Origin of the sequence: Dermacoccus sp. BD5 (assembly GCF_044878485.1) — a bacterium.
GTDB classification, from domain to species: Bacteria; Actinomycetota; Actinomycetes; order Actinomycetales; family Dermatophilaceae; genus Dermacoccus; species Dermacoccus nishinomiyaensis.
Genome location: NZ_JANJER010000013.1, coordinates 1 through 83,935 on the forward strand (window position 1 = coordinate 1; position 83,935 = coordinate 83,935).

Annotated in this window: 77 protein-coding genes, 2 pseudogenes and 2 riboswitches; of the genes and pseudogenes, 31 read left to right on the forward strand and 48 right to left on the reverse strand. The window is 68.9% G+C overall.

All coding sequences use genetic code 11. The annotated features are described in order from the left end of the window. Positions 1–205 precede the first annotated feature (205 nt). The 5 genes from NQ706_RS10355 to NQ706_RS10375 all read right to left on the reverse strand — a co-directional run bounded on the left by NQ706_RS10355 (position 206) and on the right by NQ706_RS10375 (position 5,126). Positions 206–1,417, reverse strand: coding sequence for an ABC transporter permease (locus NQ706_RS10355; protein WP_038566573.1), 1,212 nt, complete (start codon positions 1,415–1,417; stop codon positions 206–208). Further along, the gene (locus NQ706_RS10360) at positions 1,417–2,319 is read right to left on the reverse strand and encodes an ABC transporter ATP-binding protein (protein WP_038566572.1); all 903 of its coding nucleotides are present in this window, start codon (positions 2,317–2,319) and stop codon (positions 1,417–1,419) included. Before NQ706_RS10360 ends, NQ706_RS10355 begins: the two co-directional genes overlap by 1 nt. Positions 2,320–2,427: 108 nt before the next feature. Further along, entirely contained in the window at positions 2,428–3,204 is a 777-nt protein-coding gene (locus tag NQ706_RS10365) for a response regulator transcription factor (protein WP_038566570.1), read from the reverse strand. Positions 3,205–3,259: 55 nt separating this feature from the next. Then, entirely contained in the window at positions 3,260–4,714 is a 1,455-nt protein-coding gene (locus tag NQ706_RS10370) for a sensor histidine kinase (RefSeq protein WP_235181987.1), read from the reverse strand. A gap of 55 nt (positions 4,715–4,769) precedes the next feature. Next, complete coding sequence (locus NQ706_RS10375) at positions 4,770–5,126, reverse strand: DUF1345 domain-containing protein (RefSeq protein WP_051805519.1); 357 nt, start codon at positions 5,124–5,126, stop codon at positions 4,770–4,772. A gap of 584 nt (positions 5,127–5,710) precedes the next feature. Between NQ706_RS10375 and NQ706_RS10380 the strand changes: the two genes are divergently transcribed. Continuing rightward, positions 5,711–5,995, forward strand: a complete 285-nt coding sequence (locus NQ706_RS10380) for a hypothetical protein (RefSeq protein ID WP_150112702.1) — start codon at positions 5,711–5,713, stop codon at positions 5,993–5,995. A 71-nt stretch (positions 5,996–6,066) separates the two neighbouring features. Here NQ706_RS10380 and serS read toward each other — a convergent pair whose 3' ends face one another. Next, on the reverse strand, positions 6,067–7,380 hold the full coding sequence (gene serS, locus NQ706_RS10385) for a serine--tRNA ligase (protein ID WP_038566564.1): 1,314 nt from the start codon (positions 7,378–7,380) through the stop codon (positions 6,067–6,069). A gap of 54 nt (positions 7,381–7,434) precedes the next feature. On the opposite strand from serS, the gene NQ706_RS10390 reads away from it, so the two are divergent. Then, entirely contained in the window at positions 7,435–8,439 is a 1,005-nt protein-coding gene (locus tag NQ706_RS10390; RefSeq protein ID WP_051805515.1) for a diacylglycerol kinase family protein, read from the forward strand. Positions 8,440–8,627: 188 nt separating this feature from the next. Here the strand turns inward: NQ706_RS10390 and NQ706_RS10395 are convergent, their stop codons facing one another. From NQ706_RS10395 to NQ706_RS10410, 4 genes are all read right to left on the reverse strand, one after another. Continuing rightward, positions 8,628–8,819 carry a YbdD/YjiX family protein gene (locus tag NQ706_RS10395; RefSeq protein WP_038566562.1) on the reverse strand — a complete coding sequence of 64 codons (192 nt, stop codon included), beginning with the start codon at positions 8,817–8,819 and terminating at the stop codon, positions 8,628–8,630. Continuing rightward, positions 8,812–11,073, reverse strand: coding sequence for a carbon starvation CstA family protein (locus tag NQ706_RS10400; protein WP_038566560.1), 2,262 nt, complete (start codon positions 11,071–11,073; stop codon positions 8,812–8,814). The genes NQ706_RS10395 and NQ706_RS10400 overlap by 8 nt, the downstream gene beginning before the upstream one ends. Before the next feature lie 310 nt (positions 11,074–11,383). After that, positions 11,384–11,956, reverse strand: a complete 573-nt coding sequence (locus tag NQ706_RS10405; RefSeq protein ID WP_081873546.1) for a GNAT family N-acetyltransferase — start codon at positions 11,954–11,956, stop codon at positions 11,384–11,386. A 203-nt stretch (positions 11,957–12,159) separates the two neighbouring features. After that, complete coding sequence (locus NQ706_RS10410; protein WP_038566558.1) at positions 12,160–13,125, reverse strand: TauD/TfdA family dioxygenase; 966 nt, start codon at positions 13,123–13,125, stop codon at positions 12,160–12,162. Positions 13,126–13,135: 10 nt separating this feature from the next. Then, a riboswitch (SAM riboswitch) is annotated at positions 13,136–13,263 on the reverse strand. A gap of 162 nt (positions 13,264–13,425) precedes the next feature. Between NQ706_RS10410 and NQ706_RS10415 the strand changes: the two genes are divergently transcribed. Then, positions 13,426–13,722, forward strand: a complete 297-nt coding sequence (locus tag NQ706_RS10415; protein ID WP_038566557.1) for a hypothetical protein — start codon at positions 13,426–13,428, stop codon at positions 13,720–13,722. A gap of 60 nt (positions 13,723–13,782) precedes the next feature. Here NQ706_RS10415 and NQ706_RS10420 read toward each other — a convergent pair whose 3' ends face one another. The 6 genes from NQ706_RS10420 to NQ706_RS10445 all read right to left on the reverse strand — a co-directional run bounded on the left by NQ706_RS10420 (position 13,783) and on the right by NQ706_RS10445 (position 20,925). Next, positions 13,783–15,087 carry a cyclopropane-fatty-acyl-phospholipid synthase family protein gene (locus NQ706_RS10420; protein ID WP_038566555.1) on the reverse strand — a complete coding sequence of 435 codons (1,305 nt, stop codon included), beginning with the start codon at positions 15,085–15,087 and terminating at the stop codon, positions 13,783–13,785. Next, positions 15,084–16,481 (reverse strand): FAD-binding oxidoreductase, encoded by a 1,398-nt coding sequence (locus tag NQ706_RS10425; protein WP_051805513.1) that lies wholly within the window; start codon positions 16,479–16,481, stop codon positions 15,084–15,086. The genes NQ706_RS10420 and NQ706_RS10425 overlap by 4 nt, the downstream gene beginning before the upstream one ends. A 52-nt stretch (positions 16,482–16,533) precedes the next feature. Then, positions 16,534–17,799 (reverse strand): FAD-binding protein, encoded by a 1,266-nt coding sequence (locus NQ706_RS10430; RefSeq protein ID WP_038566553.1) that lies wholly within the window; start codon positions 17,797–17,799, stop codon positions 16,534–16,536. 195 nt (positions 17,800–17,994) lie between these two features. Then, a complete protein-coding gene (locus tag NQ706_RS10435; RefSeq protein WP_038566551.1) occupies positions 17,995–19,005 on the reverse strand; it encodes an NADP-dependent oxidoreductase in 1,011 nt (336 codons plus the stop codon). A 196-nt stretch (positions 19,006–19,201) separates the two neighbouring features. Then, positions 19,202–19,666: a GNAT family N-acetyltransferase gene (locus NQ706_RS10440; protein WP_051805511.1), complete on the reverse strand. Its 465-nt coding sequence runs from the start codon at positions 19,664–19,666 to the stop codon at positions 19,202–19,204. A gap of 92 nt (positions 19,667–19,758) precedes the next feature. Further along, positions 19,759–20,925: an acyl-CoA dehydrogenase family protein gene (locus tag NQ706_RS10445; RefSeq protein ID WP_038566549.1), complete on the reverse strand. Its 1,167-nt coding sequence runs from the start codon at positions 20,923–20,925 to the stop codon at positions 19,759–19,761. 286 nt (positions 20,926–21,211) lie between these two features. On the opposite strand from NQ706_RS10445, the gene NQ706_RS10450 reads away from it, so the two are divergent. Together NQ706_RS10450 and NQ706_RS10455 are read left to right on the forward strand one after the other, a co-directional pair. Continuing rightward, entirely contained in the window at positions 21,212–22,606 is a 1,395-nt protein-coding gene (locus tag NQ706_RS10450) for a hypothetical protein (RefSeq protein ID WP_038566547.1), read from the forward strand. 150 nt (positions 22,607–22,756) lie between these two features. Further along, positions 22,757–24,172 (forward strand): hypothetical protein, encoded by a 1,416-nt coding sequence (locus NQ706_RS10455; RefSeq protein WP_038566545.1) that lies wholly within the window; start codon positions 22,757–22,759, stop codon positions 24,170–24,172. A 57-nt stretch (positions 24,173–24,229) separates the two neighbouring features. Here the strand turns inward: NQ706_RS10455 and pheA are convergent, their stop codons facing one another. From pheA to NQ706_RS10470, 3 genes are read right to left on the reverse strand one after another with little or no spacing between them, the layout of a single operon-like run. Beyond that, a complete protein-coding gene (pheA, locus tag NQ706_RS10460) occupies positions 24,230–25,354 on the reverse strand; it encodes a prephenate dehydratase (protein WP_038566544.1) in 1,125 nt (374 codons plus the stop codon). Then, positions 25,351–25,785 carry a DUF4446 family protein gene (locus NQ706_RS10465; protein ID WP_038566542.1) on the reverse strand — a complete coding sequence of 145 codons (435 nt, stop codon included), beginning with the start codon at positions 25,783–25,785 and terminating at the stop codon, positions 25,351–25,353. The genes pheA and NQ706_RS10465 overlap by 4 nt, the downstream gene beginning before the upstream one ends. 31 nt (positions 25,786–25,816) lie before the next feature. Further along, positions 25,817–26,443, reverse strand: coding sequence for a TMEM165/GDT1 family protein (locus NQ706_RS10470; RefSeq protein ID WP_006946987.1), 627 nt, complete (start codon positions 26,441–26,443; stop codon positions 25,817–25,819). Between the two features lie 58 nt (positions 26,444–26,501). Between NQ706_RS10470 and NQ706_RS10475 the strand changes: the two genes are divergently transcribed. Continuing rightward, positions 26,502–28,649 (forward strand): hypothetical protein, encoded by a 2,148-nt coding sequence (locus NQ706_RS10475; RefSeq protein WP_038566540.1) that lies wholly within the window; start codon positions 26,502–26,504, stop codon positions 28,647–28,649. 363 nt (positions 28,650–29,012) lie between these two features. Here the strand turns inward: NQ706_RS10475 and NQ706_RS10480 are convergent, their stop codons facing one another. From NQ706_RS10480 to NQ706_RS10490, 3 genes are all read right to left on the reverse strand, one after another. Then, positions 29,013–29,906 carry a DUF5926 family protein gene (locus NQ706_RS10480; RefSeq protein ID WP_404360886.1) on the reverse strand — a complete coding sequence of 298 codons (894 nt, stop codon included), beginning with the start codon at positions 29,904–29,906 and terminating at the stop codon, positions 29,013–29,015. Between the two features lie 211 nt (positions 29,907–30,117). Beyond that, positions 30,118–30,534 carry an ATP-binding protein gene (locus NQ706_RS10485; protein WP_038566536.1) on the reverse strand — a complete coding sequence of 139 codons (417 nt, stop codon included), beginning with the start codon at positions 30,532–30,534 and terminating at the stop codon, positions 30,118–30,120. Positions 30,535–30,776: 242 nt separating this feature from the next. Beyond that, positions 30,777–31,697, reverse strand: coding sequence for a glycerophosphodiester phosphodiesterase family protein (locus tag NQ706_RS10490; protein ID WP_235181986.1), 921 nt, complete (start codon positions 31,695–31,697; stop codon positions 30,777–30,779). Positions 31,698–32,045: 348 nt separating this feature from the next. Here NQ706_RS10490 and NQ706_RS10495 point away from each other — a divergent pair. Beyond that, positions 32,046–32,759, forward strand: a pseudogene (locus NQ706_RS10495) (enoyl-CoA hydratase/isomerase family protein); the annotation flags it as partial. Next, on the forward strand, positions 32,734–33,111 hold the full coding sequence (locus NQ706_RS10500) for an enoyl-CoA hydratase/isomerase family protein (protein ID WP_404360901.1): 378 nt from the start codon (positions 32,734–32,736) through the stop codon (positions 33,109–33,111). The pseudogene NQ706_RS10495 and the gene NQ706_RS10500, both read left to right, overlap by 26 nt. A gap of 270 nt (positions 33,112–33,381) precedes the next feature. Here NQ706_RS10500 and NQ706_RS10505 read toward each other — a convergent pair whose 3' ends face one another. Beyond that, positions 33,382–33,696 (reverse strand): multidrug efflux SMR transporter, encoded by a 315-nt coding sequence (locus tag NQ706_RS10505; RefSeq protein WP_038570084.1) that lies wholly within the window; start codon positions 33,694–33,696, stop codon positions 33,382–33,384. 14 nt (positions 33,697–33,710) lie between these two features. Then, positions 33,711–33,775: riboswitch (guanidine-III (ykkC-III) riboswitch) on the reverse strand. A 238-nt stretch (positions 33,776–34,013) separates the two neighbouring features. On the opposite strand from NQ706_RS10505, the gene rpmG reads away from it, so the two are divergent. The 3 genes from rpmG (at position 34,014) to NQ706_RS10520 (ending at position 36,775) form a co-directional block, all read left to right on the forward strand. Further along, a complete protein-coding gene (gene rpmG / locus NQ706_RS10510) occupies positions 34,014–34,178 on the forward strand; it encodes a 50S ribosomal protein L33 (protein WP_038566531.1) in 165 nt (54 codons plus the stop codon). A 218-nt stretch (positions 34,179–34,396) separates the two neighbouring features. Beyond that, entirely contained in the window at positions 34,397–35,110 is a 714-nt protein-coding gene (locus NQ706_RS10515; protein ID WP_006947151.1) for a phosphatase PAP2 family protein, read from the forward strand. Between the two features lie 198 nt (positions 35,111–35,308). Beyond that, entirely contained in the window at positions 35,309–36,775 is a 1,467-nt protein-coding gene (locus NQ706_RS10520; RefSeq protein WP_081873544.1) for a cell wall metabolism sensor histidine kinase WalK, read from the forward strand. Between the two features lie 88 nt (positions 36,776–36,863). Here NQ706_RS10520 and NQ706_RS10525 read toward each other — a convergent pair whose 3' ends face one another. Together NQ706_RS10525 and NQ706_RS10530 are read right to left on the reverse strand one after the other, a co-directional pair. Beyond that, positions 36,864–37,541 carry a response regulator transcription factor gene (locus NQ706_RS10525; RefSeq protein WP_006946951.1) on the reverse strand — a complete coding sequence of 226 codons (678 nt, stop codon included), beginning with the start codon at positions 37,539–37,541 and terminating at the stop codon, positions 36,864–36,866. A 69-nt stretch (positions 37,542–37,610) separates the two neighbouring features. Beyond that, the gene (locus tag NQ706_RS10530) at positions 37,611–37,913 is read right to left on the reverse strand and encodes a hypothetical protein (RefSeq protein WP_006947131.1); all 303 of its coding nucleotides are present in this window, start codon (positions 37,911–37,913) and stop codon (positions 37,611–37,613) included. A 451-nt stretch (positions 37,914–38,364) separates the two neighbouring features. On the opposite strand from NQ706_RS10530, the gene NQ706_RS10535 reads away from it, so the two are divergent. Together NQ706_RS10535 and NQ706_RS10540 are read left to right on the forward strand one after the other, a co-directional pair. Continuing rightward, positions 38,365–39,864 carry a UDP-N-acetylmuramoyl-L-alanyl-D-glutamate--2,6-diaminopimelate ligase gene (locus NQ706_RS10535; protein ID WP_260858351.1) on the forward strand — a complete coding sequence of 500 codons (1,500 nt, stop codon included), beginning with the start codon at positions 38,365–38,367 and terminating at the stop codon, positions 39,862–39,864. Between the two features lie 243 nt (positions 39,865–40,107). Continuing rightward, positions 40,108–40,287, forward strand: coding sequence for a hypothetical protein (locus NQ706_RS10540; RefSeq protein ID WP_006947113.1), 180 nt, complete (start codon positions 40,108–40,110; stop codon positions 40,285–40,287). A gap of 416 nt (positions 40,288–40,703) precedes the next feature. On the opposite strand, the gene NQ706_RS10545 is transcribed toward NQ706_RS10540, so the two are convergent. Next, entirely contained in the window at positions 40,704–41,468 is a 765-nt protein-coding gene (locus tag NQ706_RS10545) for an ABC transporter permease (RefSeq protein ID WP_006946965.1), read from the reverse strand. 171 nt (positions 41,469–41,639) lie between these two features. Between NQ706_RS10545 and NQ706_RS10550 the strand changes: the two genes are divergently transcribed. Beyond that, positions 41,640–42,593: a TIGR04222 domain-containing membrane protein gene (locus NQ706_RS10550; protein WP_038566523.1), complete on the forward strand. Its 954-nt coding sequence runs from the start codon at positions 41,640–41,642 to the stop codon at positions 42,591–42,593. 220 nt (positions 42,594–42,813) lie between these two features. On the opposite strand, the gene NQ706_RS10555 is transcribed toward NQ706_RS10550, so the two are convergent. The 7 genes and pseudogenes from NQ706_RS10555 to NQ706_RS10585 all read right to left on the reverse strand — a co-directional run bounded on the left by NQ706_RS10555 (position 42,814) and on the right by NQ706_RS10585 (position 49,841). Continuing rightward, complete coding sequence (locus tag NQ706_RS10555) at positions 42,814–44,472, reverse strand: cytosine permease (RefSeq protein ID WP_038566521.1); 1,659 nt, start codon at positions 44,470–44,472, stop codon at positions 42,814–42,816. 234 nt (positions 44,473–44,706) lie between these two features. After that, entirely contained in the window at positions 44,707–45,489 is a 783-nt protein-coding gene (locus tag NQ706_RS10560; RefSeq protein WP_051805509.1) for an urease accessory protein UreD, read from the reverse strand. Between the two features lie 117 nt (positions 45,490–45,606). Continuing rightward, complete coding sequence (gene ureG, locus NQ706_RS10565) at positions 45,607–46,371, reverse strand: urease accessory protein UreG (protein WP_051806353.1); 765 nt, start codon at positions 46,369–46,371, stop codon at positions 45,607–45,609. An 82-nt stretch (positions 46,372–46,453) separates the two neighbouring features. Next, on the reverse strand, positions 46,454–47,218 hold the full coding sequence (locus NQ706_RS10570) for an urease accessory protein UreF (RefSeq protein ID WP_038566519.1): 765 nt from the start codon (positions 47,216–47,218) through the stop codon (positions 46,454–46,456). Positions 47,219–47,313: 95 nt separating this feature from the next. Then, positions 47,314–49,008 carry an urease subunit alpha gene (locus tag NQ706_RS10575; RefSeq protein WP_038570076.1) on the reverse strand — a complete coding sequence of 565 codons (1,695 nt, stop codon included), beginning with the start codon at positions 49,006–49,008 and terminating at the stop codon, positions 47,314–47,316. A gap of 222 nt (positions 49,009–49,230) precedes the next feature. Further along, positions 49,231–49,527, reverse strand: a pseudogene (gene ureB / locus NQ706_RS10580) (urease subunit beta); the annotation flags it as partial. Between the two features lie 11 nt (positions 49,528–49,538). Then, a complete protein-coding gene (locus NQ706_RS10585; protein ID WP_038566517.1) occupies positions 49,539–49,841 on the reverse strand; it encodes an urease subunit gamma in 303 nt (100 codons plus the stop codon). A gap of 216 nt (positions 49,842–50,057) precedes the next feature. Between NQ706_RS10585 and NQ706_RS10590 the strand changes: the two genes are divergently transcribed. Then, positions 50,058–50,921, forward strand: a complete 864-nt coding sequence (locus NQ706_RS10590; protein ID WP_051805505.1) for a DUF692 domain-containing protein — start codon at positions 50,058–50,060, stop codon at positions 50,919–50,921. 119 nt (positions 50,922–51,040) lie between these two features. Then, positions 51,041–51,526, forward strand: a complete 486-nt coding sequence (locus tag NQ706_RS10595; RefSeq protein ID WP_038570072.1) for a hypothetical protein — start codon at positions 51,041–51,043, stop codon at positions 51,524–51,526. Between the two features lie 80 nt (positions 51,527–51,606). On the opposite strand, the gene NQ706_RS10600 is transcribed toward NQ706_RS10595, so the two are convergent. Beyond that, a complete protein-coding gene (locus NQ706_RS10600; RefSeq protein ID WP_038566515.1) occupies positions 51,607–52,059 on the reverse strand; it encodes a pyridoxamine 5'-phosphate oxidase family protein in 453 nt (150 codons plus the stop codon). A gap of 258 nt (positions 52,060–52,317) precedes the next feature. Here NQ706_RS10600 and NQ706_RS10605 point away from each other — a divergent pair, with 258 nt between their 5' ends. After that, the gene (locus NQ706_RS10605; RefSeq protein ID WP_006947152.1) at positions 52,318–52,521 is read left to right on the forward strand and encodes a hypothetical protein; all 204 of its coding nucleotides are present in this window, start codon (positions 52,318–52,320) and stop codon (positions 52,519–52,521) included. A 63-nt stretch (positions 52,522–52,584) separates the two neighbouring features. Here the strand turns inward: NQ706_RS10605 and NQ706_RS10610 are convergent, their stop codons facing one another. Then, positions 52,585–53,625, reverse strand: coding sequence for an FUSC family protein (locus NQ706_RS10610; RefSeq protein WP_038570071.1), 1,041 nt, complete (start codon positions 53,623–53,625; stop codon positions 52,585–52,587). 460 nt (positions 53,626–54,085) lie between these two features. On the opposite strand from NQ706_RS10610, the gene NQ706_RS10615 reads away from it, so the two are divergent. Beyond that, on the forward strand, positions 54,086–54,637 hold the full coding sequence (locus NQ706_RS10615) for a hypothetical protein (protein ID WP_038566513.1): 552 nt from the start codon (positions 54,086–54,088) through the stop codon (positions 54,635–54,637). Between the two features lie 288 nt (positions 54,638–54,925). Here NQ706_RS10615 and NQ706_RS10620 read toward each other — a convergent pair whose 3' ends face one another. Both NQ706_RS10620 and NQ706_RS10625 read right to left on the reverse strand, forming a co-directional pair. Beyond that, positions 54,926–56,314 carry an NAD(P)/FAD-dependent oxidoreductase gene (locus NQ706_RS10620; RefSeq protein WP_006947068.1) on the reverse strand — a complete coding sequence of 463 codons (1,389 nt, stop codon included), beginning with the start codon at positions 56,312–56,314 and terminating at the stop codon, positions 54,926–54,928. 203 nt (positions 56,315–56,517) lie between these two features. After that, the gene (locus tag NQ706_RS10625) at positions 56,518–57,549 is read right to left on the reverse strand and encodes a PDR/VanB family oxidoreductase (RefSeq protein ID WP_038566511.1); all 1,032 of its coding nucleotides are present in this window, start codon (positions 57,547–57,549) and stop codon (positions 56,518–56,520) included. Positions 57,550–57,937: 388 nt separating this feature from the next. Here NQ706_RS10625 and NQ706_RS10630 point away from each other — a divergent pair, with 388 nt between their 5' ends. After that, entirely contained in the window at positions 57,938–58,543 is a 606-nt protein-coding gene (locus tag NQ706_RS10630; RefSeq protein ID WP_051805501.1) for a type 1 glutamine amidotransferase, read from the forward strand. Between the two features lie 224 nt (positions 58,544–58,767). Here NQ706_RS10630 and NQ706_RS10635 read toward each other — a convergent pair whose 3' ends face one another. After that, complete coding sequence (locus tag NQ706_RS10635; RefSeq protein WP_006947095.1) at positions 58,768–59,685, reverse strand: LysR family transcriptional regulator; 918 nt, start codon at positions 59,683–59,685, stop codon at positions 58,768–58,770. A gap of 160 nt (positions 59,686–59,845) precedes the next feature. Between NQ706_RS10635 and NQ706_RS10640 the strand changes: the two genes are divergently transcribed. After that, entirely contained in the window at positions 59,846–61,465 is a 1,620-nt protein-coding gene (locus tag NQ706_RS10640) for an aminotransferase class V-fold PLP-dependent enzyme (RefSeq protein ID WP_038566509.1), read from the forward strand. Between the two features lie 192 nt (positions 61,466–61,657). Here NQ706_RS10640 and NQ706_RS10645 read toward each other — a convergent pair whose 3' ends face one another. Next, complete coding sequence (locus NQ706_RS10645) at positions 61,658–63,097, reverse strand: hypothetical protein (protein WP_051805500.1); 1,440 nt, start codon at positions 63,095–63,097, stop codon at positions 61,658–61,660. 230 nt (positions 63,098–63,327) lie between these two features. Here NQ706_RS10645 and NQ706_RS10650 point away from each other — a divergent pair, with 230 nt between their 5' ends. Further along, on the forward strand, positions 63,328–63,819 hold the full coding sequence (locus NQ706_RS10650) for a hypothetical protein (protein WP_131940319.1): 492 nt from the start codon (positions 63,328–63,330) through the stop codon (positions 63,817–63,819). 142 nt (positions 63,820–63,961) lie between these two features. On the opposite strand, the gene NQ706_RS10655 is transcribed toward NQ706_RS10650, so the two are convergent. Beyond that, the gene (locus NQ706_RS10655) at positions 63,962–65,263 is read right to left on the reverse strand and encodes a cytochrome P450 (RefSeq protein ID WP_038566507.1); all 1,302 of its coding nucleotides are present in this window, start codon (positions 65,261–65,263) and stop codon (positions 63,962–63,964) included. A 65-nt stretch (positions 65,264–65,328) separates the two neighbouring features. Next, a complete protein-coding gene (locus tag NQ706_RS10660) occupies positions 65,329–66,696 on the reverse strand; it encodes a glutamine synthetase family protein (RefSeq protein ID WP_038566505.1) in 1,368 nt (455 codons plus the stop codon). 219 nt (positions 66,697–66,915) lie between these two features. On the opposite strand from NQ706_RS10660, the gene NQ706_RS10665 reads away from it, so the two are divergent. The 7 genes from NQ706_RS10665 (at position 66,916) to NQ706_RS10695 (ending at position 73,446) form a co-directional block, all read left to right on the forward strand. Then, the gene (locus NQ706_RS10665; RefSeq protein WP_038566504.1) at positions 66,916–67,725 is read left to right on the forward strand and encodes an acetoacetate decarboxylase family protein; all 810 of its coding nucleotides are present in this window, start codon (positions 66,916–66,918) and stop codon (positions 67,723–67,725) included. A gap of 233 nt (positions 67,726–67,958) precedes the next feature. Continuing rightward, positions 67,959–68,978, forward strand: coding sequence for a GAF domain-containing protein (locus NQ706_RS10670; RefSeq protein WP_051805498.1), 1,020 nt, complete (start codon positions 67,959–67,961; stop codon positions 68,976–68,978). Between the two features lie 118 nt (positions 68,979–69,096). Next, positions 69,097–70,620, forward strand: coding sequence for an aldehyde dehydrogenase (adh, locus tag NQ706_RS10675; RefSeq protein WP_038566502.1), 1,524 nt, complete (start codon positions 69,097–69,099; stop codon positions 70,618–70,620). Positions 70,621–70,668: 48 nt separating this feature from the next. Continuing rightward, a complete protein-coding gene (gene adhP, locus NQ706_RS10680; RefSeq protein WP_038566500.1) occupies positions 70,669–71,712 on the forward strand; it encodes an alcohol dehydrogenase AdhP in 1,044 nt (347 codons plus the stop codon). Next, positions 71,712–72,101 (forward strand): DUF779 domain-containing protein, encoded by a 390-nt coding sequence (locus tag NQ706_RS10685; protein ID WP_006946990.1) that lies wholly within the window; start codon positions 71,712–71,714, stop codon positions 72,099–72,101. The genes adhP and NQ706_RS10685 overlap by 1 nt, the downstream gene beginning before the upstream one ends. A gap of 73 nt (positions 72,102–72,174) precedes the next feature. Continuing rightward, positions 72,175–72,690, forward strand: coding sequence for a MarR family winged helix-turn-helix transcriptional regulator (locus tag NQ706_RS10690; protein ID WP_038566497.1), 516 nt, complete (start codon positions 72,175–72,177; stop codon positions 72,688–72,690). Between the two features lie 90 nt (positions 72,691–72,780). After that, positions 72,781–73,446 (forward strand): GNAT family N-acetyltransferase, encoded by a 666-nt coding sequence (locus tag NQ706_RS10695; protein ID WP_081873537.1) that lies wholly within the window; start codon positions 72,781–72,783, stop codon positions 73,444–73,446. A gap of 297 nt (positions 73,447–73,743) precedes the next feature. On the opposite strand, the gene NQ706_RS10700 is transcribed toward NQ706_RS10695, so the two are convergent. From NQ706_RS10700 to NQ706_RS10715, 4 genes are all read right to left on the reverse strand, one after another. Further along, positions 73,744–74,616, reverse strand: coding sequence for a gamma-glutamyl-gamma-aminobutyrate hydrolase family protein (locus NQ706_RS10700; RefSeq protein ID WP_038566495.1), 873 nt, complete (start codon positions 74,614–74,616; stop codon positions 73,744–73,746). A gap of 229 nt (positions 74,617–74,845) precedes the next feature. After that, positions 74,846–75,706, reverse strand: coding sequence for a fumarylacetoacetate hydrolase family protein (locus NQ706_RS10705; RefSeq protein ID WP_200874233.1), 861 nt, complete (start codon positions 75,704–75,706; stop codon positions 74,846–74,848). Positions 75,707–75,927: 221 nt separating this feature from the next. Continuing rightward, positions 75,928–76,914 carry a 3,4-dihydroxyphenylacetate 2,3-dioxygenase gene (locus NQ706_RS10710; protein ID WP_038566493.1) on the reverse strand — a complete coding sequence of 329 codons (987 nt, stop codon included), beginning with the start codon at positions 76,912–76,914 and terminating at the stop codon, positions 75,928–75,930. 170 nt (positions 76,915–77,084) lie between these two features. Further along, positions 77,085–78,608, reverse strand: coding sequence for an aldehyde dehydrogenase family protein (locus NQ706_RS10715; RefSeq protein ID WP_235182061.1), 1,524 nt, complete (start codon positions 78,606–78,608; stop codon positions 77,085–77,087). Between the two features lie 168 nt (positions 78,609–78,776). On the opposite strand from NQ706_RS10715, the gene NQ706_RS10720 reads away from it, so the two are divergent. After that, positions 78,777–80,375, forward strand: coding sequence for an APC family permease (locus tag NQ706_RS10720; RefSeq protein WP_051805497.1), 1,599 nt, complete (start codon positions 78,777–78,779; stop codon positions 80,373–80,375). A gap of 285 nt (positions 80,376–80,660) precedes the next feature. Here the strand turns inward: NQ706_RS10720 and NQ706_RS10725 are convergent, their stop codons facing one another. Further along, positions 80,661–81,137 carry a YfbM family protein gene (locus tag NQ706_RS10725; RefSeq protein ID WP_081873535.1) on the reverse strand — a complete coding sequence of 159 codons (477 nt, stop codon included), beginning with the start codon at positions 81,135–81,137 and terminating at the stop codon, positions 80,661–80,663. Positions 81,138–81,253: 116 nt separating this feature from the next. Here NQ706_RS10725 and NQ706_RS10730 point away from each other — a divergent pair, with 116 nt between their 5' ends. Together NQ706_RS10730 and NQ706_RS10735 are read left to right on the forward strand one after the other, a co-directional pair. Then, positions 81,254–81,883: a maleylpyruvate isomerase family mycothiol-dependent enzyme gene (locus NQ706_RS10730; RefSeq protein WP_038566487.1), complete on the forward strand. Its 630-nt coding sequence runs from the start codon at positions 81,254–81,256 to the stop codon at positions 81,881–81,883. Positions 81,884–82,026: 143 nt separating this feature from the next. Beyond that, positions 82,027–82,293 (forward strand): hypothetical protein, encoded by a 267-nt coding sequence (locus NQ706_RS10735; RefSeq protein WP_038566485.1) that lies wholly within the window; start codon positions 82,027–82,029, stop codon positions 82,291–82,293. Here the strand turns inward: NQ706_RS10735 and NQ706_RS10740 are convergent. Both NQ706_RS10740 and NQ706_RS10745 read right to left on the reverse strand, forming a co-directional pair. Further along, positions 82,287–82,712, reverse strand: coding sequence for a YccF domain-containing protein (locus tag NQ706_RS10740; protein WP_006946995.1), 426 nt, complete (start codon positions 82,710–82,712; stop codon positions 82,287–82,289). The genes NQ706_RS10735 and NQ706_RS10740 overlap by 7 nt on opposite strands. A 97-nt stretch (positions 82,713–82,809) precedes the next feature. Then, positions 82,810–83,637 (reverse strand): hypothetical protein, encoded by an 828-nt coding sequence (locus NQ706_RS10745; protein ID WP_038566484.1) that lies wholly within the window; start codon positions 83,635–83,637, stop codon positions 82,810–82,812. Positions 83,638–83,935: the final 298 nt, after the last annotated feature.

Below are 83,935 nucleotides of genomic sequence, written 5' to 3' on the forward strand. Positions count from 1 at the left end.
AGTAGGGTGGAGCACGTCGAGGTCTTTCGGGATGGCGAGCGTGAAGAACTTCCATCATCCGGGAGACCTCGACCCCTACCCGGCCACTGACGCGCTCAACCGACTACACCCTCGTTCGTGAAGAGCCGAAAAAACTTGCTCCCAATGTACGTGCCGCGGCGCCATCCACGGCCCGGTCGTCGCGCGACAGTGGACGGCAGAGTCGTCAGGCCCCGAGCTTGAACGCCTCGCGGTAGGACAGGCGCCCACCGGTGCGCATGATGCTGCGCTCATACAGCCGCGTCGCGAGACGGGTGATGACGTACGCCGCGACGATCGCGATGGCGATGGCGAGGATTGGCTCCCACCATGCGGCGCTGCCGTCCATGATGCGTGCCGGCATCGTCACGGTCGAGACGACCGGAACGTACGAGGCGACGACCTGGGCCGTGCCGCTGAGCGACATGCCGACGACGAGCACGAGGACGACGAGCATGACGACGGGCTGCGACGTCGACTGCACGTCCTCGCTGCGTGAGGCGAGCGCGCCGGCGACGGCGAACATGCAGGCGACGACGAAGAATCCGACGAGGAAGAACAGCAGGAACCATCCGGAGGCGCCCGCGACGGTGCCGACGAAGGCGCTCCACTTGGTCTGGCTCAACCCGATGAGTGCGACGGCGGCGAGCAACGTCACCTGAGCGATGGCGAGCAGCGCGTTGCCGATGATCTTTCCGGCGAGGATGTGGCGCAGCGGCACGGCGCTCGCGAGGATCTCGACGATGCGTGACTGCTTCTCTTCGACGACGCTCTGCGCGATCGGCATGCCGAACATGAACGCGACGAAGTAGAACAGGAACGCGAAGACGAGTGACACCACCTTCGCGAGCCCGGCGCGGTCGGCGTCGGAGCTGAGCGTCGACGTCGCCACGGCGCCGCCCTTCGTCAGCGACGACAGCTCGACGCCCTGCGATGCCGCGTTCGACGCGAGCGTCAGTTGAGCGGCGCTCGTCGTCACGTTCTTCTTCAACCCGTCGTCGATGCTCTTGTCGCCGATGAGTTGCCAGCCGCCGTTGGTGCGCAGCAGTGCGGCGTCGGCGTCGCCCTTCGTGACGGCGGCGCGGGCTGCGGCATCGTCGGGGAAGGCCGTGCTCGTGTACTCGACCTTCGCGCCGCCGTCCTTCGCGCTCGTCGCAGCGCCGTCGACGACCTGCTTCGCCGACGGCCCGGAGGCGCCCTTCGTGTCGACGATCGCGACCTTCTGCGTGTCCGTCTTGCCGGCGATCCACACCTGCACGGCGAACGTGCCGATCACCATGGCGAGGGTGACGCCGAGGCCGACGAGGAAGTTCTTGTCGCGCGCCTTGACGGCGATCTCGCGCAGGGCGACGATCTGCCACGCCGGACGCGAATCACGCTGAGCTGTCTGGACGTTCATCACGCCACCTCCCGGTAGATGTCGGCGAGCTGGGGCAGGACCTCGGCGTATTCGCGGATGCTCGCGCGTGCCATGACGGTGCGCAGCAACTCGTCGGACGCCCTTTCGCGGCCCTCGGCGTCGTCGGGCAGTTCGAGCAGCGCCCGCGGGCCGTCGACGTCGACGACACCGATGCCGAGACGGTCGGCGACGTCACGCACCCACCCGGCGTCGGAGTCGAGGACGAGGCGGTGACGGACGCGTCCGCTGCGGCGCAGCTGCGCGGCCGTGCCCTGCGCGGCGACGCGGCCGCCCGCGAGGAAGACGAGGCTGTCGCAGAGGCGTTCGACGAGGTCGAGCTGGTGGCTGCTGAACAGCACGGGCACGCCGCGCGAGGTGAACTCGCGCAGCAGGTCGGCCATCGCGTCGACGGCGCGCGGGTCGAGGCCGCTGAACGGCTCGTCGAGGATGAGCGCGTCCGGCTCGGCGATGACGGACGCCGCGATCTGCACGCGCTGCTGGTTGCCGAGCGACAGCGCTTCGAGCTTGTCCTTCGCTCGGTCGCCGAGGCCGAACCGTTCGAGCAGTTCGAGCCCGCGGGCACGCGCCGCAGCGGGTGCGACGCCGCGCAGCTGGGCGAGGTAGACGAGCTGGTCGATGAGGGGCTGCTTCGGGTACAGCCCCCGCTCCTCGGGCATGTATCCGATGCGCCGGCGATGTTCGCGCGTCATCGGCTCGCCGTTCCACAACGCCTCCCCGGCGCTGGGCTCGAGCACGCCCATGATCATCCGCATCGTCGTGGTCTTGCCGGCGCCGTTGCCGCCGATGAAACCCGTCATCTGCCCGTCGGCGACCTCGAACGACACGTCGTCGACGGCCGTCTTGTCACCGAACCTGCGGGTCAGGCCTCTGGCTTCCAACATGTTCCGCTCCCTCGTCATGTTCGATCGTTCCTCCAGCCTGTCGCGTCGGCCGTCGTGCCGGATCCGGCGCGCGACGGATCTTCGCGCCTCCCCCTCGCGACGGAGCTGTCAGTCGCCGACGCGCACCAGGCCCGTCTCATAGGCCGCGACGACGGCCTGCACCCGATCGCGCAGACCGAGCTTCATCAGCACGTTCGACACGTGTGTCTTGACGGTGGCCTCACCGACGAACAGCGCCGCCGCGATCTCCGCGTTGGACAGCCCACGCCCGAGCAGACCCAGCACCTCCCGTTCGCGCGGGGTGAGGTCGTCGAGACGGCCGCCTTCGCCCGTCCTCCTCGGGGGCAGCGAGGGCGTCGAGTGGGCCGATGAGGCAAAGGGCCAGGCCGACGTCGTCGGTCCGACGTTGCCCGGGCCGTCGTCAGCGGCCCGGGCGGCCTCGGAGCCCGCGCCGAGCGACCCGTCCTGCACGCGTCGTTCGATGACGCGGCGCGTCACCTCCGGGGCGAGCAGGGCGTGTCCGTGCCCGACGGCGCGCACGGCGTCGGCGAGGTCGTCCGCGTCGGCGTTCTTGAGCAAGAAGCCGCTGGCGCCCGCGTCGAGCGCACTGAAGAGGTAGTCGTCGCGATCGAACGTCGTGAGGATGACGACACGCCCGAGCCCCTCGTCGACGAACCGTCGCGTGGCCTCGATGCCGTCCATGACGGGCATCTGCACGTCCATCAAGGTGACGTCGGGCCGCACCTCGCGGGCCACGTCCAGCGCCTGCGCCCCGTTCGTCGCGGTGGCGACGACGTCGATGTCGTCCTCCACGGACAGGATGAGCGAGAATCCGCTGCTCACCATCTTCTGGTCATCGACGATGACGACCTTGAGCGCGTCCATCAGGCCCACCTTCCTGTCGTTCGCTGCCTCTGTCGGCCTCTCGCTGCGGCCCCGGTCATGAGCGCCCGCCGTCGTCGCCTCGCGCGTCGGGTAGCGGCAGCCTGACGCGCACGCGGTACCCACCGGTCAGCCGGGGGCCGATCTCGGCGCTGCCGCGATGAGCCGTCACGCGTTCACGCATGCCGAGCAGTCCCATGCCGCTGCCCGAGGTGCCCTGCCGTGGGCGCCCATCGTCGAGGATCTCGACCTCTGCGTAGCGCGGCGCACCGGCCCCTTCCTCGCCGCCGCCACTGCGCACCGTGACGGACGCGGACGTCGCCGTCGAGTGGCGCCGGATGTTGGCCAGCGCCTCCTGCACGGTGCGGTAGAGGCTGTGTTGGACACTGCCGGGCACGTCGACGTCACCGATGAGGTCGCGCAGTTCGACGTCGAACCCGGGCGAGGTGACCTCTTCGACCAGTCGCGGCAGATCGTCCAACCCAGGTTCGGGACGACGGTGCGTCGCGTCCAGCGCAACGCCCGTCTCGCGCTCGTTCCTCGTCGCGAGCGAACCGTCCGATGACGCGGCGACCGCCAGATCAGCCGACACCACCCCGCCGCCAGGCGGCAGACGGCCCGGCCCGGACGACGCGCCGTCCCCGGTTCGCAGGGTGCCGAGCAGGCTGCGCATCTGCGTGACGGCGTCGCGCGAGGAGGTCTCGACGTTCGTCAGCGACGTGGCCGCGAGCGACAGGTCCTTAGTCATGAGCTTGCGTGCGGCCGCGGCCTGCACGCCGATCGCGGCGACGTGGTGGGCGACGACGTCGTGCAGTTCGCGGGCGATGCGCAGTCGTTCGTCGACGACGGCGCGTTCGGTGAGCTGCGCCGACTGCTCCTCGATCGTGCGTGCCTGATCCTCGGCGCGGGCTCGGGCGCGAGCTCCACGCCACGAGTTGGCGCCCGTTGCGACGGCAGTGACGAAGAACAGGACGTTCATCATGACGCTCGTGAGCACCGCTCCTGTGCCAGGCCCGAAAAGCGCGTCATCGCGGCTGCCGCGGCCGTTCCTGTAGGCGTCGACGAGCGCGTCACGCCCCGACGCGACCGACAGCTGCACGGCCACCCACCCGAACATGAACACGACGACGGCGCTCGCCGCGACCATCGTCATCCGGCGATCGCGGCCCCAGGCGAGTGCGGTGAAGATGGAGAAGAAGTAGGCCGCCTGCATCGCGAGGTTGCCCATGACGACGTACTGCGCCATGCCGAACGCGAACATGTGCGCGGCGAGCAGCAGCATGACGGCGAGGGGGAAGCGTCGCCGCCACACGAGCGGCAGCATCCCGACGAGCGTCGCCGCGTAGAGCGCGGGCCGCCCCCAGGTGCCGCGCGGCAGGCCCAACGCGCGCATCGCCTCGAGCTCGACGACGGCACCGAGCAGGAAGACGACGGCGATCACAGCGTCGCGTCGCTGCCATCCGGGTGGCAACGGCCGCACCCAGTCGTCGTCCAGACCGAAGAACTCCCTCACGCCTGCGAGGGTAGACGCCGCCACCGACAGCCCGCCTCCCCCGCGCGAGCGAGCGTCAGTTCGTCGCGAGCGACACGACGAGATTGATGGCTGTCGCGACGACGCCGACGCCGAGCGCGTAGCTGAGCAGCGTGTGCTGCAGCACGAGGCGTCGCACCCACCGGTTCTTCAGGTTGGTGTCGCTGATCTGGTACGTCATTCCGAGGTCGAACGCGACGTACGCGAAGTCGTAGTAGTCGGGTTCGCCGCCCTCGAAGTCGATGCCGTTGCCGGCCGGCGCCGGCCCGTAGTACTGACGGGCGTAGCGCAGCATGTACGTGAGGTGCACGAGAAACCAGGACGCGACGACGCCCGCCGTGCCGAGCACGGCTTCGGCGGTGCCCGTCTTGTGCCTGCCCGCGACGAGCAGCAACCGGACCCCGCGAGGCTCGCCATCGTCGCGATGATGACGGTGGCGTCCGCTCCTGCGACGCTCGGATCCTCCTCGCGTGCGTGCTCGGCGGCCTGCGTCGGGTTCATGCCACGCACGATCAGCCACGTCCACGCACTGACGACGATCGCGCCGACCGTCCACCCCGTCATGACGTCGAACACGATCGTCCGGTCGGCGACGGCGATCGTGACGAACGCCGCGAGCACACCGACGATCACGCTGATCACCAACCGAAACCCCGTGCGGCGCGTGAGGGCACGACGGTTCGCCTTGGACGTCTCGTGGGAGGTGTCATTCATGCGCTCATTGTCACCCGACGGAAGCGAACCACCGTGGCCTGCGGCAACGGACGCAACGACCGGCGCGTCGTACGGGCATGAGCATGGAGCGACCTCAGCGGCACCGACTGCCGCATCGCGCGGCGGGAGCAGACGACGCGAGGAGACGACGCGAGCGCCGAGCATGCCGCGGGGACGGCCCCCGGCACCGACATGGCCGGGCCCGCCGGCACGAACTGGTCGGGCTCGAATCATTCGGGCCAGCACGACGACCCCCTGCCGGGCGTGCATGAGACGAGCGAGATGGGCGGCGTCATCGGCGGCGTGATCCCCATGGTGCGACCGAGCACGGCGACACCCATCACCCCCGTCGCAATGGCCGGGGCGGGCGCCGTCGCGTTCGCCCTCATGACGCTGCTGAGCTACCGCACCGCACGGTGGCTGGAGGCGACCGACAACGGCATCGGCGCCAAGAAGGTGCGCGAACTCGTCAGCGGCTTCTTGGGCGCCACCATCATCGTTGCCATCATGGTGGCGATCGATCCGCACGGGGAGATCTTCGTCGGCTGACGCGGGCCGGCACCCGCCCGGGATGCCGGCCCGCGTCAGCCCTCGTCGGATTGCGTCGTCCGAGCTCGTCGTCAGATGACGGGCAGCACCTCGAGGCCACCCATGTACGTGCGCAGCGCCTCGGGCACACGCACCGAGCCGTCGGCCTGCTGGTGCGTCTCGAGGATGGCGACGAGCCAACGCGTCGTCGCGAGCGTGCCGTTGAGCGTCGCGACCGAACGCGTCGAGCCGTCGGTGCGCTCACGGATGTTGAGGCGGCGCGCCTGGAACGTCGTGCAGTTCGACGTCGACGTCAGCTCGCGGTAGGTGCCCTGCGTCGGCACCCAGGCCTCGCAGTCGAACTTGCGTGCGGCGGACGTGCCGAGGTCACCGGCGGCGGTGTCGATGACGCGGTAGGACAGCTCGCACTTGCCCAGCATCTCCTCTTCCCACGCGAGCATGCGAGCGTGCTCCGCTTCGGCGTCCTCGATGCGGCAGTAGGAGAACATCTCGACCTTGTTGAACTGGTGGACGCGGATGATGCCGCGCGTGTCCTTGCCGTACGAACCGGCCTCGCGGCGGTAGCAGCTCGACCAACCGGCGTAGCGCACGGGAGCGTCGACGTTCAAGATCTCGTCCGCGTGGTAGCCGGCGAGCGCGACCTCCGAGGTGCCGACGAGGTAGAGGTTGTCCTCCTCCTGCACGCGGTAGATCTCGGAGTCGTGCGCGACGTCGAAGCCGGTGCCCTGCATCGTCTCCGGCCGCACGAGGGTCGGGGTGATCATCGGGGTGAAGTCGTTCGCGATGGCCTGGTCGAGCGCCATCTGCAGCAGCGCCAGCTCGAGGCGCGCGCCGACACCCTTGAGGAAGTAGAAGCGCGAACCCGAGACCTTCGTGCCACGCTCCATGTCGATCGCGCCGATGAGCTCACCGATCTCGAGGTGATCCTTCGGCTCGAAGTCGAACGTCGGGGCCTCACCGACCGTCTTGACGGTGACGAAGTCGTCCTCGCCACCCGCCGGCACGCCGTCGAGGACGACGTTGGGGACGGTGCGAAGCAGCGCGTCGAACTCCTTGCCCGCCTCGTCGGCAGTGGCCTCGAGCTCCTTGACGCGGGCGCTCAAGGTCGCAGCGTTCTCGCGCGCGGTGTCGGCCTCGGCCTGCAGACGCGCGACCTGCGAGTCGTCACCGCCCTTCTTGGCCTTGTTGAGCGCACCCATCGCGGCGCCGACGCTCTTGGACACCTGCTTCTGCTCGGCGCGCACCCTCTCGAACTCACCGAGCGAACTGCGGCGCGTCGCGTCGAGCTCGAGAATGCGGTCGACGACGCCCTCGTCAGCGCCGCGAGCACGCTGGCTCGCGCGGACGGCGTCAGGGTTGTCACGAAGCAGTCGAATGTCGATCACCCCTCAAGGCTATCGCCCGCGCGAATCTGCGTCATTCCAGTTACAGTGCAAGGCGTGTCGAACACGCCCTCCCGTCCGCGCGCCGCGATCGTCGTCAACCCCACGAAGGTCGACGACCTCGGCGCCCTGCGCCGCGAATGCGTCGACGTCTCGCGCGACGCCGGATGGGCCGAGCCGCTGTGGCTGCAGACCCGCCTCGACGACCCCGGCACCGGCCAGACGCAGCAAGCACTGCGCCAGGGCTGCGACATCGTCTTCGCCGCCGGTGGCGACGGAACGGTGCGCCACGTCGGCGCGGCGCTGAGCGGCACGAGCGTGCCGCTGGGGTTGATGCCACAGGGCACCGGCAACCTGCTCGCGCGCAACCTCGGCGTCTCGGTGGACGGCTCGGCGGCGCTCAACTTCGCGCGGTCGCTCGCGGGCGAGGACACCGTCATCGACGTCGGGCGGGTGCACGCGACGTTCGGGGACGGCTCGGCGACGAACGACACCTTCCTCATCATGGCCGGCTTCGGACTCGATGGCGACATCATGAACGCCACGAGCGAGACCCTCAAGAAGCGGATCGGGTGGATGGCCTACCCCATCGCCGGTGCGCGCTACGTGACCCAGCGCCCCGAGCGCATGCTCGCCTCCTTCGACGACGGCGCGCCGCACACGAAGAAGACGACGACGCTGCTCGTCGGCAACTTCGGTCAGCTGACGGCGGGGGTGCAACTCATGCCAGGCGCCAACGGCACCGACGGGCGCTTCGACACCGTCTGGCTCTCCGCCGACGGGCCCCTGCAATGGGCTGCGCTCTCGGCGCAGATCTTCGCCCGCTCGCGGCGCACCACGGGTCGCGTCGAGCGCACACGCTGCGCCCGCGTCGCGGCCAAGGCCATGGGACGCCCGCGCGCGCTCGAACTCGACGGCGACGTCCTCGGCGACGTGCGTGAGATGGAGATGTGGGTCGAGGAGAAGGCACTGCGCGTGCGCGTCGCCAACGCGCGTCACTCACGCATGTCCGACGTCCGCCGTCACCTCCCCGGCATCCTGGGCCAGACGCTGCGCCGCTGACACGCGCCCCCTGTTCGATTCCCGTCCCCATCTGCGATTTTCGTCCACATTCGTTGCCGAGCCTGGCCCAACCCGTCGCACGGACGGATCGCTTGCGACAGTGACGGGCCGCACTGCGAGAGGGGCTGACGCTTGATGCGTCAGCCCCTCTCGTCGTGTTCAGACCCGCGGTCTTGAACCGAGACCCGTCAGCAACACCGCGCGCCGGGGTTGCGGTCCTGGGCGTCGGTGCGTTCACGCCAGTAGTCGCGCTTCGACATCGGCGCCTCGCCGGGGTGGGCGACGGCGTGATGGCGCAGGTAGCGCTCGTAGTGGTTGTCGCCCATCATCGAGGCGACGTACCACTTGAGCGTGCCGACGATTCCGCCCGGCTCAGGCATGGACGCGCTCACCCGCATGCACGCCCTCGGGGTCGAGGCCCGCCTCACGCCACTGGGCTAGCACGCTCTCCTCGTCGGGCGTGACGCGCATGCCGCTCGGCGCGAAGATCTGCGACGGCACAGCGCCGTCGCGCACCTCGGGGTCGACGTGCCCGGTGCGCAGCGCCTTGAGCGCCGCGAACACACCCGCGATGACGACGACGATGACGAGCACCGCGAAGAGAGCCGAGAGCGTCTCCTGGATGAGCGTGTTACGGATGACGGCGTCGATCTCCTCGGGGGTCTTGGCCGTCTTGAACTTCGTCAACCCCTTGTTCTTGGCGTCGACGAACGCGTTGTGCTGCGCCCAGTAGCCGATCTTCGCGTCGCTCGAGAAGATCTTCTGGTAGCTCGCGACCATCGTCACGAGCAGATCCCAGGCCAGCGGGATGCCCGGGATCCACGCCCACTTCGCCTTGCCGTTGCGGATGACGACGACCGTCACGACCGTCAGCGCGACGGCGGCGAGCAACTGGTTGGCGATGCCGAACAGCGGGAACAGCGTGTTGATGCCACCCAGCGGGTCGGTGACGCCCATGAGCAGGATCGAACCCCATGCGGCGACGACGACGAGCGTCGAGATCCACGCACCGACGCGCCAGGACGTGTCACGGAAGCGGTGCAGCCCGGGCACGTTGCCGAGCGTCTCCGACAGCATGAAACGTGCGACGCGCGTGCCGGCGTCGACCGTCGTCAGGATGAACAGCGCCTCGAACATGATCGCGAAGTGGTACCAGAACTGCTTCATCGAATCGCCTGGGATGACGCGGCTGAACACGTCCGACATGCCGAACGCGAACGTCGGGGCGCCACCGGTGCGCGACACGACCGAAGCCTCGCCGACGTCCTTCGCGGCCTGCGTGATCTCGGGCGCGGTGATCGGATTACCGCCCAAGCCTATCGAGTTCACCCACGTCGCGGCTTTCTCGGCCGTCCCACCCGTCACGCCGGCGGGGGCGTTGATGACGAAGTACAGGTGCTGGTCGATGATGGCCGCCGCGATGAGCGCCATGATGGCGACGAACGACTCGACGAGCATCGAGCCGTACCCGATGAGTCGCGCCTGGCTCTCCTTCTGGATGAGTTTCGGCGTCGTGCCCGACGAGATGAGCGCGTGGAAGCCGGACAACGCGCCGCACGCGATCGTGATGAACAGGAACGGGAACAGCGAACCCGCGAAGACGGGACCGTTGCCGTGCTTGCCGAACGACGTGATCGCGGGGATGTCGATCGCCGGACGCGCGATGATGATGCCGAGCGCGAGCAGGACGATCGTGCCGACCTTCATGAACGTCGACAGATAGTCACGCGGCGCGAGCAGCAGCCAGACCGGCAGGACGGCCGCGGCGAACCCGTAGACGATGAGGCACCAGGCGAGCGCCGTCGGAGACAGCGTGAACATGTCCTTGCCCCAGGCCGTCTCGGCGACCCAGCCGCCGGAGACGATCGCGAGCAGCAGGAGCACGACGCCGATGAGCGACACCTCGGTGACCGACCCCGGACGCAGGAAGCGCAGGTAGCAGCCCATGAACAGGGCGATCGGGATCGTCATCGCGATCGAGAACACACCCCACGGCGACTCGGCGAGCGCGTTGACGACGACGAGGCCGAGCACCGCGATGAGGATGACCATGATCGTCATGACGGCGAGCATCGCCGCCCAACCACCGACGGGGCCGAGCGTGTCGCGCGCCATCTGGCCGATGCTGCGGCCGCCACGGCGCGTCGAGATGGCGAGCACCATGTAGTCCTGCACGGCGCCCGCGAAGATGACGCCGAAGATGATCCACATCGTGCCCGGCAGGTACCCCATCTGCGCGGCGAGCACGGGGCCGACGAGCGGGCCGGCACCGGCGATGGCGGCGAAGTGGTGGCCGAACAGGACGCGACGGTCCGTCGGCATGTAGTCCTGGCCGTTCTCGAACTGCTCCGCCGGCGTCGCGATGTCGTCGCGAGGCTGCACGACCTTGTACGCGATGAGACGGCTGTAGAGCATGTAGCCGATGACATAGCTGCCGACGGCCGCGAACACGAACCAGATGGCGTTGACGTGCTCACCGCGGACGAAGGCGACCATCGTCCAGCCGATGGCGGCGACGATCGCCGCGACGGCGATCATGATCTTCTGCCGCCCGGTGATGGTGCGAGGGGGTTCGACCGCGACGGGGGGCAACCCCGGATCGCGGTCGAGGGTGTCGAGACGTGACGCCGCCACGGTGACCTCCTGGTAGTGCTGGTGGCCATGACGGCCGATGTGAGTAAGGCCACAGTAGGGGTCTACCCATGGGTACGGCGTCTCGGCTCGCGGACCGAGCGATCACATCCTGGTCACGACGTCGGCTGAGGGTTTGGGGGCCTGAGTTCGGATGGGGACTGACCTCGGCCGGGCCGCCCCGCACCGTGCCCCTTCTGCGATTCCTGTCCCCGTCGGCGATTCTCGTCCACCTCTGCGAACGGCGGTCACATCGGCGATTCTCGTCCTCATCCACGAGTTTCGGTCACATCCGCACCCGAGGCAGCCGGCGTCAGGCCGTCGGCCCCTGCGGAAACGGCGGCGAGCCGAACCAGTAGCGACGTGTCTCGCCCGGAAACACGGGGTGGGAGCGGACGTCCTCGAACTGCCCGCCGCACTTCTCGATGACGGCGCGTGACGCCGGATTCTCGGTGCTGCAGCACACCAGCACCTGTTCGACGCCGAGCGCCCGCGCCTCGTCGAGACCGAGCATCAGCGCGCCCGCGGCGACGCCCCGCCCACGAGCGCTGGGACGCACCGAGTAGCCGATGTGACCGATCGCCTCATACAGCACCTCGGTGAGGGTGTGACGCAGGGCCAGAAAGCCGACGATGTCACCCTCCCCCGCCCGCGGGCCGTCGAGCACCCAGAAATAGCTGCAGTGCACGAATCCCTCAGGCGGCGCGACGGTCGTATCGCCCTGGCGCGCACGATCGGTGAGGTAGGCGTCGAACCCGGCGCGCGACGTGTCGACGACGTCGTCGCGACGATAGCCCGTGCCGTCTTTCGGCGTCGCGCCGAACTCGTCGAATGCGCCCTTCCAGTCGTCGTAGCGAGCGGCGTCGGGCCTGATGAGCGTCAGCATCCCGTCATTCCATCACCGTGCGACGCCCCCGGCGACCGATTTTCCCGACGGCCGGCTGGACGAATGTGCACGCAAATCGCCGATGGGGACAGGATTCGCCGATGTGGACGGGATTCGCGAAGGGGGACGCAAATCGCAGAGGGGTACATGACGACGCGATGCGGGCCCCAGAGACCCGCACCGCGCCATGTCAGCTCACACCGTCAGGCAGCTGCGCCGCCCGTCAGGCCATTGACGCCGACGGGCTTGTCGCCACCGACCGTCACGCGCCTCATGGCGCGCGGGCCAAGGTTGGCGTCGACGTAGTCGCGGTTCGCGTAGTGCGACGTCGCGCGGTTGTCCCAGATGCCGACGTCGCCGGGCGCCCAACGGTGGCGGATGGTGTGTTCGGGCTGCGTCAGGTGCGCGTACAGCACGTCGAGGATCGCCCGCGACTCGGCCTGCGACACGCCGACGATGTGGGAGGTGAAACCGGGGTTGACGAACAACCCGCGACGGCCCGTCTCGGGGTGCACACGCACGACGGGGTGCTCGACGACGGGCAGCTCGGTGACGACCTCGCCGCTCCACTCCTGCCCACCGTTCTTGCGCAGGTAGGCGCCCCATTCGCGGTTGCCGTCGTGGGCGGCGACGAGCTGGTCGACGAGGCCGCGGAACGGCTCCGACAGCGAGTCGTACGCCGCCTGCGCGTCGGCCCAGGAGGTGTCGCCGCCGTAGTCCGGCAGCGTCACGGCGCGCAGGACGCTGATGGCCGGCGGCTCCTTCATGAATGTGACATCCGTGTGCCACTCGTCGGAGAACGAGAACTCGGGATCGGAGGAGTCGATCGAGTAGATCTCCTTGCGCTCGTGCGTGCCCGCGACGGGGTGGCCCGCCGTCAGCTCGCCGAGCAGGTTTCCGAGGCGCACCTGAGCGTCGTCGTCGAACGCGTCCTGACCCCGGAAGAAGAGCACCTTGTGCGCGAGCAGCGCGCGGCGCAGGTCGAACGCTATCGCGTCGTCGACCTGCGCGAGGTCGACGCCGTGGACGATTGCGCCGAACGCCGGGCCGAGGCGTTCGATGCGCAGCCCGGGCGTCGCGACGGTGCCGCCGCGGCGCGCCGCTGCGCTCGTCGGTGCGCTGCTCGCGGAGTCGACGTTCGTGTCGGGCGTGGTGTCGAGGAGTGTCATGGCAGACCCTTCGTTGCGCTTGCCGCCGCGTCGGTCGACGGGCGGCCGGGTCGTTACTCGGGGCACCCCGGCGCGCGTGTGCGTTCGCATGGGGGTTGCCGCCCGGCCAGCCGAGACTTCGCGCCGGGGCTCGTGACCCACACATAACGTAGCACTGGCCAAACATAAAGGTCGAGTTATGCATCAACGGCGGCCACACCGTGACATTCGTCAGGGGCCCGCCGCACCCGGGCGGCCATACTGAGAGCAGAACGCTCGTGGAGCACTCCCCCGTCGGTGAGCAGCGGTGATCGATGGTTCATGATCGCCCTGACCGTGTTCGAGATCGGAGCGTCGATCATCACGGTCGAGTTCGTGAAGTCGCATGGTGGCAGCGATTTCAGCGCGTACATGTGGTCGCTGCTCGCGCCGATCATCGGCGCTCTCGTCTACTGGGCGCGCACACGCCACGCGTCAGGGGCCCGCGCCGCGATCCTCGCGTTCAACCTGCGCTCGGCGGCCGTCGTCATGGCGAACAGTTCGTTCCAGAACGCGTTCGCGTGGACGCAGATCATGACGGTGGCGGCGATGCTGGTCGGCATCACCCCACCGTCATGATTGCGCGTCGCCTGCGTCTGGACGGGCAACGGGCAGCCGCTCAGCACCGCCAGTGAGAGCTCAGGGTGCCCAGTGCGAGCCCAGCGGGTAGCCGCCGTTGTCGCCGTTGTCGGTCGTCTTCGTGGCGAGCACCTGGTGCAGGTGCAGCCAGCCCTCCTCGAACCCGAGGCGTGAACCGGCCATGTAGATGCCCCACACCTTCGCGGTCGGCAGGCCCGCCTCGGCGACGCAGAAATCCCAGTTCGCCTCGAGGTTGCGGCACCAGTCGCGCAGCGTCAGGGCGTACGACAGGCGCAGGTTCTCGTCGTGCTGAACCTCGAAACCGGCGTCGTGGCACTCACTGATGAGCCGCCCCGGCGAGGCGAGCTCGCCGTCGGGGAAGACATAGCGATCGGTGAACGGCTCCGGCTTGGCCGATGCCGTGTCGTCGCGACGCGTGATGCAGTGGTTGAGCAGGCGGCCACCGTCGCGCAGCTTCGAGTGCAAGAACGAGAAGTAGTTGGCGTAGTTCTTCACGCCGATGTGCTCCGTGAGGCCGATCGAGCTGACGGCGTCGAAGCCCGTCTCGGTGACCTCGCGGTAGTCGCCGTGGCGGATCTCGACGAGGCTCTCGAGGCCCGCCTCACGCACGGCGCGCTGACCCCACTCGGCCTGCTCCTTGCTCAGGGTGACGCCTATGACGTGGACGCCGCGCTCGCGAGCGGCGTGCATCGTCATGCCGCCCCAGCCGCAGCCGACGTCGAGCAGCCGTTGGCCGGGCTGCAGGTCGAGCTTGTCGGCAACGAGGGCGAACTTGCGCTCCTGCGCTTCCTCGAGGGTGTCGTCCGGCGTGTCGAACACGGCACACGTGTAGGCCATCGAGTCACCGAGCACCTTCTCGTAGAACGCGTTCGAGACGTCATAGTGGTGCTTGATCGAGTCGGCGGCGCGACGCACCGGGTTCACCTTGGCGAGGTGGCGCTTCCAGCGGGGCTCGTTCTCGACCTCGGGCAGCGGCGGGTGGACGAACGCCTTCGGCCCCAGCTGCTTGACGACGGGCGCGAGCGCCGACGCGACGCCCTTCGGCGTCAGCTGCTTCGTGCGCACGTCACGCTTGATGCGGCTGAACACCTCGTAGGGGTCACCAGGGTGGAAACCGGTGCCGGTCAGCGTGCCCGTCAGATAGGCGCGGGCGAGGCCGAGATCGCCAGGGGCGCTGAGGAGGTAGCGCAGCCCCTCCTCGCTCTCGACACGCACGGCGATGTCGCTGTCGCGCGGGCCGATGTCGGTGCCGTCGTACGCCGTGATGCGGAAGGGCAACGGCTCCTCCAACACGGCCTGGACGGCCTGGGCGACGAGGGGGGTGGCGGTCGTGGTCTGGCTCATGCGTGCGTCCTCATCTTGTCAGCGAACTCAGGAAGGCGGCCCTGCGGGTCGTACTTCGTCTTCATGCGGCGGTATTCGGCTGCGCCGTACAGCTCTTCGAACGTCTCGGCGTCGTAGTAGACGTCGGAATAGAGCGACTTGTGGCCGTCCATCGTCGGCAGCACGGCCTCGATGTCGCGGTTGACGTCGCCGTCAGACCGCCCGGGGGTGATGGCGACGGTGCCCCAGAACCCGACGTTGACGTACGTGCGGTTCGGTTCGAGCTGGTACAGCGGCCACGCGTCGTCGCCGCGCAGGCGCAGCGGGCACACCCACACGGGCGTCATGCCGACGTGCTCGTCGAACCACGGCATGAACGTCTCGAGCTGTTCGAGGGGCACCTCGACGTCCTGCACGACGCGCTCGCGCGGCAGTTCGCCGCGCATCTCGTCGATCTTCGCGGCGAAGCCCCAGCGGTTCTCCCACCCGACGATGCGGTGGTAGAAGTCGCTGCGACGGTACTTGCGCGGCCACACGCGTCGCACCTTCGGGTTCTGTGCGAAGAACGCGTCGGAGCACCAGAACCAGTCGGTGTCCCAACGCCAGATGTAGTCGTGCGCGCTCAACGTGTCGCGGTCGAGCTCACTGATGCTCTTGTAGAAGATGTTCTGCCCCGTGTAGTCGCTCGGGCGGCGGCGCGTCTCGGGGAAGAAGTTGGCGAGCACGAGATAGGCCTCGTCCTTGCTGACGATCATGCCGTCGAGGCCGTCGACGCGTTCGCCTTGCCACTCGCGGGTCTCGACGATGGCGTCGATCGCTCGCGTCATGGCTGCGACGCTCGCGAACCGCACGTTGCGCGTCTCGACGAGGTCACCGATCGGCTGCAGTTCGATGCGCAGACGCGTCGCGTAGCCCAGGCTGCCGTAGCTGTTGGGGAAGGCGCGGAAGAGGTCGGCGTGCTCGTTGGTCGGCGAGGCGGTGAGCAGCTCGCCGGTGCCGGTGAGGATGTCCATCTCGAGGACGGACTCGTGCGGCAGTCCGTTCTTGAACGACGTCGACTCGATGCCGAGGCCGGTGACGGCGCCGCCGAGGGTGATCGTGCGCAACTGCGGGACGACGAGCGGCATGAGGCCGTGCTCGAGCGTGGCGTCGACGAGGTTCTCGTACGTGCACATGCCCTGGACGTCGGCCGTGCGAGCGTCGGCGTCGATGCTGATGACGCCCGTGAGGCCGCTGACGTCGAGGCCTACCTTCGCTTTCTCACGCGGACGGAAGAGGTTCGAGGTCTTCTTCGCGAGGCGCACCGTGGCGCCGGCGGGGATGGCTTCGAAGGAGGCCCTCAACTGCGCGACGGCAGAGGCGTGAGCGGCCTCACCGGCCGGTTCCACACTGGGCTGTTTTTTCTTATCGAACATCTATGCTCTCCACGTCTCAGGAAATTACGCCTGCCCCGGTTGCAGCACCAAATCAGGCCGGCTCATTCCCGAGCAACCGCTCGACCCAGGCGTTGCGGAACATGCCGGACGGGTCATGCCGACGCGCCTCGCCGTCGAGGGCATGCAGTCCGGGGAACTGTTCGCTGAGCTGCTGTGGCGGTGCCGCGTGCAGCTTGCCCCAGTGCGGGCGCGGGTGGCCAAGTGCAGCTTCGAGGGCCGGCAGTTCACGGCGGACGGCGTCCGGGTCGCGGCGCCAGGTGAGGTGGATGGCGAGCATCTCGCCTGTGGCGAACGGGCTCGCACTGAGGCTGTCGCCGGCGACGGCGCGGATCTCCATCGAATGCGCGAGGCGGGCGAAGACGTCGGCGAACCGTGGCAGCGCTCGCAGGGCGTCCGCGACCGTTTCACGTGAAACAAAGTACTCGCTCTGCACCTCGTCGCCGACGCTGGGGGTGAAGTCGCTGCGGAAGTGAGTCAGCCGTTCGGCGCTCGGCCCGTGAACACCGAGCTGCTCAGTCACCGCGACGGGATCAGCGCCTGGGCTCGGGTGACGAGGGCTCGTGGCGGCGCGGGCGCCGGCGAGCTGCGCCGGAGCATCGACGCCGCGCGGACGCTTGGCGAAGAGCAACGCCCGACCGCCGTCGCTCCAGTCGGGGGCGATGCTGAACGAGTAGAGCGGGCGCGTCAGGTCGTCGAGATGGTCGACGAGGGTGTCGTATTCGAGCCCTTCGTACACCGTCGTTGCGATGTCGAACGCGGGCACGACGTCGAGGATCAACTCGACGACGGGCCCGAACAGACCGAGATGCACGGGATAGTGCTCGAACCCGGGTTCGCCGCGCGTCATCGTGTGCAGCTCGCCCGCAGCGGTGACGTGGGTGAGCGAACGCACCGCAGACGCGAGGCTCGGACGCTCCCATCCGGAGCCATGCGTCGCCGTCGCGATGGCCCCGGCGACGGTGATGTGCGGCAGTGACGCAAGGTTCTCGAACGCCCAACCACGCTGCGCGAGAACGGCGTTGACCTGCGCATACGTGGCGCCGCCGTCGATGGTGACGCAGCGTGCGTCCTCGTCGAGGTCGATGCGACGCTCGAGGTCGAGGAGGCTGAGCTGCACGCCGTCTGTGTCGGCGATGTCGTTGAAGCTGTGGCCGGTGCCGACCACCCTCAGCCGCCCACCGTCGGCCGCTGCCCGGCAGACCGCATCCTGCACCTGCGACGTTGTCCGCGGCGCGTATCGCTCGCGTGCTTCGAAGACGACGGTGCCGGCCCAGTTCGTGGAAGGGAGCGCGCTCATCCCCCCAACGTTATACCCGCCCGACGGCGCTCGCCCTGGGTGCTCGAGGCCGGGGTGCTGGGTCTACCGGCGAGTGAGTCACTCTCGTGTCCGGGTGAGTCAGTCAGGACTGACTCACCCGGACGTTGGTGACGCAGTTGGATCTCACGTCGCATGCGCCGCCCTGCGGGGCGTGGCGCGACGGGAGTCGAACGATCAGATCGAGACGACCATCTTGCCGGTGTTGGCGCCGTTCAGCAGGTCCATGAACGCCTGCGGCGCGTTCTCCAGGCCCTCGACGACCGTCTCGTCCCACTGAACCGAGCCATCGGCGAGCCACGTCGCCATCTTCTGCTGGAACTCGGGCACGAGGTCGCGGAAGTCGCTCTGGATGAACCCGCGGATCGTGATGCGCTTGCCGATGACGAGCGCGAGGTTGCGCGGCGCGGCGGGCGGCTCCGTCGAGTTGTACTGCGCGATGGCGCCGCACATCGCGATGCGCCCGTGGGTGTTCATCGACGAGATGGCCGCCTCGAGGTGGTCGCCCCCGACGTTGTCGAAGTAGACGTCGATGCCGTCCGGCGCGGCGTTCTTGAGCAGGCCGCGGACGTCACCGTCCTTGTAGTTGAAGGCGGCGTCGAAACCGAGCTCCTCGAGACGCGCGATCTTCTGTGCGGAGCCCGCCGAACCGATGACGCGGGACGCACCCTCGAGTTTCGCGATCTGACCGACGAGCGAGCCGACGGCACCGGCCGCGCCGGAAACGAACACCGCGTCGCCGGAGTGGAATTCACCGACGCGCATGAGCCCGCCGTACGCTGTGATGCCGGGCATGCCGAGCGCGCCCAGGTAGGCGGACGGCGACACCTGCGCGCCACCGACGTTCGTCGAGACCTTGCGTGCCGCCTTCGCGGGCACGACGGCCATGTCGCGCCAGCCGAGGCCATGGAGGACGAGGTCACCCTCCGCGAAACCCTCAGCGCGGGATTCGACGACCTCGCCGACCGCGCCGCCGTCGAGGGGCTCGTCGATCTGGAACGGCGGGACGTAGGACTTCACGTCGTTCATGCGGCCACGCATGTACGGGTCGACGCTCATGACGGTGTTGCGCACGAGCAGTTCGCCGTCGCTGAGGGCGGGGAGTTCCCGCGTCTCGAGGCGGAAGTTGTCGGAGGTGGGCGCGCCATGGGGGCGCGATGCGAGCACGATCATCTGAGAAGTCGTCATGCCCTCACATTGCCACGGGCCACCGACAACGCTCCAACCGAGCCGGTCGAAGCCCCCTGCGTATCCACGGTCCACGACGGTCGATTCAAGGGCGAATGTGACCGAAATCGCGGATGAGGACGCCGCTTGCGAAGATGGCCGAATCGCAGATGGGGACGACAATCGCGGAGGGGCGGGCCTTCAGGGACGCAGCGCGTCAGTGGTGGTCGCGCAGTTTCAGCTGGTAGTAGACCGTCGCGCCCGTGGTGTCTAGCTGTTCGAAGCCATGCGATTCGTACAGGCGGTGCGCGTAGGCGTTGTTGCTCTGAGTGCTGACGCGAACGTGGTGCGCACCGTTCTCACGGGCACCGTCGAGTACCGCTTCGAGCAGCGACCCGCCGACGCGGCGTCCGCGTGCGGCTCCGTCGACGAACAGGTCGGCGATCACCCAGTCGTGAGTGAGGTGGATCGAGTCGAACGCGCGGTAGACCTGCGCGAACCCGACGACGCCCACGCTGTCCCGGGCGCCGAGGACGAGCGTCTGCCCCGTCTCGATGCGCTCGGCCAGAAACGTCCGCGCGTCTGGCGTTGGCGCCTTGCCGCAGAAGCTGCGGTACTGCTCGAACAGATCGACGAAATCCTCGACGTCCCCAGGCATGGCATGTGCGATATCGATGTTCACGCCTTCATCTTGCCCAATCGCGCACGCCCGCGGCCTCTGGGCACCGCAGAGCGGTTCGCCGGGACTCGACGAACCGCTCTGCGGGCGTCAGGTCACAACGAGCGGGCGATGAGTTCCTTCATCACCTCGTTGGCGCCGCCGTAGATCTTCTGGATGCGCGCACCGGCGTACATCTTCGCGATGGGGTACTCGAGCATGAAGCCGTAGCCGCCGAACAGCTGCAGGACGCGGTCGATGACATTGCACTGCACGTCCGTCGTCCAGTATTTCGCTCGCGAGGCGGTGGCCGAGTCGAGCTTGCCCTCCATGTGCAGCATGATGCAGTGATCGAGCAGGGTGCGGGCGGCGAGCACGTCCGTCGAGCACTCGGCGAGCACGAAGCGCGTGTTCTGCAGGTCCATCAGCGTGCCGTCGAACAGTTCACGCGACTTCGCGTGCTCGACCCCGAGCTTCACGGCCAGCTCCGCCGATCCGACGGCGGTGCACGCGAGGCCGAGGCGCTCCTGCGGCAGCTGCTCCATGAGGTGGTAGAAACCGCGCCCTTCCTCGCCGAGCAGATTCGCGACGGGTACGCGCATGTCGGTGAAGTGCAGTTCGCGCGTGTCCTGACCGTGCTGGCCGATCTTCTGCAGCACGCGCCCGCGCTCGAAACCGTCGAGGTCGGCCGTCTCGAGCACGATGAGCGAGATGCCCTTGTGCCCGGCGGCCTTGTCACGCTCGCAGGTGCGGGCCACGAGGACGATGAGGTCGGCGTGACCGGCGTTCGTGATGAACGTCTTCGAGCCGTTGATGATGAACTCGTCGCCGTCGCGCACCGCGCGCGTCGAGACGCGCTTGAGGTCGGAGCCCGCGCCGGGTTCCGTCATGCCGATGGCGCCGACCCATTCGCCGGAGCACAGCTTCGGCAGCCACTTGCGCTTCTGCTCCTCGGTGCCGTAGGCGACGATGTAGTGCGTCACGATGATGGCGTGGACGACGAAGCCCCACGAGTCGTCACCGGCCTTCGCCTGCTCGATGGCGACGACGGCCTCGTGCGCGAACGTCGCGCCGCTGCCGCCGTAGTCCTCTGGCACCGACAGGCCGAGCAGGCCCAGCTCACCCGCCTTCGTCCAGACGTCACGATCGACCTGGTGCTGTTCGCTGTAGCGGTCGATGTTCGCGAAGATCTCGCGGCTGAACGTGGCGGCGAGACGCTGGAGGTCTTCCAGTTCGTCGTCCATCCACGGCGAGCGGTACGGCAGGGGTGCGGCCGGGCCCATGGGTCTTTCCTTTCGTCGGTTCCACCAGTGTCCCCCACATCACAACAACCTTGGCGCTGCGGGCGCGTCTCATTCACTGCCCGTCGCACCGGCTCCTTCACCCGAAGGGGCCAGTGACCCTGCATCTATGTTGACCGTCAGGTACGCTTTATCGAACGCGAGTGGTGAAATACGACACGCGTAGTGGGTCTGACGTCCAACCGGGTGGTGGCGGACGACAGACCCGCGCGAGCCGCCGCAGCGCCGCGCACGGGGGAAAGCGCAACCGAGAACGAGGAGCTGCTGCATGGCCAGCCATGACGCCGGGTGGGAGGCGTTCCGCGAGGAGTTCCGCCACTGGATGGAGCTTCGGGGGATGACGAGCAGAGCCCTCGCCGCTCGCCTCAACGAACTCACCGTCGACCAGCCGTTCGACGAGCACGTCGTCAAGCGATGGCGCCACTCCACGTCACCGCCCCTCGAAGTCGTGCGTCACATCGCGTCCCTGCTCACGATGAGCGACGATCCGAGCGGTCAGGCTCCCTACGATTCCGCGTTCATCCTGCGTCGCATGGGCCTGCTCGCGCCCGCAGCGCCGGCCCAGGAACTTCTCGACACGAGCCTGCGTCTGCAGGAGCTTCGCCTGCGCCTCAGTGAGGTGCGCGGCCAGCTGAGCCGCCACGCCGCGCGAACCGGCGCCGGCCAGCTCGTCCAGACGGCGCTTTCGCATGGGTACGCCGCGGCCGTCTTCCCCGTCTGGGAGGGGCCGGTCGGCTATCCGATGCACGTCGCCGACCGCATCGACTTCCGCACCCCGCGCGACGACATCCCTGCCGTCGAGGAGAACGAGGAGATGCTCGCCGCGCTCGTCGCCAACGCCGCCGTGCCGGGCACCCGCCATCCACGATTCAGCACCCAGCCTGATGATCTGGCTGAACAATCGCACTGGGCGATCCAGCTCATCGGCCGCCCCTCGATGCGCAACGGCAAGGCCATCCACCCCGCCGCGCCGGCGATCGCCGTCACCGCCTCGACGACGAGTGCGTGGGCCGACGACGTGGGCGGCATCATCGCGTGGTTGCTCGGCTACGGCTTCGTCTCGACCCGCGAGATCGCGCGTGAGCTGACGCGCAACCCGATCGCGACGGACGCGCTGCGCAGCGAGGTGCACGATCAGTTCGTCGCGCGCCCGCCGTCGCACCACGTGTGGTCGCACCACAGCGTCATGGTGCCCGAGGACAACCCGAACTCGCCGTGGGCCGCAGCCGACGGAACCGGCTCGCCCGGCCTCGTGCACATCCGACTCGTCGAGGATCACCGGCTCATCGAGTGGACGTCCGAATGGCTCGGCGGGCAGCTCGGCATGAGCGCCGAGGAGGCTCTGACGCTGACGGAGACCACCGCGTCCACCGTCGAGGCCCGCCTGCACAGCGGCGCGCTCGCGCACGTGCGACGACGCACCCTGCTCGTGCCGACACCGTTCGCCGAGACGTCGGCGCAGCGGTGGGAGAACGCCCTCGGCGCGGCGCTGGCCGCGACGCGCTTTCTCGCCGAGCTCGGCGTCGAGCGCACCGACGGCCTCGACGCCGTGCATGATCGGTTGATGCGAGACGAACCGGACATCGCCCCCTCCTTGCTGCGGTGGCTGGCCGACCACGAGTGCCCCCTGGTCAACCCGAAATTTTCGTCCTGGTCGAATTAGGGTCTGACGAGGTCAAGCGAAGATTTCTGTTCACAGGTCGGACAACCGACTTGGTGCGCGGCCAAGCGAGCCGCGCCTTCCTACACTGGCCGGAAGCCACGGCATGCGCCCGCGTCGGACACGGGCACGCTCACGAGGGGACCACCGACGATGGCAGCGCACGACTCCAGCTGGGAGATCTTCCGCAGCGAACTCAAGCACTGGATGGAAATGCGCCGCTTCACGAACAAGGCGCTCGCCGAGGCGATCAACGCAGACCTGCCCTCCAGCGGTCTGAGCGCACCCGTCGACGAGCAGATCATCAAGCGCTGGCGGCACTCGACGTCACCGCCCCTGATGACGCTCAAGGTCATCGGACGCATCCTCGGCATGAGCAGCGACCCCACCGGCCGCGCCACCTACGACCCGACGCACCTGCCGCGCGTCATGGGCATCCTCGACCCCGCCCCCGAGAACGCCGAGCTCATCGAGGCCGCCTACCGGCTGCAGACGGTGCGCGCCAAGATCGCCGAGGCCCAGAGCACCCTGACGGCGATCACTGCTGACGAGGGCGCCGTCAACGTCGTGCGCGCGGCCGCCGCGTCGGGGCTCGGCGCCGCCGTCCTGCCCGTCTTCGAGGGCCCGCGCGGCTACCCGATGCACGTCTCCGACCGCATCGACCTACGCGCCCAGGGCGCCGAGGCCACCGCGCCGCAACCGAACCAGTACCCCCTCGTCCATGACGCGCTGCACGACGCGTTCGCCGTCCGCAGTCGACGCGCACCGCGCTTCGCCGACACGAGCCTGCAGCCCAACCCCGACGCCTACGCCGCCTGGGCCGTGCAGCACGTCGGCTGCCCGCGCACGAGCGCGGTGGATCGCCCCCACGTCGGCCTGCCCGCCATTGCCATCACGTCCGTCACGACGACGCCGTGGCCCGACGACGTGGGCGACATCGTCGCGATGGTGCTCGGCTACGGCTTCACGACGACGCGTGAGCTCGCCCGCGAGCTGGTGAGCGACCCCTATGCGGCGGAACCGCTGCGCGCCGACATCCATGACAACTTCCTCTACGCCGCGACCCCGCTGTGTCGCGTGTGGACGCACCACAGCGCCGTCGTTCCGCCGGCGAACGACCATGCGCCGTTCGGCGACGCGCAGGGCCGCGTGACGAGCCAGCTGCTGCACTTCTACGTGCGCGAGGACGATGCTTCCCTGCGTCACGCCGCCGAGCACCCGGCGAGCCGCCTCGACCCCGTCTCTCCGGAGGAGCTCGACGCCGCCGTCGCCCGCACGCGCGCGACGCGCGCCGAACTCGACGCACGGTTCGAGCGCGTGCAGGACAACCCGCGCATCCGGCGCATTGACTACGCCTTCACGCCCGAGGCCGAGGACCGCTGGGCGCTGGTGTTCGAGATGACGCTGACGATCCTGCGCAGGCTCGACGAGCTGGGCGTGCGCCTCGACCTCACCGAACTGCACGAGCGACTCGCGCGCACCGAACCGCAGGTCGCACCGCAGGTGCTGCGCTGGCTCGCCGACCACGACGCGCCGTTCGTCGAGTCGCGTCACCGCACGCTGCACTGACGGGCGACTGACGCGCGGCGCCCTGCGACGAGGAGACCCCGTTCAGGCGGACGGCCCTCAGCGCAGCGCGTGCAACCACGCGCGGGCGTCGGCGAAGGCCTCGTCGCTCGTCTCGGGCGTGACGTCGACGGGACGCTTGTCGGCGCGCGCGTACGAGCCGAGATAACGCACGTCGGCGGCCACGCGCTTGAGCCCCATGAGCGCCTCCCCGACACGTTCGGACGCGATGTGCCCCTCGATGTCGAGCGAGAAGCAGTAGCTGCCCATCGCCTCGCCCGTCGGACGCGATTCGAGGCGCGACATGCTGATGCCACGCGTCGCGAACTGCTCGAGCAGTTCGAGCAGCCCCCCGGCGCGGTCGGCGTGCTGGTAGAGCACGAGCGTCGTCTTGTCGTGGCCCGTCGGCGCGGGGGTGCGGGGGCGGCCCGCGGCGTCGCGGGCCTTCGTCACGAGGACGAATCGGGTGACGGCGCCCGCGTTGTCGCCGATGTGCGTGGCGAGGGTCTCGAGGCCGAATACGTCGGCGGCCATCGGCGCGCACACGGCAGCCTGGAAGTTCTCTGCGGCGTCATCGGCGAGGCTCTGCGCGGCGGCGGCCGTCGAAAGCGTCGGCACGTAGGTCGCCTGTGGCAGGTTCGACGCCATCCAGCCGCGCACCTGCGGCCACGCGTGCGAGTGCGACCCGACGCCCGTGATTTGCTCGGCGCGCGTGCCCGGGCGGGCCGCGAGGACGAACGTGATCGGCACGAGCACCTCACCGACGAGCAGCAACTGCGAGTCCGTGGGTGCGCCGGCTCCCGCGTTGAGGGCGTCCAGCGTGGAGCTCACGCCACCCTCGACGCTGTTCTCGATCGGCACCATGACGCCGTCGACGCCACCCGAACGCACCGCGTCGAGCGCGGCCGGGACGGTCGCGAACGGGACCGAGCGTTCCAGGGCAGCCGCGACGAGGTCGTCCGTCGCGGTTGGGGCGCCGGACGAGCTGGGAGTCTGGTGCGAACTCGCCTCACCGGGGGTCGAAGCACCCGCGGCAGGCGTGGTCGCGTCCGCCCCCTCGTCACTGGCGGGACGCACCGCTCCGGCGGTGTCACGCCTCTGCTGCTCGAGCCACCCCCGCAGCGCAGCCTGCGTGAACGTGCCGGCAGGGCCGAGGTAGCCGTAGGTCGGTTCGTCGTGCGTCATCGGGCATTCCCCTCACCGGCGCGCGCCGCGGCGACCGCCTGCTTCTCCTCGGGCGTGAGCTCGCTCGAACTCGCGCCTGCTTCGACACTCTTGGCGTACGTGCGTGACTCGGCGCGCCCGTGGATCGACGAGATGACGAGACCGTCACCGGCGTCATCGACGAGGGCCGCCGAGAACGACAGCTGACCCGCCATGTCGCCGAACGCGTCGTAGCGGACGACTGCGACGTGCTTGAGCGCGCGTCCCGAATCGGCGCGGGCTGCGGCGAGTTCGGTTCGAGCAGCGGCGATGTCGCGCGCCACCTGGCGCGGGCCGCCGTCGTCGTCACCGATGATGGTCGCGAGGCGGGCCTCGCTCGCGCGGACCTGCACGAGCGCCCACCCGGCGAGCAGGAGAGCACACACTGCGACGGCGAGAGCGACGGCGATCACGACGTCAGCCTATGCAACCGGGCGTGGTCGATCAGACCGGCACCCAGGCCGGGAATTCGACGCCGGCGAGGGCGGCCACCATGAGCGCCGCGAACAGCAGGCACACGACGCCACCGGCGGTGCGGATGGCGGAGAGGCTGAGCCGCTTGAGCAGCGCCTTTCCGGCGACGGCGCCCAGCGCCGAGACCAGGGCGAGCGCGAGGAACGCCGACAGGCCGACGAGCCAGGGGTTGCCGCCACGCGCGACGAAACCGGCGGTCGCGAGCTGGCTCAGGTCGCCCCACTCGGCGAGGAACAGGATGAGGAAGCTCGCCCCAATCGCCTTGAGCCCCTCGGCCGGCTTGGCCTTGGCACCGAACTCCTCCTCGGCCTCCGCCTCACCCTCATCGGCCTCCTTCGCGCCCTTGATCAGCACGAAACCGGCGACGAGGAACAGCAGCGCGACGACGGCGTGCACCGGCTTCTCCGGCAGCAGGGTGAGGGCGCGGCCGAACAACACGGCGACGACCGTCTGCACCGCGAACGCGGACGCGACGCCGATCCACACGTACAGCGGCCGATATTTCGTCGCGAGCACGAGCGTCGCGATGAAGGTCTTGTCGGGAAGTTCGACGAGGAACAGCGTCGCGAAGACGGTCAGGGCGAGAGCGAGATCCACGGGCCACGAGCCTACCGGGTCGCAGCGAGGATCCAGGATCAGCGACTACGCTTGAGCGATGTTCCGTCGGTGGCTCGTGACTGCTCTCGTCGCCGCCGTGACGTTCGCGGCGCTCGCCGTGGGCATCTCCGTCGCCAAGTCCGACACCTCCCCCACGCATCGCGCGCAGCCGGGCAACCTCGTCGTCGTCGGCATGCCGGGGCTGACATGGAGCGACATCAACCCCGACACGACACCGACGCTGTGGGACATGTCGCAGCACGCCGCCGTCGGCAACCAGCTCGTCCGCGTCATCAGCGACCACTCGTGCAGCGACGCGGCATGGGTGACGCTGGGCTCCGGTACACGCACCCCGCTCGGCTACAGCCCGCCGATGGCGGCAGCGTCCGGCACGAACGACTTCTGCCCGCCCCCGGTGAAAGGCGAGTACGACGCGACGCACCACACCTACCGTTACCCGCAGTGGAGCACGTGGGCCAAGGACGCGCTGAAACGCAACATCCCCTCACGCATGGGGCTCGTCACCTCGACACTGGAGAAGGACGGCCAGTGCGTCAGCGCCGTCGGAGAACGGGCGACGCTCGGTGCGGCGAACCGTCAGGGCGTCGTCTCGCACTACTGGCCGAGAATCTCCGGCGCTGACCTCGCCGCGTGCCCCGTCACGTACGTCTCGCTCGAGGGGCGCAGCGACGCGCAACTGCGTCAGGTGCTCGACGCGGCACCCATCGACACGACCGTCCTCGTCACCGGCCTCACCGATGACGAACGCCCCGAATCGCCGCGCGCGATCATGCTCGACGGGCCGACGGTCGGCTCGGGCATGCTGCGCTCACGCCAGACGCGTCAGCGAGGGATCGTCACGACGACCGACATCTCCGCGTTCGTCCTCGAACGCACCCCCCGCGCGCCGGTGCTCGGCGAGGGGCGCCCCCTGTCGATCGAACCCGTCTCGACGCCCGCCGCACTGCGCTCGGTGCGCAACACCCAGACCCTGCTGCGCACCGAGCGCAACCTCGTCGGGCCGTTCTTCGTCTGGGTCGCGGCCCTCGGCGCGCTCGCCGTCACCATCGGGGCGTGGCTGTCGGTCCGCGCGCGCTGGTGGCCCTGGAGCGGACGTGACGTGGCCGACGGCAACGCCGCGGCCCGCGCCGTCATGACGCGCCGGCTGCGGGTGGCGCGCGGCTGGTGGGCGACGACGGGTGCGCTGCTCGGTGCGGTGCCGGCGGCAACCTTCCTGGCGAACCTCTACGCCTGGTACCTCCACGACCATGCGTTGGCGTGGCTCGGCGGGTGCGTCGTCGTCATCATCGTCGTCATCGCGGCGCTCGCACTGCTCGGGCCGTGGCGTCGCTGGACGCCCGGCCCTGCCGTCTTCGTCGCCTCCTGCACCGCGCTGGTGCTCGCGATGGACGCGGTGCAGGGATCGCCGCTACAGCTCGTCAGCGTGCTCGGGCTCCAGCCGGTGTACGGCGGCCGATTCTTCGGGATGGGCAACGTCGGATACGCGCTGTTCATGACGTCATGCCTGTTCGTCGCGGCGATGCTCGCGGGGCGTTATCGCGCGATGAAACGGCCGCGGCTCGCATTGCTGACGGTGCTCGCGATCGGCGTGCCCGCCATCCTCGTCAACGGGGTGCCGCAGTGGGGCAACGAGGGTGGCGGCTCGGCAGCGTTCGTGCCCGCCATCATCTACCTGGCGATGCGTGCTCGCGGGTGGCGGATCACGCTGACGCGACTGCTGCTCGCCGCGTTGGGCGGTGCTGCGTTCGTCTTCGTCATCGGCTGGCTCGACTACCTGCGCGGCGAGAGTGCGCGCACACACCTCGGCGACATCTTCGCCGGCCTCGTCGGCGACGGGCAGGTCAACCCGATCAGGCGAGTGCTGTACGCAAACTGGCACATGCTCAACACCCATTGGTTCTACTGGTTCGTGCCGATCTGGCTCGTCGTGTGCATCGTCGTGCTCGCGTTTCCCGACGGGCCCGGGCGCTTCCTCAAGCCACTGCTCGTGCGCGTGCCCATGATGCGGCACGGCCTCATCGCCATCACGATCATGCTCGCCGCCGGATTCCTCGCCAACGACTCGGGCACCTCGATCCCGCCCGCCGGGGCGCTCGTCATCATGCCGCTGCTCGTCATCGTCGCGGCGCGCCTCGGATCGCCGCGCACGAGCGAAGCCCCTCGCGTGCCTGCCGTGAAGGGTTGACGGCCGTACCCATCTGCGATTTACGTCCACATCCAACGGATGTTGCGGGCAGGCGAAGGTGGACGAAAATCGCAGAAGTGCACAGGCTGCCGCGGGCTTCGAGCCCTTTCCACTGCTCTCTTCACACCGTCGCCGACGTGGAACCGACGTCGGACGCGCGCTGCGCTCGGCCCCTTCCGTCAGACGACGCCCCGGCAGCGACACGCGTGAGGCCCCCGCACCTGACGATGTGGGGGCCTCACGGAGAGTTCCGGCAAGGTGAGCGCCTGGCGACGGAGTCGACGCGGCAGACGCCCTACGCTGAGCCCTGACTCACCAGATCTGACGGTGAGAGCCGAGCTCAGTGCGACCTGACGGCGGGCGTCAGCGCAGCGTGATCTGCCGCGAGACGATGCCGTTGCGGGCGCGACGTTCGTCGGCGGTGAGCGGCTCGGTCTCGAGCGAGGCGAACGCGTCGTCGAAGGCCTTGGCGAGTTCGGCCATCGGTGCGGCCTGCTGCTCGGGCAGGCGGTCGGTCGCCACTTCCCAGACGGGCGTCAGCACGCCGCACGCACGGAACGCGCCGAGGAGGCGGCCTTCGTCGTCGTTCTCCGGCATGCGCGCCTTGCCGGATGCGGACAGGCGGGCGAGCGCGTCGGTGGCCTTGTTCTCGTCGTGCGGCGGCACCCAGCGGATGAAGGCGCGATCGCCGATGAGGCACCAGTAGGCGGAGTCGACGCCGTCGATCGGCGCAGTCGGAGCGATCGACTCGTTGGCGTCCTCCATCGAGACGGAGGCCTCTTCGCCGATCTCGTGCTCTTCGGGGATCCAGAAGTCGAACGTCTCGTGGACGGTCGGTTCGAACGTCGTGCTCGTGATGATGTCCTGCAGGCGCGGCGTCGCAGCGCTGACGCGCGGCGGTGCGGGCAGCGGCTGGCCATTCTCGAGCTGCGTGACGGCGATGAGCTGCGCGGCGAGGTCGCGGCTCGCATCGCCGGATCCACCGCCCGTCTGCAGCGCCACCATCATGTCGCCGTCCTCGCGACGCAGGCCGGGCCACGCCATCGGCAGGATCGTCGCGATGACCGCTTCGTGCTCCTGTCCGTCGACCTCGAAGGTGACCTTCGCCGTCGCTGACGGGACGATCTCACGCATCGCCACCCAGTCCGTCTCACCTGTGAGGCCCTCGAATGGACGCGCGACGAACGGCGCCGGCATGTGCGACGGATCGAGCGGACGCTTGTTCTCTTTGCCCTTGCGGCGTGAAGCCTTACCCATGGTCGATGAGTCTAGTGATGTCGCGTGCCCACGGCGGCGCGATGCGTCATCTCGCTGCGGTAGTGGAACGCCGTCAGGCGCGGCGTCGGCTGGCCCACATGCGTGTCGCAGCGAGTGCATCTGTCGAGCGTGCGAGGCCGATGCGCCGCAAGACGCGCAGAGGAATGTTTGGGCGGGCCGCCGCGGAGGCGGCCTGCCCGAGCTTGCGAGGTCAGGCCCGCCGACGCGACGGGCCGCCCAAACTGGCCCACACCGTGCGGCCGTTGCGTTCGTCGCTGACGCCCCATTCGTGCGCGAGGGAGCGGACGATGCGCAGGCCGCGGCCGGAGTTGACCCATTCGCTCTTGGGTTTGGGCATGGGGATGTCTTCGCCGCCGCCGTCGGTCACTTCGATCTCGACGCGCGGGGCGCGAACCTTCCAGTGCACCCGGATGCTGCCGTCGGGCAGGGGCTTGGCGTGGCGGATGGCGTTGGTGACGAGTTCGCTGACGACGATCTCGCATTCGCCGATGACTTCGTCGCTGATCTCGCCGTCGGAGAGGTCGTCGACGATGGTGCGGCGGATGCTGGGGACCGATTCGAGCGTCCAGTCCAGGCGGACGGTGCGGACGCGGGCGTCGCTCGACATGTCGTGGCTACCTCGTGCGGTCGGACCTCGCGGGGCGGGGTGGTGTTCAGCGTTCGTTCAACCTTGCCACACATCGCAACGGGCGTGGGGTTGGGTGCGCGGCCCCACGGGTGCGCCGCGACGGATCCGAGCGAAATGGGTGACTTCGAGCGCTCTGCCGCTCGTATCCGCCCATTTCGCTCGAATTCACGTTGGCGGCGGTCGTCAGACGACCACAGCAGAAGTGATCGTCGCCGACAGCGTCAGCCCCAGAACGCCTCTCGAGCTTTGAGCACCTTCTTGGGCTTGTTGGTGATGATGGCGTCCACACCGTTGCGCAGGCAGCGTTGGATGTCGTCGGGGTCGTCGACCGTCCACACGTGCACCTCGTGTCCGCGTGCGTGCTGTTCGGCGACGAGGCCGGGGTTGCGGCGCAGCATGCCGACGCTCATCGCCGCGATCGAGATACCGGGCGGCAGCTGCCCACCGCGGATGCGCTGTGGTACGACACCCTCCATGAGCCAGGCGAGCGGCACCTGCGGCGCCAGCGTCGTCATGCGGGAGACGGCGGGCAGCGAGAACGACATGACGCGGACGTTGCAACGCGACGGGTCGGGCGTGTCGAGACCGAATTCGGCGAGCACCCGCGCCAGTTCCTTCTCGACGCGCCCCGTGTGCTTCGACGGGTGCTTCGTCTCGACGGCGAGGTCGACGCGGCGCCCGGCGTCGAGCGTCGTGCGCAGCAACTCCTTGAACGTGAGCAGGCGTGAGCCGCTGCGGTCGGCGATTTCCCAGTCGTCGTCGGTGTCGTCAGATTCGAGACGCGCCTTCCACGACCCCCAGTCGAGGCCCTCGAGCTTTGCAAGCTCCAGGTTCGAGATCGCGCCCCGCCCGTTCGACGTCCGCTTCGCCGTGCGGTCGTGCACGCAGACGAGGTGACCGTCAGCGGTCAGCCGGACGTCACACTCGAGCGCGTCGGCACCGACGCGGATGGCGCGTTCGTACGCCTCGAGCGTGTGCTCCGGTTCGTGGTGCGACGCCCCGCGATGCGCCACCACCTGAGGGCGCTCACCGGACAGCGTCGGCAGATCGAGCGGCGCGACGGCTGGGCGAGCCGCGCGATAACCAGCAGCGAGCGCCTTGGCCGGGCGCGGGACGGCAAGACGAGACTTCGACGAACTCACCACTACATCCCTACCCCCCGCGCATGAATAGCGGGTTAATGAGGCGCCACTCGTCCGCACCACGGACGCTACGGTCTCGGCGCGTGGCTCTCATTCGTGAACGCACCTCGCGGGCGGGCCACCGCTCCTCGCGGTTCGTCGCAGGCGCGCAGTCCGCGGCGCGCGCCTCTCGCGTCGGCCGGCAACGGTCGGCGATCTGGCGATTCCGACGGGTGGGGGCGCGTCTCGTACGGGCCCACACGCTCGCCGCTCCCTCCCTTTCCGCGGAATGGCGGGGTTGTCGGGCGTGGAGGTTATGGTGACCGGGATCACCAGCCGCACTGGCCGCACCCGCCCGAGGAGGCGCGCATGCCCGACACGACGACCGACGATTTCACCGAGACCGCGACGCCGGACGTCCTCGTCGCCCGTCGCGGTTCACTCGCGCGCATCCTGCTGAACCGGCCCAAGGCCATCAACGCGCTCACGACCGACATGGTGAACGCCGTGAGCGCCGCGCTGGAGCAGTGGCGCGACGACGACTCCGTCACCGCCATCACGATCGAGGGCGCCGGCGAGCGCGGCCTGTGCGCGGGCGGTGACGTGCGCAGCGTCCGTGAAGCGTTCGTCGACGGCGACGGCGAGCGCGCGTTCGAGTTCTTCCGCGACGAGTACCGCATGAACGCGCTCATCGCCGACTACCCGAAGCTCATCGTCAGCCATCAGGACGGGATCGTCATGGGTGGCGGCGTCGGCATCTCGGCGTTCGCCGGGCTGCGCGTCGCGACGGAGCGCACGAAGGTCGCGATGCCCGAGACGATCATCGGATTCTTCCCCGACGTGGGCGCGCTCTACCTTCTCTCGCGCGCGCCGGGCGGCACGGGCGCCTACCTCGCACTGACAGGCACAACGGTTGGTGGCGCCGACGCCTGCTACGTCGGGCTGAGTGACGTCGTCATCGAATCCGACTCGTGGGCAACGGTTCTCGAGCGTCTCGCCGAGGGTGCTGACGCTGACGCAGCCGTCGCCCGGCTCGCGTCGTTCGATGCCGCTGGCAATGCACCTCTCGGTGCGCAGCGGGCTTGGATCGACGAGGCCTTCGGCTCCGGCGAGCACCTGCGCGCGCCGTGCGAGGTGCTCCAGACGCTGCGTGCGTCCGACGTCGAGGCCGCGCGCGGCGGCCGACCTGCTGACGCAGCGTTCACCGTTGTCTGTCGCCGCGACGGTCGAGGCGATGCGGCGCGCGGCGGGCATGGACTCGGTGCACGAGGTGCTCGCTCAGGACATGGTGCTCGCGCGCGGCCTCATCGAACACGGCGACTTCGTCGAAGGTGTGCGCGCGCAACTCGTCGACAAGGATCGCCAGCCGATGTGGTCGCAGGCCTCGTTCGACGAGGTCAGCGGCGCCGATGTCGCGCGCTTGTTCGAGGGCTGAGCCCTCGGCGGGACGCCGGTGGGGCACTCATGGCGTAGCCGGGGCCTCGTCTTCGCACTGGCGTGCACCCATCTGCGATTCTTGTCCACATTCAACGGCCATTGCGACGCCGCCCCCGATGGAGACAGTTGTGATGGTCACGAGCGCGTCGCATCCCCGGTGCTCGCGCAGGATGGCGGGCAACTCACACGTTGGCGCGCAACTTCCCGCCCACTCGTGAGTTACTCGCCATCTTGACGACGCCCGCCAGCGCTCAGATGCACGCCCGTGTCAGTGGACGAGCTTGAGTCCGATCACGCACCCGATGATGCCGAGCAGGAGGCAGATCTTGACGATCGAGACGGACTCGGCGCCCGTCATCATCGCGTAGGCGATGGTGAGCACGGCTCCGATGCCGACCCATACGGCGTAGGCGGTTCCGACAGGGAGGGTCTCCATCGCGTAGGCCAGACCACCCATGCTCAAGGCGCACCCGAGGGCGAAGACGACACTCGGGCCGAGGCGACTCAACCCGTCCGACTTGTCGAGCGCCGTCGCCCAGACGGCCTCCATCGCACCGGACACCACGAGCACGAACCACGCCATCATTGATCACTCCTGATGGCCGTCTTGTCGCGCTGCCGGGTACGGCTCCCTCGTCCGGGCCCGCATCGACGGGCTCTGCAAGCTTGTCACACGAACGGCGCTCCCTCGCTTCGCTCTGCCCAGGGGTGTGCCGGCAACCCGCAGCCAACTTCCACAGGATGGCGGGTAACTCACACGTAGGCACGTAGTTGTCCGCCTACTCGTGAGTTACCCGCCATCTCGTGCGATTGCCACGTACCCCAACGCCACGCCCGCCTATATGGGAATGATTCTCACTAAAGGGATGTTGAACCCACCGTCGAACGAAGGAGAAGATCATGACCCGCACGACGAACCGCCCGAAGATCACCCTGCGCTCCACCGCGGGCACGGGCTACAGCTACACGACGCGCAAGAACCGCCGCACGACGTCCGACCGTCTCGTGCTGCGCAAGTACGACCCGATCGCGCGCCGCATCGTCGAGTTCGCCGAAGCCCGCTGACCTCGCAGGAGCACGCGTCAGACAGCCGAGGAGCGAAACCTCGCTCCTCGGCTGATGCGCGCCCCCGCTCCTCGAACGGCAGACCCGGTCCTGCACATGGCCGAGGCCCGCCCTAACCCACTCTCTTAGCTCTTTCTCAGCCACCCGGTGATGAGGTCTAACCATTCACCACCCAGGCGAGCACCCGGTGGATGCTCGCGCGCCGAGAGAGGCCATTCATGTCGTCCGTCGTCGCCACCCGCCCCCGTCGCTCGCCGACCACCGGCGCCCGCCGCGCCCCCGCAGCCGAGCCCGCTGCACACCACCTCACCGCCAAGGCCGGCGCAGCCGGCGCAACGCTCGTCGCCGGCGGGCTCGGCCTCGGCGCCGTCGTCACCCACGAAGGTGCTGCGGCGACGGGCGAGCTCGGCCTCGACACGGCTCTCTCGCACGACCGCCTCAGCCCGCTGGTCAGCCTCGCGCACGGCATCGACGTCGTCATCGGCCCCATCGTCGGCCCGCTGCTCGTCGCCATCGTCGCGGCGCTGCTCTTCGTGCGCCACCGTCGAGCAGCCGTCATCTTCGCGCTGAGCACGGCCGGCCTGTGGCTCGCGACGTCGTCGCTGAAGCTCGTCTTCACACGCGCGCGCCCGCCGGCCGATCAGGTGCACGCCCTCGTGCACGAGACGGCGCGCGACAGCTTCCCGTCCGGCCACACCGCGCTCGCCGCAGCCATCGTCGCGGGGGCGTTCTTCGCGGCTCGCTCGCTCGGTCGATCCACGCGCCTCGTCCTCGCTATCGGCATCCCGTTCGCGCTCATCGTCGCGGCGTCGCGCCTCTACCTCGGCGCTCACTTCCTCGGCGACGTCACCGCCTCCCTCGTCTTCGTCACCGGATTCGCGCTCGTCGGCGCAGCACTCGCGCCGCTCGTCGCACGCCGGTTGGACCACTGACGACTGCGCCGACGCCCTGCGGCCCCGGAAAATGCGGGGTGCGGGCATCGACATTCCAGCGAGCATCCCACTCACGACCGGGGCCACACCGGACGACCCCCGGCCCAGGCAGCGACATACGAGCAACGACCCACCGACGCCCCGTCCGTCGATGGCGTCGACCGGCCGACACCACTGCCGCACGTCGAGGACCAATCGATGACCACCCCACCCACAGGCCCCGCATACGGTGAGGGGGTGCATTATCACCTCCCTCGCCGCGCGCGGGGCTTGCGCGTGCGGGTCGTCGCGACGTTCGTCGTCGCGGCCCTCGTCGCACTCGCCATCGCGCTCGCGGCGTTCACGTTCGGGCTGAGGCAGATCCTCACCTCGAGCGCCGGCGACAGCGCGACAACGGAGGCGCAGCAGGTCGCGAAAGAACTCAGCACGACGGATGACGCCTCCGCAGCGTTGCGTGCCGCGGGCATCCACACCCAGGTCGTGCAGGTGCTCGACGCTTCGGGCGCGATGCTCGCGACCAATGATTCCCACGCCTCGACTCCCCTCGCCCGCCCCGCCGAGAGCACGCGTCGCACGGAGATCACCCTCGATGGCGACCGCGACCACTACGTCGTCGTGACGCTCGCCGCGCACACGCGATCCGGCGCCGAGCGCTGGGTCGTGGCGGCCGCGCCGATCGACCACGAGGACACGATCGTCGACACGACGATCGTCCTGCTCGCCCTGACGGCGGGATGTCTGCTCGTCGTCACCGGCTGGGGCATCCACCGTGTCGTCGGGCGCGCGCTCGCCCCCGTCGAACGTATCCGTCTCGACGTCGAACGCATCCGCTCCTCCCACCGTCCCGAACGCGTGACGGTGCCCGCGACGGGCGACGAGATCGAGCGGCTCGCCATCACGATGAACGCGATGCTCGACCGTCTTGACGCCGCCGACGCGAGCCAGCGCGCGTTCATCTCCGACGCCTCCCACGAGCTACGCAGCCCCCTCGCGACGATCCGCATCCTCACCGAGACCGACCCCGAACCGTCCGAATCGACGCGCGTCATCCACGCCGAGACGCTGCGGCTGCAAGGCATCGTCGAGTCGCTGCTCGCCCTCGCACGGGCCGACGATGACGCACTCGCGCTCACCCTGCGAGACGTCGATCTCGACGACGTCGCCCACACCGAGGCGCTGCGAGCCCGCAGCGCTGCCCCGACCCGTGGCGGCGAGCCGGTCGTAGTAAGCGCCGACCTCGCGCCCGTGCGCGTCGTCGCTGACGGCGAGCGCCTCGCGCAGGTCGTGCGCAACCTCGTCGACAACGCGCTGCGTCACGCGACGAGTGCCGTGCGCGTCACGACGCGGGTGGAGGATGCCGGCAACCGCGAGCCGGCCACGGACAGGGACGGGGCGGGCCGAGTGAACGAGCGCTCTGACGACGACGCACGCGGAACAGCCGTTCTCACCGTCGACAACGACGGAAGCGTTCTCGACGCCGGCGATCGTGAGGCGATCTTCGGCCGCTTCGTCCGCCTCGATGACGCCCGCAGCCGCGACGCCGGCGGCAGCGGCCTCGGGCTCGCCATCGCGCGGGCCATCGTTCAGGCCCACGGCGGGACACTCGTCGCCGAAGAATCACCCGACGGATGGTGCCGCTTCACACTCCGGTTGCCGATGGACTGAGCCTCATACGCCCCCCGACCTGATGCGGCCCGCCGCATCCACCCCTCGCCTCAGCGTCACCCCTGCGGCGCCCACCGCTCGGCGAGCGTCACTCCGCCGCCTCAACCAACCTGTAGCCGTGACCCCGCACCGTCTCGAGGCTGGCGGTGCCGAACGGCGCGTCGATCTTGCGACGCAGATACCCGACGTACACTTCGACGACGTTGTCGTTGCCTTCGAAGTCGGCGCCCCACACGTTGTCGAGGATCTCAGGCTTCGACGCGGGCTCTCCGCCACGTCGCGCGAGGTAGAGCAGCAGCGCGAATTCCTTTGCCGTCAAAGAGATCTCGACATCACCACGCATGACGACGTGGCGCGCCGGGTCGATCGTCAGCCCGCCGACGTCGAGCACCGTCGGCCGCTCCGGCGCACCGCGTCGCGCGAGCGCCCGAAGCCGCGCCACGAGCACGGGAAAGCTGAACGGCTTCGTCAGGTAATCGTCGGCGCCGAGGTCGAACGCGTCGACCTGATCGAGGTCGCCGTCCTTCGCCGTCAGCATGAGCACGGGCGCCCACACCCCGTCGCGGCGCAGCCCGGCGAGCACGTCGTAACCGTTGCGGCCGGGCAGCATGATGTCGAGGACGATGACGTCGTACGGGTTCTGCGCGCCGAGCCACTGGCCGGTGATGCCGTCACCGGCGACGTCGACCACGAATCCCTCACGCCCCAGACCGCTCGCGACAGCGTCGGCGAGGTGCTTCTCGTCCTCGACGAGCAGAACCCTCATGCCGCCTCCTCGCGCGCGTCGATCGTCATGCCCCAGGTCTACACGACACCGGTGAGCCGACGCGATGCGTCAGGACGTGACGATGCAGCACCCGGCGAGCATGAGGGGCAGCGCGACAAGCCCGATGCCGAGCACCTCGAGCGGTTCGACGGCGGCGCGACGGCGCGTCAGCCACCAGCATCCGGCGAGACCGATGGCGAGTGCGACGGGCGCGAGGAGCAGCGTCGACGAGGCGAGCGACCCCCAGGCCGACGCGGGCCATACGTCGCCGATCAGCTGCCCGACGACGGTGCCCAGCGCCAGCATCGCGGCGACGGCGGCGACCCAGGCGACGGCGAGGTCGGTGAAGCGTGAGCGCGGGGCGAGGTTCATGCCTCGACGATGCGCGTCACACCCAGGCGACACCTCGTGCGCGCCTGTGGCGTGGCTGTGGGGCGAACGGTGCGTCCTCATCCCCTTTGTGTGCAAATGCATCCGGGTGCATTTGCACACAAAGGGGTCCGGGCGTCGAACGCACGCACCGTCGGGTTCGGCGCAGGTCAGCACGGCACTCATCGTCATGACCGGGCGGCGAGCATCAAGAAGTGGCCGACGATCGCCGCGACGACGCTGACGACGCCGATTCCGGCCCGAAGCGCGCTTCTCGGCCGTGGGTTGCCGCGCCCTCCTGAGGCCTTGTGCCAGTCATCTCGCCCATTGCACTCTGCCTCTCCTCACGTCGCCGCTCGAGCATGTCCACACTGCGACGCACCAGACGACATCACCGTTCCCCGCGCGGCGCGACGGGCGTTCGGCCACGCGTTGTTAGGCTCGCAGGGTGTATGTGAGCCGCGCAGAACTCGAGAAGATCCTGGGCGCGAGCGTGCCCGAGAGCGTCGACGGCATCGACGCCGTCACCCATGATTCTCGGGCCGCGAAGCCGGGTGGCGCGTTCGTCGCGATCCCCGGATTCACCGTCGACGGTGTGACGTTCGTGCCGCAGGCTCTCGCGAACGGGGCGAGCCTTGTCGTCGCCGAGCGTGACGTCGAGGGTGCTCCGACCGTCGTCGTGCCAGACGCGCGTGTCGCGCTCGCCGCCCTCGCCACCGCGACGGCCGGGCATCCGAGCCACGACGTCACCGTCTACGGCATCACCGGCACGAACGGCAAGACGACGAGTAGCTACGTCCTGCACGGCATCCTCAGCGCCGCGTACGGCGAGGAGAAGACGGGCCTGCTGACGACCGCCGAGATCGTCGTCGGCCGCGAGCGTGAGCCGGCCGTCCGTACGACCGGTGAGGCTCCGCAGGTGCAGGGCAACCTCGCGCGGATGCGTGACGCGGGCGTCGAGCACGTCGTGCTCGAGACGAGCTCGCACGGCATCCATCTCCATCGCGTCGCCGGAACCCGTTACGCCGCAGCGTTGTTCACGAACCTCACCCGCGACCACCTCGACCTGCACGGCACGATGGAGGACTACTTCCTGACGAAGCGGCGCCTCTTCGAGTGGACCGACGGGCCGAAGCTGACGAACGTCGATGACGCCTACGGAGCGCGCATCGTCGCCGAGGTGCCCGGCACGCTCGGGTTCGGCGTGAGCGAGAACGCCGACTACCGCATCACGAAGGTTCACCCCAGCGATGGCGGCACGGCGTTCACGCTGACGACGCCCGAGCGCTTCCTCGACGGACGCGACGCCCCCGGCGTCATCGAGCTGCAGATGCCGCTGCTCGGCGACTACAACGTGCACAACGTCGCGGGCGCGTCCGCGATCGCGCTCGAGATGGGCATGCCGCTCGACACCCTCGTCGGCGCCGTCGCCCACATGGCACAGGTGCCGGGCCGCTTCGAGCGCGTGCCAGCGGCCACCGCGAAGGGCTTCGAGGTCGTCGTCGACTACGCCCACACCGAGGTCGGCCTCGAACTCGTCCTCGACGTCGCGCGCGCCGTCGTGGGCCGCGACCACGCCGACGGCGGCGTCCGCAGCGAAGGCGGGCGCGTCATCTGCGTCTACGGCGCAGCGGGGCGGCGCGACCCGGCGAAGCGCCCGAAGATGGGCGAGGTGGCGAGTCGCCTCGCGGACGTCAACATCATCACGAACGACGACACGTATGACGAGGACCCGCAGGCCATCGCCGACGAGGTGATGGCGGGCGCCGATCCGTCGAACACGACGATCGTCCTCGACCGCCGCGACGCCATCAGTCAGGCGCTGACACAGGCGCGCCCGGGCGACATCGTCGTCGTCGCGGGCAAGGGCCACGAGCGCGTGCAGCACCTGCCCGGAGGCGACGTCGACTTCCACGACACCACCGTCGTCACCGAGCTGCTCGCCGAGCTCTGACGCCCCCCCGTCCTCATCTGCGGTTCTTGTCCACCTCTACGAACGGCGTGCACGGGTGACCGAAAAGCGTAGAAGGGGGACGTAGGTCGCCGATGTGGACGGGAATCGCAGAAGGGGACGGCGGGCGCGGGCGCGGGCACCCATTGTGTCGGAGGTGACACCACCCCCGCTTGCCACACTCTTACTACAGGCGTAGTGTTCACATCAGACACCAGCACTACAGATGTAGAAGGAGCGTTTCCCATGGACAACCTCAACACCGTCTTCTGGATCCTCATGACGATCAGCGCCGTCGGCGTCGTCGCCTTCTTCGGCTTCCTCGCCACGTGGGGCGCCCAGATCGTCAAGGCCAACCGTCCCGTGCGCCTCGAACGCCACGAGAGCATCCCCAGCTACTACGGCCGCATGGTCGCCGCGCACTGACGCAGACCGCTCGTCGCCAGGTACGTCGCTCCGCGCCTCTCGTCGCCAGCCCGTCGCACCACGGCTCGTCGTCACGCAGGGACGCAGCCGCCACGGATGCACCGGCCACCCGCGCAGCCTCAGTCAGACGAGGGAGTGGACTTACCCCGACTCAGGACGGCGTCGATCGACTTGCTATAAAAGATCTTGGCCTACCTGGCCGTCAGCTTCGAAGGCCACAAGCCTTCGAGCGCCACTGCTCGCAGTGGTCGACGACGAAGCCCGCATCACCTCACCACAGGTGACGCGGGCTTCGTCACGTCCGGGGCGGCACAGACGGCAGGTGCGAGGCCGACGAACGTCGATCGCGTCAGACGTCAGGCGTCACCTACCAGCCGTCCAGACGGAAGCCGCCAGCCGGACGATGGGGCATCCCGTCAGTCGATGAGCGTCTCGCGCAGCTGGGGCGTCAGCAGTCGCCGGGCGCAGATCATGCGCTGTTCGACGGCCGACGTGACGGCCTGCGCAGCCAGGATCGACGTCGAGACGACGACCTGCGCCGTCGCCGCCTGCACGGCCGATCCGCCGCCGAGCATGACGCCGATGAACGCGCCGGGCAGCGTCACCATGCCGGCTGTGCGTGTCTGGTCGAGCACGGGGATGAGCGACTCGGGAAGGCGTCGCGCAATGACTTCGCTGATCGCGTCGCGGGGCAGCATGCCGATCGACAGCCCCGCTTCATACATGTTCTTCTCCTCGCGCAGCCCGTCGAACGCGCGCCGAGAGACGAGCGTGTGCACGCTCATGACGTTGCCGATGACGATGCCCGCCGTCGGGATGATCGACACACCCTTCATCGGCACGACACCGCTGACGGTGAGGATGACGAGGACAGGCACGAGCCCTGCCGCCATCGCGAGCGTCGCAGCGAGCCGAGCCCGCACGTCCGTCGCGCCCGACCGCTTCGTCGTCGTCAGCACAGCCACGATGAACATGACGGCAACCGCGAGCACCGACGCCCACAGGTAGCGCACGACGCTCGTGATGAGTAGGGCGGCGAGCGTCAGCTGCACACAGGCACGGGCAACGGCGACGAGCGACGTCCGCGTCAGCTTGACGCCCGAAGCCCGGTAGCCGACCTGGATCATGACCAGCAGACATGCAATGGCGACGACGACGTGCCAGCCGAACCCTGTTGTCATACGGCCATTCTCACCGACGCCGGCGCCGCTGCGCACACCGCATGACGCCAGGCGCCTCGCCCGTCGCGCACCGCCCGGCTGCAGGCGGGGGCGCTCGCCCCAGTGTTCGGGACGTTTCGCTCCTGTCATGCGTTCGGCGGGCATGATGTGTTTCAAGGGGAGGAGCACATCATGACGACCCAGGCGCACCGCGTCGGCGCAAGCGACATGACACCCGAGCAGGTCGGCATGCTCAACGGCCGCGCAGCCGCACTGCAGGCGGCGACGGCGGATCTGCTCGAACGGGGATATCTGCGTCAGACGGCGTACGGGCGCCTCGAGGCGTGGACGATCCCACCCGCCGACGTCACGCCCCTGCAGCGCGCGGTCGTCGACGCCGTCCGTTGCCGCGCGCCACGCCTCGAGAACGTCCCCGCCGTGCGTGCGGCACTCGACGAACTGCAGCGTGACGCCGTGCGCCGCGGCCTGCTCAATCCGCCGCGCAGAGGCGGCAAGGGCGAGGCCCTGAAGATGACGTTCATGACCCTGTTCGGGGTCGCCCTGGCGATCATCGCCGCCACCGGAAAGTCTGTGGGTGGCGTGGTGGTCGGCTTGGGCTTCACGTGTTTCGGGGCGTACAACCTCGTGCGCGCTGTCCGCACCACACGGCAGGGGCGCCGCACGCCGGCCGGGGCTGCGGCCCTGGAGCAGATACGGTTGCGCGTGCCGAGCCCTGCGGCGGGGCTCACGCAGCCACCGATGCGCGGCGGGCTCGGCTACTCCGTCGGCCTGTACGGGACGCGGCCGCTGCTCATCGCGTTCCCGGCCACCGCGGCCCTGGGATGGGGGCTGAGCGACCACGTCGTCGACGAGGAGATGCAGCGTCACGCGAGGGCGAGTTCGAGCGCAGAGCCGTCGAGTACGAACGGGTATACGTGCTCGTCGGGTACGTCGAGCTCCGACTGGTCGTGCGACACCCATTCCGGCCATTCCGGCGGTTCCGGCGGTTCCGGTGACGCCTGGTGCAGCGGCGGAAACTGCGGCAGTGCAGGATCGTGCAATTCGGGTTCGTGCGGCGGCGGCTCATCCTGCGGCAGCTCGTCGTGCGGTTCGAGTTGCGGTGGCGGCAGCAGCTGCTCGAGCTGACACGACGCCCGGCCACCGCGTCATCAAGGCCTGCACAATCGGCTGCCGCGTCAGCTACATGAGAAATGCGCATCTGCCCGAGGAACATGCTGCGTATTCCTCGGGCAGATGCACATTCCTCGTGCGACGTCAGCGGGTGCGCGACAGCCTTCGCAGCTCCTCAAGTCGACGCTGACTCACGCAGGGAGCTTCACGTCAGCCATCCGCCGGAAGCCACACGTCACCGTGCCGGCAGTACGTGCTTACCGTCGCGGTCGGTCGCGACGCACAGCGAGCAGACAGCACCGTCACCCGTCGCGGAAGCCAGCATGTCGGGGCGTTCGAACACGTCGCCGCAGGCCTCGCAGTCGATCTCGGCCGCCGACGGGTTGCCGTGCTCGTCGAACATCTCGTGCGCCAGCCCGTCGGTGTTGCGGCGCAGGTAGTAGCGACCCTTCGTCGCGACGGCGATGACGGGCGGCAGAACGACGGAGAGCACGACGGCGATGATCGGCGAGTACGGCTGCAACCCACTGCCGAGGCCGCCGAAGAAGGCCACGATCGACAGGCCCCCCGCGACGATGACGGAGACGAACCCGACCGGGTTGATCGCGTACAGCATGCCCCGGCGGAATTCGGGTGTCTTCGGCGAGAGCTTCAACAGATAGGTGTTGACGATGATGTCGCTCGCGACGGTCACGATCCACGCGATGGCAAGGTTTGCGTAGAAGCCCAGGATGTCGTTGAGGAAGTCGAACATGTTCGCCTCCATCATGACGAGGGCGATCGTCACGTTGAACAGCACGAACACCATGCGGCCGGGGTAGTGCTTCGTCACGCGGGTGAACGAGTTCGTCCACGCGAGCGAGCCGGAGTACGCGTTCGTCACGTTGATCTTGATCTGGCTGATGACGACGAGCACGACGGCGAGCGTCATCGCGAGCCAGTGGGGCATCATCTGCTCGTACGCCGAAAGGAACTGGTGCACGGGCTCGTTGGCGATCGACGCACCGCCCGCGACGTTGGCGATGAGGTAGACGGCGAGGAACAGCCCGACCATCTGCTTGAGTGCACCGAAGAAGACCCAGCCGGGGCCGGCGACGATGACGGCCGTCCACCAGCGTCGCGAGTTCTCAGGGGTCTTCGCGGGCATGAAGCGCAGGTAGTCGATCTGCTCGGCGATCTGCGCGATGAGCGAGAGGCAGACACCTGCGGCGAGCATGACGGCGCTGAAGCTGACGCCACCACCATGGGCGCCCTTGTAGTCGAGGAAGGTGTCGACCGAGCCGGGGTGCGCCTGAACGAGATAGACGAGCGGAACACCCATGAGCAGCAACCACAGCGGCGTCGTCCACACCTGCAACTTGCTCAGCGCCTTCATTCCATACACGACGAGCGGTATGACCATGAGACTGCTGACGAGGTAACCCGCCCACAGCGGCACCCCGAGCCCCAGCTTGAGCCCCTGCGCCATGATCGAGCCCTCGAGCGCGAAGAAGATGAAGGTGAAGCTCGCGAAGATGACGTTCGTCAGCACCGAGCCGTAGTAGCCGAAGCCCTTGCCGCGCGTGATGAGGTCGAGATCGAGGTTGTAGCGCGCCGCGTAGTAGGCGAGGGGCACACCCGTCACGAAGATGATGGCGGCCGCGACGAGGATGCCGAGAATCGCGTTCGTCGTGCCGTGCTGAATGCCGATGTTGGCGCCGATCGAGAAGTCGGCGAGGTAGGCGATCCCACCGAGCGCCGACGTCGCGACGACGCCTGGGGCCCAGCGCCGATAACTGCGCGGCGCGAACCGCAGCGTGTAGTCCTCCAGCGTCTCGCTCTTCGCCTTCGCGGTCCCGACGGCGGACGCGGTGGCCCGCTCGTCGACCTGTGGTTCCAGTTGCGACGTCGCCATGCTGTGCGCCCCTCTGCCCTCGTCCTGCGTTTCGACAACCGAGGTGGCGGTATCGCCATTCGGTACGCAGGAATCTAGGCAGCCGATGTTTCGACGGATGCGTGACGATGTTTCACGAGAGTTAAGCCCCCTACCCCGATGTTGCCCGCGTTTTCGGTCACCCGCGCCGCGAAAAGCGGGCAACATCGCGACTGGACGAGGCGTCGGCGGGCCGGACGCGTCGGCGACCCGCCGTCAGCTCCGTAAGGGGCTGAGGTGGGCGTCGTCACCCAGCCAGCGTTCGATGCGTCCAGGCGCGACGAGGTCGAGGCGCGTGACGCCTACCGGGAGGTCATGACCCACCGGCGCCGAGCCCAGCATCGTCGTGCCCGGGCGTGCCGTGCCCGGCGCGGCGGCTGCCGGCTTTGCGGCATCTGCCCGCGTCACTGCCCGCGGCGCCGGCTGCAGGATGGCGGCCGCGCCGAGCGTCGTCACCTGATCGACGACGCGGCGCCCGCCGCGGATGCCGGGCGCGTCGTCGTCGGCTGCGAGGCGAAACTCCTCGACGAGCGCCGGGCGCCCCGCATGAGAGATGTCCGTGCGAGCGACGAGTTCGCCGCCCGCCTCACCATGGCGGCCGAGGACGAGGGTGTCGCGCAGCATGAGCGACCCACCGTCGGCGATGTCCGCACGAGTCGTCCGGGTGGCGCGGGCGTCGGTGGCGACGACGAACGGCTCCCCGGGCCAGCGAAGCGACGCCCCCTCCGCCATGCTCAGATTCGCCGACCAGGAACACGCTCCCCCACGCCCGGCGTAGGCGACCGTCGCCGCGACCTCGACGATCTCGAGTGCGACACCGTCACCGACGACGATGTCGAGTTCGGCCTCGTCACCCGCGAGCAGCAGAGCCGTCGTCGCGACGAGGGCGACGCGCGCGGACGTCGGCGTCACCTGCAGGATGCGCGGCGCAAGCAGGCTCGAGCGGGTACGGACCCGAACGGCTGAGCCAGCGGCGCCTCGTTCGACGTGGAGCTTCATCGCTCACCACCGGCCGGCCGAGGAGCCCACGCTCGCGGCTCCTGCTCCGCGAGGACTGAAACCCGGCCAGGCGCCATGTGGTGTTTCGGCCCCCAGGCCGCACACGGCTCGCGTCGCTCAGTGCGTGTGCGTGACGCCGCCATGCGTGTGCTCACCCTCGCTGTCGGCGTGGAAATGCGGCGCCATCGGACCCGGATCCTGCGCGACGTGCCCGCCGCCTTGGTAGGCCGCGAGCACCTCGCGCACCCACCCCGTCAGTCGCTCGACGGAGGCCGCATCGGTGCGCGACAGCGCGATGACGGGGCGTCCGTCACGAGCCTCACGGCCCTGCTGCTCCATGAGCGCGGCGTCGACCCCGACGTGCGGCGCAAGGTCTGTCTTGTTGACGACGAGCAGGTCGGCGCGTGCGATGCCCGGCCCGCCCTTGCGGACGACGTCACCGCCGCCGGCGACGTCGAGGACGAAGATCTGCGCGTCGGCGAGGGCCGGCGAGAACGTCGCCGTCAGGTTGTCGCCGCCCGATTCGACGAGGACGAGCTCGACGTCAGGATGGTCGGCTGCGAGATCCTCGACGGCGACGAGGTTGGCGCTGACGTCATCACGGATCGCGGTGTGCGGGCATGCCCCGGTCTCGACGGCGCGAATGCGATCGACGTCGAGAACGCCTGCGGCCCTGAGCATCTGGGCGTCTTCGTCGGTGTAGATGTCGTTCGTGATGACGCCGAGCGAGATCTCCTCGCCGAGTTCGCGGCACAGCATGCCGATGAGCGAACTCTTGCCCGTACCGACCGGACCGGCCACCCCGAGCCGCATGGGGCGCGATGGATTCGATGCCGCGTCACGGCGCGAATCGACGCCGACCGTGATCTTCTGGGACGTCATCGCGCCCTGTCCGGCGGCGGCGGGCGTATCGATGCCGGACGTGGCGGTGGCTTCACTGCCGGGGCGCGAGGTCATGGCGATCTCAGACACGGAACAACTTCCTCTCGGTGGCGGCGTGAGCGGCATGCCACGCCTCGAGCTGGGGTGCGGAATGGGCTGGGATGTCGTACGGTGCGACCAGGTCGGCGCAGGCCGCGACGAGGTCGTCGAGATGGGGCGCCGAATCGAGCGTCCAGGCCACGGCATCCACAGGGTCGAGCGGTTCGAGCTTCAACGCGGCGGCGGTGACGCTCTGGACGTCGTCATATCCGACGACGCGGGCGACGGACGCACCGTCGAGGCCCAGCTCGCCGGCGAAAGCGCCGAGGACGACGGCGCGGACGGTGAGCGGGCGGGGCAACCCCTCGAGCCACTGTGCTGCGGGGCCGTCAGGACGCAGCCGGTGCACGAGGCGCAACATCGCCCGCCCCTGGGCGATCGATGAATCGCGCACCGCCGCGACGGGGTTGCGGGCTGCCCAGGCCCACGCGACGTCCTCGGACGCGGGCTCGGACATGGACACGGGCTCGGGCGTGGTGGCATCCCCGCCTTGCGTGCAAGTGCACCCGGGTGCACTTGCACGCAGATGACGGACGGCGGCGGACGCGACGACGGCCGTTCCCGCCTCGACGCGTGCCACCGTCGCGAGGCGCATCGCGATGAAGGCGGGTACCTCTTGCACCGGCAATCCCCCGAGCAACGCCGGTTCGAGACCACCTGAGGCGGTGTAGCCGCCAACAGGCAGCCTCGAATCAGCGAGCAGCAGGCTCGCCATCCCCGCACCGTCCGTCGTCGTGCTGTGCCTCATGACGCCACCGCCCCGCCCCTGCGTGCAGCTGCACCCGGGTGCACTTGCACGCAGAAAGTCGGACGTGGGAGCTGAGCCGCAGCAGGACATGGCGATCAGAAGAGCGAATACCGCTGCGCGAGCGGCAGTTCTGTCGCCGGCTGCGGGGTGACGAGCTCACCGTCGACGGCGATGGCGAACGTCTCGGGGTCGATGTCGATGCGCGGTGTCGCGGAGTTGTTGATCATGTCGGCCTTCGTCACCTCGCGTGTCGGCCGCACGGCTTCCACCTTCCGCCGCAACCCGAGCGACTCCCGCAGACCATTCTCTGCAGCCGCCGGCGACACGAATGACACCGCGAGCGACGCAGCGTCGTCCGCCACGAGCGCCGGGCGCATCAGCACGGGCTGTGGCGTCGGGATCGACGCGTTCGGGTCACCGAGGGCAGCCCACACGATGGCGCCCGACTTGAGGACGACGGACGGCCGCACGCCGAAGAACTTGGGCTCCCACAGCACGAGGTCGGCCAGCTTGCCGGGCTCGATCGACCCGACGAGATGGTCGATGCCGTGCGCGACCGCCGGGTTGATCGTGTACTTCGCGACGTACCGACGGGCACGTTCGTTGTCGGCCGGCAGCGTCTCGCCGAGCGAGCCATAGCGTGACTTCATGACGTGCGCGACCTGCCAGGTGCGCGTGATGACCTCACCGATGCGACCCATCGCCTGAGCATCGGAGCTCGTCATCGACAACGCGCCGATGTCGTGGAGCAGATCCTCGGCGGCGATCGTCGTCGCCCGGATGCGCGATTCGGCGAACGCGAGATCTTCCGCCACCGCCGGGTTGAGGTGATGACACACGATGAGCATGTCGAGGTGCTCGGCGACCGTGTTGACGGTGTGCGGCAGCGTCGGGTTCGTCGAACCGGGCAGGACATTGGGGTGCGATGCGATCGACATGATGTCGGGCGCGTGCCCGCCCCCAGCGCCCTCGGTGTGGAAGGCGTGGATGCTGCGCCCGCCGATGGCGCGCAGCGTCGAGTCGACGTAACCGGCTTCGTTGAGCGAGTCACTGTGCAGCGCCACCTGCAGCCCGTGCTCGTCGGCCGCGCGCAGGGCAGCGTCGATGGCGGCGGGCGTCGCGCCCCAGTCCTCGTGCACCTTGTACGCTGCCGCGCCCGCGAGCGCCTGCTCGGCGAGGCCCCCGGCGCTCACGGTGTTGCCCTTGCCCATGAGCAGCAGGTTGACGGGCAGGTAATCCAAGCCGCGCAGGACGCGCCCGAGGTGCCAGGAACCGGGTGTTACCGTCGTCGCCTTCGACCCCTCGGACGGGCCGGTACCACCGCCACCGAGCGTCGTCAGACCGGTCGCGAGCGCTTCGTGCACCTGCGACGTCGACAGGAAGTGCACATGCATGTCGATGCCACCGGCGGTGAGGATCTTGCCCTCCCCTGCGATGACGTCGGTGCCCGGGCCGATGTGGAGATCCGGGTGCACGCCGTCCGCGACATCGGGGTTGCCGGAGCGGCCCAGCGCGACGATGCGCCCGTCACGGATGCCGACGTCGGCGCGCACCACACCCCAGTGGTCGAGGACGACGACGTTCGTGATGACGGTGTCGAGCGCCCCGCCCGCGCGGGTCGTGAGGCCCTGCGCCATCGACTCGCGGATCGACTTGCCCCCACCGAAGACGGCTTCCTCGCCGCCGACGGTGTGGTCGTGCTCGACCTCGATCCACAGGTCGGTGTCACCGAGACGAATCTGGTCACCCGTCGTCGGACCATAGAGCGCGGCGTACGCGTCACGTGTGATGGTCGTCGGTTCGGACGGCCGTGGGCGGACAGCCGGCACATCGGGGTGGGACGCCGTTCCGCGCGGGACCGTAACACCGGGCCCGATGTCGTCGTGTGACTCGCCGGCCCCACCTGCGTCAGCCTGCGAAGTGTCTCCGAAAGACGCGGCCGTGTCGCGGATCTGCAGCCCCGGCACACGCCGCTCGCCCCGCAACGCGACGAGCGCCACCTCGCGGCTGACGCCCGGTTCGAAGCGCACCGACGTGCCGCTCGGGATGTCGAGGCGGTAGCCCTGCGTCAGCTCGCGGTCGAACGCGAGCGCCGCGTTGGCGTCGGGCAGGTGCAGGTGCGAGCCGATCTGGATCGGCCGGTCGCCCGTGTTCTCGACGACGACGCGCAGCCGTTCGTTCACTGAACGATCGGTGTTGAGCGAGATGTGCCCCGGGGCGACGCGGATGGCGCCAGGAGCGCTCGTGGCCCCGGGGGTTGCTGGGTCGTCGGCTGCGTCCTGCGGCCGACGGCCTGAGTTCGCTGACATGGCTCGTTCCTTCAGGCGATCGGGTGATGGAGGGTGACGAGCTTGCGGCCATCGGAAAAGGTGGCCTCGACCTGGATGTCGGGGATCATCTCGGCGACGCCCGGCATCACCTGCTCACGTGTCAACACCTCACGCCCGGCGCTCATCAACTCTTCGACACTGCGACCCTCGCGGGCACGTTCGATGACCCACGTCGACAGCAGCGCGACGGACTCGGGGTGATTGAGCAGCACGCCGCGCTCGAGTCGATCACGCGCCACCATTCCCGCGACGGACAAGAGCAGCTTCTCGGTGTCGGCGGGCGTCAGATGCATGGCAGGAGGTTAGCGAGGTGATGTTTCGCGGGTGTTTCGCCGGTCCTGGCGGAGGGGAGGTGACCACGAATCGTCGCGAGTACGGCGGGCCGGAGCCACAGCTGCGCGAGAAAGACACATCTGTCCGAGGAATGTGCGTCATATACCTCGAGCAGATGCACGAGAGTCGAGCAGGTGACGTCACGCCACACCTGTCGGTGCGGCATCATGCGAGACATGAGCATCACGACGTCCGACGCAACACGGCCCGCACCGGCCACGTCGATGCCTGCGGGCGTCGGCATCGGATGGCGCCCCGAGATCGCGGACGTCCTCGCCGCCCAACCTGGGTTGACGTGGGTCGAAGTGGTCGCCGAATCCGTCATGCACGGCATGCCGCCAGCCCTGAGGCAGCTGCGCGAGCGCGGCGTCACCGTCGTCCCGCACGGGGTGAAGCTCGGGCTCGGTGACGCCGAGGGCCTCGACGTCGATCGCGTCGCGCACTTCATCGGGACGGCCGCCATCACGGGCGCGCCGCTCGTCAGTGAGCACATCTCGTTCGTGCGGGCGGGTGGTTTCGAGGTCGGCCACCTGACGCCGCTGCCGCGCACGCGCGCCGCCGTCGACGTGATGGTGCGAAACGTCCGCAGCGTCCAGGCCGAGCTCGACGTCCCGCTCGCGCTCGAATGCGTCGCGGCGCTCTTCACCTACCCCGAGGACGAGATGAGCGAGGCACAGTTCGTCACCGAGATCATCGAACGCACCGACGCGCTGCTGCTGCTCGACATCGCGAACGTCTACGCCAACGCCCGCAATCACGGGGGCAATCCGCTCGAGACGGCCCTCGCGATGCCCCTCGAACGGCTCGCGTACATGCACGTCGCGGGTGGGGTCGAGAACGACGGGATCTACCACGACACGCATGCGGCCGCGGTGAACCCCGAAGTGCTGCACCTCATCTCGGAGCTCTCGAGACGCACGACATTCCCGGCCGCGATGCTCGAACGCGACGGCGACTACTCGCCTGCCGAGGAGTTGCTCACGGAGCTCGACGCCATCGCCGACGCCGCCGGCATGCCGCGCGTCACGGCCGCGCAATGACGATCCACCGCGCATCGTCGCCGGCCGGGCACAGCGACAGTTCGACGTCCGCGCCCGAATTGGCCGACGAGGGGGGCCGCCCCCACGAGTTCGACGGCAGGACGGAGGCCGCGTCCCCCATGGATTCTGCGTCGGATGAACACGCTGATCTCGCCGCACGCCAGGCGCAGATCGTGGCAGCGTTGACGGGGTTGGCGTGCGTCCCGGCAGGCTTCGACGCCCGTCACCTCGACGTCGCGCGGCGAGCGCTGCTGCGCAAGCGAGCGAACGAGCTGCAGTTCGTGTGGCCGATCCTCATCGCGTCACTCGGCGCGCGATTGCACCCGTTGTTCGCCGAGTTCGCTCGCGAGCGTCCGACGCGTGGCTCGCGCGCTGACGGTCACGCGTTCGCGCAATGGTTGCGCCGACGCGGCGAGCTCCCCCTCGCCGCCGACCTCGAACTGGCCGAGGCACGCCTGTTCTGGACGTTTCCGACCGACGCGTCCGGCAGGCCGACGGCGTCGGTGCGGCGCACGTCCCGCGTCGCCGTCGAACGGTTTCCCGGCGGTATGCTCGTGCGCCGCGGCCGTCGCGTGACGACGCTCGGACGCCCGTCTGAACGGTAGACACCGACCTGAACGATAGACACCGACACAGAACCGTTCGCGGTCGACGCCCGCTGGCCGTGGACGGAAATCGCAGGGGGTCAGGGTTGCATGTGGCGCCAGGGCTTGGAGAGCTGGAAACGTCGGCCGGTGATCTCGGTCATGGTGATGCGGACGATCGTGTGTTTTTCCGTCGGCACCCAGGGGCGCAGCGGCAACTGTTCCGCACGAGCCTTTTCGGCGCCCTCGAGCACCTCAGCGTGTCCTCGGACGATGACGCTCGACGCCTCGCCGTCGCCGAACCGTCCACTGCCGTTGAGGTCGTCGACCTCGAACGCGACGTCGGAGTTCATCGTCACCCCGAGCAGTTTGCTGCCCTCGGCCGTGCGGAAGAAGATCGCTCCCGCGTCGCTGACGTAGTTGATCGGGACGATCTGCGCCTCACCGACGAGCGTGTATGCCAGTCGCCCGAACGCGTGCTGCGCCAGGAACGCCCAGCACTCGTCCTCGGCGAGGGCGTTGATGACGTCGTGGTCGGCCTGGAAGTCGGGCATGGTGGTCTCCTTCGGGCGGGCGTGTCCTCGTGCCGTTCTCGACATCACCAGCTTGCCGCGTCGAAGCCTCCGATGGGGCAAGACGCGTCCGGGCCCTTCGTCCCTGCCCGCTCGCCCCGTTCCCGCACTTCGACGAGCCACGTCCGCTCCTCACTGTCTTCAGCAACGAGCGCTCTCGACGGGAGGGGCGCATGCCTCGCCGCGTCAGGGCCGGCGCGACTACCCTGTGAGGAGCGACGGGACGAGGGAGGAAAGCACATGCTGGCCGCAGTGTTGCTCATGATCGTCTCGGGTGTGCTCATGGTCGCGATCGTCGCGTTCCTGCTCATCATCAACACCCGCATCGAACGGCAGCAGCGCGAACGCTACTTCGGCGACATCAGCCACGTCCGCATCCCCGACAACGCCCGAGAACTGTCGAAGCCGGCGAAACGCCCCAAACCGCCCTATCGCCCCTTCTGACGGCGATGCACCTCACCCATCTGCGATCTTCGTCCACATTCGGCTCCGCCCGCCCAGGCACCGTCAGTGCGCGGGGTCGCGCACGACCAGCAGGACGACGAGGGCGACGCCGCAGCCGATGAGCGTCTCGACCGCGCGGTCGACGAGTAGCGGCCCGACGGGCACCTCGTGCACGATCTGCCCCATCATCAGCGCGAGCGGCGTGATGCACAGCAGCGCGAGCGCGTAGTTGCGGCCCACGAGCAGTTCGGCGCCCACCTGCAGCGCCGCGATGACGAGCACCGCCGCGAAACCCTGGGGGTGCCACGGCAGGATGGCGGCCGCCGCGAGCACGCCGAACAGCGTGCCGACGAACCGTTGACCACCGCGGATCATGCGCGCCCGGTGCGTCGCGCCGGACAATCCCGCGACGGCGGCAACCATCGCCCAATAGGGATGCGAGCCGCCGTACTGCGTCCCGATCAGCTTGCCGACGACGCCCGCCGCGCCCACCGCGATGACGAACCGGGCGAGGTGCACGCGCGTCCCCTCAGCCTGCCACGCCTCACGGATCCTGGCCCGCGGCAACGGAATCCAACGACGTTCCCCCGTCTCGCGCAACAGGCCGACACGTCCGATGAGCACCGAGAACGCAGCCGACGCCGCGGAGACGAAAAAGCCGACGGCGACGTTCGACGCCGCCGCGGGCAGCGTCGCGCAGACGGTGAACGCGAACACGACGAACAACGGCCCCGGCGGGTGCCAGCGGAAGGCGTCCGACAACAACGACGCCGCCGCGGCGACGAGCGCACCGGCGGCGATGAGCCACCACTGGTGATGCGGCAGTAGCCCGACGGCGCATCCGAGCGTCACCGCCATGACGAGGACGCCGGCGATCGTCACCTGCAACGCCGTGCGTTCCGCATGCGGCGCGGCGCGTCCGTAGAGGGACGTGAATGCCCCGAAGGCCGCGAACGCCGACCAGTCGAGGTGCCCGGTCACCGTCAGCAGAGTGAGCGGGACGAAGACCGAAACGCCGGCCCGCGCCGCCACCCGGTGAGCACCCGCGTGCGGGCCGAAGCGGAAGAACTCCTGGAGAAAACTGGGATGGGCAGGCGTCGTCACCACGCCATCCTAGAAGCCGTGCCCGCAGCAGCCGGATACGCCGCGTTTTGGACGCCACAGCCACAACTCGTCACCACCCAGGCAGAGCTCCTTCCACCCCATCACTCCTCATGACGACGACACGGCTCGTCGGGGCGACGAGCGACCGCCTCCAGCCCCTTCCACCGCGCGACGCTGGGGTCACGACCCCGACACCGCGGTTGGTCATCACCCCTCGAGCCCACGCCGCTCTCAGACTCGACCATCGTGTGAGATGGTTCACGCAGCGCCCGAGCAACCTCATGACACTCTCCAGCCATGACGGGGCGTTCGAGGTCTATTCTTACGCCCCCTCACCCCGCGGGGGCTGTACCCGTCTGCGTCAACCGCCTACTGTGAGCAGCAAGCTGGGCGGCGCCGTCGCCCCCACCATCCGGAGCGACGCTCGCCCGGATCGGCCAGATCTGCACAAGGAGTTGCCATGTTCGCCCTCGCCGTCCTGCTACTCATCGCCGCAGCAGCCATCGTCCTGTGGGTCCTCTTCGGGCTCAACGGAGAGAACAACAACGACGTCCACTTCCACGGTTTCGGCATCGACGCCAACCTCACGCCGCTCACCGTTTTCCTCCTCGGCGCCCTGACGCTGCTGCTCGTGTGGGCCGCGACGCGCCTGATCGCCTCCGGCACGAAGCGCAAGTACCGCCAGCACAAGGAGACGAAGGAGCTCAAGAAGGAGCACCAGCTCAGCGAGAAGCAGCGCCTCGAGGCCGAGCGCGAGCGTGAGCGCCTCGCCGCCGAGCGCGACAAGGAGCACGATCTGCGCGAGACCGCCGAGGCCCGCCAGCGCGTCGCGCAGCGCGACGTCGAGCGCTACCCCGAGGACCACCGCACCACCGAGCACATCAGCACGGAGCGTGTCGGCACCGAACGCGCAGCCGAGGGTCGTCGCGCGGGCGAGGGTGACGTCATCGGCAACCGTGTCGACGGTGTCGTCGACGAGCGCGCCACCGACGGGCGCCACTACCGCAACTGATCTCACCGCGACGACGGTCTGCGTCACCGACCGGATCGCGCCGCCCATGACGAAGGCGCCGCACCCCAGCGAGGGTGCGGCGCCTTCATCGTTCTCGACGCTCCTGACGCCGAAACCCATCGCCCCGGCGCCCTCCACGTCAGGCCACTCAGACACGGCCGTTGCGGCCGGGCCCGCCCGTCAGCCTCACCCAGCTGGCGGGGCGCCACCCATCACACACGACAGCGCGCGTGCTCCGCGGGCAGAACCGCAGAACCACGCGCGCTGATGGCGACGTCGGGCGTCAGCTCACTTGGCGGCCTCGACGTGCTTCGGCTCCTTCTTCGGCGCCGGCTTCGAGTTGGCGGCGTCGACGAACGCGTGGCGCGGCGTCTCGAGGTCCATGAGGGCGGTGGCGTCGCGGCCGAACATCATGCCGACGGCCCAGTTGCCGAGGATGCGTGCCTTGCGCTCGAGTGTCGGCATCGCGTACGCGTGGTAGCCGCGGTGCATCATCCACGCCGGCAGGCCGCGCAGGCCGTACTTGCCGACCTGGGCGACGCCCTTGCCGACGCCGAGCCCGGCGACGGAGCCGATCGTCTTGTGCTTGTACTGCTTCATCTCGCCGCCGCCGCGAATCGTCGTCAGGATGTTCGCGGCGAGGACGGGCGCGTGACGCAGCGCGTGCTGGGCGTTCGGCACGCAGAACCCGCCGGGGCCCATGCCCGTGACATCGGGGACGGCGGCGTTGTCGCCGGCACCCCAGGCGCCCTCGACGACGTTGCCCTCGTCGTCACGCACACGCAGGTCGGTGCCGACCATGAGACGGCCGCGGTCGTCGATCGGCAGGTCGGAGTCGACGAGGACGGGATTGGCCTTGACGCCCGCGTTCCACACGATCGTGTCGGCGTCGAACTCCTCGCCAGTCGACAAGACGATGTGCTTGTTCTCGCAGCTCTTGAGCTGCGTGTCGAGGTAGACGTCGACGCCGCGCTCGCGCAGGGAGGCGACGACCCACTTCGCCTGCTCCTCGCTGACCTCCGGCATGACGCGGCTCATGGCCTCGACGAGCACGAAGCGCGGGTCTTCGGGCGACAGACGCGTGTAGTACTTGATGGCGTCCTTCACCATGTCCTGGATCTCGGCGATCGCCTCGATGCCGGCGAACCCGCCGCCGACGAAGACGAACGTCAGCGCACGCTTGCGCTCCTCGGGATCGGTGAGGACGGCGGCCTCGTCGAGGCGCGCGAGGACGTGGTCACGCAGCGTGACGGCTTCCTCGATCGTCTTGAAACCGATGCCCTCCTCGGCGAGGCCGGGGATCGGCAGCGCGCGCGGCACGGAGCCGGCGGCCATGACGATGTGGTCGTACTCGAGCGTGAAGTCGTCACCGAGCTCGGGGTCGACGTTGACCGTGCGGTTCGCGTGGTCGATCGACGTCACCTTGCCGGTGATGATCTCCGCACCCTTGAGGTGACGGCGCAGCGGCACGAGCGCGTGACGCGCCTCGATCGAACCGGCGGCGACCTCCGGCAGGAAGGGCTGGTACGTCATGTAGGGGTTCGGGTCGACGACCGTCACCGAACCTTCGCCGTCCTTGAGGGAGGCGAGCAGCTTCTTGGTGGTGATGAAACCCAGGTACCCGCCGCCGACGACGAGGATGCGCGGACGCACGTTGGTGTTCTGCGTGAAAGCCATGCAACAACTCTAGAACCGCCGAGTACGTTCGGCGAAACGCTGACCAAACGACTGATGTTACCGGACAGTAAGGCGCAGCGGGGGTCTGTGAGCCGCGCGACTTTCCAGCGCCCCTCCTCTTTCTGCGTGCAAGTGCACCCAGGTGCACTTGCACGCAGAAGGAGGGGCCCGCGCGTCAGGTCCTGAGCATCGACAATCGAGCGTCAGAGCTCGAGCGTCAGTTCCTTGCCCTTGCAGCGGCTCACGCAGATCATCATGATGTCGCCCTCCTCACGCTCGTCGTCCTCGAGCACCGAGTCGCGGTGGTCGATCTCGCCGGCGATGACGCCCGTCTCGCAGGTGCCGCAGATGCCTTCGAGGCAGGAGCCGAGGACGCTGACACCGGCCTCGCGCACGACCTCGAAGATCGACCTGTCGGCGGGCACGGTGAGGCGCATGTCGGATTCTTCGAGGATGACGTCGAACTCGGTGTTGCCCGAGTCGTCGATCTCCTTGGGGCTGAAGCGTTCGACGTGCGCGACGAGGTTGGCGCGGCTCTTGCACCCGTCCTCGATCGCCGCGAGCAGACGCTCCGGCCCGCACGAGTAGACGAGCGCGGGGCCCGCGGCGTCGGCGTCGTCGAGGGTGGCGGCGAGGTCGAAGGCACCCTTGTCGGCCTTGGGCCAAAACGTCACCCTGTCGCCGAAGGAGGCGAGTTCGTCGCGGAAGGCCATCGTCGCCCCGCTGCGCCCGAGGTAGTACAGGTGCCAGTTCTTGCCCTGCGCCTGCGCGGCGCGCACCATCGTCAGGATCGGGGTGATGCCGATGCCGCCCGCGACGAAGACGTACGTCGGCGCCTTGCGCAGTTCGAAGTGGTTGCGTGGGCCGTAGCTGACGAGTTCGTCGCCGACCTTCAGCGTTTCGTGGATGTAGGAGGAACCGCCTCGCGATTCGCTCTCGCGCAGGACGGCGACCTGGAAGCGGCTGCGGTCGGCAGGGTCGCCGCACAGCGAGTACTGACGGATGAGTTCGTCGAACGGGTCGTGCTCGGGCAGGTCACCCTGCTCGGCGTCCTTCAACTCGGCGTCGCTCACGCCGCCGAGGACGAGGTCGAGGTGCGCTCCGGGGGCCCACTCGGGCAGGTCTGCGCCGTCGGCGGCGCGCAGCGTCAGGAGGCGGACGCCGTCGGCGGCGTCGTCGATCCCGTCGACGACGAGAAGCGTCTTCGCCTCGGGCTGAGTCGATTCCGAAACCATGCCTGTCTCCTTCACTGGGCACAGCGCGCCGTCTCGCCCCCCTTGCGTACAGATGCACCCGGGTGCATCTGCACGCAGGGAGGCGACGCACGACGCGATGTTGTTCGGGTGCGAACGAGTTGTCAGTCTACGCATGTTCATGACGGGTGTGTGACCCAGGCAACATTCCATCGCCGCAAAGTCTTTCGGGGGCGAACGATCTGGCCTAGCGTGGGAGCACGCCGCCCAATCGCCCCCGCCTGACGCCTCGATCGTCGTGCGGGCCGTCGCCAGGAGTTCATCATGACCAAGCGCGTCCTCATCGTCCAGCACGACCACTGTTCGCCCCCCCGGCGCCGTCGCGGATCGCTTTCGCGAGCGCGGTTACGAGGAGACACTCTTCCAGGTCGTGCCGGAGAAGGATTTCGAGAACCCGGGCGTCGACGTCGAGTTTCCCGACGTGCGCGAGTTCGACGCGCTCGTCGTCATGGGCTCGTACTGGTCGGCGTGGGACGACGAGATGATCGGCTCATGGCTGGCGCCCGAGATGCAGCTGCTGCGCGACGCGGACACCGCGGGCGTCCCCGTCCTCGGCATCTGCTTCGGCGGGCAGCTTCTGGCGCGCACGCACGGCGGCTCGGTCGGGCGCGCGCCCGAACCGGAGATCGGGTTCGTCAAGGTGAGCAGCGAACGCGAGGACATGGTGCCCGGTGGCAAGTGGTTCGCCTGGCACTACGACCGCTGGCAGGTGCCGCCGGACGCCGTCGAATTCGCGCGCAACGACATGGCGTCGCAGGGTTTCGTGCTGCGCAAGAACCTCGCCGTGCAGTTCCATCCCGAACTCTCCAGCGAGATGCTGACGGGCTGGTGCGACGACGGCGGACGCGAGATGCTCGCCTCCCTCGGGCGCGACGCCGACGCCGAGATCGCTGCCGCGAAGGAATGGGATGACGAAGGCCGCCGCCGCGCCGGCGTCCTCGTCGACGGGTTCCTGGAGCAGGTCGCCGCGAGTTGATGAGCGTTGACCTATTCGAACGCGAGGTTCGGCGCCACATGGCGCCGGCTGACGCCCGAGTTCTCGAAGAGACCGACGTAAGAGACGACCTCGACCCCCTTGTCGGCTGGAGCGCGGAGCATTTCGACAGCCTCGACTGACGCGGGCGTCAACGTTGCCCGGATCCGCATCACGGTCGACGCGTTCTCGGGCGATGTTCACGCCCGATCAGGCGGGCGCGCCTTTCAGGACGTGAGGTCGTCGCGGTAGAGCCGCGCACAGAAGTCGCGCAGCTCGGCGGCGAGGGCGGCGATCTCGTCGACGGCGTGATGCGTCGGCGTCCACGCGGCATGCAGCGGCATCGTCAGCACCGAGCCGTCGGCGTCACGCACGCGGCGCGGGATGAGCCCGAACCGGGTGTCGTTCGTCAGCACTGCGACGCCCCGCCCCGAGGCCGCGAGCGCCTGGGCGGCTTCCGGCGAGTCGACCTCCTGCACGTGCTGTGGCGCGAGGCCCGCCTCGGCGAACGCGCGCGTCAACACCTGGCTGACGGGGTGTCGGCCCGGCAGCATGACGAGCGGGTCGACGCGTGCGAGCGCCTCGAGATTCACCGAGCGGTCACGCTCGGCGCCCTCACCATCGAGCACGCCCCGGGCGCCGACGTACGCGCGCACCGGCAACTCGGCGATCAGCATCGACGCCACCTCCGGCGGCGGAACGGCTGGTGCGACGACGATGTCCGCGCCCTCCCCGAGCGCCGCGAAGACCTCACTCGTCGAACGGCTGACGACGTTGACCTCCGGCGCCAACGCACCCCGCGCCGGGCCCGCCGCGAGGAACGGTGCGATGACGTCGCTGAGCGTCGTGCTCGGCGCGGCGATCGTCAACGACGTGAGCCTCCCGGACGCGAGAAACGCCGCGGTGCGCTTGAGCGTCGCCTCCCGTTCGAGCAGGCCGCGGGCCAGCACGAGCAGTTCGGCCCCGGCCGCTGTCAGCCGCACCCCACCCTCGGAACGGACGAGCAACTCGACCCCCAGCTCGCGCTCGAGCGCCCGCAACTGCCGCGAAACCGCAGGCTGGCTGACGTGCGACGCCGCCGACCCCGCCGTCACCGATCCGGCGTCGGCGACCGCGACGAAGTAGCGCAGGACTCGCAGCTCCACGACGGGCGACCTTCCGATGAGGCCATGCCCAGAAGGCATGGCAGAGAGTGAGAACAGGTATCGAGGAGCCTAGCCCCATCTCGTCTATTTCACGTGGCCCACGTCACAGAATGTGCAGGGCACCACTGCCTGACATCACGCGCGAGCATCGGAGACGACCATGACGATCACCCCGCCTGACGGCGCCACAGCTGCTGCTGGCGTGCCCGGGCTGTCGGCCGACGCGATGCCACAGCTCACCGAGTACCTCGGCGAGGCAACGCGGTTCATCACCGACTGGATGAACGAGTACGGCCCTTCCACCCCGCATCCGGCGCAGAGCGTCGAGCACGCGCAGTTCAAGGCGGCATTCGACGAACTGACGTCGCGTCTGAGCGTCAACTACCCGTTCTTCCACCCTCGCTACGTCGGCCAGATGTTGAAGCCGCCGCACCCGGCGGCCGTCGTCGGGTATCTCACGACGATGCTCATCAACCCCAACAACCACGACCTCGACGCCGGCGCCGCGACGACGCGCATGGAGGTCGAGGCGGTCGATGAGATTGCGCGCATGTTCGGGTGCACCGCTCGTCGAACTGCGAGTGAGGACACGAGCGACGCGAGGCCCGGAGCGAGCAGCCGAGACGAGCCAGAGGAATGTGGTGACGGGAACCGACTCTGCCACCTCGGCCACCTGACGACCTCGGGCACCGTCGCGAACCTGGAGGCGCTGTTCGTGGCGCGGGAGACGCATCCGCGCAAGGCGATCGCGCACAGCGCTGACGCGCACTACACGCATGGGCGCATGAGCCACCTGCTCAACGTGCCGTCGGTGTCGATCCCGACCGACAGCCGCGGACGCATGGATCTTGACGCGCTCGAGTGGTTCCTCAAGGGCGGCGGCATCGGCACCGTCGTCATGACGGCCGGGACGACGGGCTTGGGGGCCGTCGATCCGATCGACAAGGCGATTCCGCTGTGCCGCAAGTATGGCGTCCGCGTCCACGTCGACGCCGCGTACGGCGGGTTCTTCCGCCTCCTCGCCGACGACGACTCGCTGCTCGCGCCCGAGGTGGCGGCGGCGTTCCGCGCGATCGACGAGGCCGACTCCGTAGTCATCGACCCGCACAAGCACGGCCTTCAGCCGTACGGCTGCGGCGCGGTGATCTTCAGGGATCCGAACGTCGCGAACTTCTACGACCACACCTCGCCGTACACGTACTTCACGACGGGCGACGACATCCACATGGGCGAGATCTCGCTCGAGTGCTCGCGCTCCGGTGCGTCGGCGGCCGCGTTGTGGATGACGCTGCAGCTGCTGCCGTTGACGCGTGAGGGCATGGGTGAGGTCGTCGCGCCGGGGCGTCGCGCTGCGCTTGCGTGGGCCGAGAAGTTGCGCGCGTCCGACGTGTTCGAGCTGTACCAGGAGCCGGACCTCGACATCGTCAGCTACTTCCCGATCGGCGACTCGCTCACCGACATCGACCGTCGCTCCGGCGCGATCCTCACCGCCGGCATGAATGCCCCGCGCGACGAGTCGCTGTTCGTCGCGACGTATCAGGTGGACGCCGACGACATGGCCGCGCGCGGGCACGTCATCGATGAGCGAAGCGCCGGGTCGGCGCAGGAGGGCGAACCCCTCGTCGGCGCGCGCATTCTGCGCAGCGTGACGATGAAGCCCGAGACCGAACCCGTCATCGACCAGATCCACGCCGCTGCCGAGGCCCTCGCCCGACAGGCCGCCACGGCCGAACGCGACGCTCCCCTGCCCGACGAAGAGGTCGCCGAGCCGGGCATCTGACGCATCGCCGGGCCCGTCACACGCGCGTACGGCCAGGTGAGTCACGAAGTGCCGGGTGAGTCATGTGGAAGCGACTCACCCTGCACTTCGTGACTCACCTGCGTCCTGGATAGCCGCCGCGAACACCCGGGCCGACGCCTCGAGACCGTGCGCTCCGAGGTACGCGCCGCCGGGACGAACAGTGCCTTTCTGTCAGCGCACCTGCGGTTGAGCGACGAGGTCGCCATATCCGGTGCCCCAAAGGCGGTCAGCCAGTTCATAGGCCGCGAGCGCCCAGGGGGCCAGTCGTTCACCCGGCTCGATGGCGAGGGGAGTGAAACGCACGAGCGCACCCATCGACGCCGGCCCGATCTCGAGCTGCCCCGTCGCCCCGGCCTCGTCGTCGACGACCTGGAGCGCGCCACTCACGTCATCGGTGACGAGCGCGTCGGGCCCCGGGTGACCGCAGACATGGACGGTGGTCGTCTTCGCGGCCTGCACGGCCTCCGTCGCCAGGTAGGCAGCGCCGATTCGCGACGCGTCGCACGCCTCGACAGCGAGGTCTTCGAACTGCGTCATCGCCAGAGGCAGCGTGCCGTGGATGAGCAAGTGCTGGTGCGTGTCGAGCAACGAGAACCGCTCGAGGCCCTTGCCGAGCGTTGAGATGCCGCCGCTGTGACGCGGATTGAGCTCATGGGGGATGAAACCCTCAGCGGTGAGGATGCCGTCGATGCCGAAGGAGCCGCGGTAGTGATGGCGCCGCGCGAGCACTTCGCCGACGGCGCGGGCGGTGGCGCGCATCTGATCGCGATCAGCCGGCGCCGGATCCCACCACGAAGAGATGCCCGCCTGACGAAAGCGATCGCTGCCGTGGGGCTGCAGCATCACGAGTTCCACCGGCCGGAGGACGGCGACGCCGTCGTCAGCGACCTGGCCGTGGATGGAGCAGGGCACACCTTCGAGGTAGGGCATGAGACGCAGCCGCTCGGCATGGGGCGCGAGCGCTTCGTATGCGGCCGCGCCGTCGTCCGTGACGTGCCGCACCAGCACCGCGCCACCGTTGAGACCCTCGCTTGCGTCAGCCGACCAGACCGTTCCGACACCGCGATCGAGACGCGCGGCGGCCCCTCGCACCTCGTCGAGGCGTGCTGGGACGACCTCTTCGGGCGCATGCGGGACGCCTGCCGCCTCCCACAGCTCGCGACTGAGCGTCTTGTCTTCCAACCGCTCCTGCGTCTCGCTGCGCGCGCCGTAGGTGCCTCGCCCGTAGAACGAATCAGCGCCGAGAGCGAGCGCGACGATGACGACAGCCCTCGCCTCGGGGTCGAACGCGTCGAGCACCGCGCCCACCCCGTCGTCTGACTCCCGCAGAAGGTGCTGCCAGGCGCGTACCTCATCGACCACGTCATGCACCGGGCTCATCGCCAAGCGGTGAACCGTGATCCGATCTGGCTCGGGCAGCGGGCCGGTGCCGTCGCCCCACGTGATCACGAGGATGCGCGCGGCACCGTTCTCGCGGGCCTGCACGACGTGACGGGTCGCGCTTGCCAGGACGGGTGCGAGGATGACGACCGGGCGCCCCTCGATGTCGTCACGCCGGCGCGCCGCGAGGTGCTTGCTCAGGCGCTGCAGAGGGTCCGGGCTGGTGTCCATACCCGATCGTAGGGCGGTTCGTGGCCACTGTTCGACCGATTTCCTCACGCGGCGCCATGGCCTGAGGCCGCGCAGCGCACCCCGCGATGGCATCCCGGCGCGGGCCACCCGCGCTGCGTGCCGGCACCACGGCAAGACGCCGTATGCGAGCGAGTCGAAGATTCGGGCGGAGGGTGAATCACCCCGCGCCGGGTCATGTCGTTCTATCGCACGCCCCGTAGGCTGGGGGCATGGCTATGAACACGGCGTTCGCCGTCCTTCCCGGCATGACGATCGACGAGCTTCCCAGCGGCATCCTCGACGCGACGACCGACTACGTCACGGGTGAGGAAGCCATCTCGAACGCCCTGCCGGCCGGTTACGTCGGCGCCTTCACAGCGCGCACGAACGACGAGCGCGACGCCGTCGTCCTCGTCGGCTACGAGCTGATGCTGCAGCCCGACCTCATCCCGGACATCGCCGACGAAGCCGTCACCGCCGTCTTCGCGGGCGGCTCGAAGACGTGGCTGCTCATCATCGACGCCGGCGAGTCGAGCCGCATGCTGTCGCTCGACGACGCGCAGATCACCGCCGAGGACGGCGAGCCCGTCGAGGGAGAGCCGACGTCCGTCATTGACGGTGACCCCGAGAAGACGCTCAAGAAGGCGGTCGGCGACCTCACAGGCGTCAGCCTCGACGCCGTCATCGCCGACAAGGGCCTGCTCGTCATCGTCGAGGACTGATGCTTCGGGTGGCCGCGCGAACCGACCGACCACGTCGACATCGCGTTGCCGGTGCCCACGCAGCGAGGCGGGTAACTCACGGGTAGGCGCGAAGTTCCGCGCCAACCCGTGAGTTACCCGCCACCGTGCGTCATTCGCCGCGTCAGTTGGCCCACTGGACACGAACCGGGAGCTTCTTCACCCCGTTGACGAAGTTCGAGCGCACGCGCTTGACGTCGCCGGCAAGCTCGATCGAGTCGATGCGCGGCAGCAGTTCTTCGAGCAGCAGACGAACCTCGAGGCGCGCGAGGTTGTTGCCGAGGCACAGGTGCGGTGAGCCCTTGCCGAACGTCATGTGATCGACGTTCTTGCGCGTCACGTCGATCTTGTACGGCTCGGGGAAGACGTCCTCGTCACGGTTGCCGGAAGCGAACCACATGACGACCTTGTCGCCGGCCTTGATCTGCTTGCCGCCGAGCTCGACGTCCTTCGTCGCCGTCCGACGGAAGTGGTAGACGGGCGACGCCCAGCGCAGCAGCTCCTCGAGGCCCGACTCGATGAGCGACGGGTCGTCCTTCATCGCCTTGAACTGATCGGGCTGCGCGATGAGGCCGAGCATGATCTGGCTGATCGCGTGACGCGTCGTCTCGTTGCCGGCGATGACGAGCAGCGAGAAGTAGTTGTTGAAGTCCTGGTCGGTGAGCGGAACCCCGTCCTCGGGCATCTTGTTCGCGAGGATCGAGACGAGGTCCTTGCCGTCGCCACCGACGCGCTTGTCGCGCAGGTCGCGGCCGTAGTTCCACACGTCCTGAACCGTCGGCGAACGGAACGGCAAGTGACGGTACTTCTCCGACTCAGGCGAGTCGAGCAGGTGCTCGGTGTAATCGGGGTCGGTGTTCGCGACCATCTCGTTGCCCCACTGGATGAGCTGGCCCGTGTGCTCACGCGGCACGTCGAGCAGACGCGCGAGCACCTGGATCGGGAAGTCCGCGGAGATCTTCTCGACGAAGTCGAACTCGCCGTTCGGCGACGCCTTCTTCGCCTCGTCGACGGTGTTCTTCGTCAGCTCGCGCAGGAACGCCTCGTAGTTCTTCAGCAGGTTGCGCGGCGAGAACTCGCGCTGGATGAGCTTGCGCAGCGCGGCGTGACGGGCGCCGTCCGTCTCGAGGATGGAGCGGCGGAAATCCATGAGGTCGTCGTCGACGTCCTCGAGGTTGACGAACTGCTCCGACGTGAACGTCTCGGAATCCTTGTCGACGACCCAGATGTCGTCGTACTTCGTGACGGCCCAGAAGCCCTTGCCGTCGCTCTCCTGGGTCCAGTGCACCGGGTCGGCGTGACGCAGCGCGTCGAACTGCGCCCATCCCTCGTTGTCGCGGAAGCGGTCGATGTTGGACAAGTCGACGTCGGCGACGTCGAACGCGGCGTCGGCCTCGGGAGCTGCGCCCTGGTCGATGATGGTCATGTCGTCTCTCCTCGTTCAGCAGGAAAATCGGGAAGGGTGCGCGAAGCGCCTGGTCGCGGGCGCGATCACAGGTGGTAGGTGTACTCGCGGAACTCCCAGTCGGTGATGAAGCTGTTGAAGCGCTCGATCTCGTTGCGCTTGTAGGCGAGGAACGTCGCGACGAACTGCTCGCCGAGCACCTCACGCATCTCGGTGTCTGCCTCGAGCGCGTCGAGTGCGGCGCACAGCGACGACGGCAGCATCGGCGAACGTTCCGGGTCGTAGCCGTAGCCGACGAGCGGCTCGCCGGAGTCGATCTCGTCACGGATGCCGAGGTAGGCAGCGGCCAGCGTCGCCGCCGTCAGCAGGTACGGGTTGGCCGACGCGTCGCCGAGGCGCAGTTCGAGACGCGATGCGGAGCCGCGCTCCGGCGGGATGCGCACCATCGCGCTGCGGTTGTCGAGACCCCAGTCGATGAGCCACGGCGCGAGCGTGTCGGGCCCGAACCGCTTGTACGAGTTGATCGTCGGGTTCGCGAGCGCCGTCAGCGCCGGCGCATGCTTGAGGATGCCGCCGATCGCGTGGTGCGCGACCTTCGACAGGCCGTGCTCGCCGTTCGGGTCGTCGAACAGGTGGTTGCCGTCGGCGTCCTGCGTCGAGAAGTGCAGGTGGAAACCGGAACCACCCTCGTCGTTGAACGGCTTCGCCATGAACGTCGCGAGCTTGCCGCGCGCCCGCGCCATCTCCTTGACGGCGGCCTTGAAGCGGAACGCGCGGTCGGAGGCGTCCATCGCGTCGGAGTGCCACAGGTTGATCTCGAACTGGCCGCTCGAGAACTCGTGGTTCGCGGCGACGACCTCGATGTCGTACTCGCCGAGTTGACGCAGCGTCTGCAGCAGCACGTTCTCCGGGTCACCACGCAGGCCGCTGACGTAGACGTTGCCGCTCATCTCGCCGTAGCGCGACCAGCCGGAATCGGAGTTCTCGTCCTCCTGCAGCACGTAGAACTCGAGCTCGGGCCCGCAGATCGGCGTGCCGGCGATCGAGGAGAACTTCTCGATGACGTTCTTCAGCACGTAGCGCGGGCTCTCGGCTGACGGCGAGCCGTCGGGGTTGAAGACGTCGGCGATGACGTGTGCGACGCCCGGCTCCCACGGCACGCGCGTCAGCGTCTCGATGTCGGGGCGCGCGACGATGTCCGGCAGGCCGGCGGCGAGCCCACCCTCGATGTCGACGACGTCGCCCATCGGCGTCGTGCCGTAGACGCTGCGGCAGAACGCGACCCCGTGACCCGTCGTCCGCTCGAAGCGGTTCACGAGCAGGTCCTTGCTGCGGTCGGTGCCGATGATGTCGGAGTAGCCGAGGCGGATGACGTCGATGCCCTCCGACCGGCACTTCGCCATGGCCTCGGCCACGGCCCCCGGCTCGCTCGACTTGCTCCCTGAGTTCGTCATGCCTCGTCGCCTCTCACGCCGTTGTGAGCGAACCTCGACGGTTGCCGGGTCGGGGTGCGCACGTTTCGTTCGGGTCCGAACATACCGTGTGACTCACGCCACACAAACCCTCATGATCGGGTAGCCTAACGCGTGTCGTACGGATACGAACGATTTACGGCGAAGGAACTTCGACGCCCTCGCCGCGCGCACACGCGCCGACACCGAAAGGGCTCTGCCATGAGCGAATCCCCCGAACTCAAGGGTTTCTTCTACCCGCGCACCGTCGGCGGCACGTCGGGCATCATCCCGTCACCGCCGTGGTACTACTCGGGCGACCTGCTCACCGTCGAGTACCGCACGAACCCCGAGCGCGTGCGCGAACTGCTGCCCGAACCGCTGGAGCTCGCCGACGAGGACCCGGGCGCCGTCGCGCTCATCTGGGCCGACTGGCAGTCGTGCAGCTCGTCGCGCGAGGAGCTGCTCGACCCGGTGCGCGCGCAGTACAAGGAGGCGTTCGTCGTCGTGCGCTGCTCCTACGAGGGCCGCACGTTCAGTCGCTGCGTCTACATCTGGGTCGACAAGGACTTCGCCATCGGCCGCGGTCTGCACCAGGGCTACCCGAAGAAGCTCGGCTCGATGTGGCAGACGCGCCCGCACCCCTTCAGCCAGGGCGCGCCGCAGATCGCGGAGGGCGGAATGTTCGGCGCGACGCTCGCGGCGGGCGACCGTCGCCTCGCCGAGGCGGTGCTGACGCTGCGCGAACCGTCCGAGACGAACGGCTTCGTCAACGGCCACCCGATGGCCCACCACCGCATCTACCCCGACATCGCCCGCGGCTCCACGGGTGACGCCTACAGCGAGCTCATCTCATCCGGCGCGGCCGAGTTCGAGGGCGGGCAGGCGTGGCGTGGTGACGTCGATCTGCGCCTGTTCGAATCGCCCACGGAGGAACTCGCCGCCCTGGAGGTCGACGAGATCATCGGCGGCTACTACCGGCAGATCGGCGTCGTCTGGAACGGCGGCGAGACGCTCGAACGTCTCGTGTGAGCCAGGCGGACGCGAAGGGCGGCAGCCTGCGTCGCAGATGAGTTCGTGGACACACGGCACGCAGCGTCACGCCGCCGACCCACCCCACCCCGGACGGGTGTAGTGTGATGTGGGTCACGACGAGAGGGGGAGGGATGCGGCACAAATCCCGTCCACGGGGTTGCGCCTGCGGGTGCGGCCCCGGCTGCGTCCACGCTCGGCTCGCCGACGCGATCCCCCTCGTCAGTTCGCTGTTGAGCGCGACGGCACGCGACGAGGGTCTCGTCATCGCCATCGCGGACCGCGAGGCACGCCTGCACTACGTCGACGGAGACTCCCGCGCCCGCAGCCGCGCCGAGAGCATCGGCTTCACCGCGGGGGCGAACTGGTCGGAGGCGCAGGTCGGCACGAACGCGCCGGGCCGAGCTGTGGCCCGCGGCGAGGCGGTCTCGATCCATCGCGAGGAGCACACGCGCCCGGACGTCCACCCGTTCAGCTGCTCCGCGGCGCCGCTCGTCGACCCCGTCACCGGCGAGGTGCTCGGCGCTCTCGACGTGACGGGAGGTGACGCTGCGGCAGACCGGCGCACCCTCGCACTCGTGCAGGCCACCGCGGCCGCGGCCGCTCGTGAACTTCGCCTCGCCGGGGTGCCGGTCGCCCCTCCACCGCACACGAGCGCGCGGCTGCGTCTCGTCCACCACGGCCGCCCCTGCATCGAAACGGGTACGGCCACCCACGCACTCACCGACCGCCACGCCGAACTCCTCGCGACACTCGCGCTCGAACCCCAAGGCCTCAGCGCCGACGAGATCGGGGCCCTCGTCTACCCGGACGGCACGCCGCCCGCCACCATCCGCGGCGAGTTGCTGCGGCTTCGTCGACGGCTCGACACGATTCCCGGCGCGCCGAACCTCGAAAGCCGCCCCTACCGCCTCACGGGGCCACTGCTCATCGACGCCGTCCAGGTCACGGAGCATCTGCGTCGCGGCGAGCACGACGAAGCCCTCGAGCTGTATCGCGGAGCCTCGCTGACGCACAGCGAGGCGGAGCCCGTCGTCGACCTGCTGCTTTCGACGTCCGGGTCGCTGCGCGAAGTGATGCTCAGTGACGCCACTCCCGAGACCCTTCTGCGCTACCTCGACCTGCCCGAGGCCGCCGATGACGTCGAGTCTTGGCACATGGCACTCACCGTCCTGCCACCGCGCGCGCCACAGCGGGCCATCGTTCTCACGCATCTCGAACAGCTCGACACTCGTCTGCGCCAGGCGAACTGACGCCCGCACAGCGCGTTGCACGGGCAGTGCAACGTTGATGCAACGCAGCCCTTCGTAACGTGACGCACATCATGCAACCCCGCGTCACATCCCGCGGGCTCAGGGAAAGGAAGCTGCGATGACGGTCTACGCCAACCCGGGAACCGAGGGCTCCAAGGTCGAATTCAAGAAGCGCTACGAGCACTTCATCGGCGGCGAATGGGTCGCGCCGAAGAAGGGGCAGTACTTCGAGAACCCCACCCCGGTCACCGGCAAGACGTTCTGCGAGGTGGGCCGCGGCACCGCCGAGGACATCGAGGCCGCCCTCGACGCGGCATGGGCGGCGGCACCGACGTGGAACAAGACCTCGCCCGCGGAGCGGGCACTCATCCTCAACCGGATCGCCGACCGGATGGAGGAGAACCTCGAGAAGATCGCCGTCGCGGAGACGTGGGACAACGGCAAGCCGGTGCGCGAGACGCTCAACGCCGACATCCCCCTCGCGATCGACCACTTCCGCTACTTCGCCGGTGCCATCCGCGCGCAGGAAGGCAGCCTCTCGCAGATCGACGAGGACACCGTCGCTTACCACTTCCACGAGCCGCTCGGCGTCGTCGGGCAGATCATCCCGTGGAACTTCCCCATCCTCATGGCCGTGTGGAAGCTCGCGCCGGCGCTGGCGGCCGGCAACTGCGTCGTCCTCAAGCCCGCCGAGCAGACGCCCGCGTCGATCATGGTGCTCATCGAACTGATCGAGGACCTCCTCCCCGCAGGAGTCGTCAACGTCGTCAACGGGTTCGGCGTCGAGGCCGGCGCGCCGCTCGCGTCGAACAAGCGCATCCGCAAGATCGCGTTCACGGGTGAGACGACGACCGGCCGCCTCATCATGCAGTACGCCTCGGAGAACCTCATCCCGGTGACGCTCGAGCTCGGCGGCAAGAGCCCCAACATCTTCTTCGAGGACATCGCGCAGGCCGACGACGCGTTCTACGACAAGGCGCAGGAGGGCTTCACCCTCTTCGCTCTCAACCAGGGCGAGGTGTGCACCTGCCCGTCACGCGCGCTTGTCCAGGAGTCGATCTACGAGCAGTTCATGGCCGACGTCGTCGAGCGCACGAAGAAGATCAAGGCCGGTAACCCGCTCGACGACTCGACGATGATCGGTGCGCAGGCCTCCAACGACCAGTTGCAGAAGATCCTGTCCTACCTCGACATCGGCCAGAAGGAAGGCGCGAAGGTGCTCACCGGTGGTCGGCAGGCCGAGTTGGACGGCGATCTGGGCGGCGGCTTCTACGTCGAGCCGACCATCTTCGAGGGCACGAACAACATGCGGATCTTCCAGGAGGAGATCTTCGGGCCGGTCGTGTCCGTGGCGAAGTTCGGCACGTACGACGAGGCACTGAAGATCGCGAACGACACCCTCTACGGCCTCGGCGCCGGTGTGTGGTCCCGCAACGGCAACACCGCCTACCGCGCGGGCCGCGACATCCAGGCGGGCCGCGTGTGGGTGAACAACTACCACAACTACCCGGCCCACGCCGCGTTCGGCGGCTACAAGAGCTCCGGCATCGGGCGGGAGAACCACCTCATGATGCTCGACCACTACCAGCAGACGAAGAACCTCCTCGTCTCCTACTCGGAGAACAAGCTCGGCTTCTTCTGAGCCGACCCGCATCACGGATCAGATCGCAACCACACGAAGGGAAGAGTCATGAGCACCATGCAAGCTGCAGTCGTGGACGTCTTCGGCGAAGACCTGAACGTCAAGGATGTGGAACTGCCGGAACCCGGGCCGGGTCAAGCGCTCGTCAAGCTGATCGCATCGGGTGTGTGCCACACCGACCTGCACGCCAAGGACGGTGACTGGCCGGTCAAGCCCGAACCGCCGTTCATCCCCGGCCACGAGGGAGTCGGCGTCGTCGAGAAACTCGGCGAGGGCGTCACCGAACTCGCCGTCGGCGACATGGTGGGCAACGCCTGGCTCGCCTCCGCGTGCGGCACGTGTGAACACTGCCGCAACGGCTGGGAGACGCTGTGCGAGGAGCAGACCAACGGCGGGTACAGCGTCAACGGCTCGTTCGGGCAGTACATGCTCGTCGACGCCACGTTCGCCGCTCACATCCCCGAGGGCGCGGACCCCCACGAGATCGCTCCCGTGCTGTGCGCCGGCGTCACCGTGTACAAGGGTCTGAAGGTGACGGAGGTGCGCCCCGGGCAGTGGGTCGTCATCTCCGGCATCGGCGGGCTGGGGCACATCGCCGTCCAGTACGCCAAGGCCATGGGCATGCGGATCGTCGCCGTGGACGTCGCCGACGACAAGTTGGAGCTCGCGAAGAAGCACGGCGCGGAGGTCACGGTGAACGCCGCGGTCGAGGACCCGACGCAGGCCGTCCTCGACGCCACAGGCGGTGGCGCCCACGGCGTCCTCGTCACGGCGGTGCACCCCAAGGCGTTCGGCCAGGCCATCGGCATGGCGCGTCGCGGGGGAACCATCGTGTTCAACGGTCTTCCTCCGGGTGATTTCCCGGCGCCGATCTTCGACGTCGTCCTCAAGGGCCTGACGATCCGCGGATCGATCGTCGGCACCCGGCAGGACATGGTCGAGGCGCTCGACTTCTACGCCCGAGGCCTCATCCACCCGACGTTCAGCAAGCGGAACCTCGACGACATCAACGCGGTGTTCGACGAGATGCACCACGGCAAGATCGACGGGCGCGTCGTCATCGACTACACGACGGAGCGCGAGGACAAGTGATGAACCTCGAGTCACGAGCCGGTGTGGCCGGAGAGACCGTCAGCCGGGTCGCCCTGACGCCGGACGCCGTCGCTCTGCTGCACCAGCTCGTGGCCGAGCACGGTCGTCTCATGTTCCACCAGTCCGGCGGGTGCTGTGACGGGTCGACCCCGATGTGTTACCCGGCAGGACAGTTCCGCACGGGTCAGGCCGACGTCCTGCTCGGCACGTTCACGCTCCCGGACGTGGCAGGCGACGATGCCGAGTTGGAGTTCTGGATGAGCCGGGAACAGTTCGAGACGTGGAAGCACACTCACCTCACCGTCGACGCCATCGACGGACGCGGCGGAGGCTTCTCCCTCGAGGCGCCCGAGGGCAAACGCTTCCTCATTCGCTCCGATCTGATGTGAGAGAACCTCGCGCGGCCGGGGGCACGGTGGACGTCATCCACGTCTGTTCGGATCCGAAAGATAATGTGGGCTGATGCCGAGTCATCACACGCTGCTCGAGACCGAGACCCTGGCCTCCAGCAAGCTGGCCGACGCGAAGATCGATGTTGCCGCCATGCACGCCGTCAGCAGCATCCACCGCGCGGCGAACGCATCGCGCAACCACATGACGAACACCGTCCTGCGTCCGCACGAGCTGTCGTGGACGGGTTTCGTCGTGCTGTGGAGCGTGTGGATCTACGGCGAACCCGAGACGCGCGAGGTCGCCGAGAGCGCCGGCATCAGCAAGGCGACGCTGTCGGGCGTCGTCAAGACCCTCTCAGCCCGGGGATGGCTCAAGCGCACCCAGTCGTCGAGTGACAAGCGGTTCGCGCACCTGTCACTGACGCCCGCCGGGATGACGCTCATGGAGGAGCTGTTCCCCCAGTTCAACTCCGGCGAACAGCAACTCGTCGCCGACCTGACGCCCGACGAACTCACCGTCCTGACGAAGGCACTCCGCAAGGTCGTGACGACGGCCGAAGGCCTCGGCGCCGACACGTCCGTCTGACGTCCACCCGAGGCCCGCCCGGCGCGCGCCCGGCGCAGCGTGGCCGATGATGTGACGCCTACCAGTCAACCCGCCCGATCGAGGAGAACCATGCCGTTGCGCCCCGTCACCACGTGGACGCTCGAGATGCCCGAGCGCCCGCACACCACGCCGCGTGGCCACTGCGTCAGCACCCCGACGGCCGACGCCCCCGACGTCGCATCCAGCCCGCATGACGACATGGCGAGCCGTCCTGAGGACGTTCGGATCGACCTGGTGCCGAACCCGAGCCCCGAGTTCGCCCGCTACCTCTACGCCGTCGTCGGCGGGCCGTGGACGTGGACCGACCGCCTCGGCTGGACGCGCGAGCAGTGGCTCGCCGACCTCGGCGTCACCGGCACCGAGACCTACGTCGCGTACGTCGGCGGCGAACCGGCGGGCTACGTGCAGATCCAGCCGACACCGGTCGGCGCGGCGGAGGCGCGTGGTCGAGCGAGCGTCGAGATTCGCTACTTCGGACTCGTCGAGACCGCCATCGGACGGGGCCTCGGCCGCACGCTGCTGGCCCATGGCATCGACGCAGCCTGGACGCTCGCCGAGCGTCATGAGGCGCCGGCGACGCAACGCGTCTGGGTTCACACGTGCAGCCTCGACGGCCCGGCGGCGCTGCGAAACTACGAGCGACGCGGCTTCGTCGTCATCGACGAGACGACGGAACTCATGGACTACCCCGCACAGCCCCTCGGCGCCTGGCGTTCCGCCGGCGGGCCCGCGTGAGCAGGGCCCGGCCGGCACGCCCCATCTGAAGTACGCCCGAGGCGAGTGAGTGGCTCCGCACTCAGACTCTGCGCAAATGCACCCGGGTGCACTTGTGCCTAGGTGAACTGCCCCCCGGGCCGAGGTGAACGCGAGACGCCGACGGCCCCTTCGGCGCCTGGCTCTTGGCTCACGTCCTCGGAAACACAGCGTGAAGAACCGGGGTCAGTGTGCGTGGGCTCAGGCGTGACGAGCGCGCTCGACGAGATCGCTGAGCAGCCGCAGTTGTTGCACGTCGGCGTCGAAGGTGCGTCGCGCTCAGGCGTGACGGGCGCGCTCGACGAGATCGCTGAACAATCGCAGCTGCTGTCCGTCGGTGTCGAAGGTGTCCTCCGGGTGCCATTGCACCGCGACGATGCTGGCCCCCGCGCCCGCAAGGCCTGACTCGCGCTCGCTCGCCGAGGTGCCTGCCGCCACAGCGTCGGTCGTCGGGTCGAGTTCGACGGCTTCCGTCGTCCCGTCATCGGCACGCGCGACGACCCGCCAGCCGGGCGCGACGTCCCGTAGGCACTGGTGGTGGTAGCAGCTGGCCTTGACGGTCGGCCCGCCGAGCACCTGCGCGAGGCGAGACGACGGGTCGAGCTCGACGTCCTCGACGCGATGACGGTGCGCCGACACGCCGAGCTCGTCGTCCATGTCGAAGTGCAACGTGCCCCCCAAGGCCACGTTGAGCAACTGCATGCCACGACAGATCGCGAGCGCCGGCACGGCCCGTCCGACGATGACGCGGGCGAGTGCGAAGTCGAACGCGTCCTGTTCGACGTCGACGTCGTAGTGGGTGTCGTGCATCGCTTCGCCTGTCCAGACGGGCGAGATGTCGCCACCACCGGGCAGGAGGATGCCATCGGCGAAGGCCACGCGTTCGGCGACCTGGTCGACGAACGCGTCTGGAATACCGGCGAATCCACGCGTTGGGTCGACGAGTGCGTCGGGAGCCCCGCGCTCGGTGCCGTCATCGCCCCCAGCGGTCATCGGCTCGGCGATCGGGGCAACGGGGTGGATGACGACCGGCTCGCCCCCCGCCGCCCAGACGGCGTCCATGAGCGCGCGCGCCATGACATCTGCGCCGTAGCGCAGAGCTGACGCGGACGCGGAGAACCGCGCCGGCATCGCGATGATGGGTCGACTCACGCCGTCACCCTCCTTGTCTTCGTCGTCATCGTCATCACCTCACAGTTCTCCCACGTGGTGCGTTTCGACACCACGTGGGGAGATTTCGCCACGAACAACTCCCACATCGTGCGTATCAACACCGAGTGGGACATCATTCCGCGCCGCCCCCGCCGGTCGTGTCGCACCGAGCGGTGCGGCTGAGCCTGCGAAGCCACACCGCCGGAAGACGCGCCAGAAGGTGCGGGCATCACGGCTGCGGAGGCATCGGCTTTCGGATACCGCGGAACTCCCAGTCGCCACCTTGGGCGGTGGAGAGGACTTCCTCCGACTCGGTCACCTGCGCGCCGACGTCGGTGCGGATGGGCGTCGGGCCCGTCACGATGTGGTTGCGCAGCGTGCCGAGGCCTTCGACCTCGACCTCGACGACGTCGCCGGGGTACACCGTCCGCGAGATGGCGGGCGTGCCGGACAGCAGCAGGTCGCCGGGCTGCAGCGTGATGGTGCGGGCGATGTCGGCGACGAGGTAGTGCATGTTCCACTCCATCTCGTCGGTCGTGCCGTCCTGCTTCACCTCACCGTTGACGAGGGTGCGGATGCGCTTGCCCCGGAAGTCCCAGCCCTCGACGACGCCGGGGCCGACGGGGCAGAGCGTGTCGGCGCCCTTGACGCGCAGCATCGAACCGGAGTCGGTGTCGCGGAAGTCGTGCAGGCCGTAGTCGTTGGCGACGGTGTAGCCGCGGATGTAGTCGCCGGCCTCGTCGGGCGAGATGTTGCGGCACGTCTTGCCGATGACGATGGCGATCTCGCCCTCGTAGTTGAGCCACTTGCAACCCTCGGGGCGCACGACGGCACCCTCGTGCGTGTTGAGCGCGGAGACGGGCTTGTGGAAGTACGTCGGCGCCTTCGGCAGCGTCGTCATCATCTCTTCGACGCGGCTGCGGTAGTTGAGGTGCACGCAGACGATCTTGCTCGGCGTCACGGGCGGCAGGTGCGTCGCGTCGGCGATGGCGACGCGACGACCGTCGCCGGCGACGAGGTCGTCACCGTCGACGACGACGTCGACGGGGTTGCCGTCCAGCAGGATGCGGCGGGTTTCGCGCAGGGTCATCGGGTTCTCCTCGTAGGGTGGATCAGGATCAAGGTCAAGGTCGGCGGGGCGTCCCGGGCGCCCCCTTCCCCTCTGCGTGCACGTGCACCCCGGTGCATCTGCACGCAGAGGGGAAGGTGTCGGGGGCTACTCACGGTGAGCGGAGGACGTCGGGCGAAAGAGGTCGCAGGAAGGGTGGCGCAGGAAAAAAGCGAGCGACGGACGTCGGACAGCCAACGCCCTCAGCCGGCGGCCGGGACGTCGGGGATGTGTTGCGGGCCCGCCTCAGCAGCCGCCGAGGCAGCCTTCTGACGCAAGACGTCGTCGTCGATGACGGTACGGTGCGGCGCGGGGAAGCCACCGTCGGGCTGGTCGAACCACAGGTGAACCTGGCCAGTACCGACGGAGTTCTCGTACTCGCCGTACTGACGCGACGGGGCGGTGCAGTCGCCTTCGCCGAGGGCACCGATCATCATGAGGTAGTGCCCGAATCGTGCTTCGGGCTTGTACCGGTAGAACTCGTCCATCGTGTCGAGGACGCGCGCGTGATCGCCGTTCGCGAACCATTCCATGCGCTGCAGGTCGGCCTGGCACGCCTCCTGCGAGAAGATGTGCTCGCTGCCGGCGGCCTCGTGGTCGCGCAGCTTGCGCAGCGGCCAGAACGTGTGGCTGAGCGCGCCGGAGGCGATGAGCAGCACCTTGCGGTCGCTCTCGCGGATGGCGTCACCGAGCGCGCGGCCGAGGCGCAGGTTGTCCTCCGTGTCGGCTGTTTGGCACACGCCGATGGAGATCCACTTCTTGTCGTCGAGGCCCTTGCCGAGGTACTCCCACATGTTCGTCGTCGCGTAGAAGATCGGCAGCGAGTGGTCGTCGATCGCGGTGATCCACGTGCCGTGTTCGTCGGCCTTGCTCGCGATGAGGTGCGCGAGCTCCGGGTCGCCGGGGAAGTCGTAGTGACGGCGCGTCATGCCGCGCGGCAACTCCTCCGACGTGAACAGCCCCGAGCGGCGATCCTGCGCCGTGACGACGAACTCGACGGTCGTCGCCCAGTGGCTGTCGAGTACGACGACGGTGTCGTAGTCGAGCACGTCGAACACCTCGCGCCGCAACTGCTGGAGCCCGGCGACGAGCGTCGTGTCCTCGCCGTTGTTGAGGCTGCGCCGCACGTCCTCGGGCAGCATGATCGTCGGCACGTGCGCCAGCAGACCGGCGCCTACCACTTCACCCATGTCCGTCTCCTTCGTTCATCGTCGTTTCTCGTCACTGACCTGCCCCAAGGCCCGCCATCCTCTGCGTGCACGTGCACCCAGGTGCCCCGCACGCAAAGGATGTGCGGCGGGCACCTGCGAGCAGTGCCGCACAATTTCTCGGCCATTCAGTTGTTCAGCGACTCGATCGTTCAGTTGCTCGGCGCGAAGACGGAGTTCTTCACGTCGCAATAGAAGTCGAAGCTCCAGATGCCGCCCTCGCGGCCGATACCGGACCGGCCGCTGCCACCGAACGGCGCGCCGAGGTCGCGGACGAAGAAGCAGTTGACCCAGACGGTGCCCGCGCGCAGTTGCGCCGAAACGCGTTCTGCCCGCTCGGGGTCCGACGTCACGAGCGTCGCGGCGAGGCCGAAGCGCGTGTCGTTCGCCATCGCGACGCCGGCCTCGTCACCGTCGAACGTCTCGATCGTGAGGACGGGGCCGAAGACCTCCTCGGTGAGGATCTCCGAGCCCTCGGGGCAGTCGGCGAGGATCGTCGGCGAGTAGAACAGGCCGCCCAGCTCGTCGTTCGGCCCCCCACCCATGAGGACGCGCGCGCCGTCGGCCTTGGCGCGCTGCACGAAACCGTCGACGGTGTCGAAGTGCTTGCGCGTGATGAGTGCGGAGACGTCGCTCGTCAGGTCGCGCGGGTCGCCCTGCTTGAGCGTGCGAGCCTTGTCGAGCACACGCTGCGTGAACTCCTCGGCGATCTTGGCGTCGACGAGCAGACGCGCGCCCTTGAGACAGACCTGCCCGGCGTTGTCGAACTGCTCGACGGCGATGTCGACGGCCAGATCCATGTCGGCGTCGTCGAGCACGAGCAGCGGCGACTTGCCGCCCAGCTCGAACGACAACGGGACGATGTTCGGCGCGGCCGCAGCGGCGATGACGCCGGCCGTCGGGACGGAGCCGGTGAAGCACAGCCGGTTGATGCCGGGGTGACGCGTCAGTGGGGCGCCCGCGTCGACGCCCGTGCCCTGTACGACGTTGAACACACCGTCGGGCAGGCCCGCGTCACGCATGATGTCGGCGAGCAGCGACGCCGTCAGCGGCGCCCACTCCGGCGGCTTGACGACGACGGTGTTGCCCGCCGCGAGCGCCGGGCCGATGCGCCAGGTCGCGAGCATGAGCGGCGCGTTCCACGGCGTGATGATGGCGACGACGCCGGCCGGGTCGTACGTGATGCGTTCGCGGTGGCCGCGCCCGGGCACCGTCATGTCGGGGTGGGCGAGGTCGTTCTCGAGGTAGTCGGCGAAGAAGCGGAAGTTCATCGCGACGCGCGGCATGACGCCGCGCAGGTGGCTGCGCAGCAGCGCGCCGTTGTCGCGCGTCTCGACGTGCGCGAGCTCCTCGACACGCGCCTCGACGCCGTCGGCGACCTTGCGCAGCAGCGCCGCGCGCTCCGCGACCGGCATGCCGGCCCATGCCGGAAAGGCCTTGCGCGCAGCAGCGACGGCAGCGTCGACCTCGGCCTCGGCGCCTGCGCTGATCTCGCCGATGACGCTCTCGTCGATCGGGGAGACGTCGGTGAACGTCGCACCGTCAGCGCTGGTGACGCGCTCGCCACCGATCCAGTGACGCGTATCGACCTCGACCCCCTCGACGGTGATCTTCTCGGGCTGCGGCGCGGTGACCATGACGCTCCTCGCAAGGTTGGCTGGTGCGGTGATGCGCATCACACTACCAATCGTTCGGGCCCAAACGGACATCGTGCCGCGAGATCAAATCGTCATCTGATCCTCATGTGTCTCAGATCACATCATGGGTTACCGTGACCCTCGAGGCGAGATCGTTCGCCCCCGAACGAAAGGCCCGGCATGGCAACTCCCACGTCGTCTCCCGACATGAGTCCGCGCGCAGATTCCGACATCCCACACACCGAGCACCGCCTGCGTTCCGGGCGCCTCGGGGTCATCGCGATCGCGTTCATCGTCGTCTCCGCCGCCGCGCCCCTGACGGCGATGGCCGGCGGCGCGCCCGTCGCGATGCTCGTCGGCAACGGGCGAGGCATTCCGTTCGCGTACCTCATCGTCAGCGCCATGCTGCTGCTGTTCGCCGTCGGCTACACCGCGATGGCACGTCACCACACGAGCACGGGCGCGTTCTACGCGTACGTCGCGCGCGGCCTCGGCCAGCATGCCGGCGGCGCTGCGGCGTGGATCGCCCTGCTCGGTTACAACGCCATGCAGATCGGCCTCTACGGCCTCTTCGGCTCGGCCACCGCCAGCTTCTGCGCGGACAACCTCGGCTTCGACCCGCCGTGGTGGGCGTGCGCGTTCGTCGCGTGGGCCGTCATCGCGCTGCTCGGCTACCGCCAGGTCGATCTGTCCGTCAAGGTGCTCGGCGTCCTCGTCGCCGCGGAATTCCTCATCGTCCTCCTGCTCGACGGCGCCATCATCGGCAAGGGTGGGGAGGGCGGCCACGGCGGTGTCGCATCGCACCTGGCCTGGGATTCGTTCAGCTTCGACGCCCTGACAAGCGGTTCGCTCGCCATCGCACTGCTGTTCAACTCGGCGAGCTACATCGGGTTCGAGTCGACGACGATCTACTCGGAGGAGGCGAAGGATCCGCGTCGCACCGTGCCGCGCGCGACGTACCTCGCCGTCGCCGTCATCGGTGTCTTCTACTCGATCACGACGTTCCTCATGGTGAGCGCGCAGGGCGGTTCGACGCTCGTCGAGCACCTCGGCGGCCTCAAGCCGGACCCGACGGTCTTCCTCTTCGAACTGGGCGATACCTACCTCGGTTCGAGCGCGACGAAGGTGATGTCGCTGCTGTTCGCGACATCCGTCTTCGCGGCGCTGCTCGCGTTCCACAACGCCGTCGCGCGCTACCTGTTCGCCCTCGGACGCGAGGGGCTCGTGCCCGCCCGCCTCGGCCACACGCACGCGGTGCACCTGTCGCCGCACATGGGCTCGATCAGCCAGACGGTGCTCGCCGCTGTCGTCCTGACGATCTTCGTCGTCACCGACAAGGATCCCGTGCTCGCCCTGTTCACCTGGCTGACGCAGCTCGGCACGCTCGCCATCCTGTTCCTCATGGCGTTCGCGTCGCTCGCCGTGGTCGTGTTCTTCGCGAAGCACCGGGGCGCACGAGGCAAGGCCGCAGCCGACGACGGGGTGACGGGTGACGTCGCCACCGCCGGCACCGGCCTCGGCGGGCTCTGGCGCACCCTCGTCGCGCCCGCGCTCTCGGCCGTGTTCATGGGCGGCGTCGCTGCGTATGCCGCATCGCAGTTCGGCAACCTCATCGGAGACCCGAACAGCGCCCTCGCATGGCAGCTGCCCGCGCTCATCGGCGTCGCCGTCGTCATCGGTGTCATCTCCTCGTTCGTCCTCAAGGCCCGCGCGCCGCAGCAGTGGGCGCTCATGGGCATGGACCGCGTCGAGGCGACCGACGGCGCAACAGAGATCGACGGGCCGTCGGCGGCACCGACGCCCTGAACGACCCGCGACGCAGCGCGCCCCCCCCGGGGCCCGGCGGGGGGGGGGCGCGGGGGGGGGGGGGGCCCCGGGGGGGCGCGCCCGGCGGGCGGTGAGCGGGCCGATGGCGGCGTGGTGCGCCCCGGCGGGCGCCCCCGGGCCCCCCCCCCCCCGGCCCAACCCCCCCCCCCGGGCCGGCGGGCCCCCCCCCCCCCCCCCCCCCCCCCCCCCCCCCCCCCCCCCCCCCCCCCCCCCCGGGGGGGGCCCCGCTGCGTTCTGAGGCGCCCGGTTCGAGCGCGACAGACGTCAGTTCAGCTGCCAGATGACGGCTTCGTCCGCCTCGGCTGCCTTGGCGTAGAACTCGCGCAGCTCGGCGTCGTAGGGCATGACGTACACGTCGAGCACGTCGTCCTCGTCCCAGATGCCGGGGTAGATCTCGTCGCGCGTGAACCTCTTCGCGTCGTAGCCCTTGCGCAGGATGCTCGGCGTGATGCGGCCCATCGCGGCGGCGATCGCCGTCACCCGCGCGGGCGTCACGTGGCCGACGACGACATCCTCGGAGTCAGGCACCCGCCCCTCCGAGATCGGGCTCGGAGCGTGCGCCTGCTTGTAGAGGCGCTCGAGCGCATGCCAGGCCTTGTCTACATCGAGCATGCGCTCGTCGTCGAACTTCTCGAGCGTCTCGAGCGCCTGCAGGGGCGCGTCACCCGTCGACGTGAGGTCGGTGACGAGTCGCTGCGCCTCGGTATCGTCCATGCGGTAGGCCGTCCAGATCATTCCCATGGGCCCGACGGTACTGCCCACGCCCCCCGCGTGTCAGCGCCGCCGTCAGCCGCGGCTGGCAGACTGGGAGCGAACACGGCACGCCCGGGCGCCCCGGGCCCTTCGAAAGGCTGACGATGTCGCACGAGATCACCTGGAAGTCCGTCCACGACGAGCGCGAGTCGCTGCTCGAGGATCTCGCAGGGCTGAGTGACGCGCAGTGGCGCGCCCCGTCGCTGTGCGAGGACTGGAGCGTGCAGCAGGTCGTCGCGCACCTCGCGTCGTCGGCGCGCACGTCGAAGGCGAGCGCCGCCAAGCAGATGCTGACGCACAAGGGCAACGTCCAGGCCGTCAGCGACGCCGGCGTTGCGCGTTTCTCTGGTGGCACACCCGCCGAGACGCTCGAAGCCTTCCGCGAGTCGATGCACGAGCGCGTGTCGCCGTTCTCCGCGGAGGCCGCGCTCGGCGAGGTCGTCGTGCATGCAGAGGACATCCGCCGCGCGCTCGACATCGAACACACCTACCCCGCCGAGACGCTGCGTCAGCTCGCCGACCACTACAAGGACGCCGGCCTCGGCATGGGTGCGGGCGACCGCATCAAGGGCCTGCACCTCATGGCTACCGATCAGAAGTGGGAGACGGGCAAGGGCGACGTCGTCTCCGGGCCGATCATCGCGCTCATCATGACGATGCTCGGACGCACCGCCTACCTCGACGACCTGTCCGGTGACGGCGTCGAGACGTACCGCGCGCGCCTGACGCGCTGACGCTCGTCGATGTTGCCCGGGATTCGCGGCGCGGGTGCCTGGGTTCCCGGGCAACATCGGGCGGTGGAGCCATGACACATGCCATGGGGGATCCGTGAGCGTCGGCCGCGTGAGGCGACGAATGGCGCGCCTAGACTCGAGTCATGAAGGCCTCATCGAACTCCACGGCTCAGAAGTTGCTCGCGATCTCCGGCTCGTTGGCGCTCATCGTGTTTCTCGTGCTCGGCTTCGCCTTCCACGCGTGGCCGATCGCGTGGGTGGCCTTCCTCGTACCGGGGATGATCCGGACGTGGATGGCAGTCGAGGCCCCGGAGAAACAGCACGGTTACGGCATCGGCGCGGACGATGAATCCAAGCCGTACCCCTACTCCGACGACCCTGGGGCTGCGCCGCCGGCGCCGCGTCAGTAGCGCGACGTCGTCGGCGTGCCGGCCTGCGGCATGAGCGGGCGCGCCGCGCTCTCGGGGACGATCTGCTTGCCCAGCGGGAACAGTGCGAGCGGGATCATCTTGAGGTTCGCCCAGGCGAGGGGCAGACCGATGATCGTGACGGCGAGGGCGATGGCTGTGCCGATGTGCGCGATGGCGATCCAGATGCCCGCGAGCACGAACCAGATGATGTTGCCGATCATCGACCCGACGCCCGCTGTCGGCTTGTCGACGTACGTGCGCCCGAACGGCCACACGGCGAAGTTGGCGATGCGGAACGACGCGACGCCGAACGGGATCGTCACGATGAGAATGCACATGATGAGCCCGGCGAGCATGTAGCTCAACCACAACCACACCCCGGCGAACACGAACCAGATGATGTTGAGCAACGTCTTCATTGTTCTCCCCGTGTCGTCGAACCCGGGTGGTGTCGATACGACCTCCACAGCCTATCCAGATGACCTGAATCGCTCCTGGGTCGCCTCACATGCCACCTCAGCAGGGTGCGCCAGACGTGTTCGAGGCAGGCCGTCGCCAGACGGCGGGTGTCGACGTCGTCACCGCGACGAGGCCCGCACGCTGCAGGATGGGGCGCGAATACTCGGTGCAGTCGACCTGCAGCAGCGCCTTTCCGCGCGTCATGGCTGCCCGGGCGCGCTGCGCTGCGAGCGCGCGATAGAGGCCTCGCCCGCGATGACGTTCGTCGCACGCGCCACCCCACAGGCCCGCGAAGTCGGTATCGTCCACGAAATCGACCCGCCCCGAGCACACGATGTCGCCTGCCGAGTCGCGCACGAACCACATCTCGAAACTTTCCGGATCGCGCCTCATGCGCTCGACGAGTTCGTCGCCCTGACGTCGGCTGCGCTCGGGGGAATCGCCGAAGACGCGCCCGGCGAGGCCTTCGGCGTCACGCATCGCCTGCTGGGTGGCGGCGCGTTCGAGCGTGTATCCGGCGGGCAGGCCCTCGTCGGCGGCGATGACGTCGTCGACCGACCCGACCATGACCGTCTCGGGCTCTTCCAGTTCGAATCCGCGCGCCTCGAGCCGCTGGAGCAGCCGCGGCAGGACGTCGTGGCCGCGCGTCTTCCATTCGAAGTGGTCGACGCGCTCGTCGGCCTCGAAATGGCTGACGACGGCGTCGATGAGTTCGTCGAGCCCGTCGTCCATGACGAACGGGTCGTAGGTGACGAATCCGCGCCGCCGGCCCGGGAACGTCGCAGCGAACACCGGGCCGATCGGCGTCACCTCGTCGGCGTCGGCCACCTCCGCCCGACCGCGCAGCTGAGAGTCGTACAGGTCGCGAAACGCCTCAGGGTTCATGGGGTGAATCTCGCAGCCCGGCGCCCCACGCCACAACTGAATTTCTCGACCGACGCGTCGTGTAGATCGCTTTGAGCTGCTCGCGCCCCACCCGGTATCCGCCAGGTGGGGCGTGAGAAGCGTGACCAGCTCGTGTCGCGCCGAGCGCATGGGATGAGCTTGTGAACCCCTTCCGCCGGAAGACGCGCGATCGATACCTAGTCGCCCTGTCTTCTGGGCGACTTCCTCAGCGCTCACTGCGGCAGAATCCTCACTTCGTTCCGGTCCTACCTCCGCTCGCTTGATCGGGTCGTGTCGC

What these genes read in the sequence shown, in the direction of transcription:
- rpmG (WP_038566531.1), top strand. Translation starts at nt 34,014, where the DNA reads ATGACCCGCACGACGAACCGCCCGAAGATCACCCTGCGCTCCACCGCG.
- NQ706_RS10540 (WP_006947113.1), top strand. Translation starts at nt 40,108, where the DNA reads ATGGACAACCTCAACACCGTCTTCTGGATCCTCATGACGATCAGCGCC.
- NQ706_RS10650 (WP_131940319.1), top strand. Translation starts at nt 63,328, where the DNA reads ATGGCTATGAACACGGCGTTCGCCGTCCTTCCCGGCATGACGATCGAC.
- NQ706_RS10595 (WP_038570072.1), top strand. Translation starts at nt 51,041, where the DNA reads ATGGATTCTGCGTCGGATGAACACGCTGATCTCGCCGCACGCCAGGCG.
- NQ706_RS10735 (WP_038566485.1), top strand. Translation starts at nt 82,027, where the DNA reads ATGAAGGCCTCATCGAACTCCACGGCTCAGAAGTTGCTCGCGATCTCC.
- NQ706_RS10500 (WP_404360901.1), top strand. Translation starts at nt 32,734, where the DNA reads ATGCACCTCTCGGTGCGCAGCGGGCTTGGATCGACGAGGCCTTCGGCT.
- NQ706_RS10545 (WP_006946965.1), bottom strand. Translation starts at nt 41,468, where the DNA reads ATGACAACAGGGTTCGGCTGGCACGTCGTCGTCGCCATTGCATGTCTG.
- NQ706_RS10740 (WP_006946995.1), bottom strand. Translation starts at nt 82,712, where the DNA reads ATGAAGACGTTGCTCAACATCATCTGGTTCGTGTTCGCCGGGGTGTGG.
- NQ706_RS10660 (WP_038566505.1), bottom strand. Translation starts at nt 66,696, where the DNA reads ATGACGAACTCAGGGAGCAAGTCGAGCGAGCCGGGGGCCGTGGCCGAG.
- NQ706_RS10555 (WP_038566521.1), bottom strand. Translation starts at nt 44,472, where the DNA reads ATGGCGACGTCGCAACTGGAACCACAGGTCGACGAGCGGGCCACCGCG.
- NQ706_RS10640 (WP_038566509.1), top strand. Translation starts at nt 59,846, where the DNA reads ATGACGATCACCCCGCCTGACGGCGCCACAGCTGCTGCTGGCGTGCCC.
- NQ706_RS10485 (WP_038566536.1), bottom strand. Translation starts at nt 30,534, where the DNA reads ATGTCGAGCGACGCCCGCGTCCGCACCGTCCGCCTGGACTGGACGCTC.
- NQ706_RS10560 (WP_051805509.1), bottom strand. Translation starts at nt 45,489, where the DNA reads ATGAAGCTCCACGTCGAACGAGGCGCCGCTGGCTCAGCCGTTCGGGTC.
- NQ706_RS10525 (WP_006946951.1), bottom strand. Translation starts at nt 37,541, where the DNA reads ATGAGGGTTCTGCTCGTCGAGGACGAGAAGCACCTCGCCGACGCTGTC.
- NQ706_RS10605 (WP_006947152.1), top strand. Translation starts at nt 52,318, where the DNA reads ATGCTGGCCGCAGTGTTGCTCATGATCGTCTCGGGTGTGCTCATGGTC.
- NQ706_RS10425 (WP_051805513.1), bottom strand. Translation starts at nt 16,481, where the DNA reads ATGTTCGATAAGAAAAAACAGCCCAGTGTGGAACCGGCCGGTGAGGCC.
- NQ706_RS10530 (WP_006947131.1), bottom strand. Translation starts at nt 37,913, where the DNA reads ATGAACCTCGCCCCGCGCTCACGCTTCACCGACCTCGCCGTCGCCTGG.
- NQ706_RS10685 (WP_006946990.1), top strand. Translation starts at nt 71,712, where the DNA reads ATGAACCTCGAGTCACGAGCCGGTGTGGCCGGAGAGACCGTCAGCCGG.
- NQ706_RS10405 (WP_081873546.1), bottom strand. Translation starts at nt 11,956, where the DNA reads ATGCTGACGCTCATCAGGCCCGACGCCGCTCGCTACGACGACTGGAAG.
- NQ706_RS10480 (WP_404360886.1), bottom strand. Translation starts at nt 29,906, where the DNA reads ATGGGTAAGGCTTCACGCCGCAAGGGCAAAGAGAACAAGCGTCCGCTC.
- NQ706_RS10745 (WP_038566484.1), bottom strand. Translation starts at nt 83,637, where the DNA reads ATGAACCCTGAGGCGTTTCGCGACCTGTACGACTCTCAGCTGCGCGGT.
- NQ706_RS10710 (WP_038566493.1), bottom strand. Translation starts at nt 76,914, where the DNA reads ATGGGTGAAGTGGTAGGCGCCGGTCTGCTGGCGCACGTGCCGACGATC.
- NQ706_RS10410 (WP_038566558.1), bottom strand. Translation starts at nt 13,125, where the DNA reads ATGACACTCCTCGACACCACGCCCGACACGAACGTCGACTCCGCGAGC.
- NQ706_RS10730 (WP_038566487.1), top strand. Translation starts at nt 81,254, where the DNA reads ATGTCGCACGAGATCACCTGGAAGTCCGTCCACGACGAGCGCGAGTCG.
- NQ706_RS10430 (WP_038566553.1), bottom strand. Translation starts at nt 17,799, where the DNA reads ATGAGCGCGCTCCCTTCCACGAACTGGGCCGGCACCGTCGTCTTCGAA.
- NQ706_RS10455 (WP_038566545.1), top strand. Translation starts at nt 22,757, where the DNA reads ATGGCAGCGCACGACTCCAGCTGGGAGATCTTCCGCAGCGAACTCAAG.
- NQ706_RS10415 (WP_038566557.1), top strand. Translation starts at nt 13,426, where the DNA reads ATGATCGCCCTGACCGTGTTCGAGATCGGAGCGTCGATCATCACGGTC.
- NQ706_RS10355 (WP_038566573.1), bottom strand. Translation starts at nt 1,417, where the DNA reads ATGAACGTCCAGACAGCTCAGCGTGATTCGCGTCCGGCGTGGCAGATC.
- NQ706_RS10585 (WP_038566517.1), bottom strand. Translation starts at nt 49,841, where the DNA reads ATGCATCTGACGCCCGCCGACACCGAGAAGCTGCTCTTGTCCGTCGCG.
- NQ706_RS10515 (WP_006947151.1), top strand. Translation starts at nt 34,397, where the DNA reads ATGTCGTCCGTCGTCGCCACCCGCCCCCGTCGCTCGCCGACCACCGGC.
- NQ706_RS10615 (WP_038566513.1), top strand. Translation starts at nt 54,086, where the DNA reads ATGTTCGCCCTCGCCGTCCTGCTACTCATCGCCGCAGCAGCCATCGTC.
- NQ706_RS10690 (WP_038566497.1), top strand. Translation starts at nt 72,175, where the DNA reads ATGCCGAGTCATCACACGCTGCTCGAGACCGAGACCCTGGCCTCCAGC.
- NQ706_RS10720 (WP_051805497.1), top strand. Translation starts at nt 78,777, where the DNA reads ATGAGTCCGCGCGCAGATTCCGACATCCCACACACCGAGCACCGCCTG.
- NQ706_RS10505 (WP_038570084.1), bottom strand. Translation starts at nt 33,696, where the DNA reads ATGGCGTGGTTCGTGCTCGTGGTGTCCGGTGCGATGGAGGCCGTCTGG.
- NQ706_RS10475 (WP_038566540.1), top strand. Translation starts at nt 26,502, where the DNA reads ATGTTCCGTCGGTGGCTCGTGACTGCTCTCGTCGCCGCCGTGACGTTC.
- NQ706_RS10420 (WP_038566555.1), bottom strand. Translation starts at nt 15,087, where the DNA reads ATGAGCCAGACCACGACCGCCACCCCCCTCGTCGCCCAGGCCGTCCAG.
- NQ706_RS10520 (WP_081873544.1), top strand. Translation starts at nt 35,309, where the DNA reads ATGACCACCCCACCCACAGGCCCCGCATACGGTGAGGGGGTGCATTAT.
- NQ706_RS10550 (WP_038566523.1), top strand. Translation starts at nt 41,640, where the DNA reads ATGACGACCCAGGCGCACCGCGTCGGCGCAAGCGACATGACACCCGAG.
- NQ706_RS10655 (WP_038566507.1), bottom strand. Translation starts at nt 65,263, where the DNA reads ATGACCATCATCGACCAGGGCGCAGCTCCCGAGGCCGACGCCGCGTTC.
- NQ706_RS10645 (WP_051805500.1), bottom strand. Translation starts at nt 63,097, where the DNA reads ATGGACACCAGCCCGGACCCTCTGCAGCGCCTGAGCAAGCACCTCGCG.
- pheA (WP_038566544.1), bottom strand. Translation starts at nt 25,354, where the DNA reads ATGACGCACGACGAACCGACCTACGGCTACCTCGGCCCTGCCGGCACG.
- NQ706_RS10365 (WP_038566570.1), bottom strand. Translation starts at nt 3,204, where the DNA reads ATGGACGCGCTCAAGGTCGTCATCGTCGATGACCAGAAGATGGTGAGC.
- NQ706_RS10600 (WP_038566515.1), bottom strand. Translation starts at nt 52,059, where the DNA reads ATGCCCGACTTCCAGGCCGACCACGACGTCATCAACGCCCTCGCCGAG.
- NQ706_RS10435 (WP_038566551.1), bottom strand. Translation starts at nt 19,005, where the DNA reads ATGACGACTTCTCAGATGATCGTGCTCGCATCGCGCCCCCATGGCGCG.
- ureG (WP_051806353.1), bottom strand. Translation starts at nt 46,371, where the DNA reads ATGACGTCCCAGAAGATCACGGTCGGCGTCGATTCGCGCCGTGACGCG.
- NQ706_RS10625 (WP_038566511.1), bottom strand. Translation starts at nt 57,549, where the DNA reads ATGGTTTCGGAATCGACTCAGCCCGAGGCGAAGACGCTTCTCGTCGTC.
- NQ706_RS10725 (WP_081873535.1), bottom strand. Translation starts at nt 81,137, where the DNA reads ATGGGAATGATCTGGACGGCCTACCGCATGGACGATACCGAGGCGCAG.
- adhP (WP_038566500.1), top strand. Translation starts at nt 70,669, where the DNA reads ATGAGCACCATGCAAGCTGCAGTCGTGGACGTCTTCGGCGAAGACCTG.
- adh (WP_038566502.1), top strand. Translation starts at nt 69,097, where the DNA reads ATGACGGTCTACGCCAACCCGGGAACCGAGGGCTCCAAGGTCGAATTC.
- NQ706_RS10705 (WP_200874233.1), bottom strand. Translation starts at nt 75,706, where the DNA reads ATGACCCTGCGCGAAACCCGCCGCATCCTGCTGGACGGCAACCCCGTC.
- NQ706_RS10445 (WP_038566549.1), bottom strand. Translation starts at nt 20,925, where the DNA reads ATGGGCCCGGCCGCACCCCTGCCGTACCGCTCGCCGTGGATGGACGAC.
- NQ706_RS10665 (WP_038566504.1), top strand. Translation starts at nt 66,916, where the DNA reads ATGAGCGAATCCCCCGAACTCAAGGGTTTCTTCTACCCGCGCACCGTC.
- NQ706_RS10620 (WP_006947068.1), bottom strand. Translation starts at nt 56,314, where the DNA reads ATGGCTTTCACGCAGAACACCAACGTGCGTCCGCGCATCCTCGTCGTC.
- NQ706_RS10450 (WP_038566547.1), top strand. Translation starts at nt 21,212, where the DNA reads ATGGCCAGCCATGACGCCGGGTGGGAGGCGTTCCGCGAGGAGTTCCGC.
- NQ706_RS10360 (WP_038566572.1), bottom strand. Translation starts at nt 2,319, where the DNA reads ATGTTGGAAGCCAGAGGCCTGACCCGCAGGTTCGGTGACAAGACGGCC.
- NQ706_RS10570 (WP_038566519.1), bottom strand. Translation starts at nt 47,218, where the DNA reads ATGAGGCACAGCACGACGACGGACGGTGCGGGGATGGCGAGCCTGCTG.
- NQ706_RS10715 (WP_235182061.1), bottom strand. Translation starts at nt 78,608, where the DNA reads ATGCGCATCACCGCACCAGCCAACCTTGCGAGGAGCGTCATGGTCACC.
- NQ706_RS10590 (WP_051805505.1), top strand. Translation starts at nt 50,058, where the DNA reads ATGAGCATCACGACGTCCGACGCAACACGGCCCGCACCGGCCACGTCG.
- NQ706_RS10695 (WP_081873537.1), top strand. Translation starts at nt 72,781, where the DNA reads ATGCCGTTGCGCCCCGTCACCACGTGGACGCTCGAGATGCCCGAGCGC.
- NQ706_RS10395 (WP_038566562.1), bottom strand. Translation starts at nt 8,819, where the DNA reads ATGCCTGAGCCGGGCGGAATCGTCGGCACGCTCAAGTGGTACGTCGCC.